Annotated in this window: 102 protein-coding genes, 2 tRNA genes, 4 pseudogenes and 1 other annotated feature (1 of these 109 only partly in view); of the genes and pseudogenes, 37 read left to right on the top strand and 71 right to left on the bottom strand. The window is 66.1% G+C overall.

Features of this window, described 5'->3' with window-relative positions:
• The 11 genes and pseudogenes from NZ773_05350 to NZ773_05300 all read right to left on the bottom strand — a co-directional run.
• Nucleotides 1-537 carry the start of a hypothetical protein gene (locus tag NZ773_05350; protein MCS6801349.1) on the bottom strand. Its footprint begins 891 nt before the window's first position, so 537 of the gene's 1,428 nt are visible here — the first part of the coding sequence; its start codon is at nucleotides 535-537; its stop codon lies off the left edge, out of view.
• Nucleotides 534-2,135 carry a glycosyltransferase family 39 protein gene (locus tag NZ773_05345; protein ID MCS6801348.1) on the bottom strand — a complete coding sequence of 534 codons (1,602 nt, stop codon included), beginning with the start codon at nucleotides 2,133-2,135 and terminating at the stop codon, nucleotides 534-536. The genes NZ773_05350 and NZ773_05345 overlap by 4 nt, the downstream gene beginning before the upstream one ends.
• Nucleotides 2,136-2,137: 2 nt before the next feature.
• Nucleotides 2,138-3,730, bottom strand: a complete 1,593-nt coding sequence (gene cimA / locus NZ773_05340; protein MCS6801347.1) for a citramalate synthase — start codon at nucleotides 3,728-3,730, stop codon at nucleotides 2,138-2,140.
• A 133-nt stretch (nucleotides 3,731-3,863) separates the two neighbouring features.
• Nucleotides 3,864-4,961 (bottom strand): 3-isopropylmalate dehydrogenase, encoded by a 1,098-nt coding sequence (gene leuB / locus NZ773_05335; GenBank protein ID MCS6801346.1) that lies wholly within the window; start codon nucleotides 4,959-4,961, stop codon nucleotides 3,864-3,866.
• Nucleotides 4,958-6,505: a 2-isopropylmalate synthase gene (locus tag NZ773_05330; protein ID MCS6801345.1), complete on the bottom strand. Its 1,548-nt coding sequence runs from the start codon at nucleotides 6,503-6,505 to the stop codon at nucleotides 4,958-4,960. The genes leuB and NZ773_05330 overlap by 4 nt, the downstream gene beginning before the upstream one ends.
• A gap of 13 nt (nucleotides 6,506-6,518) precedes the next feature.
• The gene (gene ilvC, locus NZ773_05325) at nucleotides 6,519-7,520 is read right to left on the bottom strand and encodes a ketol-acid reductoisomerase (protein ID MCS6801344.1); all 1,002 of its coding nucleotides are present in this window, start codon (nucleotides 7,518-7,520) and stop codon (nucleotides 6,519-6,521) included.
• 11 nt (nucleotides 7,521-7,531) lie between these two features.
• Entirely contained in the window at nucleotides 7,532-8,065 is a 534-nt protein-coding gene (gene ilvN, locus NZ773_05320; GenBank protein MCS6801343.1) for an acetolactate synthase small subunit, read from the bottom strand.
• Between the two features lie 228 nt (nucleotides 8,066-8,293).
• Nucleotides 8,294-8,518: a binding site (T-box leader), on the bottom strand.
• 56 nt (nucleotides 8,519-8,574) lie between these two features.
• Nucleotides 8,575-8,647 (bottom strand) — tRNA-Arg (locus NZ773_05315).
• A gap of 603 nt (nucleotides 8,648-9,250) precedes the next feature.
• Nucleotides 9,251-10,156, bottom strand: a pseudogene (locus NZ773_05310) (NAD(P)/FAD-dependent oxidoreductase).
• A complete protein-coding gene (locus tag NZ773_05305; GenBank protein MCS6801342.1) occupies nucleotides 10,157-11,089 on the bottom strand; it encodes a cobalamin-dependent protein in 933 nt (310 codons plus the stop codon).
• Between the two features lie 18 nt (nucleotides 11,090-11,107).
• Complete coding sequence (locus NZ773_05300; GenBank protein MCS6801341.1) at nucleotides 11,108-11,587, bottom strand: transcriptional repressor; 480 nt, start codon at nucleotides 11,585-11,587, stop codon at nucleotides 11,108-11,110.
• Between the two features lie 324 nt (nucleotides 11,588-11,911).
• Between NZ773_05300 and NZ773_05295 the strand changes: the two genes are divergently transcribed.
• Both NZ773_05295 and NZ773_05290 read left to right on the top strand, forming a co-directional pair.
• On the top strand, nucleotides 11,912-12,361 hold the full coding sequence (locus NZ773_05295) for an NUDIX hydrolase (GenBank protein MCS6801340.1): 450 nt from the start codon (nucleotides 11,912-11,914) through the stop codon (nucleotides 12,359-12,361).
• Nucleotides 12,362-12,370: 9 nt separating this feature from the next.
• Nucleotides 12,371-13,885: an ABC transporter substrate-binding protein gene (locus NZ773_05290; GenBank protein ID MCS6801339.1), complete on the top strand. Its 1,515-nt coding sequence runs from the start codon at nucleotides 12,371-12,373 to the stop codon at nucleotides 13,883-13,885.
• 843 nt (nucleotides 13,886-14,728) lie between these two features.
• On the opposite strand, the pseudogene NZ773_05285 reads toward NZ773_05290, so the two are convergent.
• A pseudogene (locus NZ773_05285) lies at nucleotides 14,729-15,496 on the bottom strand (serine/threonine protein kinase).
• Between the two features lie 173 nt (nucleotides 15,497-15,669).
• Between NZ773_05285 and NZ773_05280 the strand changes: the two are divergent.
• Complete coding sequence (locus tag NZ773_05280) at nucleotides 15,670-15,864, top strand: hypothetical protein (GenBank protein ID MCS6801338.1); 195 nt, start codon at nucleotides 15,670-15,672, stop codon at nucleotides 15,862-15,864.
• A 3-nt stretch (nucleotides 15,865-15,867) separates the two neighbouring features.
• Here the strand turns inward: NZ773_05280 and NZ773_05275 are convergent, their stop codons facing one another.
• Nucleotides 15,868-16,704 (bottom strand): sulfurtransferase, encoded by an 837-nt coding sequence (locus tag NZ773_05275; protein MCS6801337.1) that lies wholly within the window; start codon nucleotides 16,702-16,704, stop codon nucleotides 15,868-15,870.
• A complete protein-coding gene (locus NZ773_05270; protein MCS6801336.1) occupies nucleotides 16,701-17,552 on the bottom strand; it encodes an alpha/beta hydrolase in 852 nt (283 codons plus the stop codon). The genes NZ773_05275 and NZ773_05270 overlap by 4 nt, the downstream gene beginning before the upstream one ends.
• Before the next feature lie 121 nt (nucleotides 17,553-17,673).
• Between NZ773_05270 and NZ773_05265 the strand changes: the two genes are divergently transcribed.
• The gene (locus NZ773_05265) at nucleotides 17,674-18,414 is read left to right on the top strand and encodes a hypothetical protein (GenBank protein MCS6801335.1); all 741 of its coding nucleotides are present in this window, start codon (nucleotides 17,674-17,676) and stop codon (nucleotides 18,412-18,414) included.
• A gap of 54 nt (nucleotides 18,415-18,468) precedes the next feature.
• On the opposite strand, the gene NZ773_05260 is transcribed toward NZ773_05265, so the two are convergent.
• On the bottom strand, nucleotides 18,469-20,040 hold the full coding sequence (locus NZ773_05260) for an ABC transporter substrate-binding protein (GenBank protein ID MCS6801334.1): 1,572 nt from the start codon (nucleotides 20,038-20,040) through the stop codon (nucleotides 18,469-18,471).
• Between the two features lie 28 nt (nucleotides 20,041-20,068).
• A complete protein-coding gene (locus NZ773_05255; GenBank protein MCS6801333.1) occupies nucleotides 20,069-21,637 on the bottom strand; it encodes an ABC transporter substrate-binding protein in 1,569 nt (522 codons plus the stop codon).
• 126 nt (nucleotides 21,638-21,763) lie between these two features.
• Between NZ773_05255 and NZ773_05250 the strand changes: the two genes are divergently transcribed.
• Complete coding sequence (locus tag NZ773_05250; GenBank protein MCS6801332.1) at nucleotides 21,764-22,735, top strand: aminopeptidase; 972 nt, start codon at nucleotides 21,764-21,766, stop codon at nucleotides 22,733-22,735.
• Nucleotides 22,732-23,589 (top strand): alpha/beta hydrolase, encoded by an 858-nt coding sequence (locus NZ773_05245; GenBank protein ID MCS6801331.1) that lies wholly within the window; start codon nucleotides 22,732-22,734, stop codon nucleotides 23,587-23,589. Before NZ773_05250 ends, NZ773_05245 begins: the two co-directional genes overlap by 4 nt.
• 30 nt (nucleotides 23,590-23,619) lie before the next feature.
• On the opposite strand, the gene NZ773_05240 is transcribed toward NZ773_05245, so the two are convergent.
• Both NZ773_05240 and NZ773_05235 read right to left on the bottom strand, forming a co-directional pair.
• The gene (locus NZ773_05240) at nucleotides 23,620-24,147 is read right to left on the bottom strand and encodes a hypothetical protein (GenBank protein MCS6801330.1); all 528 of its coding nucleotides are present in this window, start codon (nucleotides 24,145-24,147) and stop codon (nucleotides 23,620-23,622) included.
• 91 nt (nucleotides 24,148-24,238) lie between these two features.
• Nucleotides 24,239-24,793, bottom strand: a complete 555-nt coding sequence (locus NZ773_05235; GenBank protein MCS6801329.1) for a DNA-3-methyladenine glycosylase — start codon at nucleotides 24,791-24,793, stop codon at nucleotides 24,239-24,241.
• Between the two features lie 64 nt (nucleotides 24,794-24,857).
• Between NZ773_05235 and NZ773_05230 the strand changes: the two genes are divergently transcribed.
• Nucleotides 24,858-25,295 (top strand): hypothetical protein, encoded by a 438-nt coding sequence (locus NZ773_05230; GenBank protein MCS6801328.1) that lies wholly within the window; start codon nucleotides 24,858-24,860, stop codon nucleotides 25,293-25,295.
• On the opposite strand, the gene NZ773_05225 is transcribed toward NZ773_05230, so the two are convergent.
• Nucleotides 25,267-25,575, bottom strand: a complete 309-nt coding sequence (locus NZ773_05225) for a hypothetical protein (protein ID MCS6801327.1) — start codon at nucleotides 25,573-25,575, stop codon at nucleotides 25,267-25,269. The two genes, NZ773_05230 and NZ773_05225, sit on opposite strands and share 29 nt — an antisense overlap.
• Nucleotides 25,576-25,618: 43 nt before the next feature.
• On the opposite strand from NZ773_05225, the gene NZ773_05220 reads away from it, so the two are divergent.
• Genes NZ773_05220 through NZ773_05210 form a run of 3 tightly spaced genes read left to right on the top strand, consistent with a single transcriptional unit; the run spans nucleotide 25,619 to nucleotide 27,416 of the window.
• Complete coding sequence (locus tag NZ773_05220) at nucleotides 25,619-26,167, top strand: CinA family protein (GenBank protein MCS6801326.1); 549 nt, start codon at nucleotides 25,619-25,621, stop codon at nucleotides 26,165-26,167.
• Entirely contained in the window at nucleotides 26,155-26,970 is an 816-nt protein-coding gene (locus tag NZ773_05215; GenBank protein ID MCS6801325.1) for a polysaccharide deacetylase family protein, read from the top strand. The genes NZ773_05220 and NZ773_05215 overlap by 13 nt, the downstream gene beginning before the upstream one ends.
• A gap of 53 nt (nucleotides 26,971-27,023) precedes the next feature.
• A complete protein-coding gene (locus NZ773_05210) occupies nucleotides 27,024-27,416 on the top strand; it encodes a hypothetical protein (GenBank protein ID MCS6801324.1) in 393 nt (130 codons plus the stop codon).
• 7 nt (nucleotides 27,417-27,423) lie between these two features.
• Here NZ773_05210 and NZ773_05205 read toward each other — a convergent pair whose 3' ends face one another.
• Nucleotides 27,424-28,476 carry a class I SAM-dependent methyltransferase gene (locus NZ773_05205; GenBank protein MCS6801323.1) on the bottom strand — a complete coding sequence of 351 codons (1,053 nt, stop codon included), beginning with the start codon at nucleotides 28,474-28,476 and terminating at the stop codon, nucleotides 27,424-27,426.
• Nucleotides 28,477-28,526: 50 nt separating this feature from the next.
• Nucleotides 28,527-29,948, bottom strand: a complete 1,422-nt coding sequence (locus tag NZ773_05200; protein MCS6801322.1) for a class II fumarate hydratase — start codon at nucleotides 29,946-29,948, stop codon at nucleotides 28,527-28,529.
• A 121-nt stretch (nucleotides 29,949-30,069) separates the two neighbouring features.
• Between NZ773_05200 and NZ773_05195 the strand changes: the two genes are divergently transcribed.
• Both NZ773_05195 and NZ773_05190 read left to right on the top strand, forming a co-directional pair.
• Nucleotides 30,070-30,273 carry a hypothetical protein gene (locus NZ773_05195; GenBank protein MCS6801321.1) on the top strand — a complete coding sequence of 68 codons (204 nt, stop codon included), beginning with the start codon at nucleotides 30,070-30,072 and terminating at the stop codon, nucleotides 30,271-30,273.
• A 1-nt stretch (nucleotide 30,274) separates the two neighbouring features.
• Complete coding sequence (locus NZ773_05190; protein ID MCS6801320.1) at nucleotides 30,275-31,468, top strand: M23 family metallopeptidase; 1,194 nt, start codon at nucleotides 30,275-30,277, stop codon at nucleotides 31,466-31,468.
• Between the two features lie 3 nt (nucleotides 31,469-31,471).
• Here NZ773_05190 and NZ773_05185 read toward each other — a convergent pair whose 3' ends face one another.
• The 3 genes from NZ773_05185 to NZ773_05175 form a co-directional block, all read right to left on the bottom strand.
• On the bottom strand, nucleotides 31,472-32,467 hold the full coding sequence (locus NZ773_05185) for a MoxR family ATPase (GenBank protein ID MCS6801319.1): 996 nt from the start codon (nucleotides 32,465-32,467) through the stop codon (nucleotides 31,472-31,474).
• Between the two features lie 725 nt (nucleotides 32,468-33,192).
• Nucleotides 33,193-33,585 (bottom strand): iron-sulfur cluster insertion protein ErpA, encoded by a 393-nt coding sequence (erpA, locus tag NZ773_05180; GenBank protein ID MCS6801318.1) that lies wholly within the window; start codon nucleotides 33,583-33,585, stop codon nucleotides 33,193-33,195.
• A gap of 65 nt (nucleotides 33,586-33,650) precedes the next feature.
• Nucleotides 33,651-34,607 (bottom strand): methylenetetrahydrofolate reductase, encoded by a 957-nt coding sequence (locus tag NZ773_05175; protein ID MCS6801317.1) that lies wholly within the window; start codon nucleotides 34,605-34,607, stop codon nucleotides 33,651-33,653.
• A gap of 87 nt (nucleotides 34,608-34,694) precedes the next feature.
• Here NZ773_05175 and NZ773_05170 point away from each other — a divergent pair, with 87 nt between their 5' ends.
• Nucleotides 34,695-35,708 (top strand): LLM class flavin-dependent oxidoreductase, encoded by a 1,014-nt coding sequence (locus NZ773_05170; GenBank protein MCS6801316.1) that lies wholly within the window; start codon nucleotides 34,695-34,697, stop codon nucleotides 35,706-35,708.
• Here NZ773_05170 and NZ773_05165 read toward each other — a convergent pair.
• Nucleotides 35,677-36,411 carry a nucleotidyltransferase family protein gene (locus NZ773_05165; protein MCS6801315.1) on the bottom strand — a complete coding sequence of 245 codons (735 nt, stop codon included), beginning with the start codon at nucleotides 36,409-36,411 and terminating at the stop codon, nucleotides 35,677-35,679. The two genes, NZ773_05170 and NZ773_05165, sit on opposite strands and share 32 nt — an antisense overlap.
• Before the next feature lie 885 nt (nucleotides 36,412-37,296).
• On the opposite strand from NZ773_05165, the gene NZ773_05160 reads away from it, so the two are divergent.
• From NZ773_05160 to NZ773_05150, 3 genes are all read left to right on the top strand, one after another.
• The gene (locus NZ773_05160; GenBank protein ID MCS6801314.1) at nucleotides 37,297-38,217 is read left to right on the top strand and encodes a radical SAM protein; all 921 of its coding nucleotides are present in this window, start codon (nucleotides 37,297-37,299) and stop codon (nucleotides 38,215-38,217) included.
• Nucleotides 38,218-38,253: 36 nt separating this feature from the next.
• Nucleotides 38,254-39,957, top strand: a complete 1,704-nt coding sequence (locus tag NZ773_05155) for a hypothetical protein (protein ID MCS6801313.1) — start codon at nucleotides 38,254-38,256, stop codon at nucleotides 39,955-39,957.
• Between the two features lie 726 nt (nucleotides 39,958-40,683).
• On the top strand, nucleotides 40,684-41,577 hold the full coding sequence (locus tag NZ773_05150) for an NAD(P)-dependent oxidoreductase (protein ID MCS6801312.1): 894 nt from the start codon (nucleotides 40,684-40,686) through the stop codon (nucleotides 41,575-41,577).
• 115 nt (nucleotides 41,578-41,692) lie between these two features.
• Here NZ773_05150 and NZ773_05145 read toward each other — a convergent pair whose 3' ends face one another.
• The 5 genes from NZ773_05145 to NZ773_05125 form a co-directional block, all read right to left on the bottom strand.
• Entirely contained in the window at nucleotides 41,693-42,499 is an 807-nt protein-coding gene (locus NZ773_05145) for a DUF2085 domain-containing protein (GenBank protein ID MCS6801311.1), read from the bottom strand.
• A 459-nt stretch (nucleotides 42,500-42,958) separates the two neighbouring features.
• Nucleotides 42,959-43,579, bottom strand: a complete 621-nt coding sequence (locus tag NZ773_05140) for a DUF4340 domain-containing protein (protein MCS6801310.1) — start codon at nucleotides 43,577-43,579, stop codon at nucleotides 42,959-42,961.
• A complete protein-coding gene (locus NZ773_05135) occupies nucleotides 43,564-45,096 on the bottom strand; it encodes a Gldg family protein (protein MCS6801309.1) in 1,533 nt (510 codons plus the stop codon). The genes NZ773_05140 and NZ773_05135 overlap by 16 nt, the downstream gene beginning before the upstream one ends.
• Complete coding sequence (locus tag NZ773_05130) at nucleotides 45,093-45,800, bottom strand: ABC transporter permease (protein ID MCS6801308.1); 708 nt, start codon at nucleotides 45,798-45,800, stop codon at nucleotides 45,093-45,095. The genes NZ773_05135 and NZ773_05130 overlap by 4 nt, the downstream gene beginning before the upstream one ends.
• Nucleotides 45,797-46,753 (bottom strand): ABC transporter ATP-binding protein, encoded by a 957-nt coding sequence (locus NZ773_05125; protein ID MCS6801307.1) that lies wholly within the window; start codon nucleotides 46,751-46,753, stop codon nucleotides 45,797-45,799. The genes NZ773_05130 and NZ773_05125 overlap by 4 nt, the downstream gene beginning before the upstream one ends.
• Before the next feature lie 197 nt (nucleotides 46,754-46,950).
• Between NZ773_05125 and NZ773_05120 the strand changes: the two genes are divergently transcribed.
• A complete protein-coding gene (locus NZ773_05120) occupies nucleotides 46,951-47,922 on the top strand; it encodes a helix-turn-helix domain-containing protein (protein ID MCS6801306.1) in 972 nt (323 codons plus the stop codon).
• Nucleotides 47,923-47,965: 43 nt separating this feature from the next.
• Here the strand turns inward: NZ773_05120 and NZ773_05115 are convergent, their stop codons facing one another.
• Both NZ773_05115 and NZ773_05110 read right to left on the bottom strand, forming a co-directional pair.
• On the bottom strand, nucleotides 47,966-48,811 hold the full coding sequence (locus tag NZ773_05115; GenBank protein MCS6801305.1) for an MBL fold metallo-hydrolase: 846 nt from the start codon (nucleotides 48,809-48,811) through the stop codon (nucleotides 47,966-47,968).
• The gene (locus NZ773_05110) at nucleotides 48,808-49,428 is read right to left on the bottom strand and encodes a nitroreductase family protein (protein MCS6801304.1); all 621 of its coding nucleotides are present in this window, start codon (nucleotides 49,426-49,428) and stop codon (nucleotides 48,808-48,810) included. Before NZ773_05110 ends, NZ773_05115 begins: the two co-directional genes overlap by 4 nt.
• Before the next feature lie 113 nt (nucleotides 49,429-49,541).
• On the opposite strand from NZ773_05110, the gene NZ773_05105 reads away from it, so the two are divergent.
• Nucleotides 49,542-50,507, top strand: coding sequence for a hypothetical protein (locus NZ773_05105; protein ID MCS6801303.1), 966 nt, complete (start codon nucleotides 49,542-49,544; stop codon nucleotides 50,505-50,507).
• Here the strand turns inward: NZ773_05105 and NZ773_05100 are convergent.
• Entirely contained in the window at nucleotides 50,459-51,073 is a 615-nt protein-coding gene (locus NZ773_05100) for a hypothetical protein (protein MCS6801302.1), read from the bottom strand. The genes NZ773_05105 and NZ773_05100 overlap by 49 nt on opposite strands.
• A 62-nt stretch (nucleotides 51,074-51,135) precedes the next feature.
• A complete protein-coding gene (locus NZ773_05095) occupies nucleotides 51,136-51,498 on the bottom strand; it encodes an aspartate 1-decarboxylase (GenBank protein MCS6801301.1) in 363 nt (120 codons plus the stop codon).
• 328 nt (nucleotides 51,499-51,826) lie between these two features.
• Between NZ773_05095 and NZ773_05090 the strand changes: the two genes are divergently transcribed.
• The 3 genes and pseudogenes from NZ773_05090 to NZ773_05080 all read left to right on the top strand — a co-directional run bounded on the left by NZ773_05090 (nucleotide 51,827) and on the right by NZ773_05080 (nucleotide 55,252).
• Entirely contained in the window at nucleotides 51,827-51,973 is a 147-nt protein-coding gene (locus NZ773_05090) for a hypothetical protein (GenBank protein ID MCS6801300.1), read from the top strand.
• A 36-nt stretch (nucleotides 51,974-52,009) separates the two neighbouring features.
• Entirely contained in the window at nucleotides 52,010-54,379 is a 2,370-nt protein-coding gene (locus NZ773_05085) for an endonuclease MutS2 (GenBank protein MCS6801299.1), read from the top strand.
• 420 nt (nucleotides 54,380-54,799) lie between these two features.
• Nucleotides 54,800-55,252 (top strand): annotated as a pseudogene (locus NZ773_05080) (hypothetical protein).
• A 3-nt stretch (nucleotides 55,253-55,255) separates the two neighbouring features.
• Here the strand turns inward: NZ773_05080 and NZ773_05075 are convergent.
• Nucleotides 55,256-56,176: a restriction endonuclease gene (locus NZ773_05075; GenBank protein MCS6801298.1), complete on the bottom strand. Its 921-nt coding sequence runs from the start codon at nucleotides 56,174-56,176 to the stop codon at nucleotides 55,256-55,258.
• 182 nt (nucleotides 56,177-56,358) lie between these two features.
• On the opposite strand from NZ773_05075, the gene NZ773_05070 reads away from it, so the two are divergent.
• Nucleotides 56,359-57,132 (top strand): hypothetical protein, encoded by a 774-nt coding sequence (locus tag NZ773_05070; GenBank protein ID MCS6801297.1) that lies wholly within the window; start codon nucleotides 56,359-56,361, stop codon nucleotides 57,130-57,132.
• Nucleotide 57,133: 1 nt separating this feature from the next.
• Here the strand turns inward: NZ773_05070 and NZ773_05065 are convergent, their stop codons facing one another.
• The 11 genes from NZ773_05065 to NZ773_05015 form a co-directional block, all read right to left on the bottom strand.
• Complete coding sequence (locus tag NZ773_05065; GenBank protein ID MCS6801296.1) at nucleotides 57,134-58,000, bottom strand: PH domain-containing protein; 867 nt, start codon at nucleotides 57,998-58,000, stop codon at nucleotides 57,134-57,136.
• A gap of 122 nt (nucleotides 58,001-58,122) precedes the next feature.
• Nucleotides 58,123-59,070 carry a branched-chain amino acid transaminase gene (locus NZ773_05060; protein ID MCS6801295.1) on the bottom strand — a complete coding sequence of 316 codons (948 nt, stop codon included), beginning with the start codon at nucleotides 59,068-59,070 and terminating at the stop codon, nucleotides 58,123-58,125.
• Between the two features lie 65 nt (nucleotides 59,071-59,135).
• Nucleotides 59,136-60,332, bottom strand: coding sequence for a bifunctional phosphopantothenoylcysteine decarboxylase/phosphopantothenate--cysteine ligase CoaBC (coaBC, locus tag NZ773_05055; protein MCS6801294.1), 1,197 nt, complete (start codon nucleotides 60,330-60,332; stop codon nucleotides 59,136-59,138).
• Nucleotides 60,329-61,102 carry a type III pantothenate kinase gene (locus tag NZ773_05050; GenBank protein ID MCS6801293.1) on the bottom strand — a complete coding sequence of 258 codons (774 nt, stop codon included), beginning with the start codon at nucleotides 61,100-61,102 and terminating at the stop codon, nucleotides 60,329-60,331. Before NZ773_05050 ends, coaBC begins: the two co-directional genes overlap by 4 nt.
• 141 nt (nucleotides 61,103-61,243) lie before the next feature.
• Nucleotides 61,244-61,459 (bottom strand): hypothetical protein, encoded by a 216-nt coding sequence (locus NZ773_05045; GenBank protein MCS6801292.1) that lies wholly within the window; start codon nucleotides 61,457-61,459, stop codon nucleotides 61,244-61,246.
• A gap of 286 nt (nucleotides 61,460-61,745) precedes the next feature.
• Complete coding sequence (locus NZ773_05040) at nucleotides 61,746-62,693, bottom strand: queuosine salvage family protein (GenBank protein MCS6801291.1); 948 nt, start codon at nucleotides 62,691-62,693, stop codon at nucleotides 61,746-61,748.
• Nucleotides 62,690-63,796, bottom strand: coding sequence for a rod shape-determining protein RodA (rodA, locus tag NZ773_05035; GenBank protein ID MCS6801290.1), 1,107 nt, complete (start codon nucleotides 63,794-63,796; stop codon nucleotides 62,690-62,692). The genes NZ773_05040 and rodA overlap by 4 nt, the downstream gene beginning before the upstream one ends.
• Nucleotides 63,797-63,805: 9 nt before the next feature.
• Complete coding sequence (gene mrdA, locus NZ773_05030; GenBank protein MCS6801289.1) at nucleotides 63,806-65,707, bottom strand: penicillin-binding protein 2; 1,902 nt, start codon at nucleotides 65,705-65,707, stop codon at nucleotides 63,806-63,808.
• Nucleotides 65,708-65,711: 4 nt separating this feature from the next.
• The gene (mreD, locus tag NZ773_05025; protein ID MCS6801288.1) at nucleotides 65,712-66,215 is read right to left on the bottom strand and encodes a rod shape-determining protein MreD; all 504 of its coding nucleotides are present in this window, start codon (nucleotides 66,213-66,215) and stop codon (nucleotides 65,712-65,714) included.
• Nucleotides 66,212-67,039 (bottom strand): rod shape-determining protein MreC, encoded by an 828-nt coding sequence (gene mreC / locus NZ773_05020; protein MCS6801287.1) that lies wholly within the window; start codon nucleotides 67,037-67,039, stop codon nucleotides 66,212-66,214. The genes mreD and mreC overlap by 4 nt, the downstream gene beginning before the upstream one ends.
• A gap of 6 nt (nucleotides 67,040-67,045) precedes the next feature.
• The gene (locus NZ773_05015) at nucleotides 67,046-68,101 is read right to left on the bottom strand and encodes a rod shape-determining protein (GenBank protein MCS6801286.1); all 1,056 of its coding nucleotides are present in this window, start codon (nucleotides 68,099-68,101) and stop codon (nucleotides 67,046-67,048) included.
• 231 nt (nucleotides 68,102-68,332) lie between these two features.
• On the opposite strand from NZ773_05015, the gene NZ773_05010 reads away from it, so the two are divergent.
• The 8 genes from NZ773_05010 (at nucleotide 68,333) to NZ773_04975 (ending at nucleotide 76,181) form a co-directional block, all read left to right on the top strand.
• Nucleotides 68,333-69,535: a beta-propeller fold lactonase family protein gene (locus NZ773_05010; protein MCS6801285.1), complete on the top strand. Its 1,203-nt coding sequence runs from the start codon at nucleotides 68,333-68,335 to the stop codon at nucleotides 69,533-69,535.
• Nucleotides 69,532-70,371 (top strand): hypothetical protein, encoded by an 840-nt coding sequence (locus NZ773_05005; protein MCS6801284.1) that lies wholly within the window; start codon nucleotides 69,532-69,534, stop codon nucleotides 70,369-70,371. The genes NZ773_05010 and NZ773_05005 overlap by 4 nt, the downstream gene beginning before the upstream one ends.
• Nucleotides 70,368-71,036, top strand: coding sequence for a class F sortase (locus NZ773_05000; protein ID MCS6801283.1), 669 nt, complete (start codon nucleotides 70,368-70,370; stop codon nucleotides 71,034-71,036). Before NZ773_05005 ends, NZ773_05000 begins: the two co-directional genes overlap by 4 nt.
• Nucleotides 71,037-71,112: 76 nt before the next feature.
• A complete protein-coding gene (locus NZ773_04995; GenBank protein ID MCS6801282.1) occupies nucleotides 71,113-71,799 on the top strand; it encodes a response regulator transcription factor in 687 nt (228 codons plus the stop codon).
• 76 nt (nucleotides 71,800-71,875) lie between these two features.
• On the top strand, nucleotides 71,876-72,592 hold the full coding sequence (locus tag NZ773_04990; protein ID MCS6801281.1) for a hypothetical protein: 717 nt from the start codon (nucleotides 71,876-71,878) through the stop codon (nucleotides 72,590-72,592).
• An 11-nt stretch (nucleotides 72,593-72,603) separates the two neighbouring features.
• The gene (locus NZ773_04985; GenBank protein MCS6801280.1) at nucleotides 72,604-73,770 is read left to right on the top strand and encodes a substrate-binding domain-containing protein; all 1,167 of its coding nucleotides are present in this window, start codon (nucleotides 72,604-72,606) and stop codon (nucleotides 73,768-73,770) included.
• Between the two features lie 3 nt (nucleotides 73,771-73,773).
• Nucleotides 73,774-75,432 (top strand): VWA domain-containing protein, encoded by a 1,659-nt coding sequence (locus NZ773_04980; protein ID MCS6801279.1) that lies wholly within the window; start codon nucleotides 73,774-73,776, stop codon nucleotides 75,430-75,432.
• Nucleotides 75,432-76,181 (top strand): hypothetical protein, encoded by a 750-nt coding sequence (locus NZ773_04975; protein MCS6801278.1) that lies wholly within the window; start codon nucleotides 75,432-75,434, stop codon nucleotides 76,179-76,181. The genes NZ773_04980 and NZ773_04975 overlap by 1 nt, the downstream gene beginning before the upstream one ends.
• Before the next feature lie 289 nt (nucleotides 76,182-76,470).
• On the opposite strand, the gene priA is transcribed toward NZ773_04975, so the two are convergent.
• Nucleotides 76,471-78,645, bottom strand: a complete 2,175-nt coding sequence (gene priA / locus NZ773_04970; GenBank protein MCS6801277.1) for a primosomal protein N' — start codon at nucleotides 78,643-78,645, stop codon at nucleotides 76,471-76,473.
• 110 nt (nucleotides 78,646-78,755) lie between these two features.
• A pseudogene (rplS, locus tag NZ773_04965) lies at nucleotides 78,756-79,088 on the bottom strand (50S ribosomal protein L19).
• A 178-nt stretch (nucleotides 79,089-79,266) separates the two neighbouring features.
• On the opposite strand from rplS, the gene NZ773_04960 reads away from it, so the two are divergent.
• The 3 genes from NZ773_04960 (at nucleotide 79,267) to NZ773_04950 (ending at nucleotide 81,602) form a co-directional block, all read left to right on the top strand.
• On the top strand, nucleotides 79,267-79,899 hold the full coding sequence (locus NZ773_04960; GenBank protein ID MCS6801276.1) for a MarR family transcriptional regulator: 633 nt from the start codon (nucleotides 79,267-79,269) through the stop codon (nucleotides 79,897-79,899).
• A gap of 202 nt (nucleotides 79,900-80,101) precedes the next feature.
• Nucleotides 80,102-81,490, top strand: coding sequence for a DNA photolyase family protein (locus NZ773_04955; protein ID MCS6801275.1), 1,389 nt, complete (start codon nucleotides 80,102-80,104; stop codon nucleotides 81,488-81,490).
• 35 nt (nucleotides 81,491-81,525) lie between these two features.
• Nucleotides 81,526-81,602 (top strand) — tRNA-Val (locus NZ773_04950).
• A 204-nt stretch (nucleotides 81,603-81,806) separates the two neighbouring features.
• Here NZ773_04950 and NZ773_04945 read toward each other — a convergent pair.
• The 8 genes from NZ773_04945 to NZ773_04910 form a co-directional block, all read right to left on the bottom strand.
• Nucleotides 81,807-82,538 (bottom strand): ABC transporter ATP-binding protein, encoded by a 732-nt coding sequence (locus tag NZ773_04945; protein ID MCS6801274.1) that lies wholly within the window; start codon nucleotides 82,536-82,538, stop codon nucleotides 81,807-81,809.
• A gap of 51 nt (nucleotides 82,539-82,589) precedes the next feature.
• Complete coding sequence (locus NZ773_04940) at nucleotides 82,590-82,994, bottom strand: CRISPR-associated endonuclease Cas3'' (protein ID MCS6801273.1); 405 nt, start codon at nucleotides 82,992-82,994, stop codon at nucleotides 82,590-82,592.
• Nucleotides 82,995-83,163: 169 nt separating this feature from the next.
• Nucleotides 83,164-83,667 (bottom strand): hypothetical protein, encoded by a 504-nt coding sequence (locus NZ773_04935; protein ID MCS6801272.1) that lies wholly within the window; start codon nucleotides 83,665-83,667, stop codon nucleotides 83,164-83,166.
• Entirely contained in the window at nucleotides 83,660-84,745 is a 1,086-nt protein-coding gene (locus NZ773_04930; protein MCS6801271.1) for a YchF family ATPase, read from the bottom strand. The genes NZ773_04935 and NZ773_04930 overlap by 8 nt, the downstream gene beginning before the upstream one ends.
• 78 nt (nucleotides 84,746-84,823) lie before the next feature.
• Nucleotides 84,824-85,711, bottom strand: a complete 888-nt coding sequence (locus tag NZ773_04925) for a GHMP kinase (protein ID MCS6801270.1) — start codon at nucleotides 85,709-85,711, stop codon at nucleotides 84,824-84,826.
• Complete coding sequence (locus tag NZ773_04920; GenBank protein MCS6801269.1) at nucleotides 85,708-86,202, bottom strand: bifunctional adenosylcobinamide kinase/adenosylcobinamide-phosphate guanylyltransferase; 495 nt, start codon at nucleotides 86,200-86,202, stop codon at nucleotides 85,708-85,710. The genes NZ773_04925 and NZ773_04920 overlap by 4 nt, the downstream gene beginning before the upstream one ends.
• Complete coding sequence (locus NZ773_04915; GenBank protein ID MCS6801268.1) at nucleotides 86,199-86,831, bottom strand: hypothetical protein; 633 nt, start codon at nucleotides 86,829-86,831, stop codon at nucleotides 86,199-86,201. The genes NZ773_04920 and NZ773_04915 overlap by 4 nt, the downstream gene beginning before the upstream one ends.
• Nucleotides 86,831-89,035: a glycosyltransferase family 39 protein gene (locus NZ773_04910; protein ID MCS6801267.1), complete on the bottom strand. Its 2,205-nt coding sequence runs from the start codon at nucleotides 89,033-89,035 to the stop codon at nucleotides 86,831-86,833. The genes NZ773_04915 and NZ773_04910 overlap by 1 nt, the downstream gene beginning before the upstream one ends.
• A 147-nt stretch (nucleotides 89,036-89,182) precedes the next feature.
• On the opposite strand from NZ773_04910, the gene NZ773_04905 reads away from it, so the two are divergent.
• Complete coding sequence (locus tag NZ773_04905; GenBank protein ID MCS6801266.1) at nucleotides 89,183-89,446, top strand: hypothetical protein; 264 nt, start codon at nucleotides 89,183-89,185, stop codon at nucleotides 89,444-89,446.
• Nucleotides 89,447-89,573: 127 nt separating this feature from the next.
• Here NZ773_04905 and NZ773_04900 read toward each other — a convergent pair whose 3' ends face one another.
• The 10 genes from NZ773_04900 to NZ773_04855 form a co-directional block, all read right to left on the bottom strand.
• On the bottom strand, nucleotides 89,574-91,055 hold the full coding sequence (locus NZ773_04900; GenBank protein ID MCS6801265.1) for a PAS domain S-box protein: 1,482 nt from the start codon (nucleotides 91,053-91,055) through the stop codon (nucleotides 89,574-89,576).
• 313 nt (nucleotides 91,056-91,368) lie between these two features.
• Complete coding sequence (locus NZ773_04895; protein ID MCS6801264.1) at nucleotides 91,369-92,448, bottom strand: LLM class flavin-dependent oxidoreductase; 1,080 nt, start codon at nucleotides 92,446-92,448, stop codon at nucleotides 91,369-91,371.
• A complete protein-coding gene (locus NZ773_04890) occupies nucleotides 92,448-92,942 on the bottom strand; it encodes a MarR family transcriptional regulator (protein ID MCS6801263.1) in 495 nt (164 codons plus the stop codon). Before NZ773_04890 ends, NZ773_04895 begins: the two co-directional genes overlap by 1 nt.
• 89 nt (nucleotides 92,943-93,031) lie before the next feature.
• Entirely contained in the window at nucleotides 93,032-95,554 is a 2,523-nt protein-coding gene (locus NZ773_04885; protein MCS6801262.1) for a transglutaminase domain-containing protein, read from the bottom strand.
• Between the two features lie 10 nt (nucleotides 95,555-95,564).
• The gene (locus tag NZ773_04880) at nucleotides 95,565-96,773 is read right to left on the bottom strand and encodes a DUF58 domain-containing protein (GenBank protein MCS6801261.1); all 1,209 of its coding nucleotides are present in this window, start codon (nucleotides 96,771-96,773) and stop codon (nucleotides 95,565-95,567) included.
• Nucleotides 96,773-97,726, bottom strand: coding sequence for a MoxR family ATPase (locus tag NZ773_04875; protein MCS6801260.1), 954 nt, complete (start codon nucleotides 97,724-97,726; stop codon nucleotides 96,773-96,775). The genes NZ773_04880 and NZ773_04875 overlap by 1 nt, the downstream gene beginning before the upstream one ends.
• A 256-nt stretch (nucleotides 97,727-97,982) precedes the next feature.
• Complete coding sequence (locus tag NZ773_04870; GenBank protein ID MCS6801259.1) at nucleotides 97,983-98,948, bottom strand: NADPH:quinone oxidoreductase family protein; 966 nt, start codon at nucleotides 98,946-98,948, stop codon at nucleotides 97,983-97,985.
• 185 nt (nucleotides 98,949-99,133) lie between these two features.
• Complete coding sequence (locus NZ773_04865; protein MCS6801258.1) at nucleotides 99,134-100,807, bottom strand: ABC transporter ATP-binding protein/permease; 1,674 nt, start codon at nucleotides 100,805-100,807, stop codon at nucleotides 99,134-99,136.
• 86 nt (nucleotides 100,808-100,893) lie between these two features.
• Nucleotides 100,894-102,105 carry a DegT/DnrJ/EryC1/StrS aminotransferase family protein gene (locus tag NZ773_04860; GenBank protein MCS6801257.1) on the bottom strand — a complete coding sequence of 404 codons (1,212 nt, stop codon included), beginning with the start codon at nucleotides 102,103-102,105 and terminating at the stop codon, nucleotides 100,894-100,896.
• Nucleotide 102,106: 1 nt separating this feature from the next.
• Nucleotides 102,107-103,477, bottom strand: a complete 1,371-nt coding sequence (locus NZ773_04855) for an NAD-dependent epimerase/dehydratase family protein (GenBank protein MCS6801256.1) — start codon at nucleotides 103,475-103,477, stop codon at nucleotides 102,107-102,109.
• A gap of 97 nt (nucleotides 103,478-103,574) precedes the next feature.
• Between NZ773_04855 and NZ773_04850 the strand changes: the two genes are divergently transcribed.
• On the top strand, nucleotides 103,575-104,648 hold the full coding sequence (locus tag NZ773_04850; protein MCS6801255.1) for a hypothetical protein: 1,074 nt from the start codon (nucleotides 103,575-103,577) through the stop codon (nucleotides 104,646-104,648).
• Nucleotides 104,649-104,670: 22 nt separating this feature from the next.
• Complete coding sequence (locus NZ773_04845; GenBank protein ID MCS6801254.1) at nucleotides 104,671-106,041, top strand: oligosaccharide flippase family protein; 1,371 nt, start codon at nucleotides 104,671-104,673, stop codon at nucleotides 106,039-106,041.
• 38 nt (nucleotides 106,042-106,079) lie between these two features.
• On the opposite strand, the gene NZ773_04840 is transcribed toward NZ773_04845, so the two are convergent.
• The gene (locus tag NZ773_04840) at nucleotides 106,080-107,075 is read right to left on the bottom strand and encodes an FkbM family methyltransferase (protein MCS6801253.1); all 996 of its coding nucleotides are present in this window, start codon (nucleotides 107,073-107,075) and stop codon (nucleotides 106,080-106,082) included.
• Between the two features lie 138 nt (nucleotides 107,076-107,213).
• On the opposite strand from NZ773_04840, the gene NZ773_04835 reads away from it, so the two are divergent.
• Entirely contained in the window at nucleotides 107,214-108,050 is an 837-nt protein-coding gene (locus NZ773_04835) for a glycosyltransferase (GenBank protein MCS6801252.1), read from the top strand.
• A gap of 755 nt (nucleotides 108,051-108,805) precedes the next feature.
• On the opposite strand, the gene NZ773_04830 is transcribed toward NZ773_04835, so the two are convergent.
• The 4 genes from NZ773_04830 to NZ773_04815 all read right to left on the bottom strand — a co-directional run.
• Complete coding sequence (locus NZ773_04830) at nucleotides 108,806-110,143, bottom strand: nucleotide sugar dehydrogenase (protein ID MCS6801251.1); 1,338 nt, start codon at nucleotides 110,141-110,143, stop codon at nucleotides 108,806-108,808.
• A gap of 11 nt (nucleotides 110,144-110,154) precedes the next feature.
• Nucleotides 110,155-111,666, bottom strand: a complete 1,512-nt coding sequence (locus NZ773_04825; GenBank protein ID MCS6801250.1) for a DUF362 domain-containing protein — start codon at nucleotides 111,664-111,666, stop codon at nucleotides 110,155-110,157.
• The gene (locus tag NZ773_04820) at nucleotides 111,663-113,021 is read right to left on the bottom strand and encodes a phenylacetate--CoA ligase family protein (protein MCS6801249.1); all 1,359 of its coding nucleotides are present in this window, start codon (nucleotides 113,019-113,021) and stop codon (nucleotides 111,663-111,665) included. Before NZ773_04820 ends, NZ773_04825 begins: the two co-directional genes overlap by 4 nt.
• Before the next feature lie 193 nt (nucleotides 113,022-113,214).
• A partial coding sequence (locus tag NZ773_04815; GenBank protein ID MCS6801248.1) for a hypothetical protein occupies nucleotides 113,215-114,831 on the bottom strand: 1,617 nt, incomplete at its 5' end.

Below are 114,831 nucleotides of genomic sequence, written 5' to 3'. Positions count from 1 at the left end.
GCCGACTGCCAGAAGCGGCCGCTCGGGAAAGATGAGGCGAGCAGTGGCGAAGATCGCCGCGACCGTGAGCCCGAAGAGGAACGCCGAGAAAGCGCGGAGGAGAGAGACCTGGAAGGCGATCGGGGCTTCGGGAAAGAGGCGGACGATAAGCGCTGCAGCCAAGAAATAGGCCGGCTGCCGGCCGGCGTAGCGCGCTTGGCCGGGCCAGACTGCCTCGAACGACAAGTCATCCGCCGGCGGGCGCTGTCCTCCCGCAAAGCGGAAGAAATCCCGCGCAACGAGATCTTCGACGATGCGGCGTTGGATGCCCGGGTCGAGGTCCTCGGTTGGGCGGCCCCGCTGAGCGACAAGCAGCACATATTCGACTTGCGCCGGCTCATCCGGCGCCTGCCACGGCGGGACCAGCGCCGCATACAGCGCCGCATGGCTGAAAGCGAGCAGCCCGAGAAGAAGACCGACCGGCCACCACCGCCTCGGCCGCGGGGACGGGCGCGCTGCCTCGCCGGGACGCACGGCGCGCGCTGCCAGCTGGGTCACTGCTCCCGCTCCAGCACGACGACCGCGCCAGCCGCCGGCGGCAGCAGCCGCAGAAACGGCTCGCGGTCGACCTCGCGGTAGCCGGGCAGCCGGTCGAAGGCCACGATGTAGCGGTCGTTCACCACCCACCACCAGCTTTTCGCCGGGTCACGACGGTAGACCGGATCGTAAGTGAACCAGCCATTGAATTCGAACCCGCCGTCGATCTCCGTGGGGGGGACGCCGCGCTCCAGCAGCCGCTCGAGCGCAAGCCAGCGCGCTCGGTTCCAGCTGAAGTAGTCTCGGGTCGCGGCGACCCCAAAGCCGGCGAAGAGAAGCAGCACGGCCGCCGCCGCGATCAGCGCCCCTCTCCTGACCTCTCGTCCTCCAGCCGCCGCGAGCAGGACGACTGGCGGCAGCAGCGCGATCAGGTAGCGGTCCAGAAAGCCGGCCACCGCCAGCGGCGCGAATGAGAGCGCAATCGTTGCCGCGGCAAGAGCAAGGAGCGGTTCCCCGCCGCACTGCCGAAGGCGACGTGCTCCCCGCGCCATGAGCACTCCGAGCGCCGCCGCGCCGGCACCGGCGAGGGTCGTCGCCGCCACCGGAACCCACTCTGGACCGCGAGCCCACGCCGGCACGGTGCCGAAAAAGGAGTCGCGCAGGGTCAGCGGTCCGAGGCCGAGATCGTAGAACACATTTTCGGCAAGGGGAAACCGAACGCCGGCAAGCGCGAGGCCGAGGCCGGCGAGCCCGCCAAGCGCAGACAGCACGGCGGCGCGTCCCTGCACCGCTCCGCCGGCAACGGCAAGCGGGAAGAGGAAGAGGCCGAGGTAGAGCGCTGCGGCCGCGCTGTTGCGGAGCGTTTCTAGAGCGAGGAAGAGCGGACCGCGCGCAAGCGCATCGCGCAGCTCACCGGCCTGCAGGTTGGCGAGCCCGCTCAGGCCGACAGCGAGCGCCCACAGCTGCCAGAGTGCGAGCGCGCCGGCGGCGGCGGCAAGGGGGATCAGCCCGACGAGACGGCGCGAGCGGCGAAGGGCGGAGCGCAGCGCCGCCAGCGCAAAGGCGGCCGGCATGGCCAGCCCTGTCGGCCGGATGAGCACTGCGACCGCCGACCATGCGGTGCCCGCGAGAAGCGCCGACCACCTCCCCTGCCGGAGCCACCTGCCGAGCGCGAGCAGCCCGAGCGCGAGAACGGCCGTGCTCGGGACGTCGGTCATGAAGGTGAACGCCAGCCCGAAATAGAGCGGACAGAAGGCAACCGAGAGCGCCGCGACCGCCGCAAGCGGACGCGCCGCGCCGACAAGCCGCGCGAGGCCATAGGTCGCCAGAACGCCGAGCAGCCCGGCAGTCAGCGTCGAAAGGCGAAGGGCGAAGAACGACCAGCCGAAGGGGAGCGAGAACAGCGCTCCCCACGCCGCCTGCGCCACAAGCGTCACTCGCGCTTCGGGAGAGATCTCAACCGCCCCCCGCTCGGCAAGCGCGCGTGCCGACTTCGCGTAATCCCAATCGTCGTTGAGCGGAAATTCGCCCCACGGCTGCGTCAGCAGAGCGCCGCCGGCCCAGAGCAGCGTGACGATCACAAGCGGCGCAAGCGCGCGAAGCTGCCGCGCCGCCGGCACAATCAGCCCGCCATCCCGTCCAGCGTCAGCCAGTATTCGAGACTGTCCGCAAGCGCCTGCCAGCTTGCTTCGATGATATTCGTCGAGCAGCCGACAGTGCGCCACTCGCGCTGGCCATCGGACGATTCGATCAGAACGCGCACCGTCGAGCCCGTGCCGCTTCCGCCATCGAGAATCCGCACTTTATAGTCAACTAGGCGGATACGCTCGATCTGGGGGTAGAACGCCGTCAGTCCTTTGCGAAGTGCCTGATCAAGCGCATTTACCGGCCCATTTCCCTCGGCGGCGGTGTGGACCAACTCGCCGTTGACCCGCACCTTTACGGTCGCTTCCGAGAGCAGGCCGTCCTCGTCGGACTCGCCGGGCGCGCGCCGGCGGCGCTCGACGATGACGAGCCAGTCGACCAGTTCGAACGGAGCGCGATATCCCGGCCGGCTTCGCCGCACCAGCAGCTCGAAGGAGGCCTCTGCCGACTCAAACTCGAACCCTTGATGCTCGAGCTGCTTGACGCGCTCGAGAATGCGCCGCACCTCGCCGCTTGTCGCCTCGATATCCAAGCCGCGCTCTTGCAGCTTGTAGAGAATGTTTCCGCGCCCCGACAGCTCCGAAACGACGACCCGCGGGCGATTGCCAACCACGGCGGGGTCGATGTGCTGATAGCTCTCCGCCACCTTCATGAAGGCGGAAACGTGCAAGCCGCCTTTATGCGCGAACGCGCTGCGACCGACAAACGGCTGATGCGCATTCGGGGCAAGATTGGCGATCTCGCTGACGAGATGGCTCACTTCGGTCAGCCGCTCGAGCGCGCCGGGACGGAGCACCTCATAGCCGAGCTTGAGCGCTAAGTTCGGAATGACCGAGCAGAGGTTCGCGTTCCCCACACGCTCGCCGTACCCGTTGATGCAGCCTTGGACCTGGATCGCGCCAGCCTCAACCGCGGCGAGGCTGTTCGCCACCGCTAAGTCGCCGTCATTGTGGGTATGGATGCCGAGCGCGACGTTGGGCACGCGCGCCCGAACAGCGCTCACCACCTCGCGGATCCACGCGGGAAGGCTCCCCCCATTGGTATCGCACAGGATGATGCGCTCGGCACCGGCGCGAGCAGCGGTCGCGATGGTCTGAAGGGCGAATTCCGGGTTCGCACGATAGCCGTCAAAGAAATGCTCTGCGTCATAGAAAACCCGACGGCCCTGCTCCCGCAGATAGCGGACGCTATCGCGGATCATCGCGAGGTTCTCTTCGAGCGTCGTCTCTAGCACGTCGGTGACGTGAAGATCCCACGACTTGCCGACGATCGTGACAACCGGCGTCTCTGCATCGAGCAGCGCGCGCAGCTGGGGGTCTTGCTCTGCTGGGACCCCCGCTCGGCGCGTGCTCCCGAACGCGCAGAGCGTCGCGTGCTGGAACGGCAGCGCCTTTGCGCGCTGAAAGAACTCGGTATCCTTCGGGTTAGCGCCGGGCCAGCCTCCCTCGATGTAATCAACGCCGAGTTCGTCGAGCAGGCGCGCAATTTCGAGCTTATCGGCCACAGAAAGGGACAGCCCTTCCATTTGAGCGCCGTCCCGCAGCGTCGTATCGTAAATCTCTACCCTCATGACCGGGGCTCCTCTCTTCACCTGTCACGTTCCACGCGCCGCCGTGGCGCACGGTCCGCCCGGTCCAGTGGGCGGGGCGGGACGGTCTCCGGGACCGCCCCGCTGGGGCGGTCACCAGCGTCCGCCCCAGGGGTCAGCGCGCGCGAATAATCGCTTCGGCGATGCGCGCGCCCATGGCGTCTGTGCCGATCACGGGCTCGCCCGGCGTGGCCAGGTCGGCCGTTCGGGCGCCTTCGGCAAGAACGCGGTCAACCGCCTCTTCGATCGCGCAGGCCTCCGCTTCTAGGCCGAAGGAGTAGCGCAGCAGCAGCGCCGCGCTCAAGATCGTGGCGATCGGATTGGCCTTGTTCTGGCCGGCGATGTCGGGCGCTGAGCCGTGGATCGGCTCGTACAATCCGCGCCGGATGCCGCCCTCGGTCCGGTCGCCGAGGCTGGCTGAGGGCATCATCCCCATCGACCCGGCCAGCACCGACGCTTCGTCGGTCAGAATGTCGCCGAACATATTCTCGGTGACGATGACATCGAAGCGAGCGGGACGCTGGATGAGATACATCGCCGCCGCATCGACGAGCACATGCTCCAGCGTTACGTCCGGGTAGTCCGCGGCCAGTTCGCTTGCCAGTTCGCGCCAGAGGCGTGACGTCGCCAGAATATTCGCTTTGTCGACCGAAGTGAGCCGTTTCTTGCGCGAGCGCGCCAGCTCAAAGCCGACCCGCAGGATCCGGACGATCTCGGGTTCGGAGTAGAACATCGTGTCAACGGCTTCCCGGCCTGCCGCTCCAACGCGACGCTCACTCGGCTGCCCAAAGTACAACCCGCCGAGCAATTCGCGGATGACGAGCAGGTCCACGCCCTCCAAGAGATGCGGCTTGAGCGGGGTCGCCTCGCGGACCACCGGATGCGGCTTGACCGGGCGAATATTGGCAAACACCCCAAGCGCTTTGCGCAGGGCGAGCAGCCCTCGTTCGGGCCGGTCGGCCGCTTTCGGGTCGTCCCACTTCGGCCCGCCAACCGCGCCGAGGAGCACAGCATCGGCCTCGAGCACGATCCGCTCCGTCTCCGGTGGGAAGGAGTTGCCGGTCTCGTCGAGCGCGCAGCCGCCGATGAGGGCCGTCCGATACTCAAACGTATGCCCAAAGCGCAAGGCAATCGCGTCGAGCGCGGCGACAGCTTGGCGGACAACATCGGGGCCGATGCCGTCACCTGGCAGGAGGGCGATTGTCGCTCTCACGGGGTCACCGTGCGGACAATCTTCGCCGTCGACACCTCGCGGTTCGACAAGAGGCGGTTGAGCGCGTTCATATACGCGCGCGCGGAGGCAACGATAATATCGGTGCTCGCGCCGCGGCCAATGTACGACTGCCCATCATGGTCGATCCGGATGGTCACTTCGCCGATGGCATCGATCCCCTCCGTCACCGACTTGACGGAAAACTCTGAGAGTACGTTCGGCACGCCGATGATCCGATTGATAGCGCGGTAGACGGCGTCGACCGGCCCGGTGCCCGTATCCGCGTCGGTGATCATGCGTCCTTCGGGGTCGATCAGCCGCACCGTTGCTGTCGCGATGCTGTGGTCGCCGCACGTCACTTGGACGTGATCGAGTTTCCACGTCTCCGACTGGATACGATGCTCTTCGGCAACCAGCGCCTCGAGGTCACGGTCGGACACTTCCTTTTTCTGGTCGGCAAGCTCCTTGAAGCGGACAAAGGTGCGGTTCAGGTCCTCCTCGCTCAGCTCGTAGCCCAGCTCCAGGAGCCGCTGCTTGAGCGCATGGCGGCCGGAGTGCTTGCCGAGCACGAGCTGGCTTGCCGGCCAGCCGATAGAGGCCGGGTCCATAATCTCATAAGTCGAGCGCTCCTTCAGGATGCCGTCCTGATGGATGCCAGACTCGTGGCGGAACGCGTTGAGGCCGACGATCGCCTTGTTGGCCTGCACCACCATCCCCGTGCGGTCAGCGACAAGCCGGCTGACCCGGTAGATCTGGGTGGTGTCGATCTTGGTGTCGATGCGGTAAAAGTCGCGCCGCGTCCGCAGCGCCATCACGATCTCTTCCAGCGCTGCGTTGCCAGCCCGCTCGCCGATGCCGTTGATGGTGCATTCGACCTGACGCGCTCCCGCCCGGATCCCCGCGAGGGCGTTGGCGACTGCAAGGCCGAGGTCGTTGTGGGTGTGGGTGCTGACGATGCACTTCTCGATCCCCTTGACCTCGTTCATGATTTTCTGGATCAGGGCGAAGTACTCCTCCGGCGTGGCGTAGCCGACGGTATCCGGGATGTTGAGTGTTGTCGCCCCTTCTTCGACCGCCACGTTCAGCAGTTCGACGACATAGTCGGGGTCAGAGCGGGTGGCGTCCATGGGGCTGAACTCGACGTTGTCGGTGTAGTTGCGCGCCCGCCGGACCATCGCGCGCGTCTGCTCGAGGACCTCCTCTCGCCCCTTACGCATCTGGTGCATCAGATGGATATCGGAGGAAGAGATGAACACATGAATCCGGCCGTTCGCAGCGGACTTGAGCGCTTCGGCCGCGCGATCGATATCGGCCGGCAGCGCGCGCGCCAGCCCGCAGATCTGGACATCGCGGATCTGCTCCGCCATCAGGCGGACGGCTTCGAAGTCGCCCGGCGAGCTGATCGGAAAGCCGCCTTCGATGATGTCGACGCCGAGGCGGGCGAGGGCGTGGGCGATCTCCAGCTTCTCCTCGACATTGAGCGTGCAGCCCGGCGATTGCTCGCCATCGCGCAGCGTCGTGTCGAATATCAAGACTCGATCCATCTTCCCCTCCTGCTTACTCTGCCGGCCTCTGGAGCCAGCTCATCATTCCGCGGAGCTGCTTGCCGACCTTCTCGATCGGGTGCTCCGCCTCAAGACGCCGCAGCGCGTTGAAATGCGGACGGTTCGCTTGGTTCTCCAAGATCCAGCGGCTCGCGAAGGTGCCGTCTTGGATCTCGCGCAAGATCTCCTTCATGCGCGCTTTGACACTGGCATCGATCACGCGCGGCCCGCTGACGTAGTCGCCATACTCCGCGGTGTCGCTGATGCTGTAGCGCATGTAGGCAAGACCGCCTTGGTACATCAGGTCGACGATCAGCTTCAGCTCGTGAAGGCATTCGAAATAGGCCGACTCGGGCTGGTAGCCTGCCTCGACGAGCGTCTCGAACCCCGCCTTAACGAGTGCCGAGATCCCGCCGCAAAGCACCGTCTGTTCGCCGAAGAGGTCGGTCTCGGTCTCTTCTTTGAAGGTGGTTTCGAGCACCCCAGCGCGCGTGCCGCCGATGCCTTTGGCATAGGCGAGCGCCCGCGCGTGCGCCATCCCGGTCGCATCGTGATGGACGGCAATCAGGCACGGCACCCCGCCGCCTTCGGTGTAGACCGAGCGCAGGAGATGGCCCGGGCCCTTCGGAGCGATCATCGTCACATCGACTTCGCGGGGCGGGTCGATCTGCCCGTAGTGGATGTTGAACCCGTGGGCGAACATCAGCATCTTGCCCGGGGTGAGATGGGGGGCAATTTCCTCGCGATACACCTTCGGCTGGCTGGTGTCGGGGATGAGCAGCATGATGATGTCGGCCTCCGCCGCAGCCTCGCTCACCGTCCGAACGGGCAGCCCCGCTGCCTGCGCGCGCGCCCAGCTCTTGCTGCCGGGATAGAGCCCAACGCGCACGTCTAGCCCGCTATCGCGGAGATTGAGCGCGTGCGCGTGACCTTGGCTGCCGTAGCCGATGATAGCGATGCGCCGCCCCTCAATGAGGGAAAGGTCGGCGTCGCTGTCGTAATAGAGTCGAGCCAAGACACTCCTCCTTATGCGCCGATAGCGCGGATGAAGCGCTTGCGTCCGTCATCGATGGCGGCACCGGTCCGCACCATCGCCACTCGCCCCGTGCGGACAATTTCGCGGATGCCGTACGGCGCTAGGAGGTCGATCAGGGAGTCGACTTTGGCCTCCTCACCGACAGTCTCGATGATCATCGCGTCCGGTCCGACATCGACGATGGAGCTTTTGTAGATCTCTGCAAGCGCCACAAGCTCCGCCCGCTTTTCCGGCGGGCACTCGACCATGATCATCGCCAGTTCGTGCTGGACTGTCTCTTCAGCCGAGACATCAACCACTTTCACCACATCAACCAGTTTCTGACACTGCTTGACGATTTGGTCCATGGTGATGTTTTCTGCGTCCACACCGATCGTCATGCGGCTCATGCCCGGCGTTTCGCTATGGCCGACGGCAAGACTTTCGATATTGATCAGCCGCCGCCGGAACAGGCTGGCGATCCGGGTCAGGACCCCGGGTCGGTTGCGGACCAGCAGGATGAGCGTATGTTTGTTCGCCGCCATGCGTCTGCCTCCTTGCCGGCTGCGCTTGGAGCGCAGCCGGGCTGTGGCGCCTCGCCCCTGCGGCGGAGTGCGCCCGCTATTTCCGTGCGTTCCGTCGTTGGGAAACGATCCGGCGTCGTTGCCGGCGACAGAAAAAAAGCTCTCGTCCCCGGAGGGACGAGAGCACAGCCCCGCGGTACCACCCTCATTGGCGCTCGGCGGCGGCCCGATCGAAAAACGCTCCTCGTCCAAAGGGACGGGAGCGTTCCCGCGGTACCACCCTTGTTGATGCCGAAGCACCCACTCACTGCGCGCTATCGGGCGCACCCGGCTTGCACTACTACGCGCAGCGTTGCGCGGTTGGCACAAACAGCTCTGGGGCGAGTTCCGCGCCGCTGGAAGGTTGGGCTCGCACCGCTCCCCAACTCGCTGGCATCCACGCGGGCGCGTACTACTCCCCGTCGTCGCCAGATATTGTCTGACTGCAGAGCAGCCTACCGATCTTTGCGCTGCTTGTCAAGAAAACTCGGCGTGCCTGGCGGGGGTCGAACCCACGGCCTCTACCTCCGCAGGGTAGCGCTCTATCCACTGAGCTACAGGCACAGGCTGCTGAGAAGTATAACGAACTGGGCGCCGGTTCTCAACGCGCCGCGAGGTCGCGCTGCCGACGAGCGCATCGACAAGGTCGGCGACGCGCAGCGCGCCGAGTGAGACCGCGGCCGTGCTCTGCCCGGGGAAGATCGAGTCGCCGACAAGCACTACGTTCGGCACCCCGGTGCGCGGCGAGAGGCTGCTCCACAGGCTGCGCTGGCCGAACCCGCCGACGAGACCGCGGTAGCGCCGGGTGAATCGCTCGAAGGTCCGCGGCGTGCCCGGCAGGACGAGGGTGGCGGCGCGGACGGCGGGCAGCACCTGGGCCGCAGCGGCAAGGAGCCGCTCCGTGTAGCGGGCGCGCCGCTCAAGATAGGCTGCGCGATCAAGCGACCACCAGGGGGCGACCGCAGTGTGGGTTGAGATCGTCACCGTCCGAAAGCCGGCGGGCGCGCGCCTGTGGTCCCACTCGGGGGAGAGCGAGATGAAGAGGCTGTTGCCCTCGCCTAACGGCGCGCTCGGGTCGACCACAAGCTGGTAATGGGTCGGCGTGCCGGGCGGAACTGCGTCCGCGGGAACACCGAGATAGAGCGTGAAGGCGCCCCAGCCGACGGGGAGGGCAGCGATGCGCCGGCGCAGGCGCGCTGGCGCGCGGTCGCCCAGCAGCTGGACAAGATTCCACGGCGTCAGATTGGCGATGACGACCTCGGCCGGATACCGCTCCCCCCGCTGCGTGATGACGCCATCGACCCGGTCGCCGCGCCAACTGAGCGCCGTGACTTCACGCTTCGTCAACAGCCGCCCGCCATCGCGGCGGAGCGCCGCTGCCACGGTGCGGGCAAGAGCGCCGATGCCGCCTTCCACTTCGACAACACCTTGGCGCGCAAGGTCGAGGGCGACAGCAGCATACGGCCACACTGTCTCCGCGGCGAGCGTTTGCGCCGAGATGAGCAGCTGCGCATCGACAAACGCCGCAAGCAAGGGCAGGTCAGGCGGAAGCATCTCGCGAGCAGTGCGCCCGAGCGCCGGCAGCAGGCGCACATCGCCAAGGCGAAGACAGCCTGCAAGGGCGAGCAGGTCGGCAAGCCCGGCCGGCGGCCAAGGCGGGCGCCGCGCCGCCAGCGCCCAGAGCTGATCCGCGAGCGCCTCCTGGGCCTGCCAGAAGCGCTCGGCAGCAGGCGAGGGGAAGGCACGCCGCCGCTCGTCGCGCCAAGCAGCGGGGTCGGCCCAGCGCGTGATCCGGTCGTCACCGATCTGGACGATCATCGCGGGGTCGACCGGGCGGACTGGCCAGCGGATCGCGAGGGCCGCCGCGACCTGCTGGTGCGGACCGCCCTCGCGGAAGCCGCCGGCAAGGGTCGCCCCGCAATCGAACAGAAAGCGCTGGTAAAAGAATGTCGCCGCGCAGCCGCCGGCATCGACATGGCGCTCGAGGACGGTGACGTCATGTCCGCGCCGAGCGAGGAGCGCCGCAGCGGTCAGCCCGCCGATCCCGGCGCCGATGACAACGATGCGCGCCATTTATGACGGCTGAGGGCGACGCGAGGCGCGAAGCTCAGGCCAAGCGAGCAGGTGCTCGGCGCTGGTGGCGACGAAGTCGACCGGCAGGCCGGCCGCGGCCTCAGCGGCGGCGCGTCCGCCGATGACCAGTTTTGGCCGTTTGCTTGGAGACCAGGAGGCGATCTCATGGGCGACCGCTTCGACGAATGCCCGGCTGGACGGCTCGCCGACCGAGATCAAGAGCAGGTCGGCCTGATTGTCCGCCACCATCTGCAGCGTGCTGGCCAGCGGAGTGTCGGCGCCGAGGAAGTGCACCGTCCAGCCTTCCTGCTCGAGCAGGGCAGCGACCATGCGCAGCCCAAGCTCGTGCCGCTCGTGAGCAGCGCAGGCAGCGACTGCAACGCGTCCATTCGGCCGAACCGGCAGCTGATAGGCACGAAGAGCGGAGAGGAGATCGCGCACGACGGCGCTGGCGAGATGTTCGTGCGCGACATCAAGCTCGCCCCGTGCCCATAGGTCGCCGATCTTCACCAGCGCCGGGGTCAGGATCTCAAGACAGATCGTCCGCATCGACACCCCGACGCGGCCCGCCTCGTCGATCAAGTCGTAGGCGCGACGCACGTCGCGGGCGGCGATGGCGTCGACAAAGCGGTCGGCAAGCTCGGCAGGGGTGCCGAGGCGGTCGCGCCGAGCAAGCAGTTCGCGGATCTCGGCAAGCGACCGGTGCTGCTGTTGCTGACGCTTGATAAGCCGGACGCGCTCGAGGTCTTCCTCGGAAAAGAGCCGGTGACCGCCGGCGGTGCGGCGCGGGCCGAGCAGCCCTTCGCGCTCGAGAAAGCGAAGGCTGCTGATGCTGACGTCGGGAAACTCGGCACGAAGGCGTTCGACCGCCTCGCCGATGCCGAAGGTGCGCGCGCGCGGCGGCTGGAGACCATTCGTGCTTGCCGATACCATGGTAACGTGAAGTATAGCTTAAGGTTTTTCGCTCGGCAAGCCTTCCTCGGCGTCGTCATGATTGAGACAGTCGGCGCAATGTCCAAAGATCGACTGGTGGTTAAGATCGGCGTGAAAGGCGTAGCGCCGCTCCAGCTCGCGCTTGAGCGGGTCGAGGGCGTCGTCCTCGATCTCGACGATACGGCCGCAGGCGTGACAGACCAGATGATGGTGAGAGAGACGTCCCGACCAGTGATAGACGATCCGGCCAAGCCCGAGGTCAGTCCGCCGCACTAAGTGATGCCGCTCAAAGGTCTCGAGCGTCCGGTACACCGTCGAGAGGTTGATGCCCGGGTTGTCTTCCGCGATCGCTGAGTGGATATCCTCGGCGGAAAAATGGTCATGGGCACCAGCGATCGCGCCAAGGATGACGATGCGCTGCGGGGTGACCCGAAGGCCCCGGCTCCGCAGGAGCGCAGCATGCTCGGCGCGCACTCGGCTGGCAAGTGGATCGGTCATTGTTTCCATCGAGTCACCCCGACGACGTTGCGTGCAAACCGCCTGCACGAGCATACGGTATCGCCTCACAAAATTGTACTACTTTATCGCAGTATCCGCTGATCTGCTGTGACCAAGATCATGATGCTGCTGTGATCTGAACCACTGTTGCGAGCCTTTGCAAAAAGTAGACTGCACGTTCGAGGCGGGAGAAGTCAAGTTCGCTCCGAGGCCGACGGCGCGGGCTGATCCCTGCCTCCAGTCAGAGCTGGGCCAGGGGCGCGGCGGGGAGAAGCTGGGGGGAATCCCTGGCCCAGCTTTGTTGTCGGTCGCTATGATCGTGTCATGCCTACCGACCCCTGTCCCTGCTGCGGACGCCCGCCCTGCCGCCCCGTCACCGCCGATGCCGTCGTCATCCGCGACGGCCGCGTTCTGCTAATCCAGCGCCGCAACGAGCCGTTCGCCGGCGCGTACGCGCTGCCCGGCGGGTTTGTCGACCCTGACGAGACCCCTGCAGCGTGCGCGTTGCGCGAACTGCGCGAGGAATGCGGTCTTGAAGGGACGATCGAAGCGCTCATCGGCGTGTATGCGGAGGCGACCCGCGACCCCGCCCGCCACACTGTCACCGTTGCCTATCGTGTCCGCACCGCTGAGGACGCCGCCGCCCGCGCCGGCGACGACGCCGCGAGCATCCTCTGGGCACCGCTCGACAACTTGCCTCCTCTTGCCTTTGACCACGCCGCCATTCTTGCCGATGTCCGGGCGGGCGCTCGCCTTGTCCGCCTCAGCGGCTAGAATGGCTCCATGAACGAACTTCGCCTTGCGATCCCGCCTGGCCGCAGCGGCTTCGATGTGGAGCAGGCGGGCGGCAACAGCGATTTCCATCGCCTCGCCTACGCTCGGCTTTTCGTCTATCCGCCCACAATCGACGCCGAGACCGGCGCCCTGATCGGCGATGTCTCTCGCCTCGAGGGGCAGCTCGCCGAAGGATGGGAAGTGAGCCCCGATGGGCGGGTCTACCGGGTGACGCTCCGCCGCGGCATCCTCTCCCCGTTCGGCAACGAACTGACGGCCGAGGATGTGCGGTGGGGATGGGAGCGCGCGTTCGCACTGCGCGATGTCGGCAAGTGGGTGGCGCTCGTGGGGTCGGTTCCCGGTCCCGAGGCGGTCGTTCCGGTCGACCGCTATACCGTCGAATTCCGCTTGCGCGCCGCCAACCCGACGCTGCTGCAGCAACTGACGCGGTCGACGCCGACGATCTACGACTCAACCGAAGCGCGCCGCCACGCCACTGCCGCTGACCCGTGGGCACGGGAATGGCTTGCCGCCCACCCGGCAGGATACGGCCCCTACGCCCTCGTCTCCGCCGAGCCGTGGAAAGAGACGGTCTTCGAGGCCTCCCCCGCTGCCTCCATTCGGCCCGCATTTGAGCGTGTCCGCTTCCTTATCGTGCCGGGGCGGCGGAGACGGCTGGACCTCCTGCGCGAAGGCGCCATCGACCTCCTGCCTGACCTTACGCCCGCCGAGGCGCAGGCGCTGCATGCGAGTGCGGGCGTGCGGGTCTATCGCTCGCGGTCCGGCAGCCATGTCGCGCTGATGCTCAACTGCCAGCAGCCGCCCTTTGACAATCCGCTCGTTCGGCGCGCGATTGCGTGGGCGATCCCGGCGCAGCGCATTCTCGACGAGGTGTATGGCGGGACGGCCGCGCCTTGGCGCAGCCCGTTTCCCTGGCCGACCCCGGGGATGACCGAACAGTTCTGGGAGTACGACTACGATCCGGCGCGCGCCGCTGCCGCCCTCGCCGAAGCGGGCTATGGCGCGGGTTTCGCGAGCGAACTCTTCGTCGATGCCGCGAACCGGGAGCATCAGGCCTGCGCCGAGATCGTCGCCCAGTCCCTGCGGACGATCGGGATCGACGTCGCTATCGAGCGGCTCGACCCGGCGACGTTCTGGTACGGGGGGCGCTACCTGCGCGCCTACCCGATGCTGATCTGGGAAGATTGGCATCAGGTGCCAGACCCGTACTACGCGCTTGTTCACGACTACGATCCCGGCCGGCTCGGCCTCATTAACTGCGGCCAGTATCGCAATGACCGGATCGCGGCGCTCATCCGGCTGATCGAGAATGAGCCGCGCTGGGAAGCGCGGGCCGCTCTTCTGCGCGAAGCGCAAGCGATCATCGCCGCCGACGCCCCCAATGTGCCTCTCGCGCAGCCGGCAGTGTTCCTTGCCGCGCGCGCCGAGATCAAGGGGCTGCTCTTTGCCCCCGACCGCGCCCTTCGCCTCGACCTGCTGCACCGAGCGGAGACGGGCACCTGAGTATCAGGGCGCGGCGCGGGTGACTGTTCCTCCCGCGGGCACGGTCACCGAGCGGGTGCCGGGGCCGGCGCCGCTTTCTGTGACGCAGCGTTCGGTGTAAACGCCGGCGGGCACCGAGGTTGAGCCGGACCCGCCGGGCGGGATCTCAAGGCGAGTGCTCGCCTCCGGCCCGTTGTAGGCGCAGATGAGGACTTCGGTCGCGCTGGTGTTGCGGACCGTGATCGTGCCGATGCCCGCGCCGCCACCACCAGGCTGTGGCGGCGGCTGCGGCGGCGGGCTGGTGGGCGCGGGCGGAGGAGGCGTCGGCGGTGGCGGCGCGGGCGTGTTGGTCGGACGTGGCGGCGGCGTGTTCGTTGGAACGGGTGTCGGCGTCGGCTCTGGGGTCGGCGTTGCCGTCGGTTCCGGAGTTGGCGTCGGCGTTGGTTCGGCATCGGTGCCGGCGACCGTGCCCGGCTGCCGCGTCGGCGCCGCGGTCGCCGGCGGGAGGGTCGGGGTAGGAGTGGGGTTCGCGAGAGCGGCGAAGCCGCCGAACGTGCCGTTGAGCGCCGCCACCCCGACCGCCCCTCCGCCGATGGCGAGCGCGGCGCAGACGACGCCGCCGACCGCCAGCGCCACGAACAGCCGACTGCCTCTCCTGCGGCTCGGCATGATCTGCCGCTCGGTCTGCGGCTCCTCCGGCGGAGAGACGACCGGCGTGACCGCCGGCCGGGTTGCTGCGGCAGGCAGCGACGCGGCAGAGCGCGGCGTGGTCGCCAGCGGAACGCTGCGCGGCGAGGTGCGGAGAGAGGGCTGGGCAGCGGCGTTCAGCGCGTCGAGAAAGTCTGCGACGGTCGGATAGCGCTGCTCGGGATCTTTGCTGAGCGCCCGCAGCAGCACCGCTTCGACTTGGGGAGGTATGTCGGGATTGAGCGACCGCGGCGGCGGGGGCGGCTTGGTGATGTGCTGGAGGACGATGCCGACAGGCGTTTCGGCGACAAAGGGCAAGTGCCCCGTCAGCATCTGGTAGAGAATGACGGCGAGAGAATACTGGTCGGCGCGGCCATCGACGGGGAGCCCCTGCGCCTGCTCCGGGCTCATATATTCGGGCGTGCCGATCCCGACCCCGGTTCGGGTGAGGTGGGTTGCGCCTTGCACCATCCGAGCGATGCCGAAATCAGAAAGGAGCGCCCAATCGCGCTCCCCCAGCAGGACGTTCGACGGCTTGACATCGCGATGGACAATCCCCTGCTCATGCGCATACTGGAGCGCGCTCCCCACCTGGGTGATCATCGGGAGCGCGCTCGCAAGCGGCATCGGCGCGCCAAGGCGGTCGCGCAAGGTCTGCCCGCTCGGCGCAAGGAGCATGACGATATAGGTCAGGCCGTCCTGTTCGCCGAAGTCGAAGACGGGCAGAATGTTGGGGTGCTGAAGCTGGGCGATGGCGGTCGCTTCGCGCCGGAACCGGGCGAGATATTCAGGGTCGCTGGCGAGATAGGCCGGCAGCACCTTGATAGCGACATCGCGGCCAAGCGCTTCCTGACGAGCGCGGAAGATCGTCGCCATCCCGCCTTGCCCGATCTGGTCGACGATCGTGTATTGCCCGAGACGCGACCCGGGCCGAAGGTCGGCCACTTCAGCCTCCTGCGGGCGCGCGGCGCTCCGATGCGCTCCCCTGCTGCGCCCCTAGTATAGTGCTGCAGCGAGTGAGACGCTGAACCGGCCCGTCGACCGGTGGCAGCATCCTGCCGAGACTGGTACAGTTCCCGCGACAGCGACCGAGACGTCTGAACTACTGGAGCAGCCGCATGCACCGCTACATCTGGCGGTTCGCCGGAGTGGCGTTTCTCGCCCTCGGCGTGGCCACAGCGTGCCAAGCTGGGGCGACGACGCCGGTTCCTACTCAGCCCCAAGGGGTGCGCGTCTATCCCTCGCCGGCGGGCTCTCCGACGCTGCCGCCCCCGACCCCGACCGTCATCTATCTCACCCCGCCGCGCCGCTAATCGCTACGCGACGGGGTCATCCTGCGCGCTCGGGCGCTCAATGGGCAGATCATCGCGATTGCCCCACTCGCCCCATGAGCTGACATAATTTTTTACGCGCGGATAGCCGGCAACGGTGAGGGCAAGCCAAGTATGCGCTGCCCGGTAGCCGCCGTGACAGTAGGCGATCACCTCTTTGTCGGGGGTGACACCGCGCGCCCGGTACAGAGCCGCCAGCTCGTCGGGGGATTTGAGGCGGCCGTCGGGACCGATGTTGTTGCTGAATTCGAGGTGGATCGCGCCGGGGATCGCGCCTCCATGTTTGGAGCGGACCAGGGTGCCGGTGTACTCCTCGCGCGACCGCGTGTCGAGCAGAACTGTGCCCGGCTTCCCGATGGCGGCGCGCACCTCGGGCCAGCCGGCGAGGATCTCAGGATGCCACTCGGAGCGATAGTCGGCGGGCGCGGGAACGACTGGACCGCGCTCGAGCGCGCCTCCGCTCTCCTGCCAGGCAGCAATTCCCCCATCGAGGAGATACGCCCGGGGATGACCGAACAGCTTGAGCACCCACAGTGCCCGCGCCGCGAGCATGTCTGTAGTCTGGCCGTAGACGACAATCGTGTGGTCGCGGCTCAGTCCCGCGGCACCGAACGCCTGCTCGTGCTGGCGGCGGAAGCCGGGCAGCCCCTCGGGTGACGAGTCCCACCAGTGCAGGTCGTAGATATCGACGTTGACCGCGCCGGGCAGATGGCCTGCCTCGAACTCGGCCGGTTTCCGGACATCGAGCAGGCGCAGCTGCGGATCGTGCAGCCGCTCGCGCACCCAACTGACATCGACCAGCATTCCGCGAGGATCGGTCATCGAATTCCCTCCGGCCTGCGCGTCCGCAGCCAGGCGCGCAAGGCGTCACTGAAGCGATCCGGTTGGTCGCCGGGCACGAGATGGCCTGCGCCCGGAATGACGACGTACGACGCATCTGGCAGCGCCTCGACGAACACCCGGGCTTGCTCTTCGCCGAGCACATGGCTGTACTCGCCGCGCACAACGAGGACTGGCAGGCGAAGCTGCCGCACATCCGGCCAGAGATCGGGGCGTTTCCGCTCGACCGTGGGATCACGGAAGTATTTGTCGTACTTCCATGTCCACTTGCCCGAGGGCAGTTGCTTCAGGTTATGTTGGAGGCTGCCGCGAAAGCTCTCTTTCGGGCGGAGCGGATTGAACCGCGCCGCCCGCTCGACAAATTCCTCGAACGTGTCGAGCTCGTCGTCCATCTCCATGAAGGCGCGGATCTCGCGCCCCCCGCGCTCGATCACCTCGGGACCGATATCGACGACGACGAGGCCGCGCAGCTCATGCTGCCGGCGCGCCGCGAAGCGGATCGCATTCATCCCCCCCATCGACAGCCCGACGAGCACGAACTGCTTCAGCCCAAGGTGATCGACGACGCCATCCAGATCGCGCTGGAACGCCTCTGGGGAATAATCTCGGTCAGGCGCCCAATCGCTCTCGCCATGCCCGCGCTGATCAAGCGAGATGACGTAATGGTCCTGGCCGAGGTCCATCGCGACAAAGTCCCAGCTGTGCGCCTGCTGCCCGACCCCATGGAGCAGGAGCATCGGGGGGTTCGCCGGGTCGCCCCAGGCAAGATAATGAAGCCGCAGGCCATCGACGATGACATGGCCGTGGCGCGGCGTTAGGTCTGCCCTCACCCATTCCTCCGGTGGCTGGCTGGAAGCGATTGTATCCAAGCGGTTCGGCGGTCGGCCAGTCGGATTGACTGACTCAGCTCGATAATGGTAGAAGGGGCGCATACCGACAGGAGGGGGAGCGATGAATCGAACCGAACTGTGGGATGATGACCTCAAACAAGCAGACGCCTATCTCGCCTTGCTGAAGGAGCGGCTCCCGCTTGAGCCGCTCCCGGTTCCCGACTATGTCCGCCGCACGGAAACCGACCGCGGGTGGGAAGACCTCGCCGTTTTCCGCGCGCCCAAGATCGAGCGCATCACCGTCCATCGGTTCTTTGCGCTCGGCCGGGTGCGCGAGCATCTCTGCCTCGGCTGGCCGGCGGAGGATTACGACTTCCCCGGGCTCGGGATCGACCTCTACGAGCGGCCCGATCACTTCAATATGACGGCCGACTTCCTGCCGATGCAGGATATCGCCTACCACCGCGACTACTACGACCGCTACCTCTCGGGCTACAAAGAGCTGATCTACAGCTGGTGGCCGAAACTGATCGAGCACCGCGTGCAGCCTGAGCCGCCGCCTCCGGCGTATTTCACGAACCAGCTTGGCTCGTGCCTCGCCCTCCACTTGCCGCTTCGCTATGAAGGGCTTGAGACGGCGCTCGCCTTCCAACGCGAGGCGGTGAAGGTGTGGCTCGATGTCTGGGAGAAGGCCGAGCCCGTTCCCGAAGCGGAGCGCGAGCACTACAACGCCCGCCGCAACCAGCTGATCCGCGGGGCGTACAAACGCTCAGACTACGAGTCCGTCGCCTCGAAGATCATGGCCGCGGTCGTCGGCTGGGAGACGACCAACGGGATCTTCGACGCCGTCTTCGGAACGTAACCCCGCCGCACGCTTCCCCCCCCTCGGCGGGAGGGGTGAGCGCGGCGGCGGCGCCTATTTCACCTTATAGGCGCTGTCGAGGGTGAAGTAGAAGAAGTACGGCATTTCGACGCCGCGCACCTTGCTCGACCAAGACGAATGGCTCGGCTGGACGATGAGCGGCATGACGGGCACGTCCTCAGCCATGATCAGCGCGGCCTGGTGGAAGAGCGGCGCCCGCTTCGCGGGGTCGCGCTCAGTGTAGGCTTGGTCGAGCAGCCGGTCCCACTGCTGGTTGCACCACCACAGCGCAGTCGGCGGCGAGCCGACCGGCTTGCCGCAGCCGATGTTCTGCCGGATGCCCGAGATAAAGCCGTTGGAGTCGCCGGCGACCGTGCCGAAGATCTCCGCCTTCAGCTCGTTGCCGCGCCCCGCGCCTTTGGTGGCAGCTTGCACAAAGTCAAGCGGGATCAGTTCGGCCTCGACCCCAATCGCCTTCAGGTTTGCTTGGACCGCAAGGGCGATCTCCTGCTTGATGGTGAAGGAGGGGAACTCCATCCCAGTCTCAACGCGGAACCCGTTCGGATATCCCGCTTCGGCGAGCAGCTGGCGCGCCCGGTTCGGGTCGTAGGGATAGGGCCGGATCGCCGGATTGAAGTAGGGGCTGTCCGGAATGGCGAATTGGCTGGCGACCTCCGCCTCGCGGAACAGCTTGGTAATCGCCTCGCGGTCGATGGCGTAATTGAGCGCTTGGCGGACGCGCTTATCGCGCAGCGGTGAGTTCTTCGCCTCGAGCGTTCCCTGCGGGAAGAAGAACGCGAGGGTCGAGACCTTGAAGAACTGAGTGGTGCCGCCTGCACGCTGGATCGCGTCGAGCTGGTCGGGAGTAAAGGTGTTGACAGTCAGGATGTCCAGTTCGCCCGTCCGCAGGCCGTTGATCTGCTGGCCGGTATCGGGCACCACCCGGAAAGTGATCTCGGTATTCTGCGGGGTCCGGAAGGGATGGGGAGCAGCCCGCTTGCGGAACGTCACCGAAGCGTCGGCACGGTAGTCCACCATCTCATACGGCGAGGAGCCGATCGGCTTCTGGAGAAAGCCGTCAAACCCCACCGACTCGTAGTACTTCTTCGGGATGATAAAGACGAGCGGAGTCGAGGCGAGGACCGTGACATCGGGCACGCGCGTGCTGAACTCGACTGTCGTCGCGTCGACCGCCCTGACGCTCTCGGGGACAACGTTGATGAAGTTGGCGCGTCCTGGCCAGTTGCGCGCGAACATCTCGGTGAAGGAAAAGGCGACATCGTCAGCGGTCAGCCTGTCGCCGTTGCTGAACGTCATGTCGGAGCGGATTGTCCAGCGCCAGTTCAGGCCGTCGGCCGACAGATCCCACCGCGTTGCAACTTGGGGCTCGACGGAGAACTTCGGGCCGAACTTGGTCAGCGTGTCGTAGAGATGCCAGCGGATCCAATGGCCCCCTGCGGCCGCCGGGGTCATGTTCGCCGTGATCGACCCGACAGCAACATTGAGCACCTGCCGTTCGTCGCGCTGCTCAGCGGGGGCAGCCGGCGCAGCGGTCGGAGCGGCGGGCGCGCACGCGACAAAGGCGACTGAGATGAGCAGCGCAGCGCAGCGAATCGATCCTCTCATCGACCCCTCCTCGGCCTCTTCTCGGCCTCTATCGTACCCGATAGGCAGGGTCGAGCGAAAAAATTCTCAAATAGTCTATGTGGAGGCCGCGCACGTGGGGCGCGAGCACCGTGTAGCCCGGCTGAACGATGAGGAAGAGGAAGGGCACATCCTCGCGCTGGATCCGGTTTGCTTCGCGCATCAGGAAGCGGCGCCGCTCGGGGTCGCGCTCGGCGATCGCCTCGCTGATCAGGCGGTCCCACTCCCGATTGCAGTACCAGCGCCCGACGATGCCGCTCCCGGCCGGGCTTGCGCAGCCGAGGAAAGTCCGCATCCCGGTGGCAACGCCGGTTGAATCGAGGACCGTCGCGCCGAACAGTTCTGCCTTCAGCTGCCCATTGCGGCCATACGCTTTTTCGAGGTAGGCGGTCGCCTCAAGCGGAACCAAGGGGGCTTCGACCCCAACTTCAGCGAGAGCGCCTTGGACGATGAGCGCAATCTCCGTCGGGAGGAGGCTCGGCTGATACTCGATCCCGCTCTCGATCCGCACTCCATTCGGGAAGCCAGCTTCAGCGAGGAGCTGTCTCGCACGCGCCGGATCGTAGGGATACGGCGCCGCGCTGGGGTCCCAGTACACGCTGCCCGGGGAGGCATACTGCCCGACCGGCTCCGCGCCGTAGAAGAGGGCGGCGAGCGCCGTCTTGTCGACTGCGTAATTGAGCGCAAGGCGGACCCGCTTGTCGCGAAGCGGCGAGGCGCGCAGCTGAAGGGCGCCGTCAGGGAAGGCGAGAGCGGTTGTCGCCAGCGGGAAGACCAGCACTGTCATCTTAGCGGCACGCAACTGGTCGATGTGGCTTGCGCTGAAGGCATGCACGGCGGCGATATCGGCTTCGTTGTTGCGGAGGGCGGCGACCGCTTGGAGAGGGTCTATCACCGCGGTGAACCGGATCTCGTCGGCAATCGGTCGGCGGAACGGATGGAGTGTCCCCCCGTCGGCGATGGCGCGCTTGCGCACAACGAGCGATACCCCCGGCCGAAATTCTGCCACCTCGTAGGGGCCAGAGCCGATGGGCCGCAGCGCGAACTGATCGATCCCGATGCGGTCAAGATGCGCCTGAGGCAACACCCAGAGATACGGCAGATGATTGGGAAGCGTCATGTCCGGCAACCGCATCGCCAACTCGACGGTGAGCGGATCGACGGCGCGCGCCGCGGCGATCGAGGAGAACAAGGACGCCTGTGGCCAGCGTCGAAGCCGGATTTGGTCGAGGCTGAAGACGACGTCGGCGGCCGTCAGGGCGGTTCCGTCCGGCCATCGGAGATCCCCGCGCAGGGTGAGCACCCAGGTCATGCCGTCGGGCGACACCACCCATCGCTCCGCAACCGAAGGGCGCACCTCGAAGTTCGGGCCAAACTGGGTTACGCTGTCGTAGAGCGTCCACACCATGAAATGGCCTGCCGTGCCCGCCGCGGGCGTCAGCGAGGTCGGAACAGAACTGGTGATCACGCGGAGCAGTTGCGGGACCTCAGGCGGGAGGTCGGGCGCCGTCGGGGCATTCGATACTGCCGGAGCGCAGGCAGAGAGGAGGAACGCGACCAAGAGCAGCTGCGGACGCATTCCTGCATGACCTCCGTTCATCTGAGGAAAAGCTGAGAAAAACGTACCATAAAGAGAGTGAGAGATGGCACGACGCCATCATTCGGTCGTTGCGCTGTGCCTCCGCTGCTCGGCTAGAATGGCCCCATGATGGACTGGGCAGCAATCGCGCTTGCCAAGACGGCGAGCTGGGTGGTCAACGAAGCCGCAGCAACTCAGCCCGGCGAACAGGTGCTGATTGTCGCGGACCATCGGTCCGACCCAGCGGTAGTCCAGGCACTGACGGCCGCGGTCGCAGCGGTCGGTGCCGAGCCAACAGTAGCGGTTATGCCCGCCCGTCCGGTCGCCGGCGCCCCAGCGACGGCGATCGTCCAGCATGCCGTCGACGGGGCAACGCTTGTGATCTGCCCAACGACCACCGTTATTCACTTCAGCCCCCGCATCCGCCAAGCGCTCGACGAGAAGCGCATCCGGCTGATCTCGATTTCGATCGACCGTGAGACGATGACCCACGGCGCGGCGGCGGCTGACCCGGACGAGGTCGCCGCAATCACGACCCGGCTGTATGAGGTGCTTGCGCCGGCGCGGGAGCTGCGGGTCTGGTCAGCGAATGGGACAGACTTTACCTGCAGCGTCGCCGACCGACTGCCCAACCTGTCGATCGGCAGAGCGCGGGAACCCGGCCGCATCGGCACATTCCCGTTTGGCGAAGTGCCTCACGCTCCTATCGAAGGGTCGATGAATGGGGTCGTTGTCTACGACGGCCCGGTTCATAGCATCGGCCACTTGACCGCGCCGATCCGGCTTACGGTCCGCGACGGCCGCGTCACTGCCATTGAAGGAGGAGCTGAAGCCGACCAGCTCCGCGCGTTGATCGGTGGCGTCGAGAACGCCGATGTCGTTGCCGAGGTGTCGATCGGGACAAACCCCAAGGCCAACCTCGCCGGCGACATCCAAGAGGCGAAAAAGCGGTGGGGCACCGTCCATGTCGGCCTAGGCAACAGCACGGGGCTGCGCGGGCGCACCTTCAGCCCGCTCCACATCGACGGCTTGATCGTGCGCCCCACTGTCTGGGCCGACGGCCACCTGATCGTCCGCGAGGGGCAGCTTCTCGTATGAAACGCGGGTTCATCGACACCGTCGACGGGCAGCTTCACTATTGGACCGAGGGAGAGGGACCGCCCCTCGTCCTGCTCCACATGACGCCCGACCCCCGGTCGTTCGAACGATTGATTCCGCTTCTCAGCCCGGAGTTCCGCGTTGTCGCGCTCGACCTGCCGGGCTACGGCGACTCCGACCGACCGCCAACGCCCTACACGACCGCCGAGCAGTTTGCGGCGGCGATCCTGCGCGCGGTGGATGCGCTCCGCTTCGCGCGCTTCTCCCTCCTCGGCCATATGACGGGGGCGAACCTCGCGGCGGAAGTTGCGGCCATGGCTCCAGAGCGGATTGAGCGGCTGGTCCTCTCCGAGCTGTTCGACTGGGGATCGCGCCCCGAGCTGCGCGGGGTGCATGCCACCCGCTTCCCCGCCCCTGACCCGCAGCCGGACGGCAGCCATCTGCTTGCGCTGTGGAACCAATATAGCGGGATGCTGGGGGAGGTGCGCCTCGACGACGTCCAGCGCCGCTTCTATGTGCTCTTCCAAGCGGTTTACAAAGGCCCGAAGGCGGGGGGCGAGATCTACGGCCCGGGCGGCTGGGCGACCGCCGCACCCTACACGATCGAACGGCAGCCGCTTGTTGACCGGCTTCCTAAGATCACCGCCCCGACGCTCATCCTCTGCGCGGGCCAAGGGGTACTGCGCAGCGGAGCTGACCCGCGGGTCGACCGCGAGCGGTTGACGGCCTTGCTGCCCAATGGCCGCAGCCTCGTCGTGCCCGAGATCAGCCACGTCGCGCCGTTCACTGCCCCTCGCGCTTTCGCCGACGCTATCTTGCCGTTCCTCCGCGGCGACGAGAGCGCCGGGGGCTGACGGACGTTCTCTCAGCGCGCGGCCGGCGCTTTAGTGGCCGTTCCCATTCTGGAGCGCGCGACGGAAGCGATAGCCGAACTCGCGCTCCGACAGGAAGGCGACGCGGTTGTCGATCAAGCCTGCCTGACGGGCGAGAGCGAGCACCTCGCCTTGAGGGAGCGACGCTCCAGCGCCATCAAGGCGGCCTGGACCGGGGACAATAATCCAGAGGTCGCTCTGGGGCTGCAGCCGCTCAACGAGCGCCGGGAGATCGCGCTGGAGTGCCTCGCGGCTGACGGGCCAGTAGAGCACGAGGTCCGCCTCCTCGAGCTGTGCCGCACGCGCACGGCACGCCTCGGCGAGAACGTCGAGGATCTGCTGGTCGCCTGGTCCATAGGCGCAAAACGTCTGGCCGCGGCGCGCCCCGAGCCGGCTGGCGATGTCGGGAAGCGGCGCCTCCGCGGAGCACCGGCCATTGGCCGGCGACGCAACAACGCCCGCCGAACTCTCCACGCCGTAGAACCGCGCCGCGCTGATGGTCATGCGTTCAAGACCGGTGAGAGAGTCATTGACGAGCATCGTTGTTCCTCCGAGATGCCTTGCGCTGCTATGTTAACGCCGTGTAAGCTCAATGCTGATTGACGTTCTCCGGCTTTGATATAGATGCTGTCTATATCTTACGGGGGCGGACCGAGAGAAAGCGGCTGTCAGGGTCGAGAAACCGCCACGGCATGGCGCGCCACTCGCCCGCGTAGTCGATGTTGACCCGCTCAGTCGCGACAACCCGGGCGGGACGATCGCCGCGATCGACGAGCAGCAGCGGCGGCTGGAGCAGATCGTGGCCGTTCAGCGAGCGAGGGATAGCGAGCGCAGCGGTGAGCCGGCCCGGTCCATCGGTGCGGCCGAGAACGTGCTCTGCCGGTTCAAGCGCCCGGATCAGGACCGCCGCGGGACGGTCGACCCCTTCGGTCACAACATTGAGCATCGTCGAGGTGCCGTAGATCAGGTAGAGGTAGGCATGGCCCGGCGGCCCGTACATCGGCGCTGTCCGCGCGGTCCGGCCGAAGCGGCAGTGGCAGGCGCGGTCCTCTTCGCCGATATACGCTTCCACCTCGACAATCTTGCCGGCACGCGGCACCCCGGCGTGGAGGTGGACGACGTATTTGCCGAGAAGGTCCTGAGCGACCTCCAAGGTCGGCCGATCGTAAAATGCGCGCGGCAGCACTTCCCCAATCATAGACGGGCTCCGGCAATGCGCAGGGCAGGAGGGAACCGGTCGGAAAGTGGCGATGGACTACGAATTTGGTCTCGATTTCCACGAGATCGAGCGGAACTTCGAGGATGCCGAGGTGCTCTCGGTTTATTTTCCCTTATTCGCCCGGACTTTGGTCGTCGACATGCGGACCGACGCGACCTCAGAGCCGCTCATTCGGGTGATGCCGATGGCCAGTTCGCTGCAGGAGCGCTACCGGAGCCTGCGGCGCCTGCGCCCGCAATTCCCGCAGCCCAATCGTATCGCCTTTGTGCCGTGGCCAAAGTATGTCGAGACGCTTGTCCGGCTTGGGCTGTGGGACCGGCTGGTCCGCCGTCTCGAGCGGGGCGGGTTTCGCCAGAGCCTTGCCGACGCCGAACGCGCGCTGGAGGAATTGCGGGCGTTCGAGCGCGCCACCATCCTCTCGGCGATCACCGGCCGCGGGTTCAAGAATCTCTGGCCGGTGTCTCGCTGAGCGGCGGAGGACCATTGCCATCAATCCGGCCGATGCCGCGCTGGAGATCGAACTCGGCGAAGCAGTCTGCCGTCCGCCCATCGTCGAGCACCAGCCGGAACATGAAGTCCGAGGCGCGCAGGTCAATCCGCTCGATCACTTCCATCCGTCCGCCCCACTTCCCCGGCAAGGCCTCGGTCGGGGGAATAATCCAGATCTGGCAGCGGACACGCGCTGCCGGCTGCTCGCGGTCAACGGCGATGATCGTCCCGGTCGCCTCAATGTCCCAGCGCGGCTCCATGAGCCGATTGTAGCAAGCCCGGCCTGCGCGGGCGGGAGCAAGAATGAGCGCAACCAGAATTGGACGGGCGCTGCGGCGGCGAGGCGAGACCCTCGCCGTGGTCGAAACCTCCGCCGGCGGGCTGCTTCTTGCCGCTCTGCTTCAGGTCCCCGGTGCGTCAGCGTGGCTGGTCGGCGGCGTTGTGCCCTACAGCGCATCGGCGCGACGAGCGCTCCTCGGGGTAGAGGACCTCGGCGCGGCGGGCGCGGTGAGCGAGGAGGCGGCGCTCCGGCTCGCGGACGCCGCGCGCCAGCGCCTCGGCGCCGACTGGGCGGTCGCCGAGACCGGGATCGCCGGCCCCCAGACCGGCCGTCAGTCATCGAAGCCGGCCGGCCTCACCTGCCTCGCGCTTGTCGGTCCCGCCATGCGGCGCAGCGCGACAGTTCAGCTGCCCGACCAAGGCCGCCGCGCCAACATGCGGGGCTTTGCGCGCGCGGCCGCGCAGTTCCTCGCCGCCGCGCTTGAGGAGAGCGAGAGCGTTGCGCTGCGGCGATCACGCTCGCTACGATTGGAAAACAGGAACGTCGCGGGAGGGAAGCGATGGAGTGGCTGATCTGCGCGCTGCTCGGCTTTCTCATCCAGTGCGGCGGCAGCGGCGTGCCGCCCTCGTTTCCAACGCCGGTGCCGAGCCCCACCGCCATCGTCCCACCGACCGCCACTCCGACGCCGCTTCCGACCCCAACACCTGAGCCGCCGACGCCGACCCCTCCTCCGTCCCCTCGGCTCCGGCTGCCGCCCCCGGCGAGTGCCCCAGAGATCGTTCGCGGCGACCCTCAATCGTCGATGGTCGCCCTCACCTTCGACGCCGGCGCCGGCTCGCGCCACACGCCGGCTATCCTCGATACCTTGAAAGCCGCCAACCTCCGCGTGACGATGTTTCTCACCGGGCAGTGGGCAGAGCGGAATCCGGAGCTGACTAGGCGGATCGTCGCCGACGGCCATGAACTGGCGAACCACAGCTATTCCCATCCCCGCTTCACCACGCTCAGTTCGCCAGAGATCGTCGCCGAGATTCAGCGCACGGAAGAGATCATCGTCTCCCTCACTGGGATGTCGACGAAGCCGTGGTTTCGGCCGCCTTTCGGCAACCGCGACGCCCGGGTCCTGTCGGTGATCGGCAGCTTGGGCTATTACTCGGTCTACTGGACGCTCGATTCGGGCGACTGGCGCACCGACTACTCGAACGCCGACGTGCTCAATACTGTGGCGAACCGGGCGAGCGGCGGCGCAATCGTTGTGCAGCATCTCGACTCGGCGCAGACAGCAGCCGTCCTGCCCCAGATCATCCAGCGCCTGCAGGCGCGCGGGTTCACCATCGTAACGCTCAGTCAGCTGTTCGCCGACGATCGTCCCTAGCGCTCTTTGGTACAATCGTCCCCTGACATCTCTCCTCAGGCGGGCGGTGCGCAATGCGCGGTGGCATCCTGGGCGCCACTATCGTCCTCCTTGTCGTCCTCGTGCTCCGCAGCGGCGGGCTCTCCCCTGTCTCCGGCGCCTCAGAGCTCCCCGACGATCAAGCAGCGATCCAGCTGGTGCGGAAGTTCGAGCCGGTCCCCGGCCGCCCTCAGACGATCGATGACCGGATCACTGTGGTGATTGAGAACTCCCGGCGAGCAGGCCACAGCCAAGAGGTGGTCGGCTGGAGCGCGAAGGACCTCGGCGACCGCCGCTTTCTCGTCCATTTCGCGCTGCGCGAAAATGGCGTCTGGATCGGCGCGGAGTGGTTCGTCAATCTGAAGAATGGGTGGATTAACCCGACGAACCAATACGCCTCGTGGCTGATGTTCGAGAAGAACTTTTAGCTGCCCGCTACTTGACGCAGACCCGCACTGGGATCCAGTTGCCCGGAGCGGCATCCGGCGTGACCGATGAAAACCCCGCCCGGCGCATCGTCCCGACAAAGTCGGAATAGACGAAGTCGCTGCCGAAGCGCTCGCCGTTGTGATGGGTGTCAAAGTCGCGGATGTAGCCCGCGACCGTCGCCGCCTGCTCCGGCGGGCGGTTCGGGAAGTCCGCCAAGGCGAACACTCCCCCGCGCCGCAAGACCCGGTAGACCTCGCGGACGATCTGCTGCCCGATCTCGACTGGCACCTCGTGAAACAGGATGAACGCCCAGACGATATCCATGCTCTCGTCAGGGAACTCCAGCGCCTCGGCCTTCATCTGGGCGAAATGGACATCGAGGTTCATCCTGACCGCGCGATAGTGGGCATAGCGCACCATCGGCGCTGCAATATCGATCCCCCACACCTCGGCCTGGGGGAACCGTTCCTTGAGGGCAGTTGTGCTCTGGCCGGCAGAGCACCCGAGATCGAGGACGCGACGCACGTGTCCATCGGCCGGCAGCGGGATCAGCGCTACGAGTTCGCGCTGGATGTCATCGTCGTTGTTGCGGCCGGTGAAGAACACCTTCGTTCCGTAGTGATAGAAAAAGCCGGCGAGCGGGTCGGCCCAGTAGCCGCCGGGCTGGAGGTGAAAGCGGCTGTCGCGAAAATAGGCGGGATAGACAAAGTTGGGGTCATACCGCACGGAGCCGGGGCCGCTGCGATCGGCCGCATCGAGTGCCGCCAGCAGCTCGGCCTCCCGCTTGCGATAGGTGGCATTGATGCCGACCCATTTCATCTCCTGCGTCGACCGCATCAGCCGATTGCGCGAGGCGACAATCGGCAGCGGGTCGAGCCGGCGCTTCACCTCAGCAAGCGACGAGGGCGGGGAGGCAGCCAGCGCCGCTTCCGCGATCTTCGTCATCACTGGCGCGACGTGCGTCTGCGTGAAGGCGCGCAGCCCCTCGGCAAAGTAGAGGTAGCTTTCGTCCTCGCGCTCTGCGGCCGCGGGGGTCGTGCCCCATTGCTCTGGCATCATCCCCTCCTCGTCAGAAGGATCCGGAGCGGCGGTGCGCCGCCGCGCGCTTCTTAGCCGACAGAGATGCCGGAACCGAGCCCCGGCTTGGTCATGGCGACCGGGTCCAGCAGTTCGTCGAGCTCGGCTTCGGTCAAGGTCGTCCGCTCGCGCGCAACCTCGCGGATGGTTCGCCCGGTGCGAAACGCCTCCTTCGAAATCTCGGCAGCAGCATCGTAGCCGATCCGCGGCGCAAGCCCCGTGCAGATCGCTAACCCTTTTTCGACCATCTCGGGGCCGCGCTCGGTCGCCTTGAGGCCGTCGACGCACTGACGGGCGAAGTTCTCGCTCGCCCTCGCTAACAGCTCGATCGACTGGAGCAGATTGTACGCCGCGACGGGCATCATCACATTCAGCTCGAAGTTGCCCCACTGCCCGCAGATCGTGATGGTCGTGTGATTGCCGATCACTTGGGCGCACACCATCAGCAAGCTTTCGACGATGACCGGGTTCACCTTCCCCGGCATGATGGAGCTGCCGGGCTGCACCTCGGGCAGCTGGATCTCGTACAGCCCCGCCCGCGGCCCCGAACCGAGCCAGCGGATATCGTTTCCGATCTTCATGAAGCTGACGGCGATGGTATTGAGCACGCCGCTCGCTTCGACAACCGGGTCGATCGTGGACTGGGCTTGGAAGTGATTGGTGGTCTCGCGGATAGTGACATTATTCCACGCCGACAGTTTTTCGCAGACGAGGCGGGCGAAATCGGGGTGGGTATTGACCCCGGTCCCCACCGCGGTGCCGCCAAGCGGCACTTCACTCAGTTCTTCCATCGCGTGGCCGCAGAGGCGGATTGCCCGCTCCACTTGGCCGCGATAGCCGAGGAACTCCTGCCCGAGCCGGATCGGAGTGGCATCCTGCAGGTGGGTGCGGCCCGTTTTGATCACCGGCCAGAACTCTTCGACCTTGCGGTCGAGTGAGGCGCGGAGCTGCTCGAGCGCAGGAAGCAGGTCTTCCTTGATCGCTGTCAGCGCCGCCACCTGCATGGCCGTAGGGATCGTATCGTTGGACGATTGGCCGAGGTTGACGTGGTCGTTCGGATGAACGGGGTCTTTCGAGCCGATCGTCCCGCCGAGCATTTCGATCGCCCGGTTCGCGATCACCTCGTTCATGTTCATATTCGTCGAGGTGCCGGAGCCAGTCTGAAAAACATCGACGACGAACTGAGAGTCGAGCTTGCCCGCGATCACTTCGTCGGCCGCCTTGACAATCGCGTCGGCAATGCGCGGTTCGAGCAGGCCGAGGTCGCGGTTCACCTCAGCGGCCGCGCGCTTGATTTGCGCGAGCGCGCGGAGAAAACGGTGGCTCAAGCGCAGATTGCTGATGGGGAAATTGAGTTCGGCGCGGCGCGTCTGGGCGCCGTAATAGGCCGTCGCCGGCACTTCCATCGGGCCGAGGGAATCCTTCTCGATACGATGGGTCGGATGGCTGGTCACACATCGCTCCTTCGGAGTGGCTCAACGGGATGGTACGAACGGCTTGAACGGCCTGTCAACGGCGCACGTCTGGTTCGGGAGCGGCGCGCTCGGTATAATCCTGCCGCTCCCCGGAGGATCGATGGATCGGCCGATTAATGGCATTTGGTTCAACAAAGCGACCAAGAAGGTGCTGCGGGTCAACTCTCCCTACTACAAAGACGAAGTAGCAAAGCCGGAGTGGGAGTTTTTGACCGACGAGGTGAACATGACGCTCGTCCGCATCCGTGAGCTTGCGGTCGAGCGCGGGCTCGTCGACGACCCCTCTGTTGTGACGTGGACCTGAGATGCGGCGGCGGCGCTCCCGAGGCATCTCTCGCCGGGCATTTCTGCTCGGCAGCGCGGGCGCCCTTGGCGCGGCCGCCGTCGCGAGCCCGCCCGGCCGCGACGTCCTCAGTGTCATCGGCTGGTGGCTGACCGCAACCACGCCGCCGGAGGCACGGATCATCGTCCCCGAGGGCGTCAGCCGCGGACCGGTCTCCCTCCGCGTTGAGGTCGGCGCCGTGCCGAGCTGGTCGTTCCTTGAGGCGACGCTCGACGGCCGGCCGATCGAGCCGGCGCGCGTCATCGCGATCGACACCCGCCAGCTTCGCGACGGCGAGCACGTGATCCGGGTCGCAGTTGCCGACGGTTCGCTGCGGCGCAACGTCCGTTGGGTCGAGGCGCGCTTCGCGACCGACAACACTCCGCCCCAGGTGCTCCTCGAGCCCCGGGCGCCGACAGCGGCCCAAGGGCGCACACTGCTGCTGCAAGCGCGGGCGAACGAGCCGGTGCAGCTTGCCGTCTCCCTCGACGACGCCGTCCCGGTCACGTTCGCAGAGACCAACGGGACGTATGTCGCCTTTGTCGGCATCGACGCGGCCGCCCCGGTCGGCACGCGGACCCTCAAGCTGGTCGCCAAAGATCGTGCCGGCAACGAAGCGACGCTCGACGCACCCCTGCAGATCACGCGAGGGTCATTTCTTTCCGAGCAGATCGTCCTCGCGCCCGAACTGTTCCGGTTCTTCACTTCAGGGCAGTATGACTTGGAGCTGCAGCAGCTCGCCGAATACTACTCGGGCAGCGGCACGGAAAAGCTGTGGGACGGCCCCTTCGATCCGCCAGTGCGCGGGGTCATCTCCTCGGGCTTCGGGGTCGACCGCACCTACAACGGTCAGGTGCGGCGCCGCCATCTCGGCACGGACTTCGACGTTCCCGTCGGGACGCCGGTGAACGCCGTCGCACGCGGCCGGGTCGTCTTCGCGGAGACACTGCCCGTGCGGGGAACCGCGGTCATCCTTGACCATGGCCTCGGCGTCCACAGCACCTACTACCATCTCTCGCGGGTCGACGTGCGGCCGGGCGAGCTCGTCAATCGCGGGCAGCCGATCGCGCTCTCCGGCGCAAGCGGCATGGTGACCGGCCCGCATCTCCACTTCGAGATCCGGGTCGCTGGGGTCGCGGTCGAGCCGATGGAATGGCTGCGCACCCGATTTCTCTAGGCGCTACTCCTCGGGGACCGCGCGCACAATCTCGGCCAGCACGCGGTCGGTCGTCAGGCCCTCGGCTTCAGCTTGGAAGTTGAGGATTATTCGATGCCGAAGCGCCGGCAGCGCGACTTGGCGCAGGTCGTCGAAGGCGACATTGAAGCGGCCGTCGAGCAGCGCCAGCACTTTCGCAGCAAGGATCATTGCCTGCGCCCCGCGCGGGCTCGCGCCATAGCGCACATACTGGCGAACGACGGGCGGCGCGCCCGGCTGGTCGGGATGGGTCGCCAGCACCAGCCGCACGGCATATTCGCGAACGTGGCGCGCGATCGGCACCTCGCGCGCCAGCGCCCCCATCTGCTCGACGAGAGCGCCATTGGCCACTTTCTCGACCACTACGTGGGCGGCCGAGGTGGTCCGGTCCAGGATCTCGGCAAGCTCGTTCGCCGGCGGATAGCTGACCTGCAGCTTGAAAAAGAACCGATCGAGCTGTGCCTCCGGCAGGGGATAGGTGCCTTCCATCTCGATCGGGTTCTGGGTAGCGAGGACAAAGAACGGCTCGGGCAACCGATGGACGGCAGTGCTGACGGTAACCGTATGCTCCTGCATCGCCTCGAGCAAGGCGCTCTGGGTCTTCGGGGTGGCGCGGTTGATCTCGTCAGCGAGGACGAGGTTGGCGAAGACAGGCCCCGCCTGAAAGCGGAAGGAGCGCCGGCCGTGATCGTCTTCGACGATGATGTTTGTCCCAATGATGTCGGAGGGCATCAGGTCAGGAGTAAACTGGATGCGGCTGAAGTGGAGGTCGAGCGTCTCGGCGAGCGTGCGGACCAGCATCGTCTTGCCGAGGCCGGGCACTCCTTCCAGCAAGACATGGCCTCCCGAGATCAGCGCGACGAGCACAGAACGAACTACCTCGGTCTGCCCGACGATCACTTTCGCGACTTCGCGCTGGATCGCCTCGGCAATGGCTCGAAATTCGCTCGGGGTCAGCGTACGGTCGGAGGTCGTTGTCATTGCGCTCCTTCTCGTTGCCTCGCGTTCGGAAGGCCGTCTCGGCAAGTATCAGGCATCAGGCACCGCAGATACCATTGCCGCCCTCGGAGAACGCGCGACAGGCAGTGAGCGGCCGAGCGCGCGACCACGCTGGTCGGCTCAGGCGAATACATGCTGTGATCGCCAATGTCGGCCGTGCCCTGCTCGCGACCCTGCCGGCGCGGGCCAAAGCGGCGTTGCCGCCGACTGCGAGCAGGCCCGAACCTGGTTCGCCCGAGCGCTGAAATGCGCGCAGGGAGCGCCGCGCCGACATCCCCGACCGCCCGCTCCGCCGGAACGCCCCCTTCAGCGGGGCGCGCCGCGGTTGGGAAGGCGCAACTGTTCTCCTGCTCCGGTGGCACCCTCCGCCGGCGCAAGGCGGTGACCGACCGCTCTCGGCATCGCGCCACAGGTCGCCCTCCGCAACCATTTCGACGGCGTCGCTTCGCGCCTCAGCCGGGACGCAGTGCAGCGCCTTGCGGAGGAACCGCCCCGAGGACTGACCGTCGTTGGGAGCGACGCGGAGACGGCACTGGGCCGCACTCGCCTCGGCGCCTCGCCGGACGGCAGGCCGTCGCGCTCTTCCGAGCGGGACAAGCGCCGCGTGTTTTGCCGGCGGGCTAGACCGTCGGCCTCAACGAGCGCCGAAGGCAGCGCAAACAAAAATGCGCTGGGATCTCTCCCAGCGCGCCGATGCTGCGCAGATCTCAGTGGCCGCCGCAGCCGCAGCCAGACCCGCAGCCGCCTGCGGCAGCGTGGGCATGCCCGCTCTCTTGCTTGACCGTAAACGATTGGCCGCAGGCACAGCTCGCGACGGCGTTTGGATTGCGGATGGTGAACCCCGAGCCCATCAGGCTGTCGACGTAGTCGATCTCGGCACCATAGAGGAGCATGGCGCTTTCGCCGTCGATGAGGATATCGAACTTGCCCGCCGGCACGACCTCGTCGTCTTCTTGGCGCTGATCGTCAAACATGAGGCCGTACTGATACCCCGAGCAGCCGCCGCCGGCAATAAAGACGCGCAAGCTGTACCCCTGCTTGCCCTCGCGCTCGAGAAGCTGCTCGACCTTCTGCACTGCATCGGGAGTAATCGTGATCATTGGCGATCCGCCTCCAGTGTCAGCTGCGCCGGAACACCGGCGCTCACAAGGTGACAACGGAAGTATCACCCCCGGCGTGGGGGGGTGTCAAGCGAAGCGGAGGATGACGGTGTCGGCAGTAGCCCCGCCGCTTCAACAGCGGCGCGCAGCCCCGCCGGCCAAGCAACCGGCAGGAGATGGACACCGGCAACTCCCTCGATCGCGCGCAGGCGGTTGATCAACGCAGCGGCGATGGAGGCGCCCACCTGGGCGCCATCCGTCGGCCCGGCGGCCTCGAGCTGGCCGATGATCGCGGGGGGAACCGGCTGGCCGAGGTGATCGCCAAGCCAGCGCGCCGAGGCGGCCGAACGCAGCACGCCTACCCCCGGCAGGATCGCGACGCGCTGGTGGAGGCCACGCCGCCGGACTTCCGCCATCCAGTCGGCAAACCGATCGGCCTCCCACACAAACTGGGTTTGGATGAACTCGACCCCCGCCTCGACCTTGCGCTCGAGACGATCGACCGTCGAGGAGATCGGCCCTGCAAAGGGGGCCTCCGCCCCGCCGATGACAAAGCGGGGCGGAGCGGGAAGAGGGCGGCCGTTATCCAGTTCGCCCGCGCGCATGCGGGCGATCAGCCGGATGAGCCCGAATGAGTCGAGATCGAACACCGCTTTGGCCGTCGGGTGGTCCCCCGCTGTCACCGGGTCGCCGGTCATCGCCATCACGGCGCGCACCCCAAGCAGCCACGCCCCGATCAGGTCGCTTTGGAGGGCGAGCCGATTGCGGTCGCGACAGACCAGCTGCACAATCGGCTCCACCCCCTCCTGAAGCGCAATCGCCGCGCCGGCGAGCGGGCTGGCATGGACGGAGGCGCCGGGGTTGTCGGTGATATTGACGGCATCGACCACCGCTCGCGCCTCAGCAAGGCGGCGGCGAAACAGGCTTGCGTCGCCGCTGCGCGGGGGAGAGAGTTCCCCCGTCACCACGAACGCCCCGGCCTTGAGGCGGCAGGCAAACCGGCTCACCACTTCTGCGCTCATCCCTTTGAGTGTACGCAACCGAGGCCGCGACGAAGAGCGGTTCGGCGGTGATCTATGATGGCAGGCACCGGGAAGATGGAGAGAGCGATGGCACGACGCGGCATTTCGCTCGCCTACAGCGAGCTGACCGAGAAGGCGGACCTGGCGCGCAAAGCGGACGAAGCGGGCTTCGACTACATCTGGAACTCGGGAGAGAGTATCCCGGTGTTCGGGGCGATGAGCCTGACGACAAAGCGGGCGAAGATCGGCAGCGGGGTGATCCGCGCCTTTGCTCACGATGCGCGGTCGTTAGCGCAGCACTGCGTTGACCTGCAGGTTCTCTCGGGCGGACGCTTCATCCTCGGCCTCGGCGGCGGGACCAAGCGGATGAACATCAACCAGTTGGGCGAGGCGTTTGAGCACCCAGCGAGCCGGCTGCGCGAACTGATCCGGCTGTTCCGGCTCGTTTGGACAACGCCAAGCAGCGAACCGGTCACCTTCGAGGGGACGTACTACCGCTATGTCGGCAGCGGGATGGGCGCCTCCCGCCGGCGGCCGCAGGAAGTGCCGCTGACCCCCATCTACCTTGCGGCCGTGAACCGCGCGATGTTCCGGCTCGCGGGGGAGCTGTGCGATGGGCTGTGCGGGCACCCGATCGCCTCGGTTCGATTCATTCAGGAGGTGGCGTGGCCCTCGATCGACATCGGGCTCGCCCGTGCCGGCCGAACGCGTGACGGCTTTGACCATCAGGCGTGGATCATCACGGCGATCAGCAACGACCGGAAACAGGCGCTGCGCGAAGTGAAGTTCCACATGGGTCGCTTCATGGCAACGCGCTCCTACGCGATCGTCCTTGACTCGCAAGGGCTCGAATCCGTGCGCCACGCCATCCAAGAGGCGTTCTTTCAGCACAACGAGGACCCAGAACGGCTGATCGCTGCCGTTCCCGACGAAGTTGCCGAACAGCATGCCATCTTCGGCACGATCGACGACGTGCGCCGGCAAGCGAAGCGGTATGAGGAGGTGGTCTCCACGATGACGTTCTATACCGCGTCGTTCCTGATGTCGCCGGAGCGGATCCGCGAGAACATCAACCTGATGATCGAGGCGTTTGGCCGCTGAGTCGGTCGAGCGCCTCGAAATAGCGCACCGCCTCTTCCAGCCCCGCCGGCGACCCCACTTCATAGAAGCGCGTCGTCACTTCATAGCCGGCGAGCTCGCCACGCGCGGCAAGGTCATGCTGGACGTCGGCAAGATCGAACGGCTGGTCGGCAGGGTAGCGGTCGAACACGCGCGCTTCGAAGGCGTTGAGGCCGTAATCGAGATACTCCATCTCCGGTGTTGGCGCGCGCTTGTCGTAGCAGACCACGCGGCCATCCCGAAAGACGACATTCGAGCGATCCCAGCGCCCGGCGTTGCGGAAGACCGTCATCAGCGCCGGCTTGCCGCTGGCGAGAAACGCTCGCTCGACGGCAGCGTAGTCGATGTCGAGATAGGAGTCGCCATAGAGGGTGAAAAACCGCTCGCCAAGCACCGGCAGCGCCGCTTTGATCGCGCCCCCCGTTCCGCGAAGCTGCGGCCCATCGAAGACGTAGTCGATAGCGACGCCGTAGCGGCTGCCGTCGCCAAGCTGGGCAACGACCTGCTCCCCCAAATAGCCGAGGAGATAGACGAGGCGGGTATAGCCGTTCTGGCGCAGCAGGGCGATCTGGCGCTCAGCGAACGGCCGGCCCGCAACGTCGATCAGCACCTTGGGGATGCGCTCGGTGATCGGCCGCAGGCGGGTCGCGAGTCCGCCGGCGAGAATAGCAACAGGCAGCGGCACAGCCGGAGTATACCGGGATTGCCTGCGCGCTCTCCCGCTTGCTCTGGAATGAGATCTATGGGCGAACTCTCCGATTGAGCAAAAGCCGGCGCCTCTCCCTGCCGAAGATAATTGGCGGAGCTTTCTCGGTCTAGGAGGGAGATGAGCTTATCCTCGAGCCGCGTCGTGGCGATGCGATCCTCGTCTCTGTCCGCCCCGACGACCCCGTAAGGCGGCTGGTGGCCTTCATGCCGACCGTTGGGAGGGGATCGCCCCACAAGAGTACGTTCGCCATCTCGGCGGACCTCCCGCAGCCATGCCGGAGCAGGCGCAGCGGAAACGGCCAGCGGCAGCAGCGAGCGGACGATCGCTGCACGGCTCGAACTGCTGACCGCGCACAGCACCGTCGCGCTGGACTCCTCGCTCTCTATCTGTTCCAGAACTCCTCCGCGGAGGCAAAACCGGCGGGCACTCTCTTAGACGCGAGAGCGCACGGTCGTCTTCGCGGGATAACGTCATTCCTGACCCAGATGGAGATCGAGGTGCGTCCTCTTGCCCTTGGCCGCCCAGAAGCGCGTCACGATTATCGCATCCTGATGACGCGGTTCCGCACCTTTCTGTTGATGATAGCTGGAGGCTCAGTGAACAGCGTCGCCACGCCGCCGCCCTGCAAGCCCGCTTCGGGCTGAGACAGCGGGAGGCGATCCACCTTGCCGCTGCAGTCTCACGCGGCGCGGCCGCGTTCGTCACGAATGATCCGACCCTGCCCCGCTTTCCCGGGCTCGACATCGTGCTTCTGCGCGACTTTGTGACATACCGAGGAGCATGCCGCCAGACCGAACGATGCCGCTCTTCGCTGTTGCCGGTGATAGAACAAATGTTCTATCCTTGCTCGAGGAGGAGACGATGGCGCGCGTTCAGTACGTCGAGCGGCCGTGCAAGCAGCTGATCAATCGGGTGAGCGGGATGCCGTTCCTCTGGAGCGCCAATCCGTACCGCGGCTGCGTTCACGACTGCCACTATTGCTTCGCTCGCGCGACGCACACGTTTCTCGATCTCGACGGCAGCCAGTTTGGGAAGGTCGTCTTCGTGAAGGTGAACGCGCCCGAAGTGCTTCGCGACGAGCTGCGGCGCCCGTCGTGGCGGCGCGAGCGGGTTTCCCTCGGCACCGCCACCGACCCCTATCAGCCGATCGAAGGGCGCTACCGGCTGACGCGCCGCTGCCTCGAAGTGTTCGCCGCGGAGCGCACCCCCGTGACGATCGTCACCAAGGGTACGCTCATCGTCCGCGATCTCGATGTTCTCCAAGGGCTGCGCGACGCCGCGGGGGTCACCGTCTGCTTCAGCATCCCGACGCTCGACCGGCGGCTGTGGCGCACCCTCGAGCCCGGCACGCCGCCCCCGGAGCAGCGGCTGCGCGCGCTTCAGCAGGTGACGCAGGCGGGGATCCACGCTGGGGTCCTGCTCGCGCCGATCATCCCCGGGCTGACAACCCGCGATGATCAGCTCGCCGCCGTGATGCGCGCGGCCAAAGCGCACGGGGCGCGGTTCGTTAGCGGCAATGTGCTCCATCTGCGCCCTGGCGTCCGCGAACATTTCTTCGCCTATCTCGCCCGCGAGCACCCCGGCCTCTTGCCGGTCTACCGCAAGCTGTATCCGGGCGCGTACGTCAGCGACCGTTTCAAGCTGCAGATTGCTGCGATCCTTCAGCGGCTGCGCGACCGGATTGGGATGCCGCATGAGGTCGCGCCGCCGGTCCCTGCCGCGCCGCCGCCAGAGCCGATCCAATTGAGCCTGTTTCAGCCGACTGTTCGGCGCGCTGGGTAGCTGCCCTCACGCTGCGCCGTTCTCTACACTGGCACCATGCCGACCGCGAAGAGCAACGCAACGCCGAGCAGCGAGTCTGCCGTCCTCTTCTGTCGCGCCGTCCTGCTGGCGCTGCTCGGCGCGAGCGCCGTCGCGGGTGCGGTCTGGGCTGCGAGCGGCAGCAAGCTGATCTACACGGACGAAATCGCGTTCTTCCGCGACTTTCGCCGGATCGCGGCCGGCCAGTGGGAGGCGATCCGCATTCCGCACCCGCCGCTCTATACCGCGCTCGGCGGGCTGAGCGTCCGCCTCGTCGGCGAGGGCACGCTCGCGCTGCGGCTCCCTGGATTGATCGCCTCGCTTGCAGCGCTCCTCCTCGTCCCGGCGGTCTGCCTCGCGATCACGGAGCGGGCCGACCGGGCACGGCGGGCCGCGCTGCTGGCGCTCGCCGGGCTGGCGCTCCAGCCGCTCATCCTTCAAGGCAGCCTGCTGCTCGACATCGACAACACTGTAATGACGGCGGCGCTGCTCGGCTGGATTGCCGCCGTCGGCCTGAGCGCCGCCCGGCCAGCCTGGCAGCAGACGCTCCTTGTCGGCGCGACGTTTGCTCTGCTCCTCTGGACGAAGCTGCTGCCTGCGCCCGCGCTCTTTGTCGTGACGCTGCTCGCCGTGTTCGGTCTCGCCCGCCAACGGCTGGCCCCGCTCGCCGCCGGCCTGCTGGCCGGCGCGGTCGCCTTCGGGATCTCCTTCGCCATCTTCCTCGCCGCGAGCGGCAGTGACCTCGCGGTCTATCTCTCGACCGTCGCCCGCAGCCGCCAAGCGCTTCGGCCCGAGCAGTATTTCAGTCGGGCGGTGATGGGCGGCGGCATCCAGATGTTCTGGATCGGGCTACCGTTCCTCGCGCTGATGCTCACTGCAACACTTGCGACCCTTCGCGCCTTTTTCCGTCGCCGCGAGCATCCCGTCGCGGCGTGGTGCTCGCTGTCGGTGCTGGCTGGCTTCGCGCTGTTCACCCTGGGCAACGAACTGCCGATGGGCTTTCCGCGCTATCAGGTTCCGCTCGTCTGGGTGGGAACGATCGTGACGGCATCCTGGCTCGCCGGCCTACCGTGGCGACCCGATTGGCAGTTCGCGGCGGCCGCTGTGCCGGCGCTCGGCCTCTATTTCTGGCTGGCCGTCCGCGACCCCCTCGCGCCGCAGTACGCGCTCACCGTCATGACCGACTCCGTGGCGGAGCGCCTCGTCCGCGGTCTCGAGATCGCGCTGGTCGCGATCGTCATCCCGTTCGGGCTGACGTTAGCCGCCGCCCTGGCGCGCTTTCGGCGCGTCGGCCGAGCGCTGCTCGCGGCGACGCTGTTCTTCAGCGTCGCCTACTGGAGCGCGCTCTCCGTTGCGCAGTTCGCTGCTGAGTACGCCACGATTTACGAATACGGGCGTCGCGGCGGCTGGGAAGCCGGTGCGCTCATCCGTGCGGGGACACCGGCCGGCAGCGAGATCGTCGCGCCGCTCGAACTGGTCTACGCCTCCGGCCGGGAAGGGCAGTTCATCTATGACTACCTCTGTCCCGACTGCCTCCCTGCTCTGCTCGATCGGCTCGACCGCGCCCCGCCGGCAGCCTTTGCCTTCTCCCAGAAAGAGGAGCGCCGCTACTCGGCGCTGCTCCATCACCCCGCCCTGCTCGCCCGGCTCGCCGCCTGCTACGAGCCGGCGCGGCCGACCGGCTCCTACATCGTCTTCCTCCGGCGCGCCGCCCCCTGCTGAGCGCGCATGCGGCCCGCTGCGGCGTTTCGGGTTCACCTCGGAGCCGAGGAGGAAGCGAGAGCACAGCCGGCCCGGCACTCTGGGCGCGTTCTCTGCGACTGCGCTTCTGGCCGTGAGTGCGGCGCAGGCAGCCATTGTCAGGAGGAGCAGTCCGCGATGACGCGACGGCAGCTCCCGAGCGGAACATTCTCCTGCCGGCCGGGCTCGGGCGCCATCGGAGCGCGGCGCGGTCGGCACGCCGGCGCCCCCGCGACGGCCTGCAGCACGACCTGCTCAGCGGAAACGCTGTCGCTCGCCGAGGCTTCGCCGCTGCTCGACACGGCGCTGCCAGCCGACGGCCGGAGGTCATCGCGCGCCGCCATCACGCCGCCGTCCTGCACGCAGGCTGGCGAATGGCTGCCGGATTTGCGGCGGCGGACGGGAGGGGCCTTCCTCGCCGATGGGCTCCACGGCAGCCGCGCCACTGCGCTGTCGCTGCAACCGGAACCGGCCTGCCCAAGGCCTGCAATGCCGACTGCAGGACGCGGTCTGCATTGCGCCTGCGCCCCGTGGACGACGGGGGCACGCGGACACGCGTCTGCGACGTGCGCGGCGGCTGGCTGCCGAATGCGGCGGCAACCGCCAGAGCGCCGTCTGCCTGCGCAGCGAGCGGCGGTGCCTACTTGCCCGATGCAGCCCGCAGCCTCTAGAGTGCGCCCGCGAAACGGTGCATGGTCGGGAGGCATAATGGCGCAGTTTGTGGTCTACGGCGGCACGGGGATCACTGGCAAGCGGATCGTCCGGCGCCTGCTCGAGCAAGGACACGCGGCGCGGGTCGTCACCCGAGATCGGCAGAAGGGGGCAGCGCTGGCGGAGGCGGGCGCAGAGATTGTGGAGGGCGACATCAACGACCGCGAATCGATCCGGGGCTCGGCAGCCGGCTGCCAATACGCGCTCCACTGCACGAGCGGCATGCTCCAAGTTGCCGAAGACGGCTCCCGCCCGTATGCGGCGTCGCTCCGCAACATTCTTGAGGAAGTCGCCCGCCCCGAACTGGAAAAATATGTCTGGACCGGAACAACGGCCGTCTACGGCGACCGGCCGGGCGAGGTGATCGACGAGAGCGCGCCGATTAACGTGATGAACGCGATGGGCGCCGCGACGCGCGAGATGGAGGAGATCATCGAGCACGTCGGTCGCGAGCGGGGCATCCCGTGGGTCATCTTGCGCGTGCCGGGCATTGCTGCCCCGGAGCGCGCCACGCTCTGGCTCCTCGTTCGCGAAGGCCGCTTCGCCATCTTCGGCAATGGCGAGGCAGTGACGCCGATGATCCATGTCGATGATCTCGCCGAGGCGTGCATTCTCGCGGCGCTGCGCGGCACGCCGGGCAGCTATTACAACCTGAACTCCGACGAGGTGATGACCACGCGCGAGTTCTGGGCCTACTCGGCGGAGCGGATGGGCGTCGCGCCGCCGCCCGTTATTCCGGAGGACGCTCTCTCCGAGCAGCAGCGGCCGCTGCGCATCCTCGCAATGAACGTCTCAAACGCGAAAGCGAAGCGCGAGCTTGGCTTGACGCTGCGCTACCCGTCGCACCGCGCCATCGCCGACGCCATTCTCGCCACCTTGCCGCCCGCGTAGGCGCGCCGTCTTCTCTCAGCTCCGCTGCGCTGCTCGCTTAGCGGGGCGAACCGGCGTCGCAGGCGCGCGAACGGAGCAGAGGGACAGCACCAGCAGGAGCAGGAGGAGAGTGCGCTCAGAGCGGCGTGATGCCGAGCGCTGCCTCGGCCCAGAAGCGTATTCCAGCGAGGAGCAGGAGCTCGGCAAGCGCAAGCGTGATCGCGAGCGAGCCGGGGCCGAGCAAGTCGGCAAGGCGCCGCGCTTGGCCTTCGCGCCGCACTATGCTCAGGACGATCAGCAGGTTGATGGCGACCAGCAGCCCGCCAATCCCCGCAACCGAGATGATCGACACGGGATAGAGCAGCAGCCAGAACCCCGTCAGCACGATCGCGACGAAGAGCGCCTCGACAGCGAGCAGGCCCGCTAGCCCGCGCAGCCCGACGAGCGGACGCGCAGGCCCATTGCGCCAGACAGAAAAGTTGACAATCGGCAGCACGAGCAGGGCGATGCCCAGCCCGCAGAGCGTGCCGGTGATCAGCCGCAGCCAGTTCTGCGGCGGATAGGCGTGCGGCAGCCTCAGGTCGAAGAAGAGCGCGTTCACGCCGTCAAAGCCCATGACGGCGATGAACAGGAGCGCCAGCGCCATCACCGGCACCGTCGGCATCCCGGTCCATTTGCCCCGTCCAGCGAGCGCGAGTGTGAGGATGGCGATGAAGAAGCCGCCGTAGATGCCGATCATCCGCGCTTCAAGCGGCGGCTGGACATCCCCGAAGAAGATCGAATGCCCCGGGCGCTGGGCGCAGACGCCCGCCGACAGAATGCGCAGCTTCTCCAAGAAGGGCAGGGGAAGAAACACGAAGCCCGCGCCGATCAGCCCCAGCAGGGCAAGAGGCGCCCAAAACCGCAGCCCGCGCGCCCGCGCCGCCGCGACCAGCTCCATCATGCCGAGCTCATCCTCTTCCTCGCCAAGTATAGCCGCCGACCATGATTCCTGACGCCCGCCCCAACCAGCCGCCCGGCAGCGCAGGAAGAGGCCGGCGACCGGCAACGCCCTGGCGCACCTTCTCACCGTCATCGACCCTGCCCCGCTCGTCGGTCTCGCCTCCGTAGCAAGCAGCGGACCGATGGGCGCCATTCGCGGCCGCGCCTTCGTCGAACGCGGAGCGACATCCCTGTCGGCGCGGCCGGTCGACTGGCCGCTGCCGCCTTCCCCGCGTCTGCCATCGCCCTCTCTGCTCCATCGGCCGCTGCCAAGCAGCCAGCCGCGCCGGAGCATCTCTCATCAGCGCACGGCCAGCGGACAAGCACCCTGCTGCGCTCGAGCGGTTCCTCGCCTCGCGCGCCTCGGGGCAGCGGCTCCAGCGCTAAGCGGGCGCGGGCGGCACCCTGGGCCGTTCTGTTGTCAGCTGGTCGGCGTCGGGGTCGGCGAGACCGGCGTGACAGTCGGCGTCGGCGGTACAGGCGTTGGGGTCGGGCGGGGGCGCGGCGGGTCGGAGACGAGGCGCCGGAGCTCATCGATGACAAAGCGCGAGACAAGATAGATCGGCCCGTCGTCGCCGAGGCGCACGTAGTAGCCATCGGCAAGCGCGGTCTGGTCTCCGATCCGGAGCTCGGCGCGAGAGCCGTCCTTCTTGGTGACAATCGCGCTTGAGGTCGGATTGGCGAGCCCGTACTGTCCCAACTGCGAGGTATCGGTGAGCACCCGGTTTGCGGTGAGGGGGAGGAGCCGGCCGGCGATGCTGAGCATGCGCACTTGGTCCGCATCGCCGTCCGCCGGCTCGATGAGCAGCCAGTCGCCGCCGGGCGGGCGGTTGAGAAGGACCCGCCCCTCAGCGGTGCGCACCTCAAGCGTCGCGAGATCGTCCGGCGAGCCGCTCAGAAGGGTGACCGGCGTGGGCCGCGGGGTCACACCCGGAGCGGGCGGCGGCTCGCGGTTGACCTCCACCAGGAAGACGTAGGCTCCGAGGACCGCGGCGATTGCGACAAGAGCGACAGTCAGGCGCGGGTTCACCGCCGCTGCCACCAGACTGCCGCTCCTGCCCCAAGCACCACAAGCGGCAGGAAGAGGACGCTGGAGAAGAGGATGAGGTTCGTCTGCATCGGCGTCAGCAGCAAGCGCTGCTCTTGGTCAGGCGTCTTCGGGGGGATCGCGATCAGCGCTTCTTCCTCCGCCAGCCAGTTGACGCCATTGAGGAAAAGATCGCCATTGCTCGACAGATTGAAGAACTGGTTCGACGCAAAATCGGAGTCGCCGATCACGAGCAGGCGCATCAGGTCGGGGCGCTGCGGCGGGTCGCTGCGGCGCAGCCGCTCCACCTGCTGCGCGACGGGAAGCGGTCCGCGGAGGTCTTGGCCTTCGTTGAATTGAAGTTGGTCGGGGTTGGTCTCCAGCCAGCTTTGGGGGCTGCTCTCCGCGATCGGGAAGATTGAGAGGTTCTCCGGCGGGTTGTCGAGGCGGAGGACCGCCGTGGCGAGCGGGAACACCGTCGGCGCAAGGTCGCGCGTGATCGCGCTGAACTGATAGCGCTGGATGACGAGCGCCCCAATATCCTGCGGGAGCGACGAGGCGGGGTCGATGATGATGCCGTTGCCGACACGCAGCCCGTAGCTCTCAAGCAGCGGCTCGAGGCCATGCTGCGCCCGCGGGTCGATGAGGAGGAACATCTTGCCGCCGCCGTCGAGATAGTTCTGGAGGGCGCGCCGCGCGCTCTCGTCGAAAGGACGGCGTGGCCCCGCGACGACAACCACCGCGGCATCGGCGGGGATTGTCGGGGTGGTGAGCAGGGTGATCGTCTCGACGAGGTAGTTGAGACGCTCGAGGTTCTGTTTCGCGAGGCTGAGGCCGGTCCGGTCGCTGGACGCTGGGTCGAGCTCGCCGTTGCCGGTGGTGAAGTAGACCTTTTTCTGGTCGCCGCGCATCACTTTGAGGAGCGCGCCGGTGACGTTCGCTTCGGTGACGCTGGTGATCTCGGTCCGGCGTCCTCCTGATTCGAAGACGAGCGTGCCGCCAGTGCGCACCCCGAGCTGGCGAACGAGCGCTGGCTGGGTCTCAGGGTCGATATATTCGATCGCCAGCTTGTCCGTCCGAACCGTGTATTCCTTCATCAGGTCTTCAGTATCGCCGCGCCGCGGGTCAGTCACGGTGTAGAAGGCAGTGATCTTGACCGGCTCGCGCAACTGCTGAAGCACCTGCAGGGTTTGGGGCGAGAGGGTGTACTGCTTGGTGCGCGTCAGATCCCAGCGCGTCGAGTAGCGGGTCGAGAGGAAGTTAACGAGCCCGAGGATGAGAAAGAAGGCGACCACGGCGAGCAACGAGTTCGCGCCGTAGCGCGTCGCGCGCCCCGTCGCCGCTTGGCGGATGGTGCTGATCGAGCCGGTCGCCCAGAAGACCGCGAGCGCGGCGCCGACGGCGACCAAGATTTGCACTGGACCCGTAAAGTCGCGGGTGACCAGCCACCATCCCGCTGCGACCAGCAGCAAGCCGGCAGCGATGGCGCCGGCAAAAGGCGTCAACCGTTCAAGCCGCTCGTTCCACGTCATATCCACCTTCGGGCGCCAACGACTTGGACGGTCGCGAAGAGCGCGGCGGCCGTGAGCGAGAGGTAGTAAACGATGTCCTTCGTGTCGATGACGCCGCGCGAGAAGTCGGTGTAGTGATCAATCGCGGAGAGATAGCGCAGCACGTCCCGCACTACTCCCTGAAAGACATCACCGATCGGCGCCGCCAGCCAGAAGACCAGCAGCAGCGCGAAGGCGAGCACGGCCGCAATGATCTGATTTTTCGTGAGGGCGGAGGTAAATAAGCCGATGGCGATGAAGCCTGCGCCCAGCAGGATCAGCCCAAGGTAGCCGCTGATGATCGGCCCGGGGTCGGGCCTGCCGTAGATGAACAGCAGAAAAGGATAGTAGAGCGTCAGGCCGAGCATAACCCCGAGCAGCGCGAGCGCGCCCAAAAACTTGCCCAGCACCAGTTCCCAGTCGCGCACGGGCGAGGTGAGCACCAGCTCGATGGTGCCCGTCGCCTGCTCCTCAGCGAGCAGCCGCATCGTGATCAGCGGCGTGATGAACAGGAAGATGACGCGGAAGTTGTCCAGCGCAAAACGGAGGCTGGCTTGGTTGGTCAGGATGACGGAGAGGGCAAAGAAGATCCCCGTCACCACGAGGAAGCCTGCGGTGACAACATAGGCAAGCGGCGAGGCGAAATAGGTGCGCAGCTCCTTGCCCGCGATGGTCAGCACCGTCATGCCGTCACCTCCGCCGGCTCAAGAGGCGCTTCCTCGGTGGTCAGCTTGAGAAAGATCTCTTCGAGGCTCATCCCGACGGGACGCAGTTCGCGCAAGCCCCATCCGCGCCGCACGATCTCGGCCGCGATCTCTTCCCGCGGGTCGCTCTCCGGCGCGGTATCCACGAGGAACCGTCCCCGTTCCGTCTGGTCCGGGATCACTGCCAGCACGTTCGGCATCGCGCCGAGCACCGCCGCCACCTCCTCCGCCGGGCCCCGAACGTGGATCAGCAGACGGTCGGACGAGCGCAGCCGGTTTGTCAGGCCTTCCGGCGTGTCTTCCGCCACCAAGCGTCCTTCGTTGATGATGACAACGCGCTGACACGTCTGGCTCACTTCGGGAAGGATGTGGCTGCTCAAGATGATGGTGTGCTCCCCCGCCAACGACCGGATGAGGCGGCGCGTCTCATTGTTCTGGCGCGGGTCGAGGCCGGCAGTCGGCTCGTCGAGGATAAGCACGGGCGGATCATGAACGAGCGCTTGCGCCAGCCCGACGCGCTGACGATACCCTTTCGACAGTTTGCCGATGATCGTGTTCGCCACATCGTCGATCCGGCACTTGGTCATCACGTCGTCGACGCGGCTGTTGAGCGTCTTGCGCGGAACGCCGCGCAAGGTCGCCATATAGCGGAGATAGGAGCGGACAGTCAGGTCGGTATAGAGCGGGGTGTTCTCCGGCAAGTAGCCGATGCGCCGACGCGCTTCGATCGACTGCTTCATCACGTCGAACCCGTCGATCGACGCTGTCCCCGAACTCGGCGGAATGAAGCCCGTCAGGATCCGCATCGTCGTGCTCTTGCCGGCGCCGTTCGGACCGAGAAAGCCGAGGATTTCGCCCTTGGCAACGCGGAACGTCAGGTTTTCGATCGCAACGCGGTCAGCGTAATACTTCGTCAAGTTTTGGACATCAATCATGGCGCATCCGAGCACCCGGGAGCGCTTGCGCGATCCCAGCGCAAGCCGCCGAATCCTAGGAAGGCGCTCGGGCGGAGGTCAAGCGACGCGGCCGCTTCTGAGCAATCTTTTAGCCAGTGCCCCGGCAACAGTTGACGGAAGGGGCGCCGTCCGATAGCCTCCCGGCAGTTGGGCCGTCGCCGCTTCTTGTGAGGATCGTGACGACGACTTCGTTCCCGCCGCCGGTGACCTATCGACGGATACGTCGCCAGCTCTCTCGCTTCCTAGCTCGGCTGGAGATCACAGCCCGCCCGTGGCTCCGCGCCGTGGGGCTTCCCGGGCGGCGTGCCTCCGTCACGCAGGCGCAGGCGCGCCGTCGCCAGCTCGCTCTTGCCGAACTCGGTGCGCGGCTGCGCGAAGCCCGCGAGTACCGGCATCTCTCGCTCGCTGCTGCGGCTTTGGCGACCCAGATCCGCGTCGAACACTTGGCGGCGTTGGAAGCGGGGGACCTCCGCGCGCTCCCCGGCCGCGCCTACACCCGCGCCTTTGTCCGCACCTATGGGAGGTATCTCGGGCTCGACCCGGACGACCTCCTTGCGCTGCTGCCGAGCCTGCCCGAACGGGCGCCCGGGAACTTTCCGACGATGCCGACGCCGAGAGCGCCGAACTTCATCCTGTGGGTCACCGTCGGGGCGTGCGTCATCCTGTTCTCGTGCGTCGGCTGGCTGGCGCTGCAAGCAGCGCTGCAGGCTATTGCGCCGCCGCCGAGCCAGTCGGTGCTGGATGCGCCCGGCCCGCGCTCGGCGCCGGTCGTGCTCGACGCGCAGCCGCCGACCCCGAGCCCCACGCCCACGCCGCCGGTCAACCTCGTCGTCCGCGCGCGCGAGCCGATCTCGCTCCTCGTCACGCTCGACAACGCTGTCGTCTTTTCCGGCACCCTCGAGGCCGGTCAGAGCCGCTACTGGTCAGCCGAGACCGTCCGGCTGCGAACGTCGAACGCCGCCGCGACCGAAGTGATCTACAACGGCCAGCCGCGCCCGACACTCGGCCGCCGCGGAGAGACCGTCGAGCTGGAGTGGGGCGCCCCGCCCACGCGCCCTGCCGGCACGCCCGGCCCCGCCGTCTTCGCCACCGCGACTTCAACCCCCCTCCCGCCCCCGCCGATCCCCACCGGCGAACGGCCGCGCTAACTCGGCCGCCCGCTCCCGCAGCGTCGTCCCTGAGCGGCCGCCGTCAGAGCGGCCGCGGCTCGAACCGCACCCCGCGCTCAGCACGCGTCAGTCGCCCGACCGCCGGGCTGTGCTGAAAGATGAGCAGATGTCCCTCGCGGACGGCCTCGCTGACAACCGCGCGCTTTGTCTCCAGCGAAACGAGGGGGAGGACATCGTAGGCGGCCACCCACGCCAGCCGCTCGAGCTGGACAGGGCGCTGCGCAAGGTCGGCGAGAAAGAGCGCCGTTTCGCCGGCATCGTGAATGCGGACGATGCAATGATCGGCCGTATGACCGGGCGCCCGTTCCAGCCGCACGGCCGGCGTCACCGCGATGTCGCCGGCAACGAAGTCGACGACCCCCGCCTCCTCAAGCGGACAGTAGTTCTCGAGAAGATAGGTTGCGCGGGTGCGCTCATTCGGGCGACACGCCGCTGCATATTCGCCTTGCTGAATGAGATAGCGCGCGCGGGGAAATGCAGGAACGACCTTCCCGCCGCGCTCAGCCGTATTGCCCCCGCAATGGTCGGCGTGGAGGTGGGTGTTGACCACGAGGTCGATGTCTGCCGGCTCGACACCCGCAAGCGCAAGGCTGTCATGCAAGCCGGGCGCGTCGTGGAGGTCGAGGTTCTGCCGCATCCGCGGCGAGACTTTGTCGCCGTAGCCTGTGTCGACCAGAATGCGCAGGCCGTTCGCTTCGATGAGGAGCGAGCGCAGCTCGAACCGGATCCGGTTGGCGGCATCGGGCCGCTCTTCACGCTCCCACAGCGCCCGCGGGACGATCCCATAGGCGACACCGCCATCGGTCAGATACCAGCCCGCCGAGAGCAGATGCACGGTCACCGTTCCGATGCGCAAGCGGGGGATCATCGCACGACCACCAAATCGGCGAGGGGCAGGCGCGAAGAGGACGCTGCAGGAGCCGCGGGGTAGCCGACCAGAATGAGCGCGCGCGGCGCCCACGCCGGAGGCAGCGCGAGCGCCTCACGAACGGTCTCCGGACAGAATGCCGGCGCGCAAATCCAGCAGGCGCCGAGCCCGCGCGCCCGCGCCGTCAGCAACAGGTTTTGGACGGCAGCGCCGAGACTGTGCTCAGCGGTCAACCATTCGGCGGCGCGCCGCTCGGCATCCGGATAGACGTCCAGCCGCTCTCCCGTCAAGCAGACGACGATCGCGACCGGCGCTTCGATCAGGCGGCGGCGCCGCGTTTCGACCTTCTGCAGAACCGGCTCGCTCGCTTCGCGGTGCGCGGCGAGGTCCGCCCGCCAGCGGTCGGCCATTGCCTCAGCCAGCCGTCGGCGCGTTTCGCCGGCACGAACGAGGACGAACCGCCACGGCTGGCTGTTGTGAGGAGAGGGCGCCCACCGCGCTGCATCGAGCAGTGCCTCCACCTCGGCGTCAGCGACCGGGTCGGGACGAAAGCGGCGCACCGAGCGCCGCGACCGGATCACCTGCTCGACCGTTCCCCGCTCAATGGCGTTCAGCACTGCTCTGCTCCCTGTGCAGCGCGATTATCAGGCGCCGGCACCGGAGGAGCAAGCGAGGGCGATGGCTAGACTGCACGGCGATCGGTGTGGCAGGATTGCCGGCGGAGGAGCAGATGGATTACGTCGGCCTTGCCTCGCAGGCGATCGCGATCCTCCGTCAGACGCGGACGCTGTGGCTCTTCGCGATCCTCATCGCGCTGGTCGAGCCGTCGTTCGCGCTTGGCGGGAGCCCGAGCTTCAATTTCGACTTCAACATCTTCGACTTCAACATCGCGCCGCGCACGCCGGCCGATGAGGGGGCGGTTGTCCGCACGCTGATCTTGGCCCTCATTCCTGTGCTCTTCATCCTCGGGCTGTGGATCATCGCGACGTTCTTCGTCGCGCCGCTCGCTCGGGGAGGCATCGTGTGGAGCGCATGGCGCGGCGCAGCAGGGGAAGACCCGCCGCTCAGCGACGTCTTCCGCGCGGCACAGGCACGCTATGGTCCGCTGCTGATCATTCAGGCGCTCACCCTCATCGTTCCCGTGGCGCTGGCGCTGGTGGGGGCGATCGTGGCGTCGCCGGCTATCGGCCTGATCGCGCTCTTAGGAGGCACCCGCGAGCCGCCGCTCGGCGTTGTCGTTCTCGGCATTGCGGCGTTGATTGTCGTGCTGCTGGTGATACTCGTCGCGGTGGTCTTCCTTTTCATCGCGGGAGCGATTGTTCTGCAGTCGCTCGTCACGCTCGCGAGCATCGAGGTGATGGTCGCCGGGAGCGGGGCCGGCGCCGCGCTGCGGACTGCGTGGCAGCTGATCACGCGCCATCTTGGCCCGATCGCCGTGATCGCGCTTCTCTTTGCCGTGCTGAACGGGATCATCGGCGCGCTTGCAGCGCTTCCCGTGACGGCGATCCTGTTTGTGCCGCTCGCGCTCGCGCCGGGGGGGACGCCGCCTTTCGGTCTGCTCTTCGCCGCGATCCTCATCTTAGCGCTGCTGACGGCGCTGTTTCAGACGCCCGTCCAAGCGCTGCGCTACACCTATTTCACGCTGCTTCACCGGGAATGGACCGCGCGCGAAGAAGCGGGAGTAATATCGCGGTAGTAGGTGTGGTACTGGTCGACCAGCCAGGGGTCGAAGGGCAGTCGCGACTCCGCGGCAGCAGCGCGCACCTCGCTGGCATAGTAGCGCTCGATCCCGTCCTCGCTCTCGTAGTAGTACAGGGTGGCGTAGCGCCGCGGTGCGCCGTCCTGCCAGTAGCGGCGGGCACCAACTGCGCCGGGCGCGCGGCAGAGCAGCTCCGCATGCTCGGCATACCACGCTTCGAACCGGTCGATCATGGGAGCAATGACCGTGATCGTCACCAGCTGGATCGGCAGCGGCGACCCGAGCAATGGACGGCCGAGCGGGTTGATCTCGGCGCGAAAGGGATAGACCTCGACTTTGCGAAGCGGCAGCCGCTCCGCCGGAAGCGCAGGCGGCGGGATCTCCTCCTCGACCTCGCCGCAGAAGAGCCACTCGGTCGGCTCGAACACCCCGCGAAACGGCTGATACAGCCGCGCGCCGGCCACGCGCCGGAGCGCCGGCTGACGCTGCAGCTCCTCCCAGACCGCTTCAGACGAAGTTCCGCGCGGCACGCCGACCCGCAAAAGCAGAAGAAGAGAGGCCATCGCTCGCTCCGACGCCAAGGTAGCGCGATCGTACTCTCCTCGCCGGGAGAGCGCAGGCGTCCTTAGACCGGAAGCGGAGCGAGCAGGCGGTTCTGGGCGTCGACGTGCACCACCCGCGGCCGGATGTTCCGGACTTCGGACTCCGGCACAAAGCTGTAGGCAATGATGATGACGCGGTCGCCGACATTGACCAGCCGAGCGGCAGCGCCATTGACCTGCACTTCGCCAGAGCCGGCCGGCGCGGGGATCGCGTAGGTCTCAAGACGCGCCCCGTTGTCGATGTCAACGACTTGCACCCGCTCGTAGGGGGCGATATCGGCTGCCTCAAGCAGCGCCTCGTCGATGGTGATGCTTCCCATGTAATCGACATCGGCCTTCGTGACCGTCGCCCGGTGAATCTTTCCCCGGAACATCTGCCGGAACATGTGATCCTCCACGCCGAGTCCTGGACACGCCCGACGAGGCGGATCGCGAGATCAGGGCTGCCTTCCGGCCACGCACGGTCCAGAGGCGGGTCAGGAGGGAGCGTGCTCTCGGTCGATCTCGGTCGCCACGGCGATCCAAGTCGCCTCAAACTATAGCCGAATTCGGCCTCGCGCTGCTCGCCGAGCCGGGCATACAGCGCTCCCTATCTTTCCCGGCAATTGGATACCAATATCCAATATAAAAGCAGCGTTGCGCGCAGTTAAGTGCTCGTCCTCTTGCGCTTTCGTTCCTAGGATGGCAGCGAACGCAATCGTGAGGATGAGCGTCATGCGGATCGCGCTGGTTGAAGTCGGTCTTGCCTCCATAGCCGTCGCCTGCGCCGCGCTGACCGGGCTCGCGCTGCAGCGGGAGGATCCTGCTGTCCTCGGAAGCGTGGCCACCGTTTTACTCGCGGGGCGGCTTTTCTTGCGCTGACGCAGGCGAGGCGACCGCTCACGCTACAATCGAAGCGTGAGGGAGCGCGTTTTTCATCTCCTCGAATTTGATACTATCCGCGAGCAGCTCGCCCGACAGACCTCGTTCTCCGTCAGCCGCGAACTCGCGCTCGCGCTCCAGCCGGAGAGGACGCTTCCTGCCGCTGAGCGCGCCCAGCAGGCGACTGAAGAGGCGCGGGCCCTGCTCCGCCTGAAGCCAGGCATTTCGGTTGGAAGCGCCCGCGATGTGCGGGCGCCTGCCCGTCAGGCCGCCCTCGGCGGCGTGCTTGAGCCGTTCGTCCTCCTCGATATCGCCGCCACCCTCCAGACTGCGCGCCAGCTGCGCGCCACGCTCATGCGGCTCGCCGACCGCTTGCCAGTGCTCGGTGAGCTCGCCTCTGACCTTGTCGACTGCTCCGCAGTCGAAGAGGAGATTGCCCGCTGCATCGGCCGGCGCGGTGAGGTGCTCGACAGCGCAAGTGCACCGCTCGCCCGCATTCGGGCGGAATTGCGCGCTGCCCACGATCACCTCCGCGCCCGCCTCGACCAGTACATTGCTTCTCCCCTCGGCAAGATGGTGCTCCAAGAGCCCATTGTCACGGTTCGGGAAGGACGCTATGTCGTTCCCGTCAAGGCAGACTTCAAGGGGCAGGTGCGGGGCATCATTCATGACGTGTCGGCGAGCGGCGCGACAGTCTTTCTCGAGCCGCTGGAAATCGTCGACCTGAACAACCGCTGGCGCGAGCTCCAGCTCGAGGAGGAGCGGGAGATCGAGCGCATCATGCGCCGGCTTTCGGCGGAAGTCGGCGAGCATGCGCCGGCGATCATCGCCAACGTTGACCTCCTCGGTGCGATCGACCTTCAGCTCGCCAAAGCGCGGTATGCCGAGGCGCTCGGCGCAACGCGGCCGCGCCTTGTCCCTGTCCGCCCGCCGTGGCAGCTTGACCTGCGTCAGGCGCGGCACCCCCTGCTTGGAGAGCGGGCGGTTCCCATCTCGGTCGACCTGTCGAGCGACGAGTTCGTGCTCGTCATCACCGGCCCGAACACCGGCGGCAAAACGGTCGCCCTCAAAACGGTCGGGCTCTTGACGATGATGGCCTTGGCGGGCCTGCCTCTCCCTGCCGCCGCCGGGTCGACCGTGCCCGTTTTCCGCCACGTCGCGGCTGACATCGGGGATGAGCAGAGCATCGAGCAGTCGTTGTCGACTTTCAGCTCGCACATTGGGACCATCGTCGAGATCCTGCGGGAGGCTGACCCGGCCACCCTTGTTCTGCTCGACGAGCTGGGCGCAGGAACCGACCCCGCTGAAGGGTCGGCGCTGGCGCGGGCGATCTTGGCCTATCTTGTCCGTCGCCGCATCCCGACAATCGCGACCACGCACTACAGCGAAGTGAAAGTGTTCGCCCATGGAACGCCCGGAGTGCGCAATGCGTCGGTCGAGTTCGACCCCCTTACCCTTGCGCCGACCTATCGGCTGATCCTCGGCACTCCCGGCGCAAGCAATGCGCTCGCCATTGCTTCTCGGCTCGGCCTCTCTCCCGAGATCATCGAGGAGGCGCGCACGCTCGTTTCGCCGACCGAGGCGGAAGTGGAGCGGCTCCTTGCCGACCTGCAGCGCGAGCGCGATGCGCTTGCGGCAGAACGCCAGCGCGCCGCCGCCGCCGCCGCCCAGGCTGAGGCGGAGCGGGCCAAGCTTGCGGAAGCGCTGGCGGTGGTCGAGCGCGAGCGCGACCGCCTTGCCGACGAAGCGCGAACCGAGCTGCTGCGCGAGGCCGACGAACTGCTCCGCGCGCTGCAGCGCGCCGCAGCGGCCGCCGCGTCGCCGACCAACGCCGATGCGGCAGCAGCGGCCGCAGCAGAGCTTGCGGCGGCGCGCCAGGCCTTTCCCCCCCGTCCGGGGGGGCCCCGCCACCCACGACGCGCACCGCTTCGCACCCGTCCTCTCCGTGTCGGCGACCCGGTGCGTCTGCCCCGCCTGGGGCAGGTCGGCGAGCTTGTTGCCCTCTTTCCCGAGCGTGAAGAGGCCGAGGTGTGGCTGGGGACGATGAAAGTGCGGGCGCCGCTGCGCGATCTCGAGCCGATGTCGGCTGCTGAGGCCGCGCGCGAGCACCGGCGAGCGCACCTCGAGCGCCGCGTCACGCTCCCACCGCCGCCCCCCTCTCCGGGCACGCAGCTCGACCTGCGCGGCCGGCGCGCCGACGAAGCGGCAGAAGCGCTCGACCGCTACTTGAACGATGCCTACCGCAGCGGCCTGTCGGAGGTGCGAGTCATCCACGGCAAAGGCACCGGTGCCCTGCGGCAGGTCGTTCGAACCCACCTTGCCGCCCACCCGTTGGTCCGCGAATGGGCTCCGGCTGCCTTGAACGAAGGCGGCGAGGGCGCAACGATCGCCAAGCTCGCTGTGTAGCGCTCCACGCTCGGCCGGCACAACGACAGCGAAGCGGGCATCTCTCCTCGGCTGGGATGGCAAAGCGGCCTCCGCCGGCCGATATGCTCGCGGCAACGCGCCGGCGCGAAGCTGTTCTCGATCCCAATCGAAAGCGCTCGCCCGATAGACTTTCGGGATCGGCAGGCTGTCTGCTAGCCTTCCGAAGGCGATGATGCCCCGCTGAATGGAGGAGCAAGTGAGGGGATGGATCGGCGTCGGCTGCTGACCCTCGTGCTGATGATGCTTCCGGTCGCCTTCGTGTGGTGGGCCGCCCTTGTTCCTGCGGCAGCGCAAGCGGCCCGGTGCGTCGGGATCATCCTGCCATGGGAGAGCGCTCCCGAGGCGGCGCTCCCCTGCGAGCCAGCCCCAAGAGAGCGCCGCCTCGAGGCGTTCCAGCAGACGTATCCCTCGCCGACGCCGACGCCGCCCGGGCCGTCGCCGACGCCGTACGTCTCGCCGACACGCCCGCCGGCACAGACGTTCACCCCGACCGCGACACCGCCCGGCGGGGCGACGGCGACGCCAACCCGCACCGCGACGCCGACCCCAACCCGGACAGTCACGCCGACTGGCTCACCGGTCACCGCCACGCCGACCCCGGGGCCGGGCACGCCGACGGCAACCAGGACGGTGACACCCACTGTCACCCCGCCTCGCCCCGTTGGCACCCCGACCGCTACCCTCGCGCCCGGCACGCCGACGGCCACGATCGGCCTTCCCCGCACTGGCGACGGCACCTACCGCGGCGACCGCAGCGGCGATGCAGGGCTTCTTCTCGTCGGAGGGGCGGCGCTCGCTTTTGGCGTGGCGCTGGCGCTCCGAGTTCGCCAGAGCCGCCGGGCAGCGCAATGACCATCAGCCGGCCGCGAAATCGTTCGGGTCGAGCTTCTTCACGACGTAGCGCGCCGTGCCGATCATCCCGACATCATGATCGAACATCAAGCCCGCGAGCTGTTTTCCATCGATCAAGGCGATCCGCTTGTCGATCTTGTCAACGTACGACCGTGCTTCCTTGGTGAAGTCTGAGGTGGTGATGAAAATGCCTTTCGTCGCTCGATGCGCCATCAGCGCGCCAGCGAACGATCGAACCGCGTCGACCGGCACAGCGCCCTGCCACCGCTTCGCTTGGACGGAGATCGTATCAAGACCGAGCCGATCTTCATCGATCACTCCATCGACGCCGCCATCGTTGCTTCTGCCGATCGCTCGGCCGGACTCCGATCTTGACCCCCGGTAGCCCAAGGCGAGCAAGAGGTCGACGAGGATTTGCTCGAAGCGCGCCGAGCTCACCTCTTGCAGACGCTCCACGATCTCAGCAATGCGCGCCTCGCGGAGGGCTTGGTAGCTTCGCGCCAAGGCTTCTTCAGGGGATTCCTCAAGCGGGGGCAAAGCGGCGGCGCGATCCCGGATCACGGCATGCGGGCGGTTCTTGCTGGTGGACCGACGGAACTTACGATACTCCGGAAACTGGTTGAGGAACGCAAAATCGATCCTGCCCGGATTCTCGCGGAGCACCGCCCGTCCGCGCTCGGTGATGCGATAGACGCCTCGCGTCGGCGCCTCAAGCAGCAGCGCCTTACTGAGATGCGTCCGCGCCCAGCGTACTTGGTAGTCGAAGCGTCTCTCCTTCCCGCTCGACAGCAGTGCGGCGCGCTCAGCGGGGGTCAGCGCGAAATGGCGCGCAAGATACTCGAGGACTTCGGCAAACGTATGGTCGTTCCCATCCTCAAGAAGGCGCAGGAACGGCAGCAGCATCGCTTCATACGTCGGTATCACTCGACCCCTCGGTTCGGGAACAGCAATATAAGATAGTATCGTATCCATCGTGAGCGGGCAGAATGGTCTAGGGCAACGGAGAGCGCCTGTCCAACCGGCGCTCAGCATGGCTGCTGCGCAGCAGGCGCATCACGGCCGCTCGCAGCGCATATCCTCGCCGACCGACGACGCATGGAGGAGCGATGCGCGGAGACCGGTTCGTTCCCTATCTCGATACAACAACCGCGGAGTGGACGGTTTCGCCCTCTGGGCGCGGAGTGAAGCGCCTGCTCCTCAGCCATGACCCTGAGACCGGCGCCTTCTCGCAGCTCCTCTTCACGCCTCCCGGCTTCGCCGTCCCTGAGAAGTCGCATTTTGCCGACAGCGACCACGAGATCTTCATGTATGAGGGAGAGTTCGCCTTCGACCTTGTCCACCCGATGCGGCAAGGCGACTATCTCTATCGTCCGGCAGGAACGGTGTACGGCAACAACGAGCATTCTGACGGGGGCGGCACGCAGTTGATCTCGTTCGGTCGCGAGGCAGTCAAGTTCCATCTCGATGACCCGCCGTCGCCGTGGCCCGGGCAGTATCTCGTCGATGAGCGCTGGACAACGCGCAAGGTTCGGCCGATGTACGTCCGCACCGCCGACCTGCCGTGGGTGCGTTCGACGCTCGGCTACGGGATCGAAGAGAAGCGCATCCGCGGCGTGCCGGGCGAGCCGTCGGCATTGTTCGGCCGAAGCAGGCATTCGCCCTGGGCTGCCGATGCCGCCTTCCTGCTGCGCATTCCGAGCGGCTACCGTGGGCCCTTCCCGCTCTGGCCCGGGTTTCTCGTCGAACTGATGACCCTAGAGGGCGAAGCGCGTGTCGGCGAGGCGCCCTGGCGGCGGGGGGTGTATGCCTTCGGGCGCCCCGTCGGCGAGACCGTCGTCGAGCGCGACCTCATCCTCTACGGGCGATGCTTCGAGGAGTAGCTCAGTAAACGATCCGCGTCGTCGCGACCCAGAAGATCGCTTGGACGAGCAGGCCGGTGGACAGCACGATGTAGGCGGCGAGCCGTTCGCGAGCGTAGAGCACTGTCGCGGCAGTGAAATTGAGCGCGAAGAGGCCGAGAGCGATCGCGGGCAGGCGGAAGACATCGCCGCGCGGTCCGATAAAGTCGACCTCGCCGAGCAGATTGAAGTGAAGCGGGAGCAGGTCGGGCAGGGTCGGGTAGTAGTAGAGCACGTAGCCAAAGAGCGCGGCATTCGCGACGAGCGCGAGGACAGTCACCCCCATCGCGACGGCATCGTGGAGCATCCCGATCTTGAGCGGGCCGGCATAGCGGATCGTCTGCAGCTGACGGGTGAGGCTGCGGATAGTCAAGGGCCCGGAATTGTCGCTCGGAGCAGGCGGCGGAAGCCGGCGTTGCAGCGCCTCTTGGAAGGCATGGACGTCCGCGGGCGCGATGCCGTAGGAGACGCTTGGCGTCTGGATATAGAGCAGCTGGGACGGCGTGCGGTAGGTGGCGTAGATCAGCACGTGGCCAATGCCCTCGACAAACGCCCGTCCCGCCGCGTTGCCCGGCCAGCGCACGCCCGAAAAGCGCGTCGGGGGAGGCCGCTCAGCGCCGGCGATCACTCCGCTGATGCGCTCCAGCGGGATCACCTGATGCGCTAGCCCCCACCGAATAATCAGCGCCCGGTCGTTCAGTTCGTAGGTGAGCAAAAGCGCCGACATCGCCCAGTAGGCGAAGAGCGACCCGACACCGCCCAGCGCGAGCAGGATGAGGACGAGCCAGAACAGTTCGAGCGAGGGCGGCGTGACTGTGATCCGGTAGACAATAAGCAGCGCTGGCGCCATGAGCGCGGCGGGAACAGCCAGACCGCTCAGCGCCGCGACGAGCCGGCCAGGCGGTGCCGCAATCAGTGCCGAGCGAGCGCCGGAAGCCGTTTTGGCGGTCGTGATGGGCGCGCGCTCCCCGGCTAGCGGCCCGCCGCCACCGGCGCCGGGCGGACCGGCGTGCACCAGCCGATGTACTTCTTATTGACGCCGCGCACGACATCGAAATAGAGCTTGCTGATCTGCCGCGTGATCGGGCCGACCGCGCCGGAGCCGACCGGCCGCCGGTCGACCTCGATCACCGGCGTGACGTGGGCGGCAGTGCCGGTGAGGAAGATCTCATCGGCAATGTACAGTTCGCTCCGGTCGATAGTGCGCTCGATCGTGCGAATGTCGAGCTCGTTCGCCGCGAGCGTCATCACCGAGTGGCGCGTGATGCCTTCGAGAATGTTCTCATTGATGCCCGGGGTGTGCAGGAGGCCTTCGCGGACGAGGAAGATATTTTCGCCGCTCCCTTCCGAGACATGGCCGTCATGATTCAGCATGATCGCTTCGTCGTAGCCGTTCAGATGGGCCTCGGTGCGGGCAAGCGCGCTGTTGACGTAGCCGCCCGCGATCTTCGCTCGCGCGGGGATGGTGTTGTCATCGATCCGCCGCCAGCTGGAGACACACACTTTGATGCCGGCGTCGACATCGAGATAATTGCCGAAGGGCGTGACGAAGATCACGAGCGAGTCTTCCAGGTCGTGGAGCCGAACGCCGAGCACTGGCGCCCCTTTGAAGGCAAGGGGGCGGATGTAGACGTCCTCGCGGTAGCCGCTGCGCTCGACCAGTTCGACGGTGATCGCGCAGAGCTCCTCGACGCTGTAAGGGAGTTTGATGTTGAGCACCTTCGCGCTGCGCGCCAGCCGCTCGTAGTGTTCGCGCAGCCGGAACAGGTAGAGCGTCTCTTCCTGATCGTTCCAGTTGCCGCGGATGCCCTCGAAGCAGCCGGTCCCATAATGGAGGGCGTGGGTGGCGATAGAAACCTTGGCGTCCTCCAAGGCAACGAACTGGCCATTGAGAAACGCATACGGTCTCATCGTTCCCACCTCGTCCCTTTCGCTGCTGGGCAGACGCACGTTGCCGAGATTATAGGTATCCCCCCGACTGCGGCTCAAGCGCGGCGAGCGCGCAGGCGGGCGACGACGCGGTCGAGAATGCGGTCGGCCACCTCGCGCTTGCTGAGAAGGGGCAGCGCTTCAGCTCCTTCTGGGGAGACGAGCACGACCCGGTTGGTATCGACCGCGAAGCCGGCGTCGGGCGCAGAGACGTCGTTCGCGACGATCAGGTCGAGCGCTTTTGCGCGTAGTTTTTCTTCCGCGTGAGCGAGCAGCTGCTCGGTTTCAGCAGCAAAGCCGACCCGGATGAAATCGCCGCGGACCGACGCCAAGATGTCGGGGTTCTTGACCAGTTCGAGCGTCAGCCGGTCGGCGCCTTTTTTGATCTTCTCGCTCGCCGGCGCCGCAACCCGATAGTCAGCGACCGCCGCCGCCATGATCAGGGCGTCGGCATCCCGGCAGGCAGCGGCCACCGCCTCGAGCATCTCTTCGGCGCGCTCGACCGCAACGACGGTCACCGCCGGCGGAGGGGGCAGCGACGCGCTCGTCACCAGCGTAACCCGCGCCCCGCGATCCCGCGCCGCTTCGGCGATCGCGTAGCCCTGCTTGCCAGTTGAGCGATTGGAGAGGTAGCGAACGGGATCGATCGGCTCGCGCGTGCCGCCGGCAGTGACAACGATGTGGCGGCCGGCGAGGTCGCCGTTCCGTCCGAGCACCGCCGCGAGATGGCCGAGGATCGCCGCCGGCTCGGCCATCCGCCCGATACCGCTCGCCCCCGACGCCAGCCGGCCAACGTCCGGGGCGATGATGAAGGCGCCGCGCTCGCGGAGGGCGGTCAGGTGCTGCTGGGTCGCCGGATGGAGGAACATGTGCGACTCCATCGCCGGCGCAAGCACGAGCGGTGCGGTCGTCGACAAGGCGACACAGCCGAGCAGATCATCCGCGAGGCCGAGCGCGAGCCGGGCGATTGTGTCGGCGGTCGCAGGCGCTACCAGCAGCGCTTCGGCAGCAGTCGCGAGGTCGACGTGGAGGACACCGCTCGGATGATGCGGGTCCCAGAGGGTGGTGACGACAAGGCGATGGGTCAGCGCGCGGAAAGAGAGCGGCTGGACAAACTGGAGCGCACCCTCGGTGAGGATCGTGTCGACGAGCGCCCCGGCCTTGACGAGGTCGCTCGCGAGCTGAACGGCCTTATAGGCCGCAATCGACCCGCAGACAGCGAGGAGAACGCGGCGGCCTCGCAGCGCGCTCATGCGGGCGACCGGTTCAGATGATAGAGGTGATAGAGGCCGGTCAAGGTGAGGTCGTGGTCGACGATGGCGATCGTCGTCGACTCGCGCGCGATGATCTCGGCCAGCCCCCCCGTCGCGATCACGGTCGCCTCGCCGCCGAGTTCGCGCTTGATCCGCTCGACGAGGCCATCGACGAGGCCGACATAGCCGAAGATGATGCCTGCCTGCATTGCGGTGACGGTGTTGCGGCCGATGACCGATTTCGGGCGGACAAGGTCGATACGGGGGAGTTTGGCCGCGTGGGCAAAGAGCGCTTCGCTGGCGATGCCGATCCCAGGCGCGATTGCGCCGCCAAGATAGTCCCCCTCCTTCGAAATCGCGTCAAACGTGGTGGCTGTGCCGAAATCGACAACGATTGCCGGGCCGCCGTAGGTGCGGACGGCGCCGACAGCGTTCGCGATGCGGTCGGCGCCCACCTCTCGCGGCTGCTCGGAGACAATCCGGATGCCAGTGCGGATGCCCGCCTCGACGACGAGCGGCCGAAGGCGGAAGAGCTGTTCGCACACCTGGATCATCGTGCCGATGAGCGGAGGGACAACGCTCGAGAGAATGACATCGGTGATCGCGTCAAGCGGGATCCCGCTGGGGGGCAGCATGCCCCGGAGCAGGACCGCGTATTCATCGGGGGTCTTGCGAACGTCGGTCGCAAACCGCCACCGCGCCCGCAGTTGATCGCCGACGTAGACGCCGATGGCGACGTTTGTATTGCCGACGTCGATGACGAGAAGCACGCGCGATCCCCGTGAGACCGCTCGAACGCTATCAGCCCGTCTTCCAGGCTGTCAAGTCTGGGCGATGCTGCGGCTGCGCGCAAGCAGGGTGCCGCGCGCGGCATGGTGGGGAAGAGGCCGGTTTGCCATTCCGCAGCGGCGCTAGGCAGCGACCGGGTTCTTGCGCGGGCGCCCACGTTTCGCCGGCGGCAGCGGCTCATAGCGCGGCGGCGGCGGCGGCGCAATGCCGAGAAGACGCTCCTCCTCGGCAACGCTCAAGATGCGCGAGCACTGGAGACAAGACGTGACCTGCTCGACCGAGTTTCGAATAAGGTCGCCGCGGCATTTGGGGCACTTCTTGAAATAGACGTTCAGCATTTCGGCCCTCCGCGCTCGCGTCGTTGCGAGACCGGACTCGCGGGCTCACACCCCTCGCCCGCTACAAGGTATACGCAGTATTCTGGGTGCCGGATCTCTCCTCGGCCGGCGCGTTCGCCTCTCTGGCATGATCCTGCTCGCTTCGAGGGAGAGACGCGATGCGACGACGGCGCGATGCCCGCTTCTGGGCGCTGCTGCTTGCGACCGGGATCCCGATCACCTTCGGCTGCGTTTGGCTGCTGGCGAGCTGCGCCCGCGGCCCGCTGCCGCTAGGCTGACCGACAGGTCAGTAGAAGATGGTTCGCGTGCGGTGATACGGACGATCGTTGGGCAAGGGGGCTTGGGCCATCGTCCAGAGCAGGGTGTCGACCTCCACCGCGGTGACCGCGCGCCCGCGCGCTGCGAGGGCCTCCCGGATCAGCTCGCCTGCTTGAACTGTAGCCGCACGGATCTCGACCTCCTCGGGCGCGCCCGCCGGGATCTCTCGCCGAGCATCGACCGTCTCGGCCAGCGGCGGCGCGTACTCGAGCACCCCGAAGGCACGCAGCACGCGCGGGAGCTGATAATCGGCAAAGACGGTCAGCGCTGCACGGTCACGCCACGGAGGAACAGCGCCGGCGGCGGCAAGGTCGGAAGCGAGGAGTTGGGCCCGCTTGTAGAAGCGGACCTCGTCGCCGTCGTAGGTGGCGCAGTCGTTGAACGATGGAAAGGAGTCCACCAGCAGACGCACGAGCGCCTCCGCACTCCCGTCCGCCATCGCGATCGCAGCCGCGAATGTGCCCTCGAAGCGGTCGACCAGCACGCGCCCCACCTCCCGGGCGTTGGCCAGCCGCTCCTCAAGCATCGGGATTTCGCAATTGCCGCGCAGCACCGCGGCGAGCGTGGCGCGGTCGAGGTCGGCGAGGAAACGGGCATCGAGGAGGGGGACGCCGTCGCGGATGGCCCGCTTGAGCGCTGCCGCCAACGCCCAGTAGCCGTCGAGCCGTTCGCCGTCATCCTCGATCGACCACTTCGGCTCGCCCCAGAAGGAAAAGTTCAGCGCATCCACCAGCAGCAGATACTGGGCGAGCGTGGCGGGCGGCGCGACCAAGTGATAGCGCGCGTTCCATGCCGGAGGGGTTGGGTGGAGGGACTGGATTGCGGCGGCGAGCGCTTGCGCCGCTTCAGGAACGAGCCGAACCTGACGAGCCCGGGCGACGACCCGCGCCGTCGTCTCGCGGACGCCGAGCGTCACCCGCGGCTCCGGCGCGCTGCCACCGACTCGATCAGGCCGATGGCGATCATGCAGGTGATGAGTGAGGTGCCGCCTGCCGAGATGAAAGGGAGCGGCACGCCCGTCGCGGGGATCAGCCGCGTGTTGACCGCGATGTTGATCGTCGTCTGAACCAAGAGCATGATGCAGATGCCGCTCACAAGCAGCCGCGCAAACGGGTCGCGGGCGCGCTCAGCCGCCCCAATCGCGCGCAGAAGGATGACCGTGAACAGGCCGAGCAAGAGGACGCCGCCGAGAAAGCCGAGTTCTTCCCCTAAAACGCTGAAGATGAAGTCGGTAGTCTGCACGCGCAGATAGTTCAGCTGCGTTTGGGTTCCGGCCATCAGCCCTTTCCCGAAAAAGCCGCCGGACCCGATGGAGATCTCGGCTTGGATCAGGTTGTAGGAGCGGCCGAGCGGGTCGCGCTCAGGGTCGAGAAAGGTCTCGATGCGGGCGCGCTGATAGTCTTGGAGCGCGAACTCATAGATCAGCGGCAGCACAATCAGCCCTGCAAGGGTCAGTATCCCGAAATAGCGCAGCGGGATACCGCTCATCAGCGCCATGCCCAGCCAGATCGCGCCGACGACGAGAGTTGTCCCGACATCGGGCTCGAGGAAGATGAGCCCCATCGGGATCACCGCCAGCAGGAGCGACAGCGTCAAGGTCCGCAGCGAGCGGACCGAGCCTTCGCGGTCAGCGAAGAACTTGGCGAGGGTGATGATCAGCACAAGCTTGGAGAACTCAGAGGGCTGGAATTGAACGACTGGCAGGTTGATCCACCGCTTTGCGCCGTAGCTCTCTTGGCCGACGACGAGGACAGCGATGAGCGCGAGGACAGCAAGCGCGTAGAGGACGGGCGCCGCCCGGCCGAGCAGACGATAATCGAGCATCATGGCCAGCAGGAGAGCGCCGAAGCCGATAGCGGCGTAGAACAGCTGGCGCACCATGGGATGGTCGACAAGCGGCCCGCGCGCCCATTCCCCCGTGGCAGAGGCGCTGTAGATCAGGACTAGCCCGAGAACGATCAATCCCGCCATCGCGGCGACAATCAGCGGGTCCATCGTGCGCCAAACGCGAACATCCATGGGGCGTCCCTAGCGCGCCAACTGGCCGCGGGAGAAGTAATAGCGGAGGATGCGCCCGACAGCAGGGGCGGCCGTTTGGCCGCCGCTGCCGAACTCATGAAAGACGAGGACCGCGATCTCCGGGTTTTCGACCGGCCCGAAGGCGAAGCACCAGCCGTGCTGCGACTCGTACCAGCCTGTCCGCGGGTCGCGCTGGCCGAACTCGGCGGTGCCGGTCTTCGCCGCGATGCGCATCCCGGGAACAAAAGCCTCGCGCGCTGTTCCCTGCTCCCATTCCACGCCGAGCACCATTCCGCGGCTGACTTCGTTCAGATTGTCGACGCTCACCGGAACGCGCCGCCGGACTTCTCGCTCGAAGCGCTGAACGACGTTGTTGTTGGGATCGCGGATCTCTTTGACGATCAGCGGCCGGAGGAGTTCTCCGCCATTTGCGAAGGCAGTCACCACCATCAGCATCTGGAGCGGTGTCACCGCCCAGAAGCCCTGCCCGATCCCCATGTTGTAGGTGTCGCCGGTGTACCACTCCTCGCCGAACTCCCGGAGTTTCCACGCCGGGGTAGGAACGACCCCGCCGACCTCGCCAGGAAGGTCGACGCCGGTCGGCTCGCCAAGACCGAAAGCGCGCGAATAGGCCGCGAGCCGCTCGGCCCCCAGCCCCGGAAAGTCGTAGTGGCCGCCGGCAAGCTGGTAAAAGTAGACATCGCCGGAGCGCGCCATCGCTTGATAGAAGTCAAGCCATCCATGAGCGCCCCAGTCACGGAAGATGTAAATAATGCGCGGGTCGATCTCGGAGCGCAGTTCAAGATAGCCTTTTGAAAAGATCTTGGTATCGACTGTGGCGATCTTCTCTTGGAGTGCCGCCGCCCCCGTGATCAGCTTGAAGATCGAGCCCGGGGGGAAATTGTCGCTAATCCCATGGTTGACGAGCGGCCGTGACGGACTAGTCAGCAGTTCATTCCACTCTTTCTCTGGCACGGGTCCGGAGAACAGATTGTTGTCATACCCCGGGAGCGAGACGAAGGCGAGCAGCTCCCCCGTTTTGACGTGAATGACGATCCCGACTGCGTATTTCGAGTTGCCCATCGTCGCCCGCACAGCATCGGCGACGAAGCTCTGAAGATCGCTGTCGATGGTGAGGACTAGGTTGTCGCCGGGAACGGGAGCGATCGAGTCGAGCTCCCCAACTTGGCGGCCGGTCGCATTGACGATGATCTGCTCTTTGCCGGGCTGTCCGCGCAGTACGCGCTCAAAGGTCAGCTCGACCCCCGTCTTGCCGAGGCGGTCGTTCAGGGTATAGCCGAGATGGCGCAGCGCTTGATACTCCTCCTCGGTGATGCGGCCGGTATAGCCGAGAATGTGGGAATAGATGGGCCCGCCGAGATACTGCCGTACCGACTCCGTCCGCACTTGGACGCCAGGAAGCTTGTCGTTGTTCTCCTCGATGATGAATGCCGTGGTCTGGTCGATGCCCGACTTGATAATGACGGGCTGGAAGATTTCGCCGCGAAGCCGACGCAGGGCGATCGGCCGCTCCACATCCTCAGGCAGCATGTTGAGCAGCTTCGCTAAGCGCTCAGCGACCCGCGCTTGCTGATCGATCGGCAAGTCGAAGGGCGTCACGCTCACGACAAAGCTCGGGACATTGCGAACGAGCTGCCGCCCATTTCGGTCGAAGACGACGCCGCGGATTGGCGGGATCGTTTGGAGGCGCACCCGGTTGACCTCGGCGCGGGTCTGATAGACGCGCCCCTCGACGACTTGGAGCCGCCACAGCTGAACGATCAAGATGCCAAAAAGGAGAAACACCGCCGCGCGCAGCGCCCAGAAACGGAGGCGGATTGCGGCCGCGGGAGTGAGGCGCGGCCGCTTCGGCGATTTGAACTTTGTCCCGCCGCCGAGCGTGGTCAGCATGGCCTCACCATTCGAGACGCGGTCCCCGCCGCCGCCGGTCGAGCCAGCGCGCAAAGGGGTAGAACCCGAGCGCCAGCAACGCCGTCGAGACGGCGGTGAGCAGAATAAGCGCCGGCATCGGCTCGACGATCTCGACCGGCCGCCCAAGCGCTTGGAACAGAATAATCCGAAGCCCCTGCACAAGGAGCTCGCCAACAAAGGCGGCAAGCAGCGGGAAGAGGGCATTCGCCGGGACAAGCGGGATCTCGCCGACGGCCGTCAGGAACGCGACAGCGCCTACGAGAAGGCCGGTCACCCCGATCGGGGCATCCCCCCACAGGTCGACGAGAAAGCCGCCGACCACGCCAACGGCGACCGCTTGGCGGTAGCCCGCAAGCGCGCCCCACGTCATTGTCGCCGCCAGCAGCGCGTCAGGACGGAAGGTAGTCGGCAGCACCGTGGGCAAAACGGTCACGTGCAGCAGCACCACCGCAAGGAGGAAGAGCACCGCGATAAGCGCCGTCGTCAATTCAAGCCGGCCGGAAAGAAATTCATAATCACTTGGACCGAGTCCAACCGCGAGAACTTGACCGCCGGGTCAACGCGCGCCTCTTGGAACAGGTCGACCGGATTGCGCTTCACCTCGACAACTTGGCCTATGTGCAAGCCGCGGGGATAATTCTCGCCAAGCCCGGAGGTCACCACGATATCGCCTGCCCGGATCTCCTCTTGCTGAGGGAGGTAGCGCATCAGCAGGCGGTCGCCGGGCAAGCCGTTCACGATGCCGAGCGCCCGCGAGTCGGCGCGCTGGATTAAGGCGTTGACAGAACTTGACGAATCCACAATGAAGAGGACGCGCGCCGTTGTCGGCCAGACCTGCACCACTCGTCCGACCAAGTTGCCTGCCGGGCTGAGGACAACCATGCCCTCCCGGATCCCTGCCTCCGCGCCCCGGTCGATCGTCGCCGAGCGCACGGGACTGCTCGGGTCCATCGCGATGATCCGTGCCGCCATCAGCTCGAACTGCGGGTTGCGCCGGCGAAAGTCGAGCATCGCCCGCAGCCGCTCGTTTTCGATATCAGACTCTTGGAGCCGCACCACTTCGGCATTCAGCCGATCGACCAGCTGGCGGAGCCGTTCGTTCTCCTCGCGGGAGGCACCAACATCGAGCACGCCGCGGACAAGGGCGCCCAGCGGCTGCACGACGGTGGTCAGGAGCTGCTGGACCGGCGCAAAGGCCGCCGATGCGGCGCCTAACACTGGCCGTGCCACACCGCTATTCGCCACCCAGATCCCGATGACTGCAAAGCAGAGCCAGAGCAGCGGTCCAACAGCAGCACGGGCGCGGATCACGAGCGCTTACCCGTAGCGAGGCGGCTTTGTGTATTGCAGCTGCACCAGCACTTTGCGGAGCCGGTCGAGGTCTTCCAATACCTCGCCAGTGCCCTTGACAACGCAGCTGAGCGGGTCATCCGCGACCCAGACACGAAACTTTGTCTCCTGCGACAGCCGCTGATCAAGCCCGCGCAGGAGCGCGCCGCCACCCGCCAGCGCGATGCCGTACTCCATCAGGTCGGCGATCAGCTCGGGCGGCGTGATCTCGATCGTCGATTTCACCGCCTCGACAATCGCGTTGACCGAGTTGGAGATCGCCTCGCGGATCTCGACGCTGCTGATCGTGATCTGCTTCGGCAAGCCGGTGACCACATCCCGCCCCTTCAAGGTGACTTCGATCTCCTCCTCGAGCGGGTAGGCGGAGCCGGCCTGAATTTTGATCTGCTCGGCAGTGCGCTCCCCGATCAGAAGGTTATGCTTCTGGCGGGCATAGGCGATGATATCTTGGTCCATCTCGTCGCCGGCAATGCGGATCGAGCGGCTGGCGACGATCCCGCCCAGCGAAATGACGGCGACCTCGGTGGTGCCGCCGCCGATATCGACGATCATCGAACCAGCAGGCTCCATGACCGGCTGGCCTGCGCCGATGGCCGCGGCCATCGGCTCTTCGATGATATACGCCTCGCGCGCCCCGGCATTGAGCGCGGCATCGTGGACAGCGCGTTTTTCGACCTCGGTGACCCCGCTCGGAATGCCGATCACCACGCGCGGCTTCGGCACCATGAAGGTCGTCTTCTCGTGCACCTTCGCGATGAAGTACTGCAGCATCCGCTCGGTGGTCTCGAAATCCGAGATCACCCCGTCGCGGAGAGGGCGCACTGCCACGATGCTCGCCGGCGTTCGCCCCACCATCCGCTTCGCCTCAGCCCCAACCGCTTGGACCCGCCGGTTTTTCTTGTCGTAGGCGACCACCGACGGCTCGTTGATCACCACCCCCTTGCCTTTCACCAAAACAAGGGTGTTCGCCGTCCCGAGATCGATCCCGATATCGTGCGAGAAGAAGCCGAGTAGGCTGTTGATCGGACTGAACACAAGCGGCGCCCCGGACTCAGCAGCTCGCGCGGAAATGTCAACGACGGCCCGCTTCTTCGGCCGGTCGCCGGCCTGAGTATAGCACAGCCATCTCCTCAAGAGCTTGGCCGCTTGGTCTGTCGGTCAGGGTCGGCGGCTCACGGTTTCGGGGATTTCCTGATACAGGGAAGGAGCGGCTGCCTCGCTACGATCCGGGCGAGTTCTCGCGGAGAACCCACCGTGCAGCGAACTGTCCTCATCGTCCTCGGCTTGGTCCTGCTCGCCGTCATCCCCGCTGTTCCGTTCGCCGCAGCAAATGGGGTTGGCACGATCTATGTCACCCACGGCGCGGGGAATCAGGTGAGTATTCTCTCGGCGACCGAGAATGAAGTGCTTGCGACAATCGACGTCGGCCTCGACCCGCGGGCGGTGGTGTACAGCGGCGACGGACGTTTTGCCTACGTCGCCAACCGCGGGTCCAACACCATCTCCGTGATCGAAGCGCCGATCGACTCGGTGGTCAAGACCTATCCCGTCGGCGGACCGCCAGCGGCGCTCGCGCTCGACCCTACCGGCCGCTATCTCTACATCGCGAGCGCCGCCTCGAACCAGATCTTTGTGATGGACACCGCCACTGGAGCGCGGGTCGGCAGCCTTGGCGCTCTTGGACCGCCGAGCGCCCTTGCGCTCACGCCGGGGGGAAATCTTCTCCTTGCCCTCGTGCCAAGCGAGCGTTCGCTGTCGATCTACGATGTCTCGGGTCGCGTTGTGGGGTCGCTCCCCGTCGGCGAGGGGGCTGCCGCTCTCGCCGTCGCGCCTGGGCAGGCGTTCGTCGCTAACCGTCAGAGCAACAGCGTCACCCTTATCGACCTCGCGCGGCGAGAGAGCATTGCGACGATCCCCGTCGGCGAAGCGCCCAGCGCGCTCGCGATCGCGCCGGATGGGCGGACGCTCTACGTTGCCAACAGCGGGAACAACACCCTCTCGTTTGTCGACATTGAGGCGGGGCGCGTTCGTTCAACGCTCGCCGTCGGGCGCATGCCTATCGCGATCGCGGTCGCGCCTGACGGAGGGACGCTGTATGTGGTGAACGCGCGGGACGCGACCGTCGCCGCTATTGACCCCGCGACCGAGCTGGTACGAGCGGTTATCCGCGTCCAGCCGGACCCAACCGGCATCGCGATTTCGCCGCTCCAGCCGAACCTGCTGCCCGGCGGGCTGCCCGGTATTGCGACGCCGCCCGCCCTCGAGCCGGACCGGCCAGTACCCCGCGCCCCAAGTGGAAGCGCAGAGCCGCGCCCAGCGAGCGCGCCGCCTCTTCCCCCGCTGCCCGCCGCGCTGCCGCGCACCGGGGACGGGAGCGCCCCCAGCAGCGCGATCCTCCTTCCCCTCGCCATCGTGCTTGTGCTCCTCGGCGCACGATGGCGCAGGAGCGCGCCATGACCGCCCCAGCGAGTGAGCGCGACCGGCCCTGCGAGTTTCTCGGCACCGAGCACGACCGCTGGACGCGCACGTCGATCCCGTGGCCAGGCCACCGTTGCTACGCCAAGCGCACCGGGTCGGAAATTGCGCGGGTCCAGCAAGGGCTGTTCTGCCTGACTGCCAATCACGTCAACTGTCCGGCCTATGTGCTGGCGGTGGGGATGCGCGAGTCAACTGAGCCGCTTCCTGCCCCGCCGGCGGCACGGCCGCGATGGCGCCTCCCCGCACTGCTCTCGGGAGGTTTTCTTCTTCGGGTCGGGCTGATCGCGGCGGTCGTTCTCTTCGTCATCAGCCTCGAGGCGAGCCTCTTGCGGCCGTTCACACGAACGACTGTCCAGTCACAGCCGATGACGACACCGCACCCCACTGTCACCACCTACACGCTCTTCCCGCCGACGCGCCCCTCTACTCCGCCCGCTGCCCCGAGCACGGCAACGGTGACGCCGAACCCCACTCCTTCTCCGACGCCGTCAGCGCTCTCGCGTCCTCCGCTGCAGGTTGACCCGCCTGCCGACAGCCAACCCCGAATGACGATGGCGCCAAGCAGCGGCCCGCGAGGCAGCCGCGTCACCATCTCGGGAGCGAACTGGACCCCAGGCGGCGAGATTGCGATCCGATGGGGTCCAGCACCGAGCGAAGAGGGAATGAGCGAACTGGCACGAACGCGGGCTGGCCCAACCGGCGCCTTCGTCGGCAGTGTTCACCTGCCGGAGCAGGCGACGGGCACGATCTACGTCAGCATCCGCCAAGGCGACCGGGCTGCGTATGTCCCGTTCCGCGTCGAAGGAGAGCGATGAACCGGCGTGCCCTTCTCACGCTTGGCAGCGCCCTTCTCCTCGGTGCGTGCGCTCCTGCCCGCGGCGAGCGCTCTCCTGCGCAGCCAGCAGCGTCTCCGACTGCGAGCCCTCCTCCTCCGACCGCAACCGTCTCGCTGTCCCCCCCTGTCGCCCGGCGAACGCCCGTGATCGCCCCCCTCTTCTTGCCGCCGAAGCGGCTGCGGATCCCGCGGATCGGCGTCGATGCGCGGGTGCAGGAAGTCGGCCTCGACGCGGCGGGCGAGATGGTTCTGCCGACGAACGGGGAGTATGTGGTGTGGTATGAAGGAAGCGCCCCCCCCGGCTTGCCGGGCAACAGTGTCTTCGCCGGCCATGTCGATTGGGGCGGTCGTCTTGCCGTCTTCGCCCGCCTTCGCGAACTGACACCGGGGGATGAAATCGAAACGATCGCCAGCGACGGCGCCTCCCATCGCTTCCGCGTGCGGGAAGTCTGGACAGTCGAGCCGGCGACTGCGCCGCTCGCCCAGATCTTCGGCCCGACGGCGCGTCCGACGGTGACCCTGATTACCTGCGGCGGCATGTTCGACTACCGCACTCGCGACTACAGCCTCCGGGTTATCGTGCGGGCAGAAGCAGGAGAGAGCGCCGACAGTTCCGCCGATCGCGGAGCAGGGTCCCGCCGTTGAGATCGGCGTTCGTGTTGATTGCTCTTCACGAGTGCGATCGGTATACTCAACGCAATTTCGAAGAGGCGGCGATGGTATGAGCGCGGAGCAAAAAAAGATTCGTGTGCTTCTCGTCGACGATCACACGTTAGTTCGTCAAGGCCTTCGCCAACTCCTTGAGGTCGAGCCCGATATCGAGGTCGTTGGCGAAGCGGCCGACGGCTCAGAAGTGAACGACCGGGTGCGCGAACTGCACCCTGATGTCATTCTGATGGATATCAACATGCCTGTCGTTGATGGAGTTGCAGCGACACGACAGGTGTTGAAGGAATTCCCCGACGTCGGGATCATTATTCTCAGCATGTATCGGCAAGACCAGTATGTTTTCGAGGCGGTGCGGGCAGGCGCGCGCGGCTATCTCCTCAAGAGCGCGCGCGCGAGCGAAGTGACGACGGCAATCCGCGCGGTCGCGAACGGCGCCGCCCTGATCGACCCGACGATCGCCGGCAACCTGCTGAGAGAGTTTCAGCGCCTTGCGCCGAGCGGCTCCTCCGCCACCTCGCGCCTCGAACAACTGACGGAGCGCGAGACCGACATCCTGCGCCTCGTTTCGACTGGCGCCTCGAACAAAGAGATTGCGGCAACCCTCTATCTCTCCGAAAAGACCGTCAAGAACTATCTCAGCACGATCTTCAAGAAGCTCCAGATCAACGACCGCGTTCAGGCCGCAACGTACGCCGTCCGCCAAGGGATCACGCCGCCTCGCAAGAACGAGGAAGTCTAACCAGGCAGGACCCCTTCCGCTGCCGGCAGCGTAGAATTGAGCAACGAGCGAACGCCAGGCAGGGAGGGGGCCGCCAATGGCCGGGTATACGTCGATCCTCGACCGCGTCAGCCTGCTTATCTCCGCCAACATCAACGCTGTGCTCGACAAGGCGCTCAGCATGAACCGCCTCGCCGTCTTCGACGAGTACCTCAACCGGATGGGCGAGGCGTACGAGTCGCTGCAGACGGCGGAAGGGATCGAGCGCGGCCGAACTCGAACGTTGACTCGCCAGCTTGAAGAGATCGAAGCAGAAGTGGCGAAGCTCGACTCCGACGTCGACCGGCTGCTCCAAAAAGGAGAGCGCACATTGGCGGCGGCCCGGCAAGCAGTGCTGAATACCAAACTCGGGCTGCTCGAGGACATCCGTGAAAACCTCCAGCAGTCTCAGCAGGAAGCCGAGAAACTGGCCGACGCGAAGGCGAAGCTGCAGGCGCAGATCGAGATCACGAGGGCGCGGCGGCAAGAACTCGTGTCGCTGCTGGAACAGAAGCGCGCGAGCGAACTCCGCTTGAAAGCGCAGCAAGGCATCCGCGACATCGGCGACAAGAGCAAAACCGATGCGCTGATCGAGCGGGCGCGCCAAGAGCTCGAGTTGGCGCAAGGGAAGGAAGAAGCAGCCCGCGACACGCTGGAGGCGCGGATCGACGCGGTGCTCGGCGCCGACGAGATCGAACAGCAGCTTGCCGCCCGTGAAGCGCGGCTCGGTCTCCGCCGGAGCGGAGCGCCCCAGCTCCCTGACGGGGAGCGCTAGGAAGGAGCGCCATGCGCGCCCCGACGCGCCTGCTTCTCGCGCTCCTTGCCGGCGCGACGCTGATCGCCGGCGCGATGGCGGTCGTCTTCATCTCCAATCGCGCCGGGCAGCCGAGCCCGGTCACCGTTCGGATCATCACCGCACTGCCTGCAGAGCCGTGGGTGAGCGACGCCGCGCGGCGCTACAACGCCACCCGCCCCACGATCGAGGGCGCGCCGGTCACCATCGACGTGATCCCGATGGACGGCGTGTCTGCGCTCAACCGGTGGTCGCGCGGCGATTGGGACCGCGTGCCGACAGCGTGGCTCGCGGAGACCCGCGATTGGGTCGGCCAAGCGAATGTCGCCGTTGCTGAGCGGCTGGGCCGCGACGTCTTTCTGCCGGGTGGTGAATACCGCGACCAGCCGGTAGCGCTGTCGCCGCAGGTCTGGGCGATCTTCGAGTCGCGCTATCGCGTGCTCAACGCCCGCTACGGCGCCGACGGCGCTGTCGATTGGCGCGATATCCATGATGCCGCTCTCAGCCGCAACTGGGCGGCGCTCGGCGGCCAGCCGGAATGGGGCCGCTTCAAGCTCGTCATTCCGCATCCGAAGCGCGACCCTGCCGGCCTCGCCGCGATGGTCGCCGCTGCCGGCGCCTATTACGGCAAGGCGAGCGTTTCGACCGAGGATCTCAAGAACCCCCAATTCCAGACGTGGCTGCGCGAGACGCTCGACTCGGTGGTCGACTTCAGTCCTTTCGGGGTCGAGAACATGCTGCTGTTCGGCTACTCGAACGGCGATGCCGGCCAGGTGATCGAAGCGTATCTCCTCACCAACATGGAGGGCCTGCAGCGCCGCTGGAAGGAGCCGCTCGTCATCCAGTATCCCGACCCGATCACGTGGTTTGACTTCCCCTTCGCGATCTACATGGGCCCGGAGACGCCGGCCGCTGAGAAGAACGCCGCCCTCGACTTCAAGCGCTATCTCCTTTCGGTGGAGCAGCAGCAGAACGCTCTCCGCTACGGGCTGCGGCCCGCCAACCCGGACGTCCCGATGAATGTCGAGGGCAGCCTGATCGCCCGCTGGAGCGCGATGGGCTTCCGCGAGCAGGTGCCGAGCGCCTCGCGGATGCGGCCGGCGTCGCGCAGCGGTGTGGTCGAGCTGCTGAACTGGTTCGTCCGGACCTACGAGCAGTAGACGATGCGAAGCGTCCGCTGGATCCTCATCGCCGTCTTCGCCTGCAACGCGCTCCTGTTCTGCTGTGGGATGGCGGCGATTCTCTTTCTGCCGTCGCCCGAGCAGCGCGCCAGCGACGCGAACGTCCTTCGGGTCGGCTACTCCCCGGAGAAAGAGACCCTCTTTCGCCAGCTGGCAGACGGCTTCAACCGCTCGGGGACGCCCTACCGCATCGAGCCGGTCAAGTTCGACCCGGACGACCTGATCGAGCTTGCGACGAGCGGGCGCTTCGCCGCCGTCTCCCCGGACTCGGCAGTCTGGCTCGACCAGATCGACCGCGCTTGGCAGACGAAGAATCCGGATGCCCCCGGGCTCGCCAGCTCGCTGACGCGCTACGCCGTCTCGCCGATCGTCATCGCGATGTGGGAGCGGGTCGCCCGCGAGTTCAACTACCCGGCTCGGCCGGTCGGCTGGGCGACGATCCTGGACCGGGCGCTGCGCGACCCGAACTTCCGCTGGAGCCACCCGTCGACCGCGACGGCGAGCGGGCTGCTTGCGGTCACGGCGGAGTTTTATGCCGGCGCCGGCAACCCGCCCCGCCTTTCGCTCCGAGACATCGAGCGCCCTGAGACGGTGGAGTTCGTCCGCCGGATACAGCGCACCGTCCAGCAGTACGGCGCGGAGACCGAGGACCAGCTGATCGCCCGGCTGCTGGCGGGCGAGAGGCGGAACCTCGACGCCTTTGTCGTCCAAGAGCAGTTCGTCATTCTGTTCAACACGCGGACCAGCGGCGAGAAGCTGGTCGCCGTCTATCCGGCGGAGGGCAGTCTCTGGCTGGACCATCCGCTGGCGCTGCTCGAGGGACCGTGGCTGACCGCCGAGCAGCGCCGCGCTTACCGCGCCTTCACCGACTATCTCAGCCGTCCCGAGACCGGGCAGCTGATCCTCGCCGCAGGCTACCGTCCTGCCGACCTGAGAGTTGCGCTCGACGAGCGGACTTCGCCAATTCAGCGCGAGAACGGGGTCGACCCTGCCCAGCCGTTCACCTCCCTTGTCCTGCCCGCCACGCCGGTGCTCGAACGCATCCGCGACTCTTGGGCGCTGCTCAAGCGGCCGGCGAACATCTATCTGATCGCCGATGTCTCAGGCAGCATGCAGGGCGACCGCATTACCCGCGCCCGCGATGCTCTCCTCTCGTTCGTCGACCAGATCAAGGATGGGCGCGATCGCGTCGGCTTTGCGACCTTTTCGACAGCGACGCGCGAGCAAGTTCCGCTCGACACTCTCGAGAAAAACCGGGGCGACCTCGAGCGGGCGATCCGGGCGATGACCCCGGGCGGCAACACCGCACTCTACGACGCGATCGACTTTGGGGTCCAGCGGGTCAGCGAACTGCGCGAGCCCGACCGGATCAACGTCGTTCTTGTCATGACGGACGGCGAGGAAAACGCCAGCCGCCGCGAGCTCGTTGCCGGGCGGGGCGACCCGAGCCGGCTGATCGCGGCGATCCAAGAGCGGATGCGCCGCACCGGCACTCCGGTCATCGTCGTCACCATCGCCTATGGCGGCGAGGCGGAATTCGACGTCCTCCGCCGCATCGCCGAGTCGACGAACGGGCAAGCGTACCGGAGCGACCCCGAGACGATCCGCAAGCTGTACCGCACGCTCTCGCAGGCGTTCTGATGCCGCCTCAGACTGCCCGCCGCGCTGCTGTCGCTCTTGTCCTCTATGCCCTCGGCCGCTGGCAGACGGCGGTTGTCGTGCTGGTCGCCTGCGCCGGGATCGCGGCGACGATCCTCTTTTTCGATAGCCAGCCGGTTCTGCTTGGCGTCTGGCTGGGGTTCGGGCTGATCGGGGCAGCGGCGATGGTGCTGGCCACTTTCCGCGACGAACGGGCGGTTGAGGAAGCGCTCGCTCCCGTCCTCGACCTGCGCCGGCTGCGCACGCGCGAACTGCGCGAGGCGGTCCAGCGCGCCCAAGAGTATCGCGAGGCGATCCGGCAGGCAGTCGCCGCCGCGCCGCGGCCGGAGCTACGCGCCAGTCTCGAGATGATCACCGCCCAGTTCGACAATCCGGCGGCGCTCATCCTCGAACTCGGCGTGAGCATCGAACGGTTTCGCCACGACAGGCTCATCCAGCGCGACCTCGCGCGGCTGCGGGCGCAGCAGCGCGCCGGCCGCTTGAGCGAGCATGACCGCGCCCATCTCGACAATCTTCTGCGCCTCGAACGCTTGGTCGCCGAAGCGGAGCAAAAGATCCAAGCGATGCTGGCGCAGCTCGGCTCGAGCTACGCTGAGGTGCAGATGATCGGCGCGACGCGGGAAATTCGCGGCGGGCGGATGGAGCAGGCGCTTGACGAGGTAGCCGACCGCGCCGCTGAACTGTCGCAGCTCCGCCGCGCGCTGGAGGAGGCGTACGCCTCCACCCCCTAGTGCCTCCGCGGCGCACCGCTCCCGAAGGCAACGCCGCGCAGAGCAGGCATCATGCTCCTCGACTTGGCGGCCTCATCGGGGCGGCCGTCGGCTTGACCGCAGGGGCGTTCGCACGGGCAGCGACAGGCGCCCGGCGGCGCTGTTCGGCAGCCTGATCCTCGCTCGCATCGGGGCAGGGGTCGGCGTCATCGTTTCGCTGCCCGGCATGAGGGCGGCGGCCGGTTTCATCGGCAGCATCATCGGCGCAGCGATCGTGGCGCGGGGTCGGCTGACCCGGCATGTCAACCGGCTAGAGCAGGCTCTCCGGGTCGACGTCGACCTGCCAAGCGGGCGGGACAGCAACGCCGCGCAGGAATGCCGCCACGTCGTCGCCGCGCAGGACGATCTGCCAGCGATAGCGGCCGCGGACCCGCCGGAAATAGGCTGGAGCAGGGCCGAGGATATCGACCTCGCACCCCTCGGCGCGGCGGTGCGCCTCGAGCCGAGCGCGGAGCGCGGCGGCGGCGGCGCGCGCCCGTTCCTCATTGACGTTGGCGTAGAGAAGGCGGGCGAGCTGGCTGAACGGAGGATACCGCCGCCGACGCCGATGAGCGATCTCGTGCTCGTAGAAGGCGAGATAATCGTGGCGGGCCGCCGCTTGGATGACATAATGATCCGGTGAGTACGTCTGGATGACCGCCTCGCCGCCTCCGGACCGTCCCGGCCGGCCGACGGCTTGGGTCAGCTGCTGAAAGACGCGCTCCGGCGCCCGGAAGTCCGGCAGATAGAGCCCGATATCGGCGTTGACGACCCCAACGAGCGAGACGCCCGGGAGATCAAGCCCTTTGGCGACGAGCTGCGTTCCGACGAGCACGTCGCCCTCGCCCGCCGCAAAGGCGCGCAGGATCCGCTCGTGCTCCGCCGCACCGCCGACATCGCTGTCGAGCCGCAAGACACGGGCGCCCGGAAACTGCGCCTCTACCTCGGCGACGACGCGCTCGGTGCCCAGGCCGAGATAGCGAATGCGCCGGCTGCCGCACGCGGGGCAGGCAATGGGGATCCGCCGCCGCGCGTTGCAGAGATGGCAGAGCAGTCGCTCCTGGCTGGCGTGATAGGTCAGCACGGTGTCGCAGCGCGAGCAGTGCGCGGTGTAGCCGCAGTCGCGGCAAAGGACGACGCTCGCGGCACCGCGGTGATTGAGGTACAAGATCACCTGTTCGCGTCGGGCGAGGGCCCCGGCAAGCCGCTCGCGCAGCAGGCGGCTGAACATCCCGCGGTTGCCCGCCCGCAGTTCAGCCCGGAGATCGACAACCGTCACCTCGGGAAGCCGAACGCCGCCAAATCGCTCCCCCAGTTCGACGAGCGCGACCTCACCGCGCTGCGCGGCGTAAAAGCTCTCGATTGCGGGCGTCGCGCTGCCGAAGAGCACGCTTGCGCCAGTCGCTGCAGCAAGCTGGCGAGCGACTGCCCGAGCGTGATAACGCGGCGCCTCTCCCTGTTTGAAGCTCGGGTCGTGCTCTTCGTCGAGAATGATCACCCCCACGTCAGGGACCGGAGCAAAGAGCGCCGAGCGCGGCCCGATCACGATTGCCGCTTCGCCCGTCTCGAGGCGCTGCCACGCCCGGCGACGCTCGCGGACGGCGAGCCGACTGTGGATCACGGCGACGCGCCCCGGAAAGCGCGCCTCGAAGCGGGCAGCGAGCTGGGGAGTGAGGGCGATCTCCGGCACGAGGACAACCCCCCGCCGTCCGCGCGCCATCGCCGCGTCGAGCGCGCGGAGGTACAGTTCGGTCTTCCCGGCACCGGTCACGCCGAAGAGGAGAGCCGTTCCCCCCGCGGCGAGGATCGGCGCGAGCTGCTGCCACGCGCGCTGCTGGGCTGGCGTGAGCGAGGGAGGCGAGGCCGGCTGAGGCGCGCCCCCCTCGGGCGGCTGGGACGGCACGGGCACCGCAGGGCGGCGCCACGGCATTTCAAGCGTGAGGATCCCGCGCTGCAGCAGGCGTTCGACGATGACCAAGACCGGGCCTTCGCTCTCCCGAGCGACGAGGCGGCTGAAGCGCAGGCCGGGAGCGGCTGCGACCGCGTCGCGCACCGCCCGCTCGCGCGGGTCGAGAGGCGCCTCCGCAACGGCAAGCCGCAGAACCGGATCGATGCGCCGGGGGAAGTCTGGCGGCAGCCAGAGGCGCATCGCAAGGAAGGGCGGGCAGCGGTAGTGCTCCGCGAGCCAGCAGGCGACGGCGACTTGCGCAGGAGTGAGGAGGGGGCCGTCACTGATGGCAGCGGCGAGGTCGCGGATTTCAGCAAGCGGCGGCTGGCATTCAAGCGCGGCGACGATGCCGGCGACGAGCCGAGGACCGAAGGGCACGACAACCGCCTGGCCAGGAACGACGGTCAAGCGGTCGGGGATGCGATAGGAGAACAGGGTATGAAAGACGGGCGGCGCATCGACGGCGACAGCCGCGTAGGCCGGGCGCCTCGTCGCCATCTGGGAAGGGGTTAGTCTGTCGCTTCGGCAGGCGCGCTGGCCGACGCCGCATCTGCGGAAGCAGCGGGCGCCTGTTTTGCGTTGGCGGCCGCAGCGAGAGGACGCGGCCGCTCTTTGATGCGGGCGGCCTTCCCGCGAAGCTTGCGCAGGTAGTAGAGCTTGGCGCGGCGAACGCGGCCGTAACGGACGACTTCGATCTTCTCGATGCGGGGAGAATGCAGGAGGAACGTCCGCTCGACGCCGATGTTGTGGGAGGCGATCCGGCGGACGGTGAACGTTGAATCGCCGGGCCCGCCGCGACGCAGACGAATGACGACCCCTTCGAAGACTTGGATGCGCTCTCGGGTCCCCTCGACGACCTTAAGACTGACCCGAACGGTGTCGCCGGGCCGAAACTGCGGCAACTCCTTCGGCTCGACCTGCAGCAAATTCCGGATATCCATTGTTCCAACCTTACGGGAGTGAGACGGAGGCAGTCTTTGCCTCAGGGCACAGCGCGCGCCGGCGCTGATCATCCTGACCGAGGATTGTAGCATGCTGCTGCGTCTTGAGACGACTGATTGGACACTTCCTTATTCTTTCAGTAAGATGAACCTTGAGTAGAGCTACACAAGGACGCCCATGGTCGACATCGCCCCTCCGTCGCGAGCCGCCCGCTCGCTGACACGGCTGGTCGCAGCGGTCAAGCGTCTTTCGCTTGCCGAGGGAGAGGCGCTTGGCCTCACCCCCGTCCAAGCGCAGACGATCCTGTTCTGCGGGCGCACGCGTCCCGATGTCGCTTCGATCGGCACGCTCGCCCGCATGCTCGGCGCCAGCCACGCGACAGCGGTCGGGGTCGTCGACGGCTTGGCGCGGCGCGGGCTCGTCCGCCGGCGGGCCAAACCGGATGACCGGCGCGTGACGCTCCTCGAGCTGACCGAGAGCGGACGCCAGGCGTTCGAGACCCTGCTGCGCGGCCAAGCAGCCCTCGAGCGCGCCCTCGACCGGCTGCCGGCGGACCAGCGCTCAGTCTTCGAACAGGCGCTCGAGATGCTCAGCCTTGAGCTGGCCGCGGCCGGCTATCTCCTCTTGAGCGAGCCGTGTCCCGGCTGTGTCTTCTTTCAGCCGAATGCCTCGCCCGCTTCGACGCGCCCCCACTATTGCCGGTACTTCCGTCTCTCGCTCAGCGACGCCGAAACGCAGCTTGACTGTCCGAAACACACCCCCATCGGCGCGAGCGTCGCGGAGCCTGACGGTCACCGGCCCCGCCGGTGATAGGGCAGCATCATGGCGCGGCGTGCGCTTTCCTCGAGCCGCAGCGCGCCGCGCCGGCCAAGCAGGAAGCGACCGCGAGCATCCCAGCCGACGATGCGGGGGGATACCCGACTGCTGCATGGCCGCACGCCGGCGACTATTCGCGCCCCGGTCTGCCGCAGCGCGATGGCCGGCGCCCGGGAGCGCCGGCCGTGAGCGTGCTATGAGCCGGATCGCGCGCGCGGTGCTCTGGTTCCGCCGCGACCTGCGTCTGCACGACCTGCCCGCGCTGGCCGCGGCGTGCGACGCCGCCGAGGAAGTTGTCCCGCTCTTTGTGTTCGACGACGCCCTGCTCACCGGTCGGTGGCCGTCGCCGAACCGGGTGGCATTCCTGCTAGAGTCGCTGCGCGCGCTTGATGAATCGCTGCGCGCCCGCGGCAGTCGGCTCCACTTCCGGCGCGGACGCCCCGTGACGGTCGTGCCCGCCTTCGCTGCCGAGAGCGGCGCCAGCGCCGTCTTTATCTCGCGAGATTATGCCCCCTATGGGCGACGGCGCGATCGGGCGGTAGCGCGGGCGCTTGGGGCGGTGCCGCTGCAGGAGTTTCCGGGCGTGCTGGTCCACGAGCCCGAGGACGTCTGCAAACCGGACGGCACCCCCTACACGGTGTACACGCCGTTCCGGCGGCAGTGGGAGGCATTGCCGCGGCGGGCAGTGCTTCCGCCGCCGGGGCAGCTGCGCACGCCACGCGACCTTGATCCCGGGACGCTCCCCTCCTGCGCTGACCTTGGCATCGCCCCGCCGACCGCATCCATCCTGCCGGGCGGCGAGCCGGCGGCGCGGGCGCGGCTGGAGCGGTTTCTCGCTGTTGGGCTCGCCGGCTACGCAGCCAACCGCAACGATTTGGGACGCCCGGCGACCTCGCGGCTCTCCCAAGACCTGCGCTGGGGATTACTCTCTCCCCTTGAAGTCGCCGAGCGCGGCGCGGCCAGCCCCACGTTTGTGAGCGAGGTGATTTGGCGAGAGTTTTTCGCCTCCATCCTGTTCCACTTCCCGACGGTGCGCAGGGAGGCTTTCCAGCCGCGGTTCCGAACGATCCGCTGGCGCAACGACCCCGACGCGATCGCCGCCTGGAAAGCAGGGCGCACCGGCTTCCCGGTCGTTGACGCGGGGATGCGGGAACTGGAGGCGACGGGATTTCTTCACAACCGCGCGCGGATGATCGTTGCCTCGTTTTTGACCAAGCAGCTGCTCGTCGATTGGCGGATTGGCGAAGCGCATTTCATGGCGCATCTGGTGGACGGCGACCTTGCGAGCAACAATGGCGGCTGGCAATGGACAGCGGGCGTGGGGACCGATGCGGCGCCCTACTTCCGGGTCTTCAACCCGATCCTGCAAGGGGAGCGGTTCGACCCGGAGGGACTCTATGTCCGCCGGTGGGTGCCTGAGCTTCGGAATGTGCCGACGCGCTTCATTCATCAGCCGTGGCGGATGCCGGCTGCCCTTCAAGCGGAGGTAGGCTGCCGTATCGGGGTCGACTATCCGGCCCCGATCGTTGACCTTGACGAGTCGCGTCAGCGGGCGATCGAGGCATATCGAGCCGCCTCGGCTTGAGCCGGCCACGACGGTTGAGCTATACTGGTTGCGTTGGGCGGTTAGCTCAGTTGGTCAGAGCGCGTCGTTCACACCGACGAGGTCACTGGTTCGAGCCCAGTATCGCCCACCAGCCTCTCCTTCTTTTGTCGCTCCCCCCGATCGCTGCGCGTCTTTCCTGCTGCTCCTGAAGGGCGGACCGCTTGCGCGGCCTGCCGTTGAGCGCCGCGTCTTCTCGCTGCCGCATGCGGGCGCTTGGCGCGGGATGCTGCTCGACCGGCGTGAGCGGGATGCCCATACCGGTGCGCAGCGCGGCGACAGCCGAGGGAAGGGCGTGTCACTTGAGCGTGGCGAGCGGCAGAAACGCCGGTCGTCCCGAAACAGGGTCGTGCAGGAGATGCGCCCGGACGCGAAACACCTGCGCGAGCACCTCAGCGGTGACGACCGTCTCGGGCGGCCCTTCCGTTACGACCCTGCCCTCCTGAAGGACGACAATCCGGTCAGCGAAGCGGCTCGCGTGATTGAGATCATGGAGCACAACGGCAATGGTCATGCCCCGCTCCTCCGGCAGCCGCCGCAGCAGCTGGAGCACCTGGAGCTGATGCTCGATGTCGAGATAGGTCGTCGGCTCATCGAGCAAGAGGGCGGCAGGATCCTGCGCGAGGACGAGCGCGATCCACGCCCGCTGCCGCTCTCCGCCGGACAGGGTGTCGAGCGGCCGGTCGGCAAAGGCGGTCAGTTCCGTCATCTCGAGCGCTCGGTCAACTGCCTCGCGGTCGCGCGCACCCGGCAGCCGAAGGGGGCCGAGGTAGGGGAAACGCCCCTGCTCGACCAGTTCGCGGACTGTCAGGCCGGCCGGCGCAGATGGCGCTTGGGGCAGAACCCCGAGGCGGCGGGCGACCTCGCGGGTCGGGAGAGAGGTGATCGCGCGGCCGTCGAGCAGCACGACCCCGCGTTCTGGCTGAAGGAGGCGCGCCATCGTCCGCAGCAGCGTCGACTTCCCCGAGCCGTTTGGCCCGACGAGCGCCGTGATTGCGCGTTCTCGCAGCCGGACCGAGACGTCATGCAAGGCAAGCCGAGCCGCGTAGCGGATGACGAGGCCGTGGCCATCGACCGCGGTTCACCCCCACGTGCGTGGGGACAACCCGACCAGCAGCCTGCGCAGCAGGTCGGTGGAGAGCAGGCCGTGCGGCGCTTCAGCAACGACGGCGTCGAGGAGGCCCGCGGCGCGGAGACGCTGTTCGCCCCCCGAATCCTTCGCCTGAAAGCCGGGGGTTGCCTTACCAAGATCATGCACTCCCGCAAGGAACGCGACCCAGCGTCCGGCATCGGCCGGCGCGAGACCAAGCGCTTGGGCGAGCCACGTGGTTCGCGCCGAGGTGAGCCCTTCCTCCCAAAGCGCCAGCGCGACCATCGCGACATCGATGAGATGGCAGAGGAGCGGATGGAACGGGCGCGGATGCGGCTTCGAGCGGTCGGTCTTTCCCCACACCTGCAGCAGCGTCGCTAAGTCGAGATCGAGCATCGCGTCCTCCTGCCTGCTTGCGCTCAGGCCGATGATAGCTCAACCCGACAATTGAACGGCTCGAAGACGCGAACTCTACTCTCGGGTCTCCCCGCCTCAGGAGCGCGTTGTGGGTGGAGTTCTCTGCGCGGAAAACGCGTTCGGGGAGTTCTGGGACGCAGGGTGTTCTCTAGCGGCGGCGGGAAGCGCGCTCAGGACGGCGCGGCGGCGGCTCCCCCGTCCACACCCAGATCGTCCACCAGACGCCGCGGCTGAATTCGCGCTCGCTGACCGTGAAGCCAGGCAGTTCTTGGACGATCGAGGTCCACGGCTCGAGGTTGGCGCGCAGCTTGAGGGTGACTTCGCCGGGACGCGCCGGCACGCTGCGCAGCATCTCGCGCACGAGCCGCTTGATGATGACCGGTTCTGGCGCATCGCCAACCGTGCCAAAATCACGGATCGTGACCGAACCGTCGGTCCGGCTGCGCCACTCGATGAACCCGAGCAGCTCCGGCTCCCCGCGTCCGTCGACGCGCTCCATCACCAGCACCTCGCCCCGGTCAATCGCGTCGGCAAAGCCTTTCCGTCCGGGCTTGCCTTCCGGATTGGCAGCAGTGACGCGGATCTGGCGTAGCCGCGGCACATCTTCAGGACGGGCGAGGCGGATATCGTAGCCGCTCTCCGGATTAGACATTGAACAAATACTCGATCACGTCGCCATCTTGGACGACATACTGCTTGCCTTCCGACCGGAGCAAACCGCGCTTGCGCGCCTCGGCGAGGCTGCCCGCCGCCACGAGATCCTCGTAGCGGACGACCTCGGCGCGAATGAAGCCGCGTTCGAAGTCGCTGTGAACCGCCCCCGCCGCCCGCGGCGCGAGGGTCCCCGCGGGGATGGTCCAGGCGCGGCACTCGTCTGGTCCGACCGTGAAGAACGAGATCCGTCCCAGCAGCCGATAGGCGGCGCGAATGATCCGGTCTCGCGCCGGCTCAGCGAGGCCGAGCGCTTCGCGGAATTCGCGCGCTTCGGCACCCTCCAGCTGGACCAGCTCGCGCTCGAGTTTGCCGGCGATGCTCGCCCCGAGCACTGCGCCGCCCCGCAGCCGGCCCGCAAGCTCGGCGTCGAATGCCGCCGCGCGGTCGAGCTGGGTCTCGCCGAGGTTGATCACCACCAGCAACGGCTTCGCGGTCAGAAAGCGGTAGTGCCGCGTCAGCTTCCGTTCGTCCTCATCCTGCTGCTGATCGCGAAGCGGCATGCCCGCCTCGAGCCCGTCGAGCAGCCGGCGCAAGAGGGCGCGCTCGCGCTCCATCGCTTCCCGCTCGGCCGGCTTCACTTTCCCGACCATCTCGGCAATGCGCGCCAAGCGCTTCTCGAGAAGCAGCTGGTCGGTGAAGGCAAGCTCGTCCAGCATCGTCGCGAGGTCGCGCCAGGGGTCGATGGTGCCTTCAAGGTGAGGCACCGACTCGTCGGGAAAGGCGCGGACCACGAGCAGCAGGGCGTCTGCTTTGGCGATTTGTTCGACGTACGCGGCGGAGAGCCCTTCAGTCTTGGTGAAGGCCGCGCCGGCAACGCGCACATCGGCGAACGAAATCTCCGCCGGCACCTTCCGCTTCGGCTGGAACATCGCGGTCAGCCGATCCAAGCGCGGGTCCGGCACCTTGACCGCGCTGAGCGGCGGACCGCTGCCCACCGGCTCGCTGATCACGCCGGTCAGCGCTTCGTACACGGTGCTCTTGCCGCTCAGCGGCTGACCAATAATCGCGATATGCACGAACTCATCCCTTTCGGGTGATGGAGTGGTCGACCGCGTCGCGGGGTCGGGATGGGTCGAGCAAGCTGGCGGCCCGGCCTATGATACGGGAAGGAGCGCGCCGGACGCTACCTCCGCGCGAGAGAAGCGCGGTCCCCCCGAGACGAGCCGGACCAGGCGCGCCGGGCAGCCAAGCCGCCGCGCGATCCAGCGGCATGCTGCCTCGGCGTCAGCGCGCCGCGCATCGAACAGGATGCCGATCGCGGTGCCGGAGTGCGCAACACAGACCCCGACCGCGCCCGCTTCACGGCCCGCGCTAAGCGCCGGGGCGAGCAGCGGCTTCGGCAGCAGCGCTTGGTGGGTCGTCGCGCTGAGCGTCGCCGCCGCCCCCAACAGCGCGACATCGCCCGCGCGCAGCGCCGCGCGCACCATCGCCACCGCCTCGCGGGTCTGCGGCTCATGGCGCGCAAGCGCCGCCGACCGGTCGACGGCATTGTAGGCAACGGTGTCGACTGTGCCGCCCGGGTCGAGGAGGACAACCGCGACGGGCGGGGGGTCGCCGAGCGGCTCCAGCCAGCGGCCGTCTCGATGGTCGAACACGACAATTCCGGGAAAGAGCGAGCCGTCCGTGGGCTCGACGGTCAACGCGAGGCGCGTTGCCTCCTCAGCACTGAGAGCAACCCCAAAGGCACGCGCCGCGGCGAACAGTGCTGCGCCGATATCTGCGGTGCTGCTTCCCAACCCCTTGCCGGGCGGAACAGTCGAGCAGAGCCGCAGCATCCCGCGCGCCGGCAGCCCGCGGCGTTCGAGGAATGTTCGGAGCGCTGCGAGCGCTTTCGGCCGCCCCGTCGGCCCACGCAGCGGCCGGCCATCGAGATCCATCTCGGCCGCAACATACCAATCTATCGGCGCGCTGACATGGACATGAATCCCGTCGATCATGCCCTGCACGAGTTCGCCTGCGGTAGCAGGCGTCCACACTGTCATGCCAACTCCACCGTCCGCCCCGCGACGACCAAGACCACGCGGCGAGCAGCGCGGGCAAGCGCCTGATTTGCTTCTCCGAGCAAGTCCTGAAACTGCCGGCCGAGCGGGGTTGGCGCAACGAGCGACAGCCCTACCTCTTCCGACACGACGATCCAATCGCGGTGGCGGCTCGCCTCGACAATGCCGGCCACCTCGGCCGCAACGCGCTGCGCGGGGGCAGCCGTCTCCAACGCCGCGCCGACAACGAGCCCGAAGCCATCCAGCAGCACCGTGCCGTCCGGCTCGGCGGCGACGCGCTTCGCGATCTGGTCGACCGCTTCCACCGTTCGCCAATGCGCCGGGCGACGCGCCCGGTGACGCTCGATGCGCAGACGGCTCTCCTCATCGTCGGCGCGCAGTGTCGCCACGTAGACCGCCGGACCGGCGATCAGCTGCTCGGCGTACGCGCTTTTGCCGCTGCGAACACCGCCCAGAATGAGGGTGAGCGTCATGCCTTCGGCCGGGCGACAATTGTCAACTGGCCATTCGCCATCTGGATCGACTCGAGGATGAACGGCAGCTCCACCTCGCGGTCTGCCGCCGGGATGCTGTTGTTAATGAAGCCTGTCAGCGGGATCGGAATGGGGAGCAGGCCGACCAAGTTCAGCTCATCGAAATCGAACCGGACCGCATTCCCCCCGCGCACCGGCACTGCGTTCAGCCTGCCGGTGACGCCAAACGTCTGACCGCCGTCGGTCATCCGCACCTGCCCCGCGAAATGGGCGCGATTGTCGCGGAAGTCGACAACAAGACGGACCAGCTCGAAGCCTGCCTGCCGGAGCTCATTCAGCTCGGGCGCGGTCGCCAGCCGCGAACTCACCTCATCAGCGGTGAGGGTCACAGTCGCTGGCTGGGCGCCCCGACGCGCTAACTGCTGGTTAAATTCGGTGACCTTGCGGTCAAAGGAGGCCGCCGCCTCCGCCGAAATGACAGGGTCGCGCGCTGCACCGGGAACCCGCAGCTGTCCGAACGCTTGGGCGCCGCCGCCTTGCGCCGCCACCAGCGCGAGACCGCCGCCAAGACAGGCGCAGACAAAACAGGCAAGCAGTCCCCCGACGAGACACCCAACCCACCAGCGCATCAGGGCCTCCCGACCGTCACATCCGCGATCCGCGGCGCATCGTCGCTCGCGCCAGCGCGCAGACGGCTTCCATCCGCCAAGCGATAGACGATTGCGTGCAGGGTATAAGTTCCCGCCGGCAGGGCGGCGGGAAGCGGGAGGGTGCTGCGTGTCACGATGCGCTCCTCCCGCTCCCACGCCGAGGTGGGGAGAGCGCCGCCGAGCGGGCCATCGACCTGAGCGACGAGGCCGGTCGGGCCCGCGAGCTGGAGCGAGAGGCTGTAGTCTGCCGTCGGCCGCGCGAGAGCCCGCCACGCGAGGGAAACCGCCAGTTCGCTTCCGAGCAACCGCTCTGGGAGCTCTCCCCGTCCCTCCAGCAGGATCTCGTTCCCATAGACCACGCCTAGCGGCACAGGAAGCGGGTCACTCGCTGGCGGCGGCACTTTGACACGCCCGACAACCGTCGCGCCGCCGCGGTCGCCTCCCGCGGTGACCGGCAGCCGCTCGCCACTGGACGGATGAAAGAACCCCGTCCACACCTCATAGAGCCCCGGCGGAGCATCGGCCGCCACCGGCACCGCAAGGCGGTCGGCGATGACAACGCCCGGCCGCCAGCGGACCGTCGCCGCCAGCCCGCCGCCTGGTGCCGCGTTCACGCCGCCTGCTCCTCCTGCCGGCCCCACAAGCTGAACGAACGCGTGATAGCTCCGCCCAACCGGCGCTGCAGCGCGCCACGTCAGCGCGACTGTTACCGGCTCGCCCGGGCGCGCCGTCGCCGGCGCGACTGCAGCGGCGACGAGTTCGATCGCGTCTCCAAAGCGCGCGATCGGCTCCTGCGGGAGCGCCGCCGCCGCTTCCGCGCTCACTTCCCCGGCAAGCGCGTAGCCGGGCGCGATAACAAAGAACGGGGTCGCGAGGGCAAGCAGCGCCACGCCGCTCGCCACGGCGGCGAGCGCCAGCGAGCGCGCTCGCTGCGGCAGCAGCGCGCTCCAGCCCGCGACCAGTCCGGCGAGGATCACCGGCGCCACCGGAAAGAGATAGCGGCCATGCCCGCCAGAGAGAAAGGTTTGGATATAGCGGCCGAGCGCGAGGAGGAAGAGGGCGAGCGCGGCGCTGCCGACAATGACAGCAGGGCGGGCGAGGGCGCGCGCCGACCCTTCTGGCCAGCGCGCCAGCCGGAGAAGCAGCCCGCCAATCGCCAGCAGAACAGCGAGGCGGCCGAGATCGTACAGCCAGGGGGGCCCAAACCGGTCCATATAGCCGAACGCGAGCAGCGAGGTCAGGAAAAGCAGGGAGCGGGGCCCCATGTCGTCGATGATGCGGGGCAGCGGCAGCGGCTCATCGCGGATCGGAAAGAGCGGATTGGTCGAGAAGAGCAGATAGCCGAACGGCTCGCCGTAGTTGCCAAGGTTCCACGCGAGCCACGGCGCCGTCAGAGCCAGCGCCGTGCCGCCGGCGAGGGCGGCGCCGCCGAGCGCCGGCCGCAGACCGCGGCGCCGCCACACGAAGAGCGCGACGAGACCGACGAGGGGCAGCAGCAGAAAGCCGACGACCTTGCTCAGGGCAGCGCCGGCGATGAGGGCGCCGGCGATCCCCCACTGCTGCCAGCGCCCATCTTCCTCGGCGAGTGCCAGCAGGCGAGCGAGCGCAAGGATGCCGAACATCGTCACGAGCGCATCGTTGTGGACGGTCGCCGACGTGAAGAGGAAGGAGGGGAGGAAAGCAAGCAGCGCAGCGACGGCCAAGCCCCCGGCCTCACTCCGAAGGAGACGCCGGCCGATGAGATAGGCGCCGATGACCGAGCCAACCCCCGCCGCCGCCGAGACGAGCCGCGCCAAATGGAGCGCGAGGAGAGCGCCACGCCACGGGAACTGCTCCGCCGCAGGATCGTGCAGATGAACGAAGGGTCCGCCGGCGTTGAGGTCGCCCCAGACAAAATCCGGGTTGAGCGGAGCGATCCGGGCGAGATCGCTCGCGTCGACCGGGGTTGTGATCAGCGCGACGACGATGTAGTAGAGCGGCGGGTTGTGCGCGACGACGTTCTCGAGCTGGCTGCGGTCGTGCGACTGGCGGGGCAGACGGCCGTGCGCTTTCAGAAATTGGGCGTACTCGAAATGGGAGACCTCGTCCGTCGCCTCGAACGGCGGGATGACGACCGAATAGCCGAGCGCGAGCACGAGGAAGAGCCCGACGATTGTCCCGAGAAGCCAGCGCGTTCGGGTCACAGCCCGTGAGTGTAGTAGCTTCTTCCCACTTCAGTCAGGGGGAAGGGCAGGGGGAGTTCAGGCGTTCCGGGCGCCGGCGCGAGAGCGGCGCAGGAATCAGCCGCTTGACCGTTTGCGTGACCGCTCGCAATGGGGGATACTCGTCTCGTGCGGCTGCTGCTTTGGGTCGTTCGCGCCGCCAGCATGCTGGCGCTCTTTGCCCTGGCAGTCTGGCTCGTCGCGACCGGCGGCCAGCTTTTTTTCTATCTCCCCGGTCTGGCAGCGAAGAGCGCGGCGCATGCCCTCACCGGCGCTTCAAGCGGCCCGGTCGCCACGCTCTTCTTCCTCCTCTTTGCTGCGCTCTATCTCGGGCTGGTCGGCGGGATCCTGTTCGGCATGACCCTGCCATTCCGGCGGCGCGGACGGCCGTAGGCACACTTCTCGCCGAGCGCTTGTCCGAGACACCTCTCGGCAGCGCGATGCCCCCGCCAGCCTTGCGCGACGAAGAAGCGGCGGCGAGGACGCTCTTCTCCGGCAGGCGGACGCTTTCTGGCAGGCGCTAGGCGGTCGAGCGGCCGAGGTCGAGTGCCTCGCCGACCGCGGTCTGCTTTGTCTCGACCCGGACGATGTTCTGAAGATCGCGCAGGTAGCGCGCCGCCGTCTCGAGGCTAGCGAGTGCGCCGGGGATCAGCGCCTGATACCGTTCGTTGGTCGGGTCGTAGGCGAGCAGTTCCAAGCTCCCGATGGCGCTCGTGATGCTGTTGTTGAGCAGGTGAGACATCTCGCGCGCCGTCAGGAGCACGCCCTCAACCCGGCCGTCGCGCGCAGCCGCGCGCGCTCGCTCCTCCGCCGCTTCGCGGAACTCCGTAATGTCGACCGCCGCGCCAAGATAGCCGGCAAATTCGCCCGCCGGGTCAACGAGCGGCATGCCCCGGTCGAGCATCCAGCGATAGGCGCCGTCGCGGCGCCGGAGGCGGTATTCAACGACGTAGGGCTCACGGCGGTCGAATGCCTGGCAATACCGATCGAGAACGGCGGGAAGGTCATCTGGATGAATAGCGGCGACCCAGCCGTCGCCAAACGCTTCATCGAGCGGCCGGCCCGTGAAGTCGAACCACGGCCGGCTGAGGAACGTGATTGTGGCGTCCGGCGCGGTCATCCAAATGAAGACCGGCGCCTTCTCGACCACGGTGCGGAACTGCTGCTCCCGCGCGCGCAACTGAGCGTCGGCGTCGTTCCGCTCAGTGATATCGACACTGAAACAGGAGGTGTGAACGAAGGCATCACCCTGGCGGCAGGCAGTTGAGCTGACGAGCATCGTCCGGAGGGCGCCATTCTTGGCGCGCAAGCCGATTTCGACATTCCGGAGGACGTCGCCTCCTCGGACCCGACCGAGCGCCGTTCGCACTGCGTCTGGGTCAACCGCGAATTCAGCAAGGTTCCGCCCGATGTATTCGTCTGCGGCGTAGCCCAGCATTTCGAGCTTGGCGCGGTTGGCCCAGAGGATCGTGCCGTCTTCGCGGACCCAGTGAACGCCGACCGGAGCGCCGTCTAATACCGCCTGCGCGAGCTGGTCGTCGTGCTCGGAGAGGACGCCGCGAGGATCAGCCAGCGCGCGGTGAAGCACGGCAATGCGGGTCAAGCGACCGGCGCGCGAGCGGACTGGGGAGAGCGTGATGCGCACCGCCAGCGGCGTGCCGTCCTTGCGGAGGCGGACGGTCTCGACCGGCTGAGGAGGCAGGCCTTGAAAATAGCGGTCGAGCGCGAGCGCGAGATCGTCAGGATGCCCAGGCGGCGCCAAGCGCACGATCGAGGCGCCGATGATCTCCTCCGCCGCGTAGCCGTACAGTCGCTCGGCCGCAGCGTTCCACCCGAGGATGCGCCCATCAAGACCGACGATGAGGAAGGGGTCAGGGATGAGCGCGATGACATGGTCGAGGGCAGGCGGGAGGGCGCTGCCGAGATATCGCCGAAAGCGCCACCCGCTCCGGCGAGGAGAGCGAGCGTTCGCGAGGCCGCGCTGAGACCGATTCCTCCTCATCCTCACGACGGTCCTCAGCCGAACCGCCTGCGCTGCAGCTCGGCGGTGTTATTGCGGGTACCCTTTTCCCTGTCCTCAGGGGCTTCGGCACCCTAGCGTACAATATTAGCCCAAAATGGGGAGCCGTTTTGGGCGACAGCCGGCAGCCCCCATTGGGTTCACTTGGTACTTCGTCGCTATTTTCGCGCCCGGCGAGTCCTAGGACCGTGGCCGAGGGTCCTGATTTTTGTGCTCTTCTCCCAAAGAAGAGCGCGCAGCGCCCCACAACCGCTGTCGTCGCGGTCCGGCGGCTGCCCGCGAGTGGAGCGCGCGATCAGCGAACCGCGGCGAGAGCGCGCGTTGCGGCACGGTAGGCCGGGAGCACATCGCGCGCGAACCGGCGAATGTTCTCCTTCACCCCGTCGGGATCGCGGGTGGGGCTGTGAAACTGCAGGACGACATGGCCAAGCCCGACCTCGCGCAGTTCGAGGAGCCGGCGGACTACCGTGTCGGGCGTTCCCCACAGGGTGCCTTGGAAGGCATAGGACTGCCGCGGGTCCTTGCCGGCATCGGCGTCGCCGCGGCGCCGAACAATCCCCTCGACCGGCTGGCCGGTCCTCGCATCGACCCGCAGCGTGGCCGAGCTTGCCGCAAACCCGCCCGCCGCTTCGAGCGCCTCCTCTTCCGCCTCCTCGTCGCGGTCGCGGATGATGACGCGCCGGAGCGCGCCGAACCGCGTGAGCAGGTCGGCCAGCTCTTCCTCCGTCGCGCCGTCCTCGCGCGCCGCGTCGATATAGAGCTGGCGCAGTTCGCGGAGGCCAGACGGCGGGTCGAAGCCGAGGAGCGGGCTGATGCGAAGCTTGGCGGTCTGAATCAGCCCGTCGCGCGAGGTGGTCGCCGAGACGAACTTTGGTCCCCCCGGCTGGAGCGGCGGCGGCATCAGCCGCGTCTCGGGGATCGTCCAAAAGCGGCCTTCATGGCTGAACTTCCCGCCCGCCAGCGCCTTGCGGAGGATGGCAAGCGCTTCGAGGAACCGCTCGCGCCGCTCTTCGAGAGGGATGCCGAAGACGCTGAACTCGTACGCCGCCCATCCCGGACTGACGCCGCCGACGAGGCGGCCGTTCGAGAAGTTGTCGATCCAGGCGAGGTCTTCCGCAAGCCGGATGGGATGATGAAAGGGCAGGATCGCCACCGCGTAGCCCAGCTTGGCACGCTCGGTGATCGCGGCATAGTGGCTGAGGATCACGCTCGGCGAACTGCTGAACGCAACATCAGTAAAATGATGCTCTGTGCTCCAGATGTAGTCGAAGCCGTGCTCGTCGGCGTAGCGCGCCGCCCAGACAAGATGGCGCACCGCCTCATGCGGGTCAGCGCCCCGGTTGCGATTGGGCGTCAGCGAAATCCCGATATCCATCAGCGCTCTCCCTCCCGCGCTTCTCTCATCTGGGCCGCGTCCGCCGCCGCAGGCGCAGTGGCAAGGCGGCGGAGGAGACGGCGGAACGTCAGGCGGTCGTCAGGCTCGAGGACGCCGAAGATTTCCTCCTCGACGCGAGCGATCATCGCTTCATAGCGGCGGCGCAGCATCTGCCCCGGCGCAGTGATAACGAGGAGATTGCGACGACGGTCGGAGAGGTCCGGCCGCCGCTCGACGAAGCCCCCTGCCTCAAGGTCATCGAGGTGACGGACCAGATCGCTTGGGTCGACATCGAGCAGCTGGGCGAGGTCGCGCTGACTGAGCGGGCCCAGCTCCTCGAGACAGATCAGGATGACGCCCTGCCCGATCCGCAGCCCAAGCGCCGCATGCTCTTCAGCGAGCCGGCGAATCAGGCGCGTCCGCACCCGCCCGAGCAGATAGGCATCGGACTCGAGGAGCGCCGCGGGCAGGCTGAGCGCGTTGTCAACGATCATGTGACGATGATACCAGTGGATAGCGTCAATGATAGGGAATTTCCACGAATTGAGGCGACTGCTGAGGTCCCGCAGCGCGCCGGGCAGGGCTAGCGCGGCGGTCGGAAGAAGCGCCGGCGGAGCAAGAGACGGAACGGTCGTTTCGCGATAAGGAGCAGCAGCGCGCTCCGCAGCTCCTGCCACGCACGACGGAGACGGACGGTTTCAGCCAGCGTGGGGCCGGTGCGGCTGTAGCGGGCGGCGGTGTAGCCGTCCATTACCTGAGCGACGGCGCGTTCGCGGCCCGGAAGGAGGGAGGCTAATGCCCGGCCGTACTCGACCGGCGTTTCGGCCTCGCGCTGAGGGCGGTACGCAATCGCGGCCAAGCGGGTCACCTTCGCGTAGACTAGGTTGGCGCTGGTCAGCCCGCGCAGCCCGCGCTGCCAGAAGTACCAGCCGCCGGCGCCAGTAAGGGCGAGCAGGGTCAGCAGCAGAAGCGGCAAGATGGGAGCGCCTTCCTCCTCGACGTCGCCGCCGATCAGCCCGAGCCCGAAGTCATCCTCGATGAAGCCGGGATCTTCGAGGTCACCCGGCATTGCCGCAGTTGAGGGGCCGCTCGTCATCGCGTCGCCGTCATCAGTCCCGGCGCCGCGGGGGATGGGAGGACGGGACGGCGTCGGTTCGAACTCGATCCACCCATAGTCAGGGAAGAACACCTCCGGCCAGGCATGGGTGTTCGCCTCGCGCACAAGGTAGTAGCCGCGGTTTGAGTCGAACTCGCCGGTGAAATAGCCGGCGGAGATCCGGGCCGGAATGCCAAGCGAGCGGAGCATGACGACCATTGCGGTGGCGAAGTAGTCGCAATAGCCTTCCCGCATCGTGAACAGGAAATGCTCAACTGGGTCGACACTCGGCGGAGGTGCCTCGATGTTCTCGTTGTAGCGGAAGGAGCGCAGGTAATCTTGGATCCGGGTCGCTTTGTCGTACGGATTGGTCGCGCCGGCAGTCAGCTCTTGAGCGAGGCGGCGCACGCGTTCGGGCACGTTCGGCGGAAGCTGGAGATAGCGCTCAGTGATCCACCCGGGATAGTCGGTGCTGGCGTTGCGCAGCTCCCGCTCTGACGCGATCGAGACCGAGGAGACGACGGAGTATTGACTGGGCGCGCGCCCGCGCCCCGGCGCCCGCACAGAGGTGAAATCGATCGGATAGGGGCTGACGAACTGCAGCTCGAGGCCGGCAACGCGGCCTTCGCGGAGCAAATAGTTTGCAACGCGGAGATCGTTGGGCAGGGAGCGCGCGATCTCCGCCGGCAAGTCTGCAGGAGAGGCGCCGAGCCGGCCCTCTTGGCGCAAGCGCAGGAACACCTCGCGGATCTGCGGCGCCGCGCTGCGCACTTGGGCCGGCAGCGAGGAGTCGGTCGAGGTGTCGTCGAGCGACAAGAAGTAGGAGAGGGGCTTGTCAACCTCGGCGACGGCACGCTGGCTGGCGCGCAGGGGAATGCCGCCTGCCAAGATCGCGTTCCCTGGCGTCGCGCGGAGCGTCACCTTCTGCGTCAGCTCCTTCCGCGAGCGATAGTCTTTCGTCGGCGGAGGCGCCTCGGCGCCCGGCGGAAAGTTGAGGGTCTGTTTTTCCCCCGTGATCATCCCGCGGCCGTTGTAGATGTCGTAAACCGTCGCCCGAAGATAGATCGGCTGGTCTGCTTGGACATACATGATGACCGCGCTGCCGAGCTTGATCGGCCCTTTCAAGATGAGCGCGCGGCTGAAGGTGGTCGACGGGCCTTCTTGGGTCGTATTCAGATTGGCGAAGAGCCGGTTGAACTCGACTGCGAAGTCGTTGTAAGGCCCGGTGATGGCATTCCACACTTCTGAGATGAGCGGCGCCACGCCGCCCGAGGGCATCAGCCAGACGAAGAGCGAGATGAGCAGCGCGTAGAGCGACATCTCGGGCAGCGACCCTAAGCCGAGCCCTTCTTGAAAGTCGACGCGCGCGCGCTTCCAGCGTTCGTGCTGCTGGAAGACGTTGAACCGCACCAGCAGCAGGAGCGCGAAGGCGAGATAGAAGAAAAACCAGACGGTCGCTTGGGGAGGGGCAAACCGCAGGTTGAAGAGGATGGCGACCCCGCTGGGCAGAATGCCCAGCCAGACGCGGTGGAGGCGGAAGACGACGAACGTTGAGAAGTAGCCGATCAGCCAGGTCAGGGCGCAGACCCAAAAGACGAAGACGAGGGCGTCGGTGTTGTAGCCGCCGGTCCGCGCGGCATAGCCCCAAGCGTTCAGCCGGATGATCAGGTCGACAATCCGGTCGCTCAGCTCCTCCAGCGGAATGAGGGAGGTTGTCGCCCAGACAGAGACGACGGTTCCGTAGAGCAGCCCGACCGGATGACAGAGCCACCATTGGAGGCGGGTTTTGGCGAAGACGAACCCCATCGCCGTTGCGCCGAGCAGCACGAGGCCGAGCGGCGGCAGCCGGTCGACCCAGCCGGCGGCCTCAACTGACCAGACGCCGCTCAGCATCGTGAAGAAGAGCAGGGCGACGGTGAGGAAGCCTTCTCGCGGCCAGAGACGGCGAAGCGCGGAGAGCAGAAGTTCGCCGACTGAGTCTGCGCCGAAACGCGCTGCGATGGTGCTCATGGCGCCTCCGTTAGACCATCCGATGGCTCGCCCGGGCAGAGAGGGCTTGGTCGAGGTCGTCGCCCCGTTTGACGAGCGAGGTGCGAATATCCGCGGCGGCGAGGCTCCCGAGGAGGTGGATCACCTCGGTCTCGCCGCCGAAGGTGACCGGTTCGAGGACGATCGCCACTGCGCGGACCCCGCGATGGGTCTGATGCTGAAGCGACCGCACCCAGCCTTCATCGGTGGAGGGGGTAATAACGACAAGGGTCGAATTGCGCCCGAAGCGGGTGCTCTCGGCCGCGATCACTTCGGCGAGCGGCACGATGCCCGTTGCATGAACAAGCGCCAGCGTCTCGAGCAGTTTCTGCAGCTGGCGGTCGCCGCGGTCGGTGTGGATGACCTCGTGAGTGGCCCCATAAGCGATGAGCCCGACCGAGCGGTTCGTCTCGATGAGGCGGCGTCCGATCGATGCGGCAATGGTGATGGCGTACTCTTCCGTGGAGTCGTCGCCCTCGCCGAGCTGCACCTCGCGCTGCATGTCGATCACCAGCCAGACTTCGCTGGAGGGATCGAGTTCGAACTCCTTGACCATGATGCGGCCGGTGCGCGCTGTCGATGGCCAGTGGATGCGGTTGAAGCTGTCGCCCGGCGCGTATTCCCGGATGCCAGCCGCGTTCGGCGTGACGGCATGGGTGCGCGTTTTGATCCGGCTCTCGCCGGACAGCTCCCCGCCCGGCAGGGTGAAGTTTGGCAGGGGCACCGTGCGCGGATAGACCAGCAGCGTGCCTGAGCCGGCGAGCTGCCGCTCGCGGCGGAACAGCCCGACGGGGTCTGTCGCCACCACGGTCAGCGGCCCAAGAGAGAACCGCCCCCGGCGAGTGCAGGGGGTCCTAATGCGCCAGGTGCGGCGCTCATGGGCAGGAAGGTTGATTGCCATGCTCGCCTGATGGCCGGGAAGGGTGGAATGGTCGCGGATTTCGATCCACGGCTTGGGCAGCCAGCTCCGATTGCGGACCGTGATGCGCTCGCTGATTGTCTGGCCGATCTGGGCGCGCTGCTCTGGGCCGTCCCGACGCACCTCAATATCTCGCACATTCAGCCATGTCCACGCCCATGAGAGCGCGATCAAGAACAGGAAGAAGTACACGGCTTTCCAGAGCAGGTTGTAGCCCGTGGCGACAGCGAGCACGACGCTCGCCGTCAGCAGGGCTACAGCAAACAGCCAGTTGCGCCCCATCAGCCTGCCCGAACTCGCGCGCCAGGGACAGGCACGCTGTCGATAACCTCCGCAATGATGGCGCGCGCGCTCACGTTCTTGATCCGCGCCGACGGACTGATGATCAGCCGGTGCGCCAATGTCGCCTCGGCAAGTGCTTTGATGTCATCTGGCGTGACATAATCGCGGCCTTGAAGGAGCGCCCGGCCTTGGGCGGTGCGCTGGAGAGCGAGCGACCCGCGGGGCGAGGCGCCAAGATAGACCTCAGGATGACGACGGGTCGCCTCATTGATGGCGACGATGTACTCCTTGATCGCGCGGTCGACATGCACCTGCTGGACCGCTGCCTGCAGCTGCAGGAGGCCTTCAGTGTCGATCACCTGGCTGATCGACTCGATGGGCTGGCTGGTGCGGTGAGCATCGAGCACCGCGATTTCATCCTCTCGGCTCGGGTAGCCGAGCGAGATGCGCATCATGAAGCGGTCGAGCTGCGCCTCGGGCAGCGGAAACGTGCCTTCATACTCAATGGGGTTCTGGGTCGCCATCACGAGGAAGGGGCGCGGCATCGGGTAGGTGCGGCCGTCGACCGTGATCTGGCGCTCTTCCATCGCCTCGAGAAGAGCCGATTGGGTGCGGGGAGTGGCGCGATTGATCTCATCGGCGAGCACGATTTGCGCCAAGATCGGGCCCGGCCGAAACTCGAACTCCCCGCTCTTCTGGTTGTAGATCGAGACCCCCGTGACATCGCTCGGCAGCAGGTCGGGCGTGAACTGAATACGGCGGAAGGTACAGCCGAGCGAGCGGGCAATCGCCTTGGCGAGCGTCGTTTTCCCGACGCCGGGAACGTCCTCAACGAGGAGGTGGCCTTGGCAGATCACGGCGAGGAGAGCGAGCTCGACTTCCCGCCGCTTCCCAATGATGACTCGCTCAACGTTTGTAATAACGTTCTCGGCCAGTAGCGCAGCCTGGTCCAAGAGCAGCCCCCTCTCCGTGGCGGGCGCACGGAAGGATTGATGGTGCGCCAACCCGGGCACCCGGGGCGCAAGCTGGATCGATTATATCAACACCCTCACCCGGGAACGCCCGCCGCTGCGCCAGCGTCGCTTTTCCCTATCTCCGGTTCGCCCCAAAGTTTCAGGATAGCCATTTCTGCGTCGGCAGTGGCGCTGTTCTCTCTGTTCAGGAGCCTTCCGCCCGCACATCGAGGCTTCGCGCGGATGGGGGAACGCCCTACGGCGTGATAACCACTTTGCCGCTGACACGCCGCTCGGCAAGCAGCCGAAGACCGTCGCCGGCGTGCTCAAGCGGGACCACGCTCTCGACGATCGTCCGGATCTGTCCCGCCGCAACTGCCGGCAGGACCCGCTCTCGGAAGAACGCCACATTGTCCCAGTAGGCCGGGTTGGTCCAAATCGCGATGCCGAAGATGGTGATATTGCGCGTAAGGAGGCGGCCGATCGGCACCGTCGCTTCCATCCCCGTGGTATAGCCGTAGACGACGAGCCGGCCGGCATTGGTGAGCGAGGCGAGGCAGTGCGCGAAGGTGACGGTGCCGCCTCCGTCGAGCGCGACCGGCACCCCCTCGCCGGCGGTCGCTCGGAGAACCTCGGCGACGACGTCGTCAGTCGCCCAGTTGAGCACAAGCTGCGCGCCTAGTTCGCTCAGGAGAGGACGTTTCGCCGCTGCCGAGGTCGTCGCGATCACGCGGCCGCCAAGAAGCTGGGCGAGCTGCACTGCGATCACTCCTACGCCGCCGGTCCCCGGGCTGATAAGCACCCACTCGCCCGGCTGCAGGCGCGCCGCGCTGACGAGCGCCATACTGGCGGTGTAGGAGGCGATCGGCAGGGTCGCTGCTGCCTCGAACGAAACCGCCTCCGGCAGCGGAACGAGCTCCTGCGCTGGAGCGACCGCGTATTCGGCCCAGCTCTCCCAGACGTGTCCGACGACGCGCATTCCCGGCTGCAGGGCGGTGACGCCCTCGCCAAGCGCGTCGACGATGCCGGCGGCTTCCTGCCCCATGATGCGGGGAAGAGGCGGCCGTCCGTAGCGTCCCTCGGTCGTTTGGAGATCGGAGTTGTTCATCGCCGAAGCATGAACGCGGATCCGGACCTGGCCTGGTCCGGGCTCGGGAATGGGGACCTCCTCCACGCGCAGCGCTGCTGGGCCGCCATACTCGCGCAAGACGACTGCTCGCATCGTCGCTCCCTTTCTTGGTCTCTCGCCGGGGACGCCTCCTCGCCGCTGCGCGCGGCGCCGGCGAGAGCGCTGCGTCCGCGCGATGCCGGCCGCTCTCCCCTTCGCTCTCGCCTCCCCGGGAGGGTCATCGTAGCAGGCGGGCGGCACGGGCACCCAGCGGCGAGAGGCGGGGCGCTCGCGCCGGCTCAGACCGGCGTCAGCGGGCGGACCGGCTCGTCGCTGACAATCGTGCCATTCTCCATCCGGATCTGGCGCGTGATCGGCCAGCCGTCGAGGGAACCGTGAGAGATGAGGATGATCGTCCGCCGGCCTGCCCAGCGTGCCACCGCCTCGCGCAGCGCCTGCTCGCTCTCGCGGTCGAGTGAGGTGGTCGCTTCGTCGAAGATGACGATGAGGGGATCCTGCAGGAGGGCGCGCGCCAGTACGAGACGCTGCCGCTGTCCGGCGGAGAGTTGGACCCCATTCTCGCCGACGTGAGCGTGCAGCCCCGCCGGCAGACGGTCGATGAGCGCATCGAGCCGCATCGCTTCGGCGGCGGCGCGGACTTCGGCTTCGGTCGCCCCGGGACGGCCGAGGGCGATATTCTCGGCGATCGAGACCGCAAAGAGCGCGGGGTCGCGGGTGACGAGCGCGAACTGGCGCCGCCACTCAGCGAGCGCAATTTCCCGCGCCTCTTGCCCGTCGAGCAGGATCCGTCCTTCGTCGGGCGGATAGAAGCGGAGGAGCAGGCTGACAAGCGTCGACTTGCCCGCCCCGTTCGGCCCGACGAGGGCGACCACTTCGCCCGGCGCGAGCGTGAGCGACACTTCGCGGATGCCGCCGCCGTTTGGATAGCGGAACGAGACGCGGTCGAGCGTTAGGCATCCCGCACCGCGCTGGAAGGGCTGTCCTGCCGTCGGCTCGTCGTCTGCGGCATCGAGGAGGGCGATCACGCGGCGCATCGCGCCGATCACGGGCTCGAGGCCGGCATAGGCGCGCACGACGGCAAACAGGCTGGCGCCGAGCACCGCCGCGAACGAGGCGAAGGTGAGGAGCGCGGAGGTGGTCAGCCGGCCGGCGGCGAGCTCGGCATGAACAAGGAAGACGCCGGCGATGGCGACGATGATGATGCCCGCAGGGGCGAGGCCGTCGAGGAGTGCATTCAGCACCGTTCGGCGGCGACGCCACGTATCGAGCTGCCGCGTAAGGCGGGTGAACCGTTCGATCATGAAGTGCTGGCCGCCGAGCGCTTTGAGCGTCCGGATCCCGCTGACGCTCTCGCTGGCGACAACCGCTAATTGGCCGACGGTCTCTTGGGCAGCGAGCGTTGTCCGACGAATGCCGCGGCCGAGGAGCGCGATCCCGAGGACAGTCGGCGCTCCGAGGGCGGCGAGGCCAAGCGCGAGGTGCGGGTCGACGACAAGGAGGACGACCCAGGCGACGAGAATGGTGGGCACGTGCTGGGCGAGCGCGGGGAGCACCACGCGCAGCAGTTCTTGAGCCATGCCGATATCGGCGACGAAGACCGAAACGAGGTTGGCAGAGAAGCGGGCGTCGTGAAAGGCGAGCGGAGCGTTGAGGGAGCGGCGCAGGAGAGCGAGGCGGAGCGCGGTTGAGAACTCGTTGGCGGTGTAGCCGAGGAGGGCCGTTCCGGCGAGCGCGAGCGCTGTCCGCGCTGCGAGGAGGCCGGCAACGGGCAGCCAGCGGCTGGGGTCGAGCGCGGGCAGGGAGCTTAGCGCGGCGCCGACGTGGCCGGCGAGCAGCAGCGTGAGGCTGCCCACTGCCATCATCGCGAGCGTGCCGAGCGCAAGCGGCCGCCAGCAGGAACCGAGGAGGCGGACCCCTGTCGGCAGGCGAGGAAGGGGGCGTCTACGGGTCACCGGTCGGCCCTCTGCTTCATGACGGGATTATTCGCGATCGGCGGGGCGGGCGACGACTGCGGCGGGAGGCGCGGCGGCGCCCTGCGCTAGCGGCGGTAATAGGCGACCAGCCGGGTGACGGCGTCGATCACGTCTTGGACGTCGGTGTCGCCCATATCCGGAAAGAGCGGCAGCGCCACGGACGAGGCCGAGAATGCTTCAGCCTGCGGATAGTCGCCTTCCCGGTAGCCAAACGTCGTCCGGTAGTAGGGATGGAGATGGACGGGGATGAAGTAGACGCTGGTGCCGATGTTCTCGGCGCGCAGCGCGTCGATGAACTGGTTGCGGGAGATGCGGAGCGCGCCCGGCCGCAAGCGCAGGGGATAAATGTAGCGCGCATGACGCACTGCTGGATGTTCGGCTGGCAGCAGGAACGCCTCGAGGTCGCGAAAGGCGGCGTTGTAGGCCTGGACGATCGCCTCGCGGCGAGCGATGAAGCGCTCAAGCTTTGCCAACTGGGCGAGCCCGAGGGCGGCCGCAAGTTCGCCCATGTTGTCCTTGTAGCCGGGGGCCAAGACCTCGTAGTACCACGAGCCGGCGGCGGAATGACGCTTCCAGGCGTCCTTTGAGATGCCGTGGAGACTGAGGAGACGCACCCGCTCGGCAAGGTCGTCGCGTCCGGTGACGAGCATCCCGCCTTCGCCGGTGGTGAGCGTCTTCGTGGCGTAGAAGCTGAACACGGCGACCCGGTGGGCGGCCGCCCCAACAGGAACGCCGTTGACGCGGCTGCCGATCGCGTGGGCGGCATCTTCGACGAGCAGGATGTCGCGGCCGGCGGCTAGGGCGTCGAAGGCTTCCATGTCGCAGGGATAGCCGGCGTAATGCACCGGGATGATCGCCTTGGTGCGCGGCGTGAGGGCGCGCTCGACCGCAGCGGGATCGAGATTGCCGGTGTGCGGATCGATATCGGCGAAGACGACCGTCGCGCCGACGTGGAGGACAACGTTCGCGGTGGCAGTGAAGGTAAGGGGCGTCGTGATCACTTCATCGCCGGGGCCAATGCCGGCGGCGACGAGCGCGAGATGGAGGCCGGCGGTGCAGGAATTGAGCGCGACGGCATGTTTTGCGCCCACATACGCCTTCATCTGCCGCTCGAACTCAAATACCTGCGGCCCGGTCGACAGCCAGCCGCTCTCGAGGGCGGCGATCACAGCGGCTTTCTCTTCGGGGCCGATATGAGGGACAGCGATCGGCAAGAACGTGTCGCGGACGGGGGATCCTCCCTCGATAGCGGGGCGGGCGACGAGTGAGTGGGCCATTTTACGCCCCTCCTTTCGTGGTGAACGCCAAGATGTTGCTGTAGCGAGGGTCGGCGTAGTTGGTGATAGCGCCGGAGCGAAGCGCGGCGGCGATTTCGCGGATGCCTTCGCGGACGGAGATGCGCGGGTCGAAGCCGAGGACGCGGCGCGCCTTCTCAGACGACACGCGATAGTTGCGGCGGTCGACGGTGGTCTCGCTGCGATTGATGACTGTGCCCGGCACTTCCTCGGCGACGAGGGCAGCGACTTGGTCGACGGTGAGGTTCTCGGTGACGATGTTGAACACTTCGCCGCGCACGGTCTCGAGAGGGAGGAGAAGGCAGCAGCGGATAGCGCGGGCGACATCGCTGACGTGGACATGCGGCCGCCACTGGTCGCCGCCGAAGACTGCGATCGCGCGCTCGTTCACGGCTTGGGCGGTCAGTGTGTTGACGACAAGGTCGAAGCGGGGGCGGGGCGAGAGCCCAAAGACCGTGCCAAGGCGAAGAATGCAGGGGGCGAAGGCGTCGTGGAGGTGCTGGGCGATGACGCGTTCGGCCTCGATCTTCAGTTTGGCGTACAGGGAGACGGGGCTGAGGGGAGACTCCTCCGTGAGGATGGCGTCGGGGTCGGCGCTTGCGCCGTAGACGCTGCAGGAGGAGATATAGACAAAGCGGTTGAGCTGAAGATAGCGGCAGGCGAGGACGAGCGTCGCCGTCGCGAGATAGTTGATCTGGAGGGTCATCAGCGGGTCGTGGGCGCAGAGCGGGTCGCCGACCAGCTCCGCAAGGTGGACAACCGCGTCGGCGCCGACCAGCGCCGGGACCACTTCGTCGCTATGACGGACATCGCCGACTACCATCTCAAAGCGGGGATGCGCGGCGACGTCTGCCAACGACGTCTTGTCGTAGTAGACATGGTCGAAAACCCGAACGCGATAGCCGTCGTCGAGCAGCTGGCGGACGAGGACGCTGCCGATATAGCCGGCCCCGCCGAAGACGGTGATGAGGGGAGGCGGCTCCGGGACGGCGGCGGCGCGGGGCTCCACCTCGGCCCGGGGGAGGAGACCGCGCGGATGGCCGCGCTCGTCGAGGAGCGGGATCCAGCGGGGCCGCCGTGCCAGAAAGGAGGGATGTTCTCCGAGCGCGCGGCGCTGGTCGACCGCTGCGGCCGCGGGCAGAGCGAGGACGTCGGCGGTGAGAAAGCGCTCGATGGGGTCGTGGGGGTGCGCGCCGGCGATGATCGCGCGGCGGATGTCGCCGTCGGAAAGGACGCCGACGAGCGCGCCGTCGGTGTTGACGACGAGGGCGAGGCCGGTCTGGGCCCGCTCGATCGCCGTCATCGCCGCCGCGAGGGAGCTTGCGCGGGGAACGAGGCAGGCGCTGATCTCCACGTCGTTTCTCTCGGCGCGCGCTCTTCTGCGGTGACTATTGCAGGTCTGGCCGAGCGGCGCCAGCGGTTTTCGCTCTTCCTCCGTCGGCGGAGCGTTCTTGCGTCTCATCATCATCCTCCCGATAGCCCACCACTTCTTTGGTCGGCAGCTGTGCCGCCGTCGCGTAGCGGGGAGCGGCGCCGCGCCGGGCGCGAAGGGGCCGTTTTCGCTCGGGACGGCAGAGCGAGGCGCTGCTCCGCGTTGGGGAAAGCGCGGCAACTATAATCCGGCGGCGACTTGCCTGCGCAGTCCGACGGCGATGGACCAGAGCCTTCGTGCGGCACTTGAGATGACGGGACTTCCTCTCCTGCCCGTCTTGCTTTTCCGCGGGATGCGCCACGCGCTCCGCGCTGCGCTGCGCCGGCCGGGACGTGCAGGGGAGCGGCCGCGCTATTCGCAGCACGACGAAGAGGTGATTATCGCGGATCTGGTCCGGCGCACGGGGACCTCCAGCCGGTTTTGCGTTGACATCGGCGCCTCGGATGGGGTGCGGCTGTCGAACTGCCGGCGGCTGTTCGAGGAGGGATGGCGCGGCGTCGCGATCGAGGTGGAGCCGACCCGGTTTGCGGGTCTCAGCCTCGCCTATCACCGGCTTCGCGAGGTGGCGTTGGTGCGCTGCGCGGTCACGCCCGCCAATGTGACCGCGCTTCTTGCCGCTTTCGACACGCCGCCGTCGTTTGGGGTGCTCAGCCTCGACATCGACAGCTACGACTACGACGTGCTTGAGGCGATTTGGGGCCGGTATCGGCCGGCGGTGGTGTGCTCGGAGTTCAATGAGAAGATGCCGCCGCCGGTGCATTTTGCGGTGCGGTGGCGTCCTGGCGCGGTCTACCCGCGGGGGGCGTTCTACGGGTGCAGCTTGAGCGCGCTGGTCAGTCTTGCCGCGAAGTATGACTATGTGCTCACAGGGGTGGAATACTGCAACGCCTTTTTTGTTCCCCGAGAATTTGGGCTGACGGCGGTAAGCGCGGAGGAGGCGTACCGCGCGGGCTATGTTGAGCGGGCGGAGCGCCGCACGCTCTTTTGGTATAACGACGAGCGCTGGCTGGAGATGGCGCCGGCGGAGCTGGTGCAGTACTTTGAGCGCGAGTTTGCGCCCTACGCTGACCGGTTCGAATGCCGACCGCGCTGACCGCCGCGCCGGGAAGGACGGAATGAGCGCGCGGCTCACTGCTTGGCTGCCTGCGCGGCTGCGCCGGCTGGTTGTGAGCGAAGGGGACGACGCCGCGGCATGGCGGACACGGCAGCTCAGCCGCTCCCTTCTCACCTCGCTGGCGTCGAAAGGCGTGTCGAGCATTCTCCAACTGGTCGCGATGCCGGTAGCGATCCGGGCGCTTGGAGCCGAGCTCTATGGTGTCTATGCGGTGCTGGCGGGAGCGCTTTCGTGGATCACGATGTCCGGGGTCGGGATTGGCCCGGGATTGACGCTTCGGCTAGCGAGCGGCGCTGGAGGACCGGACGCAGAGCGACGCCTTGTGACAACCGCGGCGCTGCTGATGAGCGCAGCAGCAGGGCTGGCATTGGCGATTACTGCTGCTCTAGTCGCCAGCATTGGAATACCAGGGCTTTTTGGTTCGCAGCTTCTCGCCTATGAGACAGAATTGACCCACGGCCTTATCGCCATGAGCATTTTGCTCGCCATTTATCTGGTTTCAACAGTCGTCGATGCGGCACAGGCAGGGTACCAGAACCAATACCTGTCAAATCTCTGGACTATCGCCGGCAATCTCCTCACGATCGCCTTGCTCCTTCTTGTAATCCCGCGGTGGAGCACTGTCGTTATCCTAATCGTTGTAATCTACGGCTCCATGGCCTTGACGCGAGTGGCTAACGGAATTTCTCTGGTCGTTCGTCGCCCCTATCTCATTCCGCGATGGAATGCAATCAGCTTGAAGGTCGCCCTCAGCCTTCTTTCGACCGGAGGAGCGTTTTTTATCGGCCAGCTCGCAGCGTATGTCTTTCATCAGTATGGCGCCTTCTTGGTGGGACGGATTGTTGGACCGCAAGATGCAGCACGCTATGCTGTCATGAGCCAGGTGATCGTTATTGCGATCGGGCTTGTCACAATGATCACGACGCCACTTTGGCCTGCGATTGCGGACGCGCGCGCCCGCCGCGATATCTCATGGATACTTGCAATCTATCGCCGAACCCGCCTCACCGTAATGGGGCTTGGCACCGTGGCCGGACTCAGCATTGCGATCGCCGGCGAGCCGGTTATCGCTCGCTGGATCACTCCAGATGTCGCTCCGACACTTGCGTTTCAGGCCTTATCAGGATGTTTTCTCGCCATCGATGCGTGGGACAATCTCCATTACTGTGTTTTGATGGGTCTCAACCGGCCGTGGTTATGCGCCGGAGTCTTTGCCCTCAGCGCAGTTGTCCTCATCGGCATCAGCGCTATTCTCGTTCCTTTATTCGGCCTCGCAGGAATGGCAGCTTCCCAATGCCTTGGCCGTCTTCTGGTAATGAGCTGGCTTCTTCCATTCTTGATCTCGCGAGAATTGCGCCTACTTAGAACATAATGAGAAAAGAGCTAACAAAAATTGCGGCGACTGAAATTTTATCGACGCAGGCGCCTCCAGAATGGCAGCGCATATCGCCGCAGTTTTGCCTTGAGGCGCCCCCATGAACCATACGCGCGGGCTGCCCCGCGAAGGACTTCTGATCGCCGTTCCATTGGCGACAGCACATAGTTCTCGATTCCAGGATAACGACCAACTTCTTCGCGACTCAGAAATCCATAACGGCTAAGAGCAAAAAGTTCATATTCATACATCGAGAATTGCCGGACAACGTGATCGAGGTTGTATTGATATCGTTGCTGCCACCGATCTTCCATCTCTGCAATGATGATCGGACGATCCTGCTGAATAACCCGAGACATTCCTCGAAAAACGTATTGTTCATACCCTTCGACATCGACCTTCACCAGCTTAACAGGAGAGATGTGCCTCTCCTGATATAATGCATCAACCGTTGTCAGTTCCACCTCAACTGACTGGTTGTCTCCCGACGATCCCCACGCCCCGTCTGGGTATGTAGGCGCAACTGCCGCCAAGCCTGAGTCATTGGCAAGACGCATCACGGCTTTTCCAGTAGCATCCCCCAGAGCAGCATTGATCAATACGATATTCTGAAGATTATTAATCAGACTATTTTTCTCCAATAACGAGTAAGTGTCCGGAACTGGCTCTACCGCAACGACACGGCAATGGGGTTGAGTAAGCGCTGCGAGAATTGTGAAGTATCCAACATTTGCGCCTATGTCAAGAAAGGTCGCAGCCGGACGCAGAAGATTACAAATTAGATATGAGGTATACGGCTCTAAAAATCCTGCAAGAAGAAGATGCTTTCCTACTTCGTCTGAAGAGCGGACATACATATGAAAGCGCAGGTCCTCGAACGAACATAACGCAAGCGCTTCTTGGCGAGGAAGCCGCGAGCCATATCGAGCAATAAGCAGTTCTCGAAGTCGACCGCTCGGAGATCGTGGTATCAGCCAGAGCAAGGGCAAGTCATACCATGCTACGTCCTTGATATGTATCCCGAAGCTCATATTCTCCTCCGATATATTTCGATACCTCTCTATCCCGCCTACACGGCTTCCTCGAGGGAGATATTAACATAAAATATTCACCAGCGATGAAAGACTAGGGTGACTAGTATACTCTCCATTGCTTATCTTGGAGTAAAAATGCTCACTTTATCGATCATCACGCCCTCCTACAACCATGGCCGGTTCATTGAGCAGACCATCCTGTCGGTTGTCAACCAAGATTACCCGAAGATTGAGTATCTGGTGATCGACGGCGGCAGCACCGACGAGACTGTCGAGATCCTCCGTCGGTATTCCTCGCGGATCACCTACTGGGTGAGTGAACCGGACGAGGGCCACCGCTACGCGCTCAAGAAAGGGTTCGACCGCGCGACCGGCGAGATCGTCGCCTGGCAGAACGCGGACGACTACTACGAGCCGTGGGTCTTCGGCAAAGTGATGCGGATCTTCCACCGCCATCCGGAGATCGACCTTGTTTATGGCAACATCCGGCTTGTCGACGAGCACAGCCGCGAGATCGATGTCTTGAAATTTGTTCCGCTAACACGCAGCCGTTTGGCGCTTTTCGACGGCTTGCCCTTTCAGAACCATGCGGCCTTCTTCCGCCGACGCTTATGGGACGCCATTGGCGGAATTCGCTTCGTAGACTATAACTTCGACACCGATCTCATCTATCGGGCGGCAAGAATCGCTAACGCTCGATTCATTCCACGTATCCTCGGCAACTATCGCGCCCATTTAGGCTCCCAATACTTCTCTGGAGCCTATCGAGCTATCGAGGTCAGCCACGATACGATTCGCCAGCGCTATCTCGGCTCGTGGAAGAGACTGCCGCGGTGGACCTATCCGGTTCTCAGTGCCGCTGCGCGGGCACGTCGCTTTGGCTATTACGTGATCCAAGGCGATTGGGACTACCTTCTCCGGCGCGTAACGCGACGCCTAGAAAGAAAGCGCTCTCCCTTTCTTCGTCTCTAAGGACCTTGAGGAGCCCCGAGAGAGCCTCTCACTACTCACCTAGTATCTATGCTCTCTGCTCAACCGATGACACACCGCCGCTAAACCTGAGAGGGTTTCTAGACGGCAGCAATCCGCGCGCCGAGCCAGCGCTAGGCTTGCCACCGTCGTACCATCGGCCCGAGTGCGAAAGGCCTCCTCGAAGAATGTCTCAACTCGACCATACAGATGCTTTGCTCGCCCAGGACGTTCAGCCTGAGTTCCGCCCCGACCCCACCAGTCCGCCCAATCAATCACGAGGCGCCCTCCCTTGTCCGCAAGACGGCGCCGAGCAAGCAATGCCGGAAGAATAACTACAGGCCGACAGTCCCAAGCGTGCACAACGTCGACCTCTGCCTGACGTACAAGCCAAAGGCGGACAAGCGTATCAAACAGGTCCCAGCCAGTCCGACCGACGCCCCAGAGCAGGTCCGGCGTTTCGACAATTGTCACTCCATCGCGCTCCACCCGGCGAACCGTCCAGCGAGCGCGCGGAGAGATGGTAAGCAAGGTCACAGTGTGCCCAAAACGCGCCAAATAACGGCCAGCGTGGAATGCCCGGAAAAAGGTACCTCCACCAAACGCCGTATTATGGTTGAGCATCATTATGCGCATAAGGGGAAAATCTCCGGAGAAGAGTAGCACCAATTCTCAAACGAGATGCAATCACCCTCTCTCACGATAATAGAACTTGTCCTAATTTCGGCTTTTCCCGTTCGATGTTGGACAGCCCCGAGTTATCTTTTATTGCCATAGCGGCCCAGAGCGACAACAGTCAGCGCTTCTGGCATATGCTGCGGATCGAGTTGGCGCCAGCAGTCAACAACGATGCGCCTGCGGCCATCGGAATAATGCATCAACGCGTCAACAAGCTCTTGGTCACGGAGGGTCAGAACTACTACATCTGCCTCAGCAAGACAAGCCGCCGCACTACTCGCATACTCAACAGCACTGCCAAAGATTACTCGCGCATTGTCAATAGCTAGCCGATCATAGGCAACAACCCGCACGTCATCCGCAAGCAATGCAGGGATCAGTTTGATTGCAGGCGACTCGGTGACGACGGGTGTGTTCGCAGTGAAAGCTAATCCAAGAATACCGACCGTACGACGCTCTGCAGAGTGAGCTGCAAGCGCCTCACGAACGACAGCAGCAAGATGTGCATCTTGGTATCGATTCACCTGTTCGACAGCGCGGACAAGCTCCGCTTGGACGCCGAGACGCTCGGCAAGGGTGAGATACGCGCGGGTATCTCGTGGGAAACATGTTCCCCCATAGCTCGGACCGCCTTGGAAATAGTAAGGGGAGATCCGACGATCAGCACCGATCGCCCGCGTGATCGCGTCGACATCGGCACCAGGAAGATGCTCGCACAAGTTCGCGACCGAATTGGCAAAACTGATCTTGAGCGTGATATAGGCGTTGAGGCAGACCTTCGCGACCTCAGCACTAATGATCGACATTCGCGAAATAGCAGGGTTATTTTCGCATAACTGCCGATGCAAAGCGGCAACGCGCTCGCCCGCAGCAGGGCTGCTCTCGCCAATTACTACAAGATCAGGACGAAGAAATCCTTTGATGACATTACCGAGCGCAACAAAGTCCGGGTCGTAACAGACGTCGAAGCCGACTCCGCACTTACGACCTGAAGTCTCTTCAAGGATTGGGATGAACGACCCTTCCACTGAACCCGGCATCACTGTACTGCTGATCACAAAGAGGTGATACGATTTCTCACTTCGACGAAACGCTTCACCTAATGATCGGAGCGCCGCTTCAACAAAACGGTTCGAAAAGCTCCCATCAGGATTGCTTGGAGTAGCGACCAAGACAATGGTCACCTCTGTCTCGTCGATTGCCCGCTGATGGCTCGTTGTCGCACGGAGCCGCTTCCCGCCGTGTCGCGCCAGCAGTTCATCCAGCCCTGGCTCAAACCACGGAGCAGTTCCAGCGTTGACATGGTCGACGACGCGCTGCTCAAGGTCTACCCCGAGAACCTCAAAGCCGCGCTCGGCATAGCAAGCAGCAAGGCAAAGCCCGAGCTTGCCGAGGCCGATAATGGACAGCCTCGTCATTCTTCTCTCCACTAAAGCCTTTGTTCCGCCACGGCCGCTGACGCGTCTTGGACCTCAAGATAGCCGACCCAGCCGGGATGAGGGCGAAAGCCGAGAAACCGGCTGCTCGGGTCAGTGAGACAGCTCGCCCACGCTGGGTCATCTGTGAGGACGCGAATGTCGGTGACGGCGCGGAGGCCAAAGTCGAAATACGGGTCAGCGAGAGCCGCCGAAAGCACGCGCACCTTGGAAGGATCGAACCCCATCAGCCGTGTTGCCACAATGTCGACGGCAAGAAGGTTCGGACCGCCAAGGAGCACTCCAGCCGGCACAGGATCGGGAGTCAACGGTCCACATCCATCGCCGCCGATCACGCCGTCGACCACGGAAAACACGCGCCGCTGGGGGGTGTCGCAGAGCACGCCGTCGCGATCGGCGAAGAGGAAGGCGCGCAGGAGATCGAGCGTCATTCGCCAGGCAGAGTCGTTCCCATACCAATTGCCGGCATCGAGCTGGCGTTTCCACTCCTGCACTTTGAGCCCAAGACGGCGGGTAGTACGATTGTGAATGGCGTAGATAGAACGATGAAGATATTCAAGCGGACGCTTGCGCGGAGCGAGCAGATGATCGTACATCCAGCGCTCAAGCATAATCAGGGCACGCTCAAGCGGGTTAAACAGTCCATCAGGATACTGATCTCCTCCTTGGCTTGGAGGAGTGAGCGTATAGTGGACAAGGTAGTTTTTATTCGTCGCGATCCCGACTAGTCCTTTCGCATTGAGGGTCACCCCGACTTTTTTATGAACTTTCAGCTTTGGAACCGAGATAACGACGTCTGCTGTTAGGATAGAGCGAGATAACTCATATTCATGACGCGCCCCCCGATGATGGGCGATCGTCTCTTGGCGATGATAGACCGCACCATAGAGCTTCTCGGGATGAGGCTTGCCGTAGAGCGCGCTCCGGGCGCCAAGATCAACGAGGAGGCTTCCGGCAGGATCACCCGGGAGCGGCTCGAGCAACGATGGAAAATGCTTCCAGCGTGACCAGTAGCGTCGGAGGTCGAGGATCTCAACCGCCGGACCACCAGCAGCACGGTAGAACTCCACGACGTCCGGAAGACGTGTCGCCTCCATTAACTCACTGAAATTGCAGTCGTATTGTGGCGCATCGGCGATCAGCAGGCGTCCTCGGCCGCGCAGCGCGATCCAGCAATAGTCGGCGATGGCGCGCAGCACGGCGGGATGGGTCACTATCGCGTAGAGGCTTTTCCCCTCCTTGTGACGGCTAAGCACCCAGTTTGGTTTGAGGACAACGGTCATGCCTGGTTCAATCAGCCAGCCAAGCGGATTCCACGTCGGCAGCCCTGCTCGGTCCTGGTCGTACCCAAGGCGGAGGAAGAGTTCGCGCACCCCCGCATAGACAAGGTTTGGCTCTTCGCTTTGATCAGAGAAGGGATACTCTGGATATCGCTCTGAGGGCGAATAGGGCGGGGAAGCCGGATACTGTGCCGCAGACAGGCGAGCAATTGCGACGTCAATCACTTTGCGGCTCCAGCGACCTCCCAGACAGACAGATCGCCTGCGTCGTGATCAGCGATCGGAAGATCCTGGATTAGAAATCGATGCTTTCCTCGCTTCGTTAGCGGGATCGATTCAACGAGCTCGAATGTCAGGTCGACATCGTTCCCAAGCTTGACCAACAGTCGACGGCGAATATCAGCGAGAACTTCTTCACTCACCCCTTCCGGACGAGGAACAAGGCGCAACGTCACGCGCCCTGGCGCATTCTGATAGAATTGGAACTGCTGCACTGCATCGAAAATGTCATCATGAAAGTTGATCGCAGTCATCGAGATCAGACGACCAGTCGCCGTGACGATGAACTCCTGCAGGCGGCCTTCAATACGCGTCCAGATATCATATGGCCGACCACACGATCGACACCCTCGACCGCCATAAACGGCAAAATCGCGCGTTCGATAGCGAATGAATGGGGTGGCTTTCATCAAGAATGAAGTTGCGACGATCTCGCCTACCTGACCAGGAGTCGTTACGGGATTACCCGCTCGATCGACTAGTTCAGCATAACCATAAAATGGAAGCACGTGATAGGTATCTTCGTATTCGCAATAGCCGGCAAGGACTGCGAGTTCGTAATGCCCATAATGACTGAACACGCGCGCGCCGAACACTTCGCGCAGAAGGTCACGCTGATAGTCGTACAGATTTTCCGAGGCACAGAGAATACCCTGGATTGGGGGAAACTCCCGGCCACTCTCCTTCAGCCAGCGAGCAAAGAGCGTGCCAGAGGAGGGATAGCAGCGCAGCCACTTCGGCCGATACGTAAGCGCTCGTTGACGATATTGCTCCATCACCTCAGGAATGAGGTGATACGAAGAGCAGCGGAGCTCATTAAAGCGCTCAACGAATTCCATATGATCCGGGCTGTCGATGGGAAGCCCGCGGAAGACCAATTGCGGGTCGCCCTCGCGCCAGCCAATGCGGTAATACTGGTGCGCTTTCGAGGCGAGCTCTCGCGCGAAGGCATCGGGATTGCGGTAAAAACCGAAGGGGATGCCGGTGCTGCCCCCGGTGGTGACATACTCGCGTCCAGGCCACGGCGCCGAGAACTCCTCGAGATGGTCGCGCAGCGTCTCCTTGTCGATCATCGGCAGCCGCCGAATGTCGTCAAGGTGCTGGATGCTGTCAGGATCGACCCCTGCTTCCTCAAAGCGCCGGCGATAGCCGGTCGTCTGCATAGCGGCGTGGCGAACGATCTCGCGCAGCTGCTGCAATTGGTACGCCGCAATCTCATCCTCCGACCACTGCTCCGCCTCGCGCAGAAACGCTGTCCAAGCGACGTAGACAGGATTGTCGAGATCGGCGTGACGACGCACTTGCTCTGCTCCTTGCGGCCGGCCGATCATAGCAGATAGCCACTCGCGCGCTTGCTACGGCAAGTCGCTTCACGAGCACTTGTGAGGGCACAAGCACGAGAAAAGCAAGCCGTCCCTAGTAGCGCCCTGGTGAAGCAAGAGATGCGCGGCAGCAACCAGAAGCGAGCGCAGGCGTTGCCCTCGCCGTGCCCTTCTACGCGAGCACAACCTCAAAGACGGTAATGCTGCCTGCCGCCCCGCTCGTCGGCTCCCCGACAAGCTCGACCGTCAGCTGCTCACCGCTCGGAACTGACAAGAGAGTGATTTCGCCGCTCGGCGATGTTGTCACGGTCAACTCGCGAACGAGATCGCCGCTCACCGCCCGACGGACGACAACCCGCAGCAGCGGGGCACCGGCCTCTCCGCGTGTATCGATGCGCAGCACTCCTTCCGTCGCAAGCGCCGGTGCATAGCGGAGTGTCTCGCCGGCACCGAGACGACGCACGCCGCCGGCGCCGGAGCCACTAACCGGGGAAGCAAGGTGAAGCCGGGTCGCCGGCGCGGGGTCGGCCGGCAGCCGCGCCTCAGCAGGCGTGACACGATCCGCGGCATATCGCGCCCACTCGGCTGCAGTTCGTCGCCCCTGTTCCTCGTAGACAGCGGCAAGCAGCTCGCCGACCTGTCTGAGCAATCCCGGCACGTTGGGGTCCTGCAGCTGGGTGCGATAGGCCACAATGGACTCCTCGGCAAACTGCGCGGCGGTCTGCGGATCGCCAGCCGACCGCGCAGCCCCAGCCGCTTCAGCATAGGCGAGACCGGTCCACGGCTGCATGCGTTTGGCAGCCTCGCGATACCACGCAAGCGCACGGGACAAATCGCCCTCTGCCGCAAAATCGCGAGCAAGGCGGCGCGCGGCTTCAAAGGCAAGAGCGCCAGAACCTTCGGCTTCGACAGCACGGACCAAGGCCCTTCGCATCGCTAACCGGTTGCCAAACCGCTGCTCAAGCTCTGCGAGAGCAAGCGCAGCTTCCGCCCGACTCTTGATGTCCACACCAGAGTCAATCACCCGCTGAAGACGGAGCCGTTCCCCCTCTGGATCAAGAAGCGAGGCAGATTTTGGCAACCAGCCTCCAATCTCGAGAAGCGACGGCTCGAACGGCACCGCTTTCGGGAAGAGAAAATATCGGACTACTAGAGGATATTGACTCCGACTGACGAAAAAGCGCTCCTCCTCATTCGATAGCACTCGATCGAGCCAAACACGTTCGGCGTCTGGAGCCCATGACCAAATAATCCAAGTGCGCCGATTCTGATTAAGAACAGAAGCTAACTGCTCAGAGTCCATCTCCTTTCTGGCGATAATGGCCTGGCTCCTTGGAATGCCAAGCTGACGAGCATAATAAGAGAATGTTGCTTCTGCAGACAAAGTAACATAGATAATGTCATCCTGGCGAAAATGACGGGCAAGAACTTCTAGAGCTGGACGCATCTCATGCACATAGTAAGGATTTATAGTTCGTTCCAATGTTATAAAAAACGGGGGAGTTATAATGAGAAAGAGAAGAATAGCAGGAGGAAGGAAGCCAAGGCGAGAATTGAGGATCGAAAATAATCCAAATGTGATACAGATCGATAGAAGCGGTGCCATAAACAATACCAATCTCGGAACAAGAGGATATATACTAAAGGCAGCAATCTCTAGCAGAAGAAGAGGCAAGACACAAACGACAGCAAGATACCAATATTTCCGAAAAAGAAACGAGGCGCCTAAAATAAAAAGTACTATCAGCGATCCAGTCGGAGAAGGATAAAAGATGTCAAAAACGCTCAG

The sequence above is a fragment of the Dehalococcoidia bacterium genome, from assembly GCA_025054935.1.
In the GTDB taxonomy this organism is placed as follows: domain Bacteria; phylum Chloroflexota; class Dehalococcoidia; order SpSt-223; family SpSt-223; genus JANWZD01.
Note: the sequence above shows the minus strand (reverse complement) of the source record. Positions and strands in the feature narration are given on the sequence as shown.

Coding starts and splice junctions, on each gene's coding strand:
- cimA (MCS6801347.1), bottom strand. CDS start 3,730: ATGAGGGTAGAGATTTACGATACGACGCTGCGGGACGGCGCTCAAATG.
- NZ773_05330 (MCS6801345.1), bottom strand. CDS start 6,505: ATGGATCGAGTCTTGATATTCGACACGACGCTGCGCGATGGCGAGCAA.
- ilvN (MCS6801343.1), bottom strand. CDS start 8,065: ATGGCGGCGAACAAACATACGCTCATCCTGCTGGTCCGCAACCGACCC.
- NZ773_05305 (MCS6801342.1), bottom strand. CDS start 11,089: ATGGTATCGGCAAGCACGAATGGTCTCCAGCCGCCGCGCGCGCGCACC.
- NZ773_05300 (MCS6801341.1), bottom strand. CDS start 11,587: ATGACCGATCCACTTGCCAGCCGAGTGCGCGCCGAGCATGCTGCGCTC.
- NZ773_05295 (MCS6801340.1), top strand. CDS start 11,912: ATGCCTACCGACCCCTGTCCCTGCTGCGGACGCCCGCCCTGCCGCCCC.
- NZ773_05290 (MCS6801339.1), top strand. CDS start 12,371: ATGAACGAACTTCGCCTTGCGATCCCGCCTGGCCGCAGCGGCTTCGAT.
- NZ773_05280 (MCS6801338.1), top strand. CDS start 15,670: ATGCACCGCTACATCTGGCGGTTCGCCGGAGTGGCGTTTCTCGCCCTC.
- NZ773_05275 (MCS6801337.1), bottom strand. CDS start 16,704: ATGACCGATCCTCGCGGAATGCTGGTCGATGTCAGTTGGGTGCGCGAG.
- NZ773_05265 (MCS6801335.1), top strand. CDS start 17,674: ATGAATCGAACCGAACTGTGGGATGATGACCTCAAACAAGCAGACGCC.
- NZ773_05260 (MCS6801334.1), bottom strand. CDS start 20,040: ATGAGAGGATCGATTCGCTGCGCTGCGCTGCTCATCTCAGTCGCCTTT.
- NZ773_05255 (MCS6801333.1), bottom strand. CDS start 21,637: ATGCGTCCGCAGCTGCTCTTGGTCGCGTTCCTCCTCTCTGCCTGCGCT.
- NZ773_05250 (MCS6801332.1), top strand. CDS start 21,764: ATGATGGACTGGGCAGCAATCGCGCTTGCCAAGACGGCGAGCTGGGTG.
- NZ773_05245 (MCS6801331.1), top strand. CDS start 22,732: ATGAAACGCGGGTTCATCGACACCGTCGACGGGCAGCTTCACTATTGG.
- NZ773_05240 (MCS6801330.1), bottom strand. CDS start 24,147: ATGCTCGTCAATGACTCTCTCACCGGTCTTGAACGCATGACCATCAGC.
- NZ773_05230 (MCS6801328.1), top strand. CDS start 24,858: ATGGACTACGAATTTGGTCTCGATTTCCACGAGATCGAGCGGAACTTC.
- NZ773_05225 (MCS6801327.1), bottom strand. CDS start 25,575: ATGGAGCCGCGCTGGGACATTGAGGCGACCGGGACGATCATCGCCGTT.
- NZ773_05220 (MCS6801326.1), top strand. CDS start 25,619: ATGAGCGCAACCAGAATTGGACGGGCGCTGCGGCGGCGAGGCGAGACC.
- NZ773_05215 (MCS6801325.1), top strand. CDS start 26,155: ATGGAGTGGCTGATCTGCGCGCTGCTCGGCTTTCTCATCCAGTGCGGC.
- NZ773_05210 (MCS6801324.1), top strand. CDS start 27,024: ATGCGCGGTGGCATCCTGGGCGCCACTATCGTCCTCCTTGTCGTCCTC.
- NZ773_05205 (MCS6801323.1), bottom strand. CDS start 28,476: ATGATGCCAGAGCAATGGGGCACGACCCCCGCGGCCGCAGAGCGCGAG.
- NZ773_05195 (MCS6801321.1), top strand. CDS start 30,070: ATGGATCGGCCGATTAATGGCATTTGGTTCAACAAAGCGACCAAGAAG.
- NZ773_05190 (MCS6801320.1), top strand. CDS start 30,275: ATGCGGCGGCGGCGCTCCCGAGGCATCTCTCGCCGGGCATTTCTGCTC.
- NZ773_05185 (MCS6801319.1), bottom strand. CDS start 32,467: ATGACAACGACCTCCGACCGTACGCTGACCCCGAGCGAATTTCGAGCC.
- erpA (MCS6801318.1), bottom strand. CDS start 33,585: ATGATCACGATTACTCCCGATGCAGTGCAGAAGGTCGAGCAGCTTCTC.
- NZ773_05175 (MCS6801317.1), bottom strand. CDS start 34,607: ATGAGCGCAGAAGTGGTGAGCCGGTTTGCCTGCCGCCTCAAGGCCGGG.
- NZ773_05170 (MCS6801316.1), top strand. CDS start 34,695: ATGGCACGACGCGGCATTTCGCTCGCCTACAGCGAGCTGACCGAGAAG.
- NZ773_05160 (MCS6801314.1), top strand. CDS start 37,297: ATGGCGCGCGTTCAGTACGTCGAGCGGCCGTGCAAGCAGCTGATCAAT.
- NZ773_05155 (MCS6801313.1), top strand. CDS start 38,254: ATGCCGACCGCGAAGAGCAACGCAACGCCGAGCAGCGAGTCTGCCGTC.
- NZ773_05150 (MCS6801312.1), top strand. CDS start 40,684: ATGGCGCAGTTTGTGGTCTACGGCGGCACGGGGATCACTGGCAAGCGG.
- NZ773_05145 (MCS6801311.1), bottom strand. CDS start 42,499: ATGATGGAGCTGGTCGCGGCGGCGCGGGCGCGCGGGCTGCGGTTTTGG.
- NZ773_05135 (MCS6801309.1), bottom strand. CDS start 45,096: ATGACGTGGAACGAGCGGCTTGAACGGTTGACGCCTTTTGCCGGCGCC.
- NZ773_05130 (MCS6801308.1), bottom strand. CDS start 45,800: ATGACGGTGCTGACCATCGCGGGCAAGGAGCTGCGCACCTATTTCGCC.
- NZ773_05125 (MCS6801307.1), bottom strand. CDS start 46,753: ATGATTGATGTCCAAAACTTGACGAAGTATTACGCTGACCGCGTTGCG.
- NZ773_05115 (MCS6801305.1), bottom strand. CDS start 48,811: ATGATCCCCCGCTTGCGCATCGGAACGGTGACCGTGCATCTGCTCTCG.
- NZ773_05105 (MCS6801303.1), top strand. CDS start 49,542: ATGGATTACGTCGGCCTTGCCTCGCAGGCGATCGCGATCCTCCGTCAG.
- NZ773_05100 (MCS6801302.1), bottom strand. CDS start 51,073: ATGGCCTCTCTTCTTCTGCTTTTGCGGGTCGGCGTGCCGCGCGGAACT.
- NZ773_05095 (MCS6801301.1), bottom strand. CDS start 51,498: ATGTTCCGGCAGATGTTCCGGGGAAAGATTCACCGGGCGACGGTCACG.
- NZ773_05090 (MCS6801300.1), top strand. CDS start 51,827: ATGCGGATCGCGCTGGTTGAAGTCGGTCTTGCCTCCATAGCCGTCGCC.
- NZ773_05070 (MCS6801297.1), top strand. CDS start 56,359: ATGCGCGGAGACCGGTTCGTTCCCTATCTCGATACAACAACCGCGGAG.
- NZ773_05065 (MCS6801296.1), bottom strand. CDS start 58,000: ATGGCGCCAGCGCTGCTTATTGTCTACCGGATCACAGTCACGCCGCCC.
- coaBC (MCS6801294.1), bottom strand. CDS start 60,332: ATGAGCGCGCTGCGAGGCCGCCGCGTTCTCCTCGCTGTCTGCGGGTCG.
- NZ773_05045 (MCS6801292.1), bottom strand. CDS start 61,459: ATGCTGAACGTCTATTTCAAGAAGTGCCCCAAATGCCGCGGCGACCTT.
- rodA (MCS6801290.1), bottom strand. CDS start 63,796: ATGGATGTTCGCGTTTGGCGCACGATGGACCCGCTGATTGTCGCCGCG.
- mrdA (MCS6801289.1), bottom strand. CDS start 65,707: ATGCTGACCACGCTCGGCGGCGGGACAAAGTTCAAATCGCCGAAGCGG.
- NZ773_05005 (MCS6801284.1), top strand. CDS start 69,532: ATGACCGCCCCAGCGAGTGAGCGCGACCGGCCCTGCGAGTTTCTCGGC.
- NZ773_05000 (MCS6801283.1), top strand. CDS start 70,368: ATGAACCGGCGTGCCCTTCTCACGCTTGGCAGCGCCCTTCTCCTCGGT.
- NZ773_04995 (MCS6801282.1), top strand. CDS start 71,113: ATGAGCGCGGAGCAAAAAAAGATTCGTGTGCTTCTCGTCGACGATCAC.
- NZ773_04990 (MCS6801281.1), top strand. CDS start 71,876: ATGGCCGGGTATACGTCGATCCTCGACCGCGTCAGCCTGCTTATCTCC.
- NZ773_04985 (MCS6801280.1), top strand. CDS start 72,604: ATGCGCGCCCCGACGCGCCTGCTTCTCGCGCTCCTTGCCGGCGCGACG.
- NZ773_04980 (MCS6801279.1), top strand. CDS start 73,774: ATGCGAAGCGTCCGCTGGATCCTCATCGCCGTCTTCGCCTGCAACGCG.
- NZ773_04975 (MCS6801278.1), top strand. CDS start 75,432: ATGCCGCCTCAGACTGCCCGCCGCGCTGCTGTCGCTCTTGTCCTCTAT.
- priA (MCS6801277.1), bottom strand. CDS start 78,645: ATGGCGACGAGGCGCCCGGCCTACGCGGCTGTCGCCGTCGATGCGCCG.
- NZ773_04960 (MCS6801276.1), top strand. CDS start 79,267: ATGGTCGACATCGCCCCTCCGTCGCGAGCCGCCCGCTCGCTGACACGG.
- NZ773_04955 (MCS6801275.1), top strand. CDS start 80,102: ATGAGCCGGATCGCGCGCGCGGTGCTCTGGTTCCGCCGCGACCTGCGT.
- NZ773_04940 (MCS6801273.1), bottom strand. CDS start 82,994: ATGCTCGATCTCGACTTAGCGACGCTGCTGCAGGTGTGGGGAAAGACC.
- NZ773_04935 (MCS6801272.1), bottom strand. CDS start 83,667: ATGTCTAATCCGGAGAGCGGCTACGATATCCGCCTCGCCCGTCCTGAA.
- NZ773_04925 (MCS6801270.1), bottom strand. CDS start 85,711: ATGACAGTGTGGACGCCTGCTACCGCAGGCGAACTCGTGCAGGGCATG.
- NZ773_04920 (MCS6801269.1), bottom strand. CDS start 86,202: ATGACGCTCACCCTCATTCTGGGCGGTGTTCGCAGCGGCAAAAGCGCG.
- NZ773_04915 (MCS6801268.1), bottom strand. CDS start 86,831: ATGCGCTGGTGGGTTGGGTGTCTCGTCGGGGGACTGCTTGCCTGTTTT.
- NZ773_04900 (MCS6801265.1), bottom strand. CDS start 91,055: ATGAGGAGGAATCGGTCTCAGCGCGGCCTCGCGAACGCTCGCTCTCCT.
- NZ773_04895 (MCS6801264.1), bottom strand. CDS start 92,448: ATGGATATCGGGATTTCGCTGACGCCCAATCGCAACCGGGGCGCTGAC.
- NZ773_04890 (MCS6801263.1), bottom strand. CDS start 92,942: ATGATCGTTGACAACGCGCTCAGCCTGCCCGCGGCGCTCCTCGAGTCC.
- NZ773_04885 (MCS6801262.1), bottom strand. CDS start 95,554: ATGAGCACCATCGCAGCGCGTTTCGGCGCAGACTCAGTCGGCGAACTT.
- NZ773_04880 (MCS6801261.1), bottom strand. CDS start 96,773: ATGGGGCGCAACTGGCTGTTTGCTGTAGCCCTGCTGACGGCGAGCGTC.
- NZ773_04870 (MCS6801259.1), bottom strand. CDS start 98,948: ATGCGAGCAGTCGTCTTGCGCGAGTATGGCGGCCCAGCAGCGCTGCGC.
- NZ773_04860 (MCS6801257.1), bottom strand. CDS start 102,105: ATGGCCCACTCACTCGTCGCCCGCCCCGCTATCGAGGGAGGATCCCCC.
- NZ773_04845 (MCS6801254.1), top strand. CDS start 104,671: ATGAGCGCGCGGCTCACTGCTTGGCTGCCTGCGCGGCTGCGCCGGCTG.
- NZ773_04840 (MCS6801253.1), bottom strand. CDS start 107,075: ATGAGCTTCGGGATACATATCAAGGACGTAGCATGGTATGACTTGCCC.
- NZ773_04835 (MCS6801252.1), top strand. CDS start 107,214: ATGCTCACTTTATCGATCATCACGCCCTCCTACAACCATGGCCGGTTC.
- NZ773_04830 (MCS6801251.1), bottom strand. CDS start 110,143: ATGACGAGGCTGTCCATTATCGGCCTCGGCAAGCTCGGGCTTTGCCTT.